The sequence below is a fragment of the Kiloniella sp. genome (genome assembly GCF_048270245.1).
Lineage (GTDB): Bacteria > Pseudomonadota > Alphaproteobacteria > Kiloniellales > Kiloniellaceae > Kiloniella.
Window position 1 is genome coordinate 173,014 of record NZ_JBLWTH010000003.1, and the last position, 115,343, is coordinate 288,356.

Sequence of the window (115,343 nt, forward strand, 5' to 3'; positions counted from 1 at the left end):
CCAAGCCCGGTTCGAAAATTGGAATCACACCGTTTTTGAGGCCCTCAATTTTGCTCTCGTCTTTATCGACACAAACAACATCAGTTCCAAATTCGGAAAAACAGGTTCCGGATACCAGACCGACATAGCCGGTACCAATCATTGCAATACGCATTTATTACTCCTTAGGATACTTGCGACAAAGTATCCGCCATCATCTTTAATTTGAATATTTTTTCAGAATATCACGCATGCGACCACCAAGGTCCTCGCGTTCCAGAGCAAAGGCAATCGTAGCTTCCAAGAACCCGGCCTTACTGCCACAATCAAATCTGGTTCCCTCAAACCTCAAGCCATGAAAATCAACATTATCAAGCGTTGCGGCCAGAGCATCTGTAAGCTGTATTTCCCCGCCAGCTCCGCGTTCTTTTTTATTCAACTCAGTAAAAACAGAGGGGTCCAACACGTACCGTCCAATAATTGACAACGTTGAAGGAGCATTCTCTGGTGCAGGCTTTTCAATCAGGCTCCGGGCTTTTGCCAAAGGACCATTTTCCGAGACAACATCCAGAATACCATAACGATTGGTTTGTTCCCTTGGAACATCCATAACCGCGACTAAATGCCCGCCCGTGTCCTGATAATTATCAATCATCTGTTTGAGACACGGCGTACCAGCCTGTATCAAATCATCCGCAAGCAAAACAGCAAAGGGTTCATCCCCAATTGCATTGCGGGCACACCAGACAGCGTGTCCCAACCCCAAAGGTTCTTGCTGGCGCATATAAGTTACACTGCCTGCTTCGAGAAGTAAGCTCGTCAAATCTTTGAGTTCTTTTTCTTTACCGCGGCTTTCAAGAACAGATTCCAGCTCATATTCGCGATCAAAGTGGTTTTCTATTGCCGTTTTTCCCCGCCCCGTAACGAAAATAAACTCTTCAATTCCCGCAGCTTTGGCTTCTTCTACGGCATATTGGATCAAAGGCTTATCAACAACAGGCAACATTTCTTTGGGCATTGCTTTTGTTGCTGGTAGAAATCGGGTTCCTAGTCCCCCGACAGGGAAAATCGCTTTACGAACGGGTCGGCGCATAGAAGCCGCACTCCTCAATAAATTTAAAATTAGTTATGTCTTTGCCATAGTAAGGATGGAAACTCAACCAGAGCCATTCAAAAGAATTTCTTTCGCTTGATTAACCTGTGTTGCAAGATAGGTGCTACCGCCATGATCCGGGTGTAACTTCTGCATCAACTTCCTGTGTGCCTGTCGGATTTCTTCTGCCGATGGCTTTCCTTTTAGTCCCAAAATTTCCAATGCTTTCTTTCTATCCATATGGCTATCCATATGGCCTCTTGTCTGCTTATCATCTGTGCCATAATCTGCCTCACCTTGGCCCTGTGTACGTTCGCTCTCTTTACTCGTCCAACTCTCACCAAAGCGCCTTGAAGCGTATGCCGACAACAATTCGGCAGACTTGTGATCCTCCACACAATAATACTGGTATAACTCTTCTAGCTCACCAAGCTTCAATTCAGACAACCAATGTCCTTCATGATCCCCGCTCAGCACCAATCCATCCATTTCTCCGCTATCATGATCCAGATTCATTTTGAGAAACTTGGTCACCACTTCTGAACTCTGCCCTGCGGTCCCGCCTGCCGCTGCCTTCATACGCGAAAACAAAGCCCGTGAACGCAATAAAAACGGAAGAAGCAAGGGTACAGCAGCAAGCACCATGAATATTCGCCCAGTGAAGAGCAAAAATAGGGCGATAAAGAGACCAATTATGGCAAGGATAACTTTGATCGTTTTCAGAACCGTTGACGGATTTGCCCTGCTGTACCAACGGGCCAGAAAAATTGACCCTAAGAACAATCCTACACCAAGAATAAAATAGGCAATCACGTTTAAAAGCTCCGTCGATTTTTTATTGTGTTATGTTGCTCATTCAGGGATTTGAGCGAGTAGTTTTGCCGTCATTGTTTTGTTTTTATTTTTTTGCGAATAATCAACCAAGGCCTTTCGCCCACCAACAGCAAAAACAGCAACCGCAGCTAATAGATCTTTTAGCTGTTGGGCTGCCCCATCATCAAAAGGGCAATAAGCCCCGCCCGATAGCCTTGCAAATTGCTTAAAAGCAGTTTGGACAATGGGGTCACTACCTTCGTGAAACATAAAACATGGAAGCCCGTGTAATCCCAACTGTCCGGCAAGATGACCAAGGGTATCTATATCTTCTTCCATTGCATCCCCGACAAAAACCAGGGCATTTACTTTCTTCTTAGCGGTTTCTTTAACAGCACGTTTTAAGACCTTTTCAATTTGCGTACTTCCAGCGAGACAATGAACAGATGTCATTAACCTAGTTAGATGATCGGTATCACTTACCCAAGTCGATGCCTTACATTCACCAAAGCCGCGATAAAAAATCAACTGAATTTCCAAATCACCAACACGGCCTGCTTCTTTGAACATCATTGCCTGAATATGACAGGCTTGGTCCCAAGTCATCTGCCGACTTGCCGTTGCATCCAAGGCAAAAATAAGACGTCCCTTTGCCGAGGCTGTTTTCGGAAGACGCGCAAGCTTATCCAGAAAAATATCTACCTCTCGATCAGTAGATTTTTTGGCCGGGGGCGCCGACTTTCCTGATATAGCTGGCTTTCTCTCTGGCAACGAAAACTCCTCTACCATGGTGATGAGCAGAAAAAGAAACTTTCGATACTATATAGTTATCTATCCTCAAAATCATAGCCTTGATCATAACCTATGTTTCCTTTGAGGGCGCCTCTTTTCCCAAACCAATCGTGCTCAATAAAGAGCGCACTTCCTGACGAGCTGCGACGTGACTCATGCTCATCGTAACACCCGTACCTTTCTGATCCAGATCAAGCAAGGTAAGCCCCTTGGGAAACAGCTCTCTGAAAATAACACGTTCACCAAAGCCCGATGCTAACCGGAATTGTAAGCGTTTTGCCAAGTGCTCCAGCAATATCCCCATGTCTCTTTTGTTTTTTGCATCAATATGGGAAAGCCTGTTCCTCATCACCACCCAGTCGATGGGTTTTTTACGTTGTATAGCCCGTTGTTGGCGCTGTTCCCACACCATTTGGCTATAGGTACTTGGTGTCAGTTTGAGTTCGTCGTTCTCGACTTCTACCTTTGCCAACATATCCATATCAAGAAAGCTGTCATTTAATGGGGTGACCAAAATATCCGCATAGCTATGACCAAGCCGTGACAGGTAATTATCACTCCCCGGCGTGTCAAAGACAATAAAATCCAGTTCCCAAAGTTCCGTCATCGCCTGTTCAAGGTTCTCGCGGTCTTCGGTTTCACTTTCTTCTGTCGTTGGTGCCTGAGAACGGTATACGCGCCTGTGTTCAGGCATGGGAATTGAACTGTCTGTTCCCTTCGCGAAACTAGACCTGTTCTCAAGATACCGGGATAAAGTACCTTGTCTGGCATCAAGATCGATCGTCCCCACCCGGTACCCCTCTTTTAGAAGAGAAACAACAAGATGCATCGTCGTTGTGGACTTACCTGATCCGCCCTTTTCATTGCCGACAACCACAATTTTGGGACGATGTTGGACGTTCTGCTCAATCATAAAAAAGTATCTAATTCAAAATAATAACAGTTACAGACTATATGCCTTTTAAGGGCTTATAAAGCCACAAAGAATAAACAAATTCAGTATATTTTTGATTTTCGCAGCCCTCGTTTACGCCCAACAATAATTACAAATCCTATTTTTTCCTTGCGAACTTTCGCTCAAAAGGCAAAAGCTGACACTTATAAAATGCTTTTCAGGACTTCAATAATGCGCGCACCAACACTTTGGGATTTTATCCTGCTGACATCATTGGCAGCCATTTGGGGTTCCGCCTTTTTAGCTATAAAAATTACCGTTGAAGATATCCCTCCTGCAACCATTGCAACAGGTCGCCTTTTGGTCGCGAGTATCGTGATCTATCTATATATGCGCTCACGATCCCTTTCCCTGCCAAAGAATAGAAAGTTCTGGCAGCAAATAGTCCTGATCAGTTTTTTCAGTATGGCCGCGCCCTTTGCGATGATCAGTTGGGCAGAACAATTTATCAGCTCGGGCCTTACCGCGATCCTGATGGCAACGGGGCCATTAATTGCCCTTATATTATCCCATTTTTTCAGTACTGACGACCGCTTTACCCTTTTTAAATTTCTTGGTGTCCTCGTCGGTTTCGCAGGTGTCATTGTTGTTTTGGGCTTGGAAACCTTTTCAGGTATTGGCGATAACTTTTACGCCCAGATCATCACAATGTTTGCTGCCATGTGTTACGCCTGTTCCGGAATTTTGGTGCGAAGAATTAAAGAGAAATCGAACACTGTTGTAACAGCATCAATTTTGATATCCGCCACCGCGCTGATTTTACCTGTAAGCCTGATATTTGAAACGCCATGGGTTGCAATCGCATCCAGTGAAACCAATTCCATTCTTGCCCTTCTATATCTAGGCCTCATTCCAACCGCTCTCGCTTTTATCCTCAGGTTCTATCTGATCAGGGAAGTCGGCGTAACCTTTGCTTCCTATGTCGGCTATCTCGTTCCATTTTTTGGCGTTTTGTGGGGCGCCTTATTCCTTGGGGAACGATTACCCTCGACAACCATAATAGGCTTATTACTTATTCTGGCCGGTATCGCAGTCAGCAGGCTACATTTTAAAAAGTTGCAAAAAAACACATAGCCTTAAAAACACTCAACGCCATAAGGTCCGGAAACAAAAAATGCTGGGAACAGAGTGTGTTCCCAGCATTTTGCAAGCGTACAAATTTTGACTTCTATGCGCTCTGAATTTCCTTAAGGAAATTCTGCACTTGGGAATTCAAACGATCCCCTTGTGTTTTCAGCTCATCAACAGCCGTCATAACCTGATCCGAAGCCTGCCCCGATTTATCCGCAGCCTGACTCACACCAGAAATATTGGCTGAAACTTCTTGTGTCCCTCGCGCAGCCTCTTGGGTATTACGCGCGATTTCTTGCGTTGCCGCCCCTTGTTCTTCAACCGCAGCAGAGATACCAGAAGCAATTTCATTAACCTGATTAATAATCTTGCTGATACCCTCGATATCATTAACCGCAGACCCTGTTTGACGCTGCATAGTCGCAATTTGCTCTGAAATATCTTCGGTCGCCTTAGCCGTTTGATTGGCAAGTGATTTAACCTCAGAAGCAACAACAGCAAAGCCTTTGCCAGCTTCGCCTGCTCTTGCGGCTTCGATGGTTGCATTCAAGGCCAGCAAATTTGTTTGTTCCGCAATATCATTGATCAAGTGAACAACTTCACCAATTTTTTGCGCCGCATCAGACAGTTCCTGAACAGTCTGACTTGTTTTGGTTGCTTCGCTAACTGCGCGACTGGTTACATTTGAAGATTCCATAACCTGCCTGCTGATTTCGTTGATAGACGCAGACAGCTCTTCAGCAGCGGAAGCTACAGTTTGAACATTTGTCGATGCCAAATCAGAGGCCGACGCAACAGCATTTGACTGTGCTTTTGTTTCATCAGCAATTGTTGACATCGTAGAAGCCGTATCGCCCATACGACCTGTTGAGCTTTGAAGTCCCGAAAGAACATCCCTGACCTCACCATCAAACCGCTGGGCCAATTCTTCCAAACGTCTGGCACGTGCTTCGCGTTCCTGGCGCTGTTCCCGCCGCTCGGCTTCGTTACGTTCATTTTCGATCAGGTTCTCTTTGAAAACCAAAAGTGCACGAGCCATTTCTCCAATTTCATCACGATTATCTATGGCTGGAATATCAACATCTTTGTCCCCCCCAGACAATCGTGTTGTCACGTCAGTGATTGAACGAATAGGACCAGTCAAACTCCGAAGAACAACAATCCCAATCGCGACCATTAAGATGAAGATTACAATAGCAGCACCAATAATAAGACTGCGGATAGAAGACGCATTTTCATCCGCCTCTATCGACACCTTTTCCACGTCCTCAGAAACTGTTTCAACATCCGCAGATACTTTATTAACACGTTCTGCAATAGCCATTAACTCAACTTTACTTAAGTTAGCCATTTGGCTTATTGGGCCTTTCAATTTACCGAAAGCCTCAACCAGTTGATCTGTACCGCCATCAAAACTAAGTGTTGTTTTCGCAAAATTTTCAAAATCTTTTAGGTAAGTAGCTACCAAATCTTGAATCTTTTTCTTTTCCTTCTTTGATAACAAAGCATACTTCACGTTGCGCAGGAATTTTTTACCCTGCTTAAGAACGGCCTTCATGTCGTCCTGCTCATGCGTGATAATAAAGGTCTTTTCGACGGTACGAATAGCCGTCATCTCGCCCGCAAGTTTGATAAGGTATGGGGCTTTGAGGCTATCTTCGATCGCAAAAGCTGAATTGTTAAGCTTACCCTTAAGGCCTGCATTTTTCGTCATCCCCAAGGTCGACTTATCCTGAACAACAACACCAAATTGATCTTCGTAAGCTCTGAGTTTTTGCTCTAAATCTGTGACTGCGACCTTGATATCCTCGTTGGTTGCGTGCTGTTTAAGCTCTTTTATTTTGACATTTACAATGTCCATTTCTCTAAAGAAAAGGTCTTCAAATTTTAGATCGCTCTTTAATAAGAAATCTTTTTCGTTCAAAGCAAGGCGGTTAATATTAACTTCTATCTCATCAACCAGCTTTTGTATAAGCTGGGATTCTTCTAGAAGATTTTGATCTTTTGCCAACATCTCCTGACTTTGCGCCAGCTTCACCTGATTTTTAGCAAGTTGTTCGCGACTCTTCGATAGAAGAACATCACCTGCAAAATAAATTGCACAGATAACACCCAGCGCAATAATGCCCAATAACATCAAAGCTGATATTCTGGTTGTTAAAGAAAAATTCCCAAGGAATGTTGTCCGAGGAGCATCCTCGTCATAACGCACCAATTCTGAATCGGCCACAGGTTCAGCCTCCTGTTTTAGCTGATCTTGATCACCTGACACCTCTATTTCCTCTATGCGCTCATCAACGTTTTCTTGGGCTTGAAGCACATCTGAATTGGCATCATCAATGATGGATTGTTCTTGGTTTTCATCTGTATTTTTGTTTTGATCTTCTGACACGACTTGACCCGACCTTATTAACAAGTCTCTTTACGAGAGAATTATACTGTTGCTTTTATAGCAGTTAGGACGATTATTCGTGGTGACCGTTAACATAAAGTATACCAAAAGCTAAAAATTCCTGAATCTATGAGATAAGTGATAAAATGCTAAAAAAAGATCGCGTTGAATATATAAACAAGCGCCTGAAAGAAATTTATCCGATCTTACCGATTCCGCTAGACCATACTGATTCCTATACATTACTGGTTGCTGTTCTTCTTTCGGCCCAATGTACGGATGAACGCGTTAACAAAATTACGCCCGCTCTTTTCGCCCGCGCCGACAACCCCTTTGACATGTCCAAGGTACCTGTTGAGGAAATCAGGGCAATTATCCGCCCCTGTGGTTTATCTCCACGAAAATCCAAAGCCATTTCAGAATTATCTAAAATATTGATCGACAAATATAACGGCGTCGTCCCCCAATCGATGGAAGCATTAGAAGAGTTGCCTGGCGTTGGTCACAAAACCGCAGGCGTCGTTATGTCACAAGCCTTTGGCGTGCCATCCTTTCCCGTTGATACGCATATTCACCGCCTTGCACAGCGATGGGGCTTAACCAATGGAAAAAATGTAGAACAAACGGAAAAAGACCTGAAACGTGTCTTTCCAAAAGACCGTTGGAACGACCTTCATCTGGAAATCATTTATTATGGCAGAGAATACTGTTCGGCACGTGGCTGCGATGGAACTAAGTGCGAAATTTGTACAACTTGTTACCCCAACAGAACAAAGCCAGTGAAAACCAAAAAATCGTAAAGAATAACAATCGTCTATGTAAACGGCCTAAACCGCAAAACAACAAACAAGGTAAATGGAACGTTGGGTAAACAAGCTGACTCAATATTCAGCCGATGAACACACTTGCAACTTGATTTTCAAGGAAAAATGCTCAAATCTAAGCTGTATTCTATCGCTTTTCTGATCTTGAAAGCGTTTTATCCAAGGGGGGATCATGACTGAATATATTGTTCTAGCTATTGTTATCGTCGCAGGTTTTTATGCCATCACTGTTTATAACGCCCTTGTTGCCGGGCGCAATTCTGTTGAAAATGCCTGGAAGCAGATTGACGTTCAGCTAAAACGTCGACTAGACCTGATCCCTAATCTTATTGAAACCGTCAAAGGTTTCATGGCACACGAAAAAGACGTTCTCACCCAAGTAACCGAAGCGAGAACCCGTGCTTACAATGCAGATTCCAAAAGTGAAGCCATCGAAAGCAACAACCTGTTATCAAATGCAACAGCAAACTTGCTGGCCGTTATGGAGAACTATCCAGATATAAAATCACAACAAAGTGTTAGTGATTTAACCGAAGAGCTGACATCAACCGAGAACAAAGTCGCTTTTGCCCGGCAACACTATAACGATATTACAACAGCCCAAAACAATCGCATACAACAGTTTCCTTCAAACATCTTTGCTTCGTTTTTTAAATTCAAACTCGAAGATCTTTGGGAGCTTGACGAAGCAACCCGGACAGCAGCCCAGGAACCACCGAAAGTGTCTTTCTAAGATACCTTCCCTTCCTATAGGCTTTATAGATGTCATTAGATACTCTTGCTCTGATTTCTACAGATTTTAAATCGGCACAAGCACGGAATAAGCGGAACTCGTTTATTCTGTGTTTTATAATGATTTTTACCGCTACCTTTCTTGGCTACATATCCGGTTGGGCAGCAGAGATCTTTACCGGGATACATCCAGCATTAAATTCATCGCCCTATGATGCTGATGTTTTTCAGCTCTTGCGACGAACCGCCTTAAGTTATTGGGGACTTTTGGCCGCGACAGGAATGATCGTTTTTTCAATTCTAGCTTTAATCTGGACCTACTACGCTGCCGACAAAACCTTATTGCATATGAACGGAGCGATAGAGGCAGATTACAATACTTACGAAGATCTACATAATGTGGTCGAAGAAATGGCCATTGCTTCTGGTCTCCCCAAACCTGCGGTTTATATCATTCAGGATGCTGGAATTAATGCCTTTGCCACAGGACTGCGGCCTGACAAAGCGTCAGTAACTATCACCACAGGCCTATACGATGTTATGTCCCGTGATGAGCTTCAAGGTGTGATCGCTCATGAAATGGCTCACATCCTGAACCGGGATGTTCAATACGCAGTATTGGTTGCTGTCGGCGCCGGGCTCATCGCTGTGTTTGCTGAAATAATGACGCGGATTAGTCGCTTGTTCTTTTATTCCGGCTCCTCAAAATCAAAAAAAGATAGTAAAGGCGGTCATGGCGCACTCCTTATTATCGTAGGTGTCGTATGGCTTCTTGCTGCCATTCTTGCCCCGCTGGTTGCCTATCTCGTTCGCATGGCAATCTCTCGTGAGCGTGAATATCTTGCCGATGCAACGGCCGCGCAGTTAACGCGCAACCCCAAAGGACTGGCATCTGCGCTTGGCAAAATTGAAGGCCATGCACATCTAAAAGAAAAGAATGCGGCAACAGAGCACCTTTTTATCATCAACCCGAACAGATCGTTCAGTGAGCTTGCCAGCGACTTAACATCGACACATCCCGCAACGTCATTGCGTATTGAACGACTTATGAACCTGAAATAGCTGTCATCAACACCAACTCTTTATAGGTACAGGACAAATTCTTATTGCTCAGTCCTGAAGTATTATTTTAACCAACAATCATTAAATGAGGCTCCGATGAGTTTTTCAGGAAAAACAGCAATTATTACCGGTGCCGCAGGCGGTATGGGACTTAACATCGGCCTTGATCTTGCCAGCCAAGGCGCGAATGTAGTTCTTGTTGATATCAAGCCAACCACAATTAATCTTAATACGCACAGTCATAAAGAGCTGATTAATTTTGAGCTGGGCGATGTTACAAGTTCGGAATTTGTGAAAGGCGTTATGGATAGGGCTTTCCAGGCAACCGGACGGCTTGATTACCTTGTAAATGCGGCTGGGGTTCTATGGTTTGACAAAGATCGATCTACAGAAGAAACCGACTTGGATGCATGGGATCGCATCATGGAAATTAATCTCAAATCCATGATCATTACCTGTCGCCACGCCATGCCACATATGCGGAAGAATGGCTCAGGAGCGATGGTACATATCGCTTCTATCCAGGCAATGCGGGGGGATGATAAACCACAAGTGGCGTACCAGGCATCAAAAGCCGGTATTATTTCCCTTTCCAAAACCGTTGCCCTTGAAGGGGCCAAAGACAGCATCAGGTCAAATTCTATATTACCTGGCCCCACCGTATCACCAATGCAGGAAAGATGGATAGAAAACCCGGAAACTCAACGGATGACTGAAAGCGTTATTCCACTTGGGCGCGCAGGCACAACCCAAGACATTACCGATGCAGCTCTTTTTCTTTTATCAGATAAAGCCAGCTACATAACGGGTACTGAACTGGTTGTAGATGGCGGATTGTTGGCCAGACCCTAACGAACAAAAATCAAGGGGCTGAAAATACAGCCCCTTGATTTGCCCGTAGGTACACAACACATGCACACTGCTTCCCGGGATTTCTCCCGAAACTTGGCTTAGTTCAAGTCTTAATATCAGTTCTATTTCTCTCACCACCAAAAGCGTCAGAAAGAAGCTGTCGAACACCGTCTTTTCCTTCAAATTCAGTACCACGGGCTCCATTAAAAAGTTGACCTATAGGGACCAGTAAATCTGCCTTCAAGCGAGTTACGTCATCCCCACTCTTTTCTGATGCGGGAATGTCTTCTCGACCACGAATGGTTAACAAGGGACCATCTTTGAAAAGCGGCTCTAATACATTTTTGTTTTCTTCTTCTTTATCTTTTTCAGGATCTGTCACCAGTTTACGGATTAATTCACTAAGTCCTTGCCCTTGGTTATCAAGCAACAGATTATCCCCGGCCTCGAGAAGGTTCCCCCCTTCAAGTCCATTCATAACCTTTCCCAATAACGCGTTTGCACCCGCAGCAGAACCGGACTGAGCGACAGCCCTTGTCCGTGTTATTTCGGCTTGAACCGATGCAAAGTTAAACGACAGCTCACCTGTTGTATTGTTCACATAAATATCCAAGGATTGAACAGCCAGATAGCTTTGTTCTCTTGTACCCGATGCTGTTCCATCAGCTCCGGCATAGGAAATTGCCGTCCTGGAGCTTGTCGCTACGGACTGCTCAAAAGAAAAACTGAATTCATCGGAATTTTTTGCAGACTCTTTAATAGAATTCACCAGATTTTGCGCAAATTCCAAAGCTGCTTCTTTTGTATTACCCAAGCGCTCGAAGACTTCGGCAAGCGTTCCGACGATAGAATCAAGTGCGGCCCCCAAAGTACGCTGAACGGCTTCTGAGGGTGTTAAAGCAACTGATTGAGCATCATCGCCCTGATTACTGTCTTTTAATAAATTCTGCGGAACATCAATCTGGTCATCAATTACAGGGCGTTGGGACTGGCCTGTTGTATTTTCAAGATCTGTACCTTTGCCTATCAGATCCCGAGCCTTATTTTGGTCAGCGAGTTCCTGACCTCGAAGACCACGAAGGGTATCAAGACCTTGTTGTAATAAGCCTAGTGCGGAAAGAGCCATTTTCTCCTCCTGAGGTCGCCCCAATCTTGATCAAAACGGCCAAGGATGAGGATCGAGCTACATGCTCCGACAATATGATTTATCTAGTAAAGCATAAAACTTTATTATTAACGATTTCTTAATTCCATTTACAGCCAATAATTTTTACATGAGAAAGGTTAACGCCTCTTATCCAAACAACCCTACCCTATCAAGTTTACAACTTTGGTAGCCATCAGTTTACAGGCGCTACTGATACCAAGTAATGATTTAAGAGATTGCTCTTCTGGAAAACCCTAGGAGACGAACCTTACTTATATTCTTTATCTATTTCCAGCTCAGTATGAGTCGCTTATTGAACATTGATTATGTACAAAGTTGGCTGTCAAAAACTAAAGTGTTATATAAAGTATAATTATCAGTCAGACACATACAAGCCATGCATTTTTTGCGCATAGCCATGCATAAATTGCATACCTGGGCTTCCGCTGGCACATCTTGTCGCAGGCTCTCGTTACCTTTAAGAAGGTTTCACAAAATATACTCCACAACACCAAGGAGAGCCCCTTCCATGAGCCAATTGTTAAAATGTATCTCACCCGTTGACGGGTCCGTTTACGTAGAACGCCCGCTATCAAGCGATAGTGATATTCAGGCAGCCCTGGACAAAGCCGTCGCGGCCCAGAAAAGCTGGCGCAAAGTGCCGATCAGTGAAAAACAAGCCTTATTAAACAAGGCTGTTGATTACTTCGTTGCAAACAAAGATGCCATTGCAGAAGAAATTACGTGGCAGATCGGTCGTCCGATTTCACAAGCTCCCGGCGAAATCGGCGGCTTTGAAGAGCGCGCGCGCTATATGATCGACATTGCGCCGGAATCACTTGCTGACCAGAACGTTGGTGATAAAGAAGGCTTCACACGCTTTATCCGCAAAGAAGCTCTCGGTGTCGTTTTTGTTGTCGCACCTTGGAACTTCCCCTTGATGACAGCCGTTAACTGCATTGTTCCTGCTCTTTTGGCTGGCAATACAGTCCTTCTGAAGCATGCGGCTCAAACACCGCTTTGTGCAGAACGTTTTAGCGCAGCATTCAAAGCAGCAGGCTTGCCAGACGGTGTTTTTCAGCACCTACACATGGGCCATGATAGCGCTGCGAAACTTATCGGTTCTGACGGTGTTGATTTTGTCAACTTCACTGGTTCTGTTCCTGCTGGTCACGCCATCCAAAAAGCCGCATCTGGACGCTTCATTGCCACAGGCCTAGAGCTCGGCGGCAAAGACCCTGGTTATGTACGTGCGGATGCAAACGTTGCCTATGCTGTCGAAAGCCTCGTTGATGGCGCAATGTTCAACTCTGGCCAATCCTGTTGCGGTATCGAGCGCATTTATGTGCACGATTCCGTATATGACGACTTTGTATCCGGTGCTGTCGATCTGTTGAAACAGTACAAGCTGGGCAACCCGACAGACACAAACACAAACATGGGCCCTGTGGTTAAAACCAGCGCCGCTGAATTTGTACGTGGCCAAGTTGCCGAAGCGGTTAAAGCCGGTGCTGAAGCGTTGATTGATCCAGGTTTCTTTGCAGCTGATAAAGAAGGCACTCCATACCTTGCGCCTCAGCTTGTTGTTGGTGTTGATCATTCCATGCGCGTGATGAACGAAGAGAGCTTTGGCCCAGTCGTCGGCGTGATGAAAGTTTCCTCCGACGAAGAAGCCATCAAACTGATGAACGACAGCGAGTTTGGTCTAACAGCTTCTATCTGGACTGAAGATGCAGACGCCGCCTTGTCAATCGGCGACGACATCAACACGGGGACATGGTTCATGAACCGTTGTGATTATCTTGATCCAGCATTAGCCTGGACAGGTGTCAAGAATTCTGGTCGCGGCTGCAGTCTTTCAAAAGTCGCATACGAACACCTAACCCGCCCGAAATCTTTCCATCTACGGACTAAGATTTAAAATTATTTACAAAAGGCCCGAACACAGTGTTCGGGCCTTTTCTTATGTTACTGACACTTAAAATACAGTTACTCGTTTTGTGTGATCATGTTTTGCCAATACTTAATCACATCCGACAGCCCCCTTTTCAGAGAGTACTCAGGTACAAACCCGACCTCATCCGTTAAGCGTTGATTTACACCGATCAAATTATGGGGCTCACCGGCTCTATCGGGTAAAGCCCCTGGCTTTAGCAGCTCAGATTTACCAATGAGCTCCCCAATCATTTTTGCAACATCAATCAGCTGAACACCTGTACCGCATGAAATATTAACAGCACCCTGAACTTCTGACATCATTAAAGCAGCAAAAGCACGTCCAACGTCTCTGCTATCTAGAAAATCTCTCACTTGAGAGCCAGATGACATCTTAGCTTCACAATCATCGAGCAAAGAAGTGATAATAGAAGGTACAAATCGCGTGCCTGTCTCTCCCCTACCATAAAGGAGGAATACGCGCCCCCAAGCAAGGCTATGCGTCTGATCGCTTAAGCTCTCAAGCACACGAAAACAATCCACCTTACATTGCCCGTAAACGGTCTCTGGAAGCAAAGGGCTGTGAAATTCATCCAGCGGACTTTCTGAAGTTTTGGCAGACCAATCATATTCTGCACAACTGCCCGCACAAACAGCTCGGTGCCCGCCTTGCTCCCAAAAAGATGTCACAAGATTTATGCTTTGCTTCTTCCAAAGATAATTGCTTTCTGCATTCCAAAAATGGCCGTGCTCAGTCTCCCAAGCCAGATGAAGTAAATACTCCGCACGGGCTTCTTTGACTATTCTCTCTGGCTCGCCTTCTTTTAGAAGGTCACCATACAAGAAGGCACCAGACGTTTTTGCCTCGATTTGTTTTCGCGTAACAAGAATAAGTTCATGTCCTGCATCTTCCAATGCCTTGACTGCATGTTGGCCGATAAATCCCATCCCACCTGTGACAAGAATACGGCTCATGAAACAACATAATCAGGGTAATTTGCGTCACGGTCGGCAATAATCTTTGGTTTAAACGGCCATTCAATCGCAAATGCCGGATCGTTCCATCGCTGTCCACCAGCCAAATCGGGCACAAACTCCTCTCCCATTAAATAGAGTAGTTCGCTATCATCCTCTAAGGTCAAAAATCCGTGAGCACAGCCACCGGGTATTACCAAAGCCTTGCGATTTTCGGCTGTCAACGCAACACCATACCATTTTAGGTACGTCGAAGACTCTTTTCTCAAATCGACCACGACATCCCACACAGCGCCACGAATACAGCGAACCACTTTGGGGTCGGGTTTAGGAGCAGTTTGATAGTGAAGTCCCCTTAGGGTACCTTGGGACGTGTTTCCAGATAAATTAATTTGTCGAACTGAAAATTCTATTCCGTTCTCGGCAAACAGTTGGTCACAAAAGGCCCGCGCAAAGAACCCTCTTTCATCCCCAAAGGTCGTAAGCTCAGTTAAAAAGAGCCCATAAACATCTGTCTGCACAAATTTCAAGAAATCACCTCTGTCGTCGGTACAGGTACAACAAACTTACATCCCCATTCACTTACATAGGATAGAGAGGATGATATTTCATCCCTGAGATTCCACGGCAGTATCAGGATATAATCCGGTTTGAGTTCCGCGATTTCTGTTGGCGCAATAACTGGAATACGACTTCCGGGTAACAAAGTATTTTGTTTATGCGGGTTAAGATCAGCAACATGAGAAATCAGGTTCGCCCCCACGCCACAATAATTCAGTAGAGTATTTCCCTTAGCCGCAGCTCCATAACCAAGAACCGATTTACCTTCACCCTTCGCCTTGTGAAGAAAATTCAGTAGTTCTTCGCGAAGCTTTTGAACTCTGGGTTCAAAATTTTCATAGCCAACGAGGCTATCCAGATGAGCTGCTTTTTCCTTTTGACGAATAAGGTGCAGGTTCTCAGTTTCAGTTCTGTTACTTGTCGCCTTACAAGCCCAGACACGATAAGATCCACCGTGGGTTTCCAGTTCTTCAACGTCAAATACACGCAGCCCGTTCCGTCCAAAACATTTCTCGATCGCAAAAAGTGAAAGATACGAAAAATGCTCGTGGTAAATCGTATCAAACTGAACATTTTCGATTAAGTTCAGTAGGTTAGGAAACTCGAAACTGACGACACCATCATCTGCGAGAAGAATTTCAAACCCGGAAACAAAATCATTAATATCCGGCACATGCGCCAACACATTATTGGCAGCCATCAAATCTGCTGCCCCATGTTGTTCCTTAACTTTACGTGCCGTTTCGCAGCCAAAGAATGCGACCTCTGTCGGCACCGATTTTTTTCGCGCTTCTATAGCAACATTGGCAGCAGGCTCTATTCCAAGAACCCGGATGCCGTTTTGAACAAAGTGCTGAAGCAAATAACCATCATTGGAAGCAACTTCAATCACCAGGCTTGATTTGTTTAGACCAAAGCGTTCGGACGATTTCTTCGCATACTGTTTCGCGTGTTCGACCCAACTGGATGCATAGGACGAAAAATAAGCGTAGTCAGAAAAGATATCTTCAGGCGGCACGACATCTTCGACCTGAACCAAGAAGCACTCGCTGCAAACCCGAGCGTGGAGCGGGTATTGTGAATCAGGGATGCTTTCCTTACCCTTTTCGACATAGGAATTAGCCAAAGGTGTTTTACCCAAATCAAGAAGGGTGTGCTTCAATTCCGTACCGCAAGAGCGGCAAGTCAATATGCTCATTCGTTCGCCAATAAAGTTTGGAAAGTTTCAATTTGTTGCTGCGTAATGTTTTTAACACAATTACCCACAGCGTGTTCTTTATGCCAGGAAACGATCCAGTTGAGGGTTTCGTCCAGATCAAGGCGGGGATGCCAATTCAAGCTTTGTTCTGCTCTGGAAATATCTAGGGCAAGTGCATGCGCTTCTGCGGGCTGCTCTTTCCCTTCCAACAACCAGGAATTTTCACCGCCCCATAGATCAAGCATTTTTTCGACAACAGTCTGCACATTGTCAGAGCCATATGGACCAAAATTTAAGGCCGGCAGTGTCATTTTTCCCGTCGCTAGAGCCTGCGCATAAAGCAAGTACCCACCAAGAGGCTCAAGAACATGTTGCCATGGACGCGTCGCCAGTGGATTACGAAGAACAATATCCTTTTGTTCGTAAAGAGCTATAACAAGATCAGTCATCAAACGATCTTCGGACCAGTCTCCACCACCAATAACATTTCCGGCCCGCGCAGTCGCAACAGGAATTCCTTTATCCGCAAAATAACTTCGCGCAAAACTGTGGGTTACAATTTCCTGACATCCCTTAGACGCGCTGTAAGGATCTTTACCACCCAACGCATCGCCTTCTGAAAAAGGAACACCTCTTTCATCATTTTCATAAGCCTTGTCACTAGTAACAACCAGCACAGCTTCAAGAGATTGGCATCGTCTTAGTACGTCTAACAGGTTTGCCGTGCCCATAACATTTGTCTCGAAGCTTTCTAGTGGGTCACGATAACTCCGGCGAACCAAGGCCTGTGCAGCCAGGTGCAGAACGATTTGTGGCTGGTGCTTTTCGACAACCGTCTGTACATCCGAATAACTTCGCAAATCACCAATAACGCTCTTCTCGTCATTGTGGGCCAAAAGTGTATGAAGGTTTGGATCGGTTTCCGAAGCAAGAGAGAACCCGATGACATCAGCCCCCATGGTACGGAGCCATTGATTAAGCCATGCGCCTTTAAAACCTGTATGACCAGTGAGTAAAACCCGTCGACCACGCCAAAACTCAGGATCAAACTTCATGTTTTACCCCCAGGTTTTCCAGGGTGCGTTTCCACTTGCCCACATTGCTTCGAGTTCATTTTTCTCGCGTAGGGTATCCATAGGCTGCCAAAAATCTTCGTGAGAAAAAGCGGTTAATTCACCGCTGGTTGCCAAAGCTGTCAGAGGTTCTTTTTCCCAGATTGTTTGATCGTTATCAATAAGATCAATAACCGATGGTTCACAGACAAAATAACCTGCGTTGATCCGTCCGCGCTCCCCTTGTGGCTTTTCGGCGAAAGCTGAAATACCGTCCCCTTCGATTACCGCGGCTCCAAACCGACCCGGCGGAGACACAACAGTCATTGTTGCTTTACGCCCGGCTTTCTTATGTGCCTCTATTGAGGCGCGAACATCCACATTTCCAACACCATCACCATAAGTCAGACAAAAAGGTTCATCAGAATTTAAGTAAGGCGCAATTCTTTTGACACGTCCACCAGTTTGCGTGTGGGGTCCCGTATCAACCAATGTTATTTTCCACGATTCAGCTTTAGACGCGTGATATTCTAGCTGATTATTTTCCAGATCAATCGTTACATCCGCGTTATGCAGAAAATAATTCGCAAAATATTCTTTGATCACATACCCTTTGTAGCCGAGGCAAATAATGAATTCATTGATACCGTGACTACTATATATCTTCATAATATGCCACAAAATCGGCATACCACCGATTTCAACCATCGGCTTTGGCTTAAGGTGCGTTTCTTCTGAAATCCGGCTCCCGAGCCCACCCGCGAGAAGTACTGCTTTCATTATTAATACCCTTTTTATTCTATGGCGGCTTTATTCTACGACGGCCGGAAGAACTGATGCCCGTTTTCCCAACAAAAACCCAATCGCACCAGAAAAGCGAGCAGCATCTCGCCACGCTTTGCTGCGTTTTAATACAAGCGCATATCCCAAAGCTTTGAACGCATAACGACAAGCATACTTTAGCGCCAGACTTCGCGCAGCGGACATGCCGCGATGTTTTTTTTCAAAATAAAATCTGGACCACGAAATGTGCCAAAACTTTTCCCAATAATACGCCCTGTTTGGTCTCACCGACCCGCCGCCTATGTGCGTAATCACTGCATCTGGTACATGAACAATACCGTAACCAGCCTTACGAAGACGCATACAAATATCATCATCTTCGTAATAAAGGAAAATTTCCCGATCGAAAAAATTAACCGCACGACCAGCATCCATGCGCAATAACATAACTGCCCCGGTCACAAAATCAGCGCTTAAAGGGCCTTCAGGATGGATTTCGCCAACACGTTTACCCAAGGCGCCTCTGTTAAACAAATTCACATCATGCGAAAGTTCAACTGACCCGTCAGGATTAAGAATAGCTGGTCCAAATAATCCTGCATCCGGGAACTGATCTGCGGCTTCGATTAATTTAATGATTGCATCTTCACTAAGAATTGAATCAGGGTTAACAAGTAATGCAAATTCAGTTTCCACATTGTGCAAACCGCAATTCATGCCATTACCGTACCCCAGTCCCACTTCATTCAGGATTAACCGAGCCTGAGGTGCGACTGCCCGAACGATATCAAGTGTGTCATCGCTTGATGCATTATCGACAACAATTAACGGCATCTGGGAAGGTACCGTTTTCAACATATTACCGATGACTTCACCACCATTATGAGTAACAGTTAAAACAGTTACTCTCGACCAGATATCTTTGGGCGTCATTTCAAAGTTTTTCCACAAAAAAGATTTCGCACAATTTAGAAACCTTCCCTTGTGATAGCAAGAATTATTCCGTGTTCAATATAGCTATGGGTAACAAAATAACGTATAGGTAGATATTAGGAAAAGAGCTTTGGTAACCCATAAACACGGAATTTATCAGATTGAGTAACGATCCATTGGAGCGCGTCCGTTCCGAACTTATTGAGAATGAACAACTGATTTGGGCGGATCGCCCAGTAAGCGAGCGTTTTTACAGAAAGAAAATCAAAGCAGCAATTGCCGGAAAAGTCATAATCAGTTTGATCGTTTTATGGATACTAGGCGTCATTTACACCAGTTTTTCCAGTGGGAATTTACCCGCACTCGCACTCGTCTTTTTTGCGTTACCGCTTCTTTTCATCGCCCGAAAGCTCTTGAATAAACCAGCGGAAGCGAGACAGCGTGCAGAACAAACTTACTACGCGATTACGGACAAGCGATTATTGATTATCAACGATTACAAAGACAAATCTGTTGAAAGTTATGATCTGGATAAATTGGAATTTGTAGAAAATGCCGAAAACAAAGACGGCACTGGGAATGTCTATTTCACAAAAACATTAATAACGACCATTTCCAACAATGACCGAGATGGACGTTCATCAAGAAACAAGTCCGTACACGAAGTGAAAAAGGGCTTTAAGGGAATTTACGACGCTGAGAATGTTACAGCAGCAATTAACAGGCAACGACAGCTTTAGAGATAACGTTGATCGACTATTTCTGAAACAAGTCCATTTTAAGAAAACACGGCACCAATAAACACAATCCTTGGCTTATTCAAAGTAAGGACGATCTGCTCACCAACTAGGACACACTTCATCATTACTTAAAATACAGCAGATTATAAATACAATCTTAAATATCTTCTGCTAAGCCTTATCAAGATGACACCGTAAAATTTTAACCGGATTTTACGGCAAGAGTGTTAAATAAACTGGTTCAAATAACCGGGATGGATGATGAAAGTGTGTTCGTGATGAATTATTCCAAGGCCCTGCAATTAGTGGGATTTTTTGTTGTGTTTTTGAATACAGCACAACCTGCTTATGCTTATCTTGACCCAGGAACAGGCAGTATTATCATTCAATCCATCATCGGGGGAATTGCAGCTGCGGCAACCTTTGGTGCGTTATACTGGGCAAAAGTAAAAGCTTTTTTCAATCGAATTTTTCACAAAGAACCAACCGATAGCAACAGCGACACCAAGTGACAAAACCAGCCATACTCGACGGATCTTTTCGTGACCCTGCCGGACAAGTTCATGAGATAGAAGGCCGTATATTCCGCACTGTTACCCAATACGGCGCATCTGCATTCTCGAAAGTTCATGCGACAGGTTTTTTGACAGCTTTGGTTGATGCAAAAGATCTTGTGCCTTTTGAAATTGTTCAAGATCCTGAAATAACAAAACTATTCCCCCACGCCGAATATGTTTTGGAACACAAGCGCCTTGATTATATATCTTATCCCTATGAGTGGTCTTTCAACCTTTTAAAAGAGGCTGCTTTATTGCACCTCTCTATTGCCATACAGGCCTTAGAAAAAGATATCATTCTCACAGATGCCAGTGCCTATAACATCCAATTTATTGGCCCCAAACCCATCTTTATAGATCACCTTTCCTTTAAACCCTACACGGAGAGGGAATATTGGGTTGGACATCGTCAGTTTTGTGAACAGTTCTTAAACCCCTTGCTACTAAGAGCAAAATTAGATGTTCCCCATAACGCTTGGTTTCGCGGCACTCAAGAGGGCATAACAAATGAAGATCTATCCAAGCTTCTTCGGCTCCGTCATAAGCTTTCGCTTAATATTCTCAGCCACGTCGTGCTCCCGGCACGCTTTCAAGCAAAAGCAAGAACCACACAGCTATCAGAAACAAAAAAGATAAGTGATCGAAAAGGGATCGCCAAAACAACTTACAAAAGCTTACTGGTTCAACTTAAAAAATGGATATCAACTCTTCAGCCAAAGAATACGGCCAGCAGCACATGGGGAAGTTATGCTGAAGAAAACACCTATGACGACAATGAAAATAAGCTCAAGGCGGATTTTATCACCGAATTCGTTCAATCAACCAAGCCTAATCTTATCTATGATATCGGGTGTAACAGTGGTGCATTTTCGGAAGTAGCGCTCAAGGCTGGTGCACACCAAAGCATCGGATTTGATTTTGATAAGATTGCCATTGAGAAAGCCTTCAAAAGAGCAACGGATAAATCTTTAAATTTATTGCCCCTGTATCTGGACGCTGCAAACCCCAGCCCAAATCAAGGTTGGAGACAATCAGAGAGAGTCGGTTTTGTCGAACGCGCGAGGCCGGATGCAATTCTAGCTCTGGCTTTTGAACACCATCTTGCTATCGGAAAGAACATTCCATTGCCACAAGTCGTTAGCTGGCTTATATCGCTTGCCCCCAATGGAATCATAGAGTTTGTGAATAAGTCAGACCCAACAGTTCAAGCTATGCTTTTAATGAGAGAGGATATCTTTTCAAACTACACGCAATCTGCTTTTGAGAGCGCATTGTCCGATTGCGCAACCATTGTAAAGACAAACGAGATTACAAAAGATGGTCGGACATTATATTGGTACAAACGAGCATAATAGTGCAGAGATTCTTTTTACTTCCTATCGGACCAACTCTCCTTCTTGCTTGTATCCCTTATATGAGATTCTCAGGGGTCCACCCGATCGATGAAGCTCATCGAGCAGCTTTTATAATTCTAAACCTTACTGTTTTTCTGTTCTGGGCGACGAGTAAGCTGATAAAACAAAATACCATTCCGGCAATGGTTATTGTTATTCTATCAGCTTACGGCCTAAAGTTATTTAACGGTCCCATATATCCATCCATTTTGATCGTATCGCTTTTTGTTTTTTGGTTACTCGACCGTGAAATCCCATTTAAAAAAATGGTCATTCTATCCAACATTTTGGGAATATTTCTTTTTCCAACCTTTGTGTATTCTCTTTTTAAAAACGTTTATGCCAACGACGGCGTTGTGAAAACGTCCTCTGCTTCGCTCGAGAAAATATCAATAAAGCAACAGCCCTCAATTATTCACATTGTACTTGATGGGTACGGATCTTCAGAAATTCTGAACAATCTTTACGGACACAATAACCAAAGCTTTCGCGATGAACTAACGCGACGTGGATTTCAAGTTTTTTCCGACGTGACAACCCCTTTTAACCAAACACTGTTCACGATGGCATCTGTTATGTCGGGCGGCTACATCGCCCTACCAAATAAAAGGGATGATCCGCAGCACTATCGTTACAGACTAGGCGAAACCATTACAAATGGCCCCGCACACCAGATACTACGCAGTAACGGATATAATTATACCTATACCAAATCGGGATATGCTTACGTCGATTTTGATAATGCAACTGAGCTCAAACCAAACGGACAATTGTTAACCGGACTTGAGGCCAGATTACTAAGATATAGAACTGACCTGATTGCCAATATCCACAACGAGCAGCTTAGGTCAGCACTGAAGCCTGAAAATATCCAGAACCTAGCACCTCCTTTTTACTACTACCAACACCTTCTGGCTCCTCACCCACCCTTCACTATTTCAAGAGATGGAACCTCGATCGAGACCCCAGCAGTATATCTGAGCGATGGTTCTCACTACATCAAAGGGTCGAAAGAAAAACAGAAAAATTATATTAAGGGATATCGGGAAAAGGCCTTATACGTAGAAAAAGCACTACTGAAGCAACTTATACAAATTCCGAATGACAAACCCTTGATCATTCTTATACACGGAGACCATGGCCCCGGTGCTCATATGCATCAGGAAAGCAGTAGCTTATCCTGTCTTCCCGAAAGAATGACAACTTTCTTTGCTGTTTATACAAATGTTGAAAGCATCAAATCGGGATTTGCAAAGTACGAGAACACAGAATTCAATATCGTGAATACCTATCGCGAAATCTTTTCGGCAATTTCCGAGCAAACATTCCCGCCTCTACCAAGTGAATCAAGATTCATAGAGTGGTCAGCCCCCTCACAGGCAACTGAAATCACCCAAGACATGCTGAATTCCGGATGTTAGCAAAAGACATCACACGTGTTGATGACCGACGATCAAACTCTCAACAGCATCACCATCGGATACACCTAACAAACGATCCCCAATAGCTGGTAGAATAACATCGTCATACCCATCATTACCTTTGATGCGTTCCGGTGTTCCAATAGCGTTCAATGGGTAAGATTTGTATTCAATCGGTTTTGCGGATTCCAGAAAAAAAACCAACCGTTTGGTTGTCAGAATATAAACCAGCCGCCGCCCTAAATAATAGATCCAACAAAGCCTGAGTATCATACCACCCAAGCTACAAACCATAACAATACCCAGCAATGTCGACAGCCCCCCCAAAATAAAGACAAGGACGTTCAGCAAAGCCATGACTAACGTACCGTATAGAAAGAACGTTGTGATTGGAGATCTATATTCCTGATGCCAAACATGGGAAAATCGGGGTTGGGCAAACCAGAGAGGTTTCTCATCCGCACGAATAGCAGCTTGTACAAACTCTGTCAGGTCATCTTCATGCAAATTGCGTATCCGTTTCTTCATGCGCCATCAGTGAAAAGCAACACCAAGATAGTTCATAAGATACGTAAGGCAATAAAAAACCCGGCAGCCATCCAGATAAGGACAACAACCGGGCTCTCTAATTTTCACGCACAAAAATCAGCCCATAAAAATCAAAGTGTCATGAGTGACGTATTTCCGCCTGCTGCCGTTGTATCAATCGAGATAGAATGTTCCGTTGCAAAACGGTGGAGATACCGGGGACCACCCGCTTTCGGCCCTGTTCCAGACAATCCCATGCCGCCAAAGGGCTGCACCCCGACAATCGCCCCAATCTGGTTACGATTTACATAGGTATTCCCAACCCGAACACGGCGCGCAATGTAATCCACGGTTTCATCGATACGACTATGGATACCCAGTGTCAGTCCAAAGCCAGAGTTATTAATCTGATCAATAATACTATCCAACTCCGAAGCCTTATAGCGAATAACATGTAGGACCGGACCGAACACTTCCTTTTTCAGCATGTGTAGCCCCTCTATTTCAAAGGCAACAGGGGCGACGAATGTCCCGTTCGATATGCCGGATGGAAGAGGAAGTTCGCGTATAACCTTTGCTTCGGTTTTCATACGAGAAATATGGGCATTTAGCATTGCCGCAGCGTCTTCATCAATCACAGGTCCGACATCAGTCGAAAGCTGAGATGAATCCCCTATCGTCAATTCATCCATTGCCCCGGCAAGCATGGCGAGGATTTTATCCGCCACATCCTCTTGCAAGAAAAGAACACGCAGAGCGGAACAGCGTTGTCCCGCAGATTGAAACGAAGATGCCAGCACATCCCGCACAATCTGTTCAGGTAATGCGGTTGAATCCACAATCATAGCATTCTGACCACCGGTCTCGGCAATAAGCGGAACGATTTCCCCTTCACGTGCAGCCAAAGCCCGCTGGATAAGCTTTGCCGTTTCAGTCGACCCTGTAAAAGCAACACCTTTGATACGGTCATCGGATAAAAGCGGCCCAGCCACAGTCGGCCCATCCCCGGGCAAAAGATGCAAGACATCACCCGGAATACCTGCTTGATGGAAAAGCTTTACAGCTTTAACAGCCACAAGACTTGTTTGTTCAGCCGGCTTTGCAATCACCGCATTCCCCGCAGCCAAGGCAGCAGATACCTGCCCCAAGAAGATTGCCAAAGGAAAATTCCAAGGACTAATGCAAAGGAAAACACCTCGCCCATGCATGGATAATTCATTTCGCTCGCCCGTTGGTCCAGGCATCACAAGGGGGTCACCAAAATCCTGACGACACTTCACCGCATAATAACGACAAAAATCAACTGCTTCGCGAATTTCAGCGATAGCATCAGCCGTGGTTTTTCCCGCTTCTCGCATACACAAAGCGATGAATTCGGCTGTATTTTCTTCGAGTAGATCAGCCATTTTTTCAAGGCAATCCCCCCGAACCGTTGCGGGGGTCAAATCCCACCCCCACCAAGCGCGATCTGCACGGGCCAAAGCATTTTCGGCCTGCTGCGCATCAGCCCAAGAAATTTCTCCAACATTATTTCTACGATCACTTGGTGAAGTTACAGTATGCATAATACCTGTTTGTTCAATACCACCAATGATCGGCGCTCCATGCCAACCTTCATTTGCAAATTTGCGGACTTCTGTTCCAAGTTTGGACAATTGGACCGCATCAGAAAGGTCAAGACCTTTTGAATTGTGACGCTCTGTGCCAAACATGTGTAATGGCAAAGGAATTTGTGGATGCGGAATGTTAAACAGACCACGTGCCTTTAGGATAGGGTCTGCAATAATCTCGTCAATTGGCAGCTTTTCATCCTGAATTCGGTTCACAAAAGATGAATTTGCCCCGTTTTCTAATAACCTTCGAACAAGATAAGCTAAAAGATCTTCGTGGCTACCAACTGGCGCATATATTCTGACCGGATAGCCCTTCCCAGCCGGACCAACCACTTGATCATACAGTGCTTCGCCCATGCCATGCAGTCGTTGGAATTCAAAATCCTGTTCTGGCCCCGCCATCTCCATAATGGAAGCAATCGTGTGCGCATTATGAGATGCAAATTGCGGATAAAAAGCTTCAGGATCAGCCAGCATCTTACGGGCACAAGCCAGATAAGACACATCCGTAGAAACCTTGCGGGTATAGACGGGGTAACCCTCTTGCCCTTCTTCTTGCGCAACTTTAATCTCGGTATCCCAATAGGCGCCCTTAACCAGACGGACCATCAAACGACGTCCGTGACGGTGTGCCATATCAGCGAGCCAGTCGATCACAAATGGCGCACGTTTCTGATAGGCCTGTACCGCCAATCCAAGCCCATTCCACCCCTTGAGATCAGGATCGCCGGAAACAGCCTCGAGAACATCTAATGAAATTTCAAGACGATCAGCTTCTTCCGCATCAACAGTTAAACCAATGTCATATTTCTTGGCATCCAAAGCCAACTCTTTTAAACGAGGGACAACTTCGTTCATGACACGGCTACGATGGGAAAATTCATACCGTGGGTGGATCGCCGAAAGCTTTATAGAAATACCCGGAGAGTTAATAGAGCCTCTTCCTGCGGCTGCTTTTCCAATTCCAGCAATGGCAGCACGATAGGCTTCGAAATAACGATCGGCATCAGGCATCGTACGGGCGCCTTCGCCGAGCATATCATAGGAATAGCGATAGCCTTTTTTCTCGTCGTCAATAGCGCGATTCAAAGCCTCTTTGATCCCACGCCCCATGACAAACTGACGACCCAAAATTTTCATTGCCTGTCGTACAGCCTTACGAATAACAGGCTCTCCGCTTTTCTGAACCATTCTTTGTAACAGGCCAGAAAAATCGTTGCTTTCTTCCTTTTTGATCTTCACCACACGGCCCGTTAGCATCAACGCCCATGTAGACGCATTCACGAACAGGGAATCACTGTGACCCAGGTGCGCTTTCCAATCAGCTGATGACAGCTTGTCACGGATGAGCTTATCAATTGTTTCGCTATCGGGAACCCGAAGCAATGCCTCGGCCAAACACATCAGAACAACGCCTTCTTTTGACGACAGTTCAAATTCGTGCATGAAGGCGTCTATGCCCCCCTGTCCTACACGCGATTTTCGAACTTCCTTCACAAGATCACGCGCACGAGCCGAAATCCTGTCCAGCGCATCACTTGGTAGATCAAGTGCATTAACCAAGTCGGTTACCGCTTGCGTTTCATCCATACGATAAGCTAGACGCAAGGCCTCCATTAAAGGCGTAGCATGAGCCAATTCTTTATCGATAATCATGTTAGTAAATCCCAGATACCGCGTTCAGGCGCGTGTTTCGTATTCATATCTGGAAGCATTATACCCCATATGCAGCGATATATGCTGCCATATTCATAAAATATACAATATTATCTCTAGTAAATTACGTATTTTATAGTTATATAATCTTCATGAGTGAAAGAAAGCTGGATCGAATAGATCGCAACATCCTCCGGGTACTTCAAGAGGACGGACGGATTTCAAATGTAGAACTGGCACGTCGGGTTAACCTTAGCCCGACCCCTTGCCTTGAAAGGGTCAAAAGGCTAGAGCAAAGCAACTACATCAAAGGGTATATGGCCTCGCTGAATCCGGCGAAGATAAATGCGAGCTTGCTGGTGTATGTCCAGATCACCCTTGAACGGACAACCTCTGCCGCATTTGAAGAGTTCAGAAAATCAATGATGGAAATTCCGGAAGTTCTGGAATGCCATATGGTTTCAGGTGGTTTCGACTATCTTATCAAGGTTCGGGCAGCTGACATGGCAGAATATCGTGGCATTCTGGGGGATAAGTTGGCAGCAACACCCTGGGTTTCCCAAACTCATAGTTATGTTGTCATGGAAGAAGTCAAAAATACGAATATCCTTCCGGTTAAAGACAACTTCTAAGCCCATCTTTTGACGAACACCTGTCACACATGGAACTGTTATGAATACATCAACCCCACACGAAAACCTGAGTAATTTTGGACAACATATGGGCTATAGCCTTGCTGAGTGGAGCGAAGGATCAGCCAGCATTGCCCTGACTATTGCAGACTGCCACTTAAACAGCGCAGGCATTATGCATGGTGGTGTTCTCGCGACCCTAATTGACACAGCTTGTGGCTACACATTGATCCACAATCCAGACCCAGAAAAACGTCGTCGTGCCGTGACCCTCTCCCTCAACACGCAATTTACTTCGGCTGCTAAGGTCGATGATAAATTAGTCGCAACAGGCATCTTAAAAGGTGGCGGCAAACATATCAAATTTTTGTCTTGTGATGTGAAAAACCAACATGGACAACTCGTTGGTCATGGCGAAGCTGTCATGAAATTATTCTAATCTTCAGGCCTTAACAACGGCCTGCACATGATTACCGTACGACATCTTTCACGGGCGCAACGATAATCACCAGACGGCAAACCTCACCCTGCGCATCACAAAAGGGGAAACATCCACGATACAGATCAATAAAAGACCGATCTGATCGGGGGACAGGACTTAGAGTAAAGGATGTACGCCGCTGCTGCGCCACATCTTCCATTTCTTGCCACTTAATCTGGGCCATTTCAGGATCGAACGCTTCAGCCAACGTTTTCCCCATGGAATTGACACCGGAAGCTTCTATTATTTTATCGCCCTCAAGTTTGATAAGATGACCGGACGGACTGGCCTCATTTCGCTGGATCACCATTGTCCAAGCTAAAATTTTTCGTATTTCTACCGGATTAAAATCTGACCATAGAGGGAGAGGTAACTGTTCCGAATCATAGGGTTCTAATCTCGGCAGCCGATCATAATAGGAAGCCATAAAAAATATCGGAGAACTCTCTGGGATCTCATTCAGATCCAGCATTTTATACATACAAAACCAGCCAATTCAAAAACACACCGAGAACAACCTATGACCAAACGCTTTAAGTATAATCACTTTTATTGATACGAAGATAGAGATTAAAACTTCAATAGGCGCCAGATACCATAATTAAATACCCCCAATGAGGTGCACAGAAAAGCCCTCCAGAGAAGCAAGCTGCAAATACAACTCTGACCAATCTTCGCTATTTTAGGCACCTGTAAACCTTGGTTTTCGCTTTTCAAGAAACGCAGCTATCCCTTCTTTATAATCCGCGGTATCGCAACAAAGAAAGGGTTGAGCCAACTCTTCCGCCGTCAAAGGCGTTGCCTCTTGCGCCCGTGAAGCATGTTTTTTATGCCAACGCGCCACCAACGGCGCGCCTTCTGCAATACGTCTCGCAGAATTATAGACTTCCGCTTCAGCAATATTATCTTCGACAATTCGACCAATCAGCCCTTTTATATACGCCTCTTCGGCCGAAAAAATGCGCCCTTCCAAAAGAAGTTCCATTGTAACACTTCGCCCGACCAGCCCCACCAAAGCAATCATCGCCGGGTAAGGCAGCACGTTCCCAATTTTGTTAACCGGAATACCAAACCTTGCCGAGCGATTGGCTATCCTGAGATCACACTGCGCGGCAATTTCCAACCCGCCGCCCATGCACGCCCCTTCGATAAAGGCAAGGGTTGGGTGTGGACATTGACGAATGGCATCCGCTGCACGGTCCATTGGCTTGGCATAATCAGCAGCTTGTTGTGATGAAAAACGAACCTTCCGAAACTCTGCAATATCTGCCCCCGCGGCAAAAGCTCTCCCTCCAGCGCCTCGAATGACAACGCACCGCAATGTCTCATCAGCACCGAGTTCAAGCATAACAGTTCCAAGGTCTTGCCACATAGCCAAATTAAAAGCATTCAGCTTTTCAGGGCGGTTCAAGACAACCGTCGCAATATCATCTTCACGCCAAACCAAGACAGTATCTTGGTTATTTCCTTTATTACTCTTTTCAGAACCTTCAGACATTCTTCCTCGCGAACAGGTCTCGTTTGGCAAATACAGCTTTGAAATAAGATAACCAGTCTCACCTTAGGATGCTATTACTTACATGAATGTTTTTTGACTTACGTTCCCCAACGGGGAAAAATATTGCAGCATGGCAACGCAAGAGGTAAATAGATCAAAATTATTCGGATAGCTGTGAACAAAGAGCTATCGGCAACTGACCCAAGGATCGGATACTCGATGAGCAAAATTACCGAAACCGCCAGAACAACAGCCTCAATTCTGATGGAAATCGAAGCTGTTCTCTTCCGTCCGGAAGACCCATTTACCTTTACATCTGGTCGCATCAGTCCTGTTTATGTTGATTGCCGGAAGATTATCTCTTTCCCCCGCGCCCGTGCAAAGCTGATGGACATGGCCGTTGAACTGATCCAACGTGATATCGGCTATGAATCAATTGATGCTATTGCGGGTGGAGAAACCGCGGGCATTCCTTTTGCGGCAATGATTGCAGAACGCATGGGTCTGCCAATGCTTTATGTTCGCAAAAAACCAAAAGGTTTTGGCCGTGACGCGCAAATCGAAGGTTACATGGAAGAAGGCAGCCGCGTTCTTCTGGTTGAAGACCTCGCAACAGATGGTGGATCAAAACTTAATTTTGTCGAAGCAATCCGCAACGCAGGCGGTAAATGTGACCATACCTTCGTGTTCTTCCACTATGGCATCTACCCACAGTCCGTAACTGATCTCGCCAAAGAAGGCGTAACACTTCATGCCCTAGCCACTTGGTGGGATGCCTTAAAAGTTGCCGAAGAAAAAGGTTACCTCGAAAATGATAACCTTGTCACTGTTCGTTCATTCCTAAGCAGTCCAAATGAATGGTCCAGCAAACACGGTGGAAAAGCGGATTAATTCGCTAATCCTGAACCATACGAACAAAAAGGGTGGCATATTTGCCACCTTTTTTCGTTATAAAATTAATCATTTCTCGCTTCCCTGTAATCAGTTTCCCAATAAGGGGGAGATCCATATTTGTCCCGCAAGAAATCAATCAATGCCGTTATCTTCGAAGGCGTATAGTTGCCAGGGGGATAAACAGCCCAGACATCGCCGGAACGTGCAACAGGGTAGTCAGTCATCACTTCGACCAAACGCCCATCCCTAAGATCTTCCCAAACATGCGCCACCGATTTGACTGTTAAGCCCAAACCATGCAAAGCGGCATCATAGGCATAGTCACCTGTGTCCCCAGTAATTGAAGATTCTATAGAGCAGCTAATTTCTTTATTACCCCCCTGAAAATACCAGGTCGGCATAAAGCTCACCCCGATGCAATCGTGTTTCTTTAAATCATCAGGACAGGTCGGTGCCCCTTTTCTCGCCAGATATTCCGGTGAAGCGCACAGAACTCTTGGATTTCCGGCTAATCTTCGTGCCCGCAAAGTTGAATCAGGTAATTTAGCCGCGCGAATTGCCAGATCATACCCCTCTTTAATCATGTCCACGAGACGATCAGAAAAACTCATCTCCAAAGTAATTTTTGGATAGCGTTCGGTAAATTCGTTGAGAAAGGGAAGAATATGCTTTCGACCAAAAAACATATTACATGAAATTTTTAGGTGCCCCCGCGGTTCAGTGGCCGTTTCATCCATACGATCTATCGCTGTGTCTATTTCATTCAACGCAGCTTCGGCATGACCTTTAAAGACCTGCCCCGCTTCTGTTAGCGCAATTGACCGCGTTGTCCGCGACATCAATTGACTGCCAACAGACTTTTCCAGCGTGACCAATCGTGCACTGGCCGCAGACGGTGACAGACCAAACTCTCGCCCCGCAGCAGAAAGGTTCGCCAGAGTTGCCACTCGCACAAAAAACCTGAGATCATCAAGACGCATTATACCAAAACTTTGAAAGGTGTTGTTTAAATCATCCCAATTATACAAATAAATTAATCATGAGATAGTTCTTTCTAATGAAAAGGAGATACTCATGTTACACCCGCGTAATTCATATGAACATATAGCCCGAATAGAACGTAGTAAGACTGCACACGACCTGTTACGTCATGTTATTACGGCGCTAAAAACCATCATATTCAGTAAAGTCGCAACCAAAGTCAAAAAACCTTGCTAATAGGCAACGTACTATCTTTGATGACCGCAAAAATTAAGAACCCATCCTCTTCCATAACCAACGTTTTTCAGAGCTCTAATATACAAAACCCGCCTTCAATCATACAAGATCTGTATGTGATGGCTTGACAAACAGCCCCTCAGACATTATTTCGATAAATACAGAAATAATATCTGAGGGTGATATGGAACTGGATAAAGCAGCAGTCTGCCTTTCAAAACTGGGTAATCCGGCACGTCTGGCGATGTTCCGCCTGCTGGTTAAGGCCGGGGACGAAGGACTTGCGGTTGGCGATATTCAAAAAGAGCTGGATATGCCACACTCCACACTATCACACCATATCTCACACATGATGACATCGGGACTTCTGATCCAGTCACGTGAAGGTCGGATCTTACGATGCCGACTGGATTATCAACTGACAAACAGTCTGTTGGAGTATCTGATGGAAGACTGCTGTAATGGGCTTCAAGAAGCTTGAACCCAGAATTTAACTTAAGAGAACTTAGTCTTAGAGAACTTAACCTCTAAACGAATAAGGCCATAATTTAGAAGAAGAGATCCATGTTGAATAAAGCTTGTTTAAATATTTCGATAATTCCAGAAATAAGGTAATGTTATGTCTTTCCTTGAAATAACAAAATGGAACAACTTGCGGCTGGACAAAGTTATCCTCGCATTTTTGCTTACCCTTGTGTTGATTGCCATCCTCGATCAAAGTCAACTTTGGCCTTCGATTGTTTTTAGTGCAAAAAACATAGTGGCCATTCTTCCCTTTATTGTACTTTCAATTGGTGTCGCGGCCTATACAAAAGCGAGTAATCTCGACAGCAAAATCAATACGACAACATCGGGAAACCCCATCGTCAGTATCGGCATTGCAGCATTATTTGGCACGCTATCTCCCTTTTGTTCCTGTGGGGTCATTCCGTTGATTTCCGGCCTCCTACGGGCAGGCGTTCCACTGGCCCCGGTCATGGCCTTCTGGATTTCCTCTCCCCTCATGGATCCGGAAATGTTTATTTTGACCAGCGCCGTTTTTGGGCTGGAGTTCACAACCTTCAAAACCATTGCTGCCTTTTTGATGGGAACAACGGGGGGCATTATCGCTTACCTGATGGTCCGGTCGGGTTATTTTCAGGAAATCATGCGTCCGCAAACAGCAAGTGGATGCGGATCGTCGTGCGCTACAAGCTGTGGCACTGACCAAAAAGACAGTGGCTCAAAACCAGACACAACTGTTTATTGGAAATTCTGGCACAATCCCAAACGAACAGAAACCTTCAAAACCGAAGCAATGACCAATGGCTGGTTCCTTTTCAAGTGGCTGGCACTCGCCTTCCTGTTCGAAAGCCTAATGGTTGCCTATTTGCCTGTCGATAAAGTTGCTCTGCTTTTTGGTGACGAGCAATGGTGGTCTATTCCGCTGGGTGCACTTATCGGTATCCCTGCTTATCTGAACGGCTACGCAGCCATTCCGACTATAAACAGTTTGATTGAACTTGGTATGGGGGCTGGTACAGGCATGACCTTTATGCTCGCGGGATCAGTTTCCTCCATCCCAGCAGCGATGGGTGTCTATGCACTGGTCAAGAAACCCGTTTTCGTCCTCTATCTTCTGCTCGGCCTTTTTGGTGCGATCGTATCGGGTTACGCCTTCACAGCTTGGTTAACCTTATAGGAAAACGCTTAAACTTTATAAGGGCCTTAGCATTATCTAAGGCCCTTATAATACTATTAAATTTAAACTTTCACCAAAGCTCGATTGACCTCAGAAAATAACCGCGTAGAATTGTGACATGGGGTTGCGAACACCCCGTGAGGCGACAGCCCAAGTTTCGCATCCTAATTCAACACCAAATGTGTGAGAGGATGCGCTATGCCATCACCAAATGAAATTAAAGTATCTCAATTATCCCGCCTCGTCGGCACACCAGACGCTCCGGTTATTATCGACCTGCGGATTGACGAAGACTTTGCCAAAGATCCAAGACTTATTCCTCAATCTTTTCGCTATCCCTTTCAAAGCATCGCTGCGCTAGCACCATCCCTGCAAAATCAACATGTGGTCGTCACCTGTCACAAGGGAAAAAAGATCAGCCAAGGAACCGCAGCTATTTTGCGTGATCTTGACGTGCGAACGGAAAGCCTGGAAGGCGGGTTTCTCGGGTGGGAAGAAACAAACAACCCACTGGTTCCTGTAGAGAGAATTCCAGATAGAAATATCGAGGGACGAACCGTATGGGTGACCAGATTGCGGCCCAAGATTGACCGTCTGGCTTGTCCCTGGTTAATCCGTCGCTTTATCGACCGCAATGCCCAAATTCTTTATGTAACAGCATCTGAAGTTTTGGATGTCGCAGAGAAATTCAATGCTACTCCCTTTGATGTTAAAGATGTTTATTGGAGCCATCGTGGCGAGAAATGCACATTCGATACGATGATAGAAGAGTTCGGCCTTGAAACAGAACCTCTCAAGCGACTGGCAACAATTGTTCGCGGCGCAGATACCAACCGACATGATTTGGCCCCGGAAGCTGCGGGGCTTCTTGCCGCATCTCTGGGATTATCACGCATGTATCGTGATGATCTGCAGCAATTGGATGCTGGCATGGCGCTCTATGATGCCTTTTACCGCTGGGCGCGCGATGCCACCAGCGAAAGCCATGATTGGCCTGCTCCCAATTCCCAACGTCCCTCAAAAGGGGATTAAGTCATGCACTCTATAGAAAACAATATGACAAAGAATAGTAGCTTATCACCAGAAGCAGCATCTCAAGAGGCAACCGCTGCGTCCTCAACTCATCCCTCTATGGGTGAGTTGTTTCATGTCTGGCTCAAGATTGGACTGCTGTCATTCGGTGGTCCAACAGCGCAAATTGCCTTAATGCATCGTATGATTGTCGAGGAGCGGCCTTGGCTAAGCGAACGACAATATCTCAATGCTCTTAGTTTTTGCATGCTATTGCCTGGACCTGAAGCCATGCAGCTTGCCACCTATACAGGGTGGCGACTACACGGCTTTTTGGGGGGATTATTGTCAGGGTTACTTTTTGTTATCCCCGGCGCGCTGGTCGTGCTGGCCTTTGCCACGATCTATGCCCTTTTTGGCGATGTCCCACTTGTAAATGCTTTGTTCCTAGGTGTGAAGGCCTGTGTCTTGGTTATTGTTATCGAGGCCCTTCATCGCGTCGCCAAGAAAGTCCTGCATTTGCCGGAACATTGGATTATTGCGGGGCTAGCGTTTATTGGCATTTTCTTTCTAAACCTTCCCTTCCCAATGATCATTGTCGTTGCTGCCCTCTTTGGGTTCCTGCGCAACAATGCTGATATAACCGCCCCCGAAGAAATCAAAAACCGCACCCGTAATCTCAAGCAAACCCTTGGAACCATTATCTTATGGCTTGTCATATGGGCAACACCGCTTGTCTTGCTCAACGTCTTCGCGCCACAGTCGATCCTGAATGACATCGGGATCTTCTTTTCCAAACTCGCTGTAGTTACATTTGGCGGTGCTTACGCTGTTCTTGCCTACATGTCTCAGGATGTTTTTATTCATTTTGGCTGGTTAACAGCCGGGGAAATGATGGACGGGCTCGGACTGGCAGAAACCACCCCCGGCCCCTTGATCTTGGTGACCGAGTTTGTCGGGTTTATTGCCGCTTTCCGCGAAGGCGGCCTGAGCCTTGGTCTATTTGGCGCTCTAGTAACGCTGTGGGTAACGTTTGCGCCCTGTTTTCTCTGGATCTTTGTTGGCGCTCCATACATCGACTGGATAGGGACTCAACCAAGATTGCGCAGTGCTTTGAGTGGTATTGCAGCTGCCGTCGTTGGTGTGATTTTAAATCTATCCATCTGGTTTGGCTTACACGTTTTCTTTTCCAAAGTAGAGGCCGAGACATACGGCCCCTTCAATGTCTGGGTACCTGATTTAAGTTCACTGGACTGGCGGGTTATTTTACTCTCTTCAGCCTGTGGTTTTCTGATCCTGAAGCTTCATTGGAGCCTGACCCGCGTTTTACTGATCTCTGCTCTTAGCGGAGCCGGACTGGTCTGGATCGGATTATAATAAATACCTCAACAAATGTATGACCGATGCTCTATGGGAAAAGAGCATCGGCCTTTAACAAATACCACAAAAAATACGAAACAAAGTCAGAAATTATGTAATTGTGTATAACCCTAAAAATTGATTTGAAGCGCATTCCGAACTTCAAATCAATGAAAACAGCTTATGACAATATTTCGGTCACGATATCATCAAGAGTAATACTGCCTTTTCGCCGATCAATTTCAGCACTATCAATGAAATCAATGTGGCCAGAGTTAAGAGCTTGCGTCATTTCAATAAAACCACCGATAGCAGTTGCTGACATTCCTGACCCCTGTAGCGCTGTAGCCCAGTCTGTTTCAGAGATAGCTTTGATATCGACAACTTTCCCCAAACTTTGCGTTAAGCTATTTGCTAAATCATTGGGTGAGTATGACGTAGGCCCTTCCAGTTCAATTACACGTACTTTATTCCAATCCTCATTTAAGGCTTCGGCAGCGATCCGGCCGATATCATCCGTTGCTATCATCGGAATTTTCCTATCAAGTGGCGCGAGAAAACTCGATAAACTCCCCTGCTTTAATGCGGATTGAACCATAGGTATCCAGTTTTCCATAAAATAAGCTGCACGTAGAAATGTGACGGGCAATCCTGTTTGTTCTAGGCTTTGCTCTAATGCTCTGTTCATGCCGATCCAACCAACACCTTTCGATCTGTCTGCTCCAATAGATGATAAGCCAACCAGTTTTGGTAACTGCGCTTTAATTGATGCTTCGGCAATCGTGTCAGCCATAATCTCAGCTTGTTTAAAAAGACCTTCCTGTGAGTATTGTGGTGGGCTAATAATGTAAGCGCCCGCGGCACCTGATAAAGCGTTACTTAATGCTGACATGTCTGTAAGACTTGCTACAGCGACCTCAGCGCCTTGACTAGCCCAAACAGTCCCATTATCTGGGGTGCGCACGATCACTCGCACACGTTTACCTGCCGCGAGTAAAGTACGCGCCACGGCCGCCCCGGTACGTCCGCTAACGCCACTCACAGCATATAATTCAGTTTTAGTCATAATTTTCTCTCACTATGGTATAATCAAAGTAGATTTCGTATTTAAAATCATATAAATAATACCATCATTACCCAAATGCATAGATAGAATAACAAGAATGCGTGAAGTGAATTTCTCTCATATTGACCTTAACCTTCTGAAGCTATTTGACGCTTTAATAAAAGAGCGCAGTGTCACGCGAGCTGGCCAAAAACTTGGCCTTAGCCAACCGGCTGCAAGCCGTGGTTTGGGGCGTCTTCGACATATGTTGGGTGATAAACTGGTTATTCCTACAGCCCAGGGTTTGGAGTTGACGCCTCGGGCTACGTTCTTATCTGAACCTGTGGCAAAGTTACTGGAAGAAGCGAAACAAATTGTTGCCCCATCGATTTTTTCGCCTAGTGAGGCGACGGGTCGAATATCTATTGCAGCTAACGACCATATGTCATTGTTACTAATGCCTAAGTTGCTATCAAAGTTAGCAACGCTAGCACCAAACCTTGACTTAGAGATAGCTGCGCCATCGGGTGATAATGTGAAATTGGTGGCGCAAGGAGAGGTGGATTTAGCGGTTGGAGTTTATAATAAATTGCCTGCTCGTTTTCATCAACGGTCGCTATACGATGAAGATTTTGTTTGCCTGGTTCGTCGAGGCCACCCCGTACTTGCCAAGCACTGGAACCTAGAGTGCTTCATCGCTTTATCACATATATCAGTCATAATTACAGGCCATGGGAAAAATGTTGTGGATGAAGCCCTAGAGCAGCTAAATCTGAGCCGGAGGATAGCTATAAAGCTCCCTCACTTTCTTGCCGCCCCGATGTTGGTTGCCGAGAGCGATATGATCCTATCCCTTCCACGTCGCCTCGCCAATCGGATTGCAACGTCAATGCCCTTAGAAATACTTGAACTACCGCTAGAAATAGAGCGTTTTAGTCCATCAATAATTTGGAGTGAGAGACGACACAATGATCCGGCCCATATTTGGTTACGTAACTTGATCATGGAAGTAAGTTCTGAAGTGAATTAATTATGAACGATTTTGACGTGATTAAGATACATAATTGGAACGTCATATTATAAATGAAATCAATATTCCTTATTTATACAGCCCTTGTACTTATGATGTTGTACTTATGAAAATTTTTGTTTCATAATTTCACCAGCATAATTCTTAAGCCATCAAAATCAGCATCATTAAAAACACACAAAACCGGGCGTACCATGGGACACGATCATTCACACGACCATACCGATCCACCTTCTGATCCTGCACTCAGGGTCAAAGCACTTGAATCGCTTCTTGTTGAAAAAGGGTTAGTTGATCCCGCTGCCATAGATGAAATTATCGAGACTTATGAGACAAAAGTCGGCCCCCGGAACGGTGCCAAAGTTGTTGCGCGCGCCTGGACAGACCCTGACTTTAAATCTCTTTTACTCTCTGATGCCAACGAGGCCATACATTCTATGGGTTATACAGGTCGTCAGGGCGAACACATGAAAGTGGTGGAAAACACCGACACCCGACATAACCTTGTCGTTTGCACCCTTTGCTCTTGTTATCCTTGGACAGTTCTTGGCCTGCCGCCTGTTTGGTATAAATCTGCGCCCTACCGGGCACGGGCTGTATCCGATCCCAAAGGTGTTCTGGCAGAATTTGGCACAACGCTCCCCGAAGGTGTGAAAATCTCTGTCTGGGATTCAACATCAGAAATGCGTTTCCTTGTTCTGCCCCAGCGCCCGGAAGGTACTGATGGGTGGACGACAGAAGAACTTGAAAAACTTGTGACACGCAATTCCATGATCGGTGTCGAGCAAGCGTTAATGCCTGAAAAACTGCAAACTATAGAAGTAAACGAAAAACCTAGTTCATAAACATGCAAGAGCCAGAGATACTTATGACAGGAGAAACTTTATGAACGGCGCGCATGATCTAGGTGGAATGCATGGCTTGGGGCCAATCAATCCGGAACCTGAACGCAAAGAGCCTATTTTCCACGCGGAATGGGAAAAACGTGCTCTTGGCTTAACCTTAACGGCAGGGTGGCTTGGACAGTGGAACATTGACATTTCTCGCTTTGCCCGTGAACGCCAACACCCCGTGGCTTATCTTTCGAACAGTTATTATGAAAACTGGTTAACTGGCCTGGAAACACTTTTGGTGGAACGGGGCGTTATCTCATCCGAAGAACTCGCAATGGGAAAAGCAATTGATCCAGCCCCTAAAAAACTCACAGACAAATGTGCCCCGGCGTCAGCCGTTCAGGATATCCTCTGGACCGGGGGGCCTTGCGATTTGCCGACCAATGATCCTAAAGAATTCAAGATCGGCGACAAAATCAAGGTCATACAGTTCAATCCCGCAGGACACACGCGCGCCCCTAGATACATTCGCGGACACGAAGGTACCATTTGCGATTATTATGGCAGCTTTATTTTTCCAGATGAGAATGCGCAGGGAAATAAAACAGGCCAACACCTCTATAATGTATCGTTTGACGGCAGCCAATTGTGGGGCGATGGCAACGATACGACCATACACGTTGATCTCTGGCAAAGTTACATGGAAAAGCTATGAGCAATATAACCCAACACTTTTGTAAGAATTTACCGCAGCTGCCAACCGATGAAGAAGGCCCCGTTTTTGCCGAGCCATGGCAAGCACAAGCCTTTGCCTTAGCCGTTCGCCTTTGTGATGAAGGCCATTTCACATGGTCGGAATGGGTAGATATGTTCAGTCAGGAAATCAAACTTGCCCAAGCAAATGGTGATCCGGATCTCGGCAACACCTATTACAACCATTGGCTCAATGTACTTGAGAAGATTGTCACCAAAAAAAACAACATCAAGTCTGATGAAATGTCCCTTCGTAAAGAAGAATGGCGCAACGCTTATCTTCGCACACCACACGGACAGCCTGTTGAGTTATAGCGTACTTTCTCAGCGAACAAAAATGGTTGAAACTTCAAAGCGCGGTCATAGATATAAAGTAGTTATTTCCATGCCGCGATCAGCCTTTTGACACAAAAACCCTTTTTTACTTATAAAAGAACAGACATTCAGATACTGGCCCCGAGGGAACAACTCAACTTTTTTGACACGCAGTCTGTCATCCTATCCCGGGAAATTTCTGCGCCAGAGGCATGGCAAATGATCACTTCCAACCCAGCGCCAATCATGAAATTTGCATTTCGTGTGCGAGACAAAATATCGGGCTGGTTTGGCGTCAAACCTATCAAAGGTTTTTCAGGACAATGGCCAGATAATTTACAGATAGGTGATCAGCTCGATTTTTTCGTCGTAGAACACATTTCGCCTACTGTTCTGACACTTACGGCACGGGACAGACATCTGGATGTCATGACCTGTATAACAACAGATAGAGCAACACTCACAATTACATCATCAGTCAAAACCCATAATGCTTTTGGGCGCCTCTATATGATTCCAGTGGAAACTGCTCACAAACTAATTGTACGGGCAGACTTAAAACGTATTAAACGACACCTCGATAGAAATCATAGCCCGTTCGCATAGGTCTTTGCGAGCCATAGAACCAAGGGAATACTAAAGAACGAGACCACCGTCTGCACGGTTGAGGTCGCAGCATAAAGATCTGCATCGCCCCCCATTTTCTTGGCTAACAAATAACCGTTCATCGCCGTCGGCACCGATGCACAAACCATCAAAACAGAAAATGACAGGCCAGAGATACCAAACCACAAGGCCCAGCCCGCCATAACAGCAGGTGTCAACAGCAGCTTCCCAATCAACCCGACCAACAATTCGCGCGAAGGATTGAGTGCAGCCTTAAGGCTGAGCCCAGCCCCCAAAGCCAAAAGCGACATACTCAACGCTGCCCGTCCCAAAAGGTCTGCCATTGTCATAGCAGGTTCCCAGACAGTCACATCCAAAAGATTAAGGACTAGCCCGGACAAAACACCCCACAACAAAGGGTTTACAACAATAGTTTTGACAACTTTGGACAAAGAGGGACCCGACTGATTTTCATCATCCGAAAAAGTCGCTAACACCAGAATATTGGTTATTTGCAAAAACGGCACCATGACCGCCATCGCCAAGGCGATCAACGCGCCACCTTCTGGGCCATAAAGCTTCAAGACTATGGCCAAAGCTATAAAGCCATGCCACCGCGTTACGGTCTGATAAACTGTTGAAAACTGCCCCCTACTCGTCCCCCATAAGCCACGAAGCAATGGCCATAAGAACAGCGTAAAAATACCAAGGCTGACCATCATCGCCAAAGCTGAAAAGACATAAGGCCCCAGCTCTATAGCGGATAGATCAGCCTTGATCAGAGTTGTCGCCAGAATACAGGGGAAAAATATCCAGAAACAAAGCTCTTCCAGAACCCGCCAATGCTCTTTTGGGACAAAATTGCTTTTCCGCAGCCCAAATCCGAGCAAAATTATAGCAAATATGGGAAAGATACTCTCGAAAACAATCAGCATCGGGGCCTGCACCTAAGGGATAGAAAAGGGGTAAAAAATCTGTTTATTCTTAGACCAGTTTTTTGTTGATACGACAACCGCTTCCGGTCGTGCGGTCTAGACGAAAACGTGACTTTAGTGCACCTAAATTAATTCCATGGCACAGTTAACTTGTCAGCTTATTAATCGTATTCAGCAAAGTTTCGGGCGCAATAGGCTTCCCGACACATTCATTCATACCAGCTTTTTGATACGCTCTTTGATGTTCGCCAGCATAATCAGCCGTTAAAGCAATAATCGGCACACTATCCGTCCAAGACAGACCCAGACCACGGATAGCCTCTGTTGCTTCGACCCCACCCATCTTGGGCATAACGACGTCCATCAAAACAACATCAAACACTTGTTTTTTACAAACCTCGACAGCATCAACACCATTTTCTGCCACAGTAACATTGCAAGGCTGATCATCTAGGAACCGCTGGACAAGAATTTGATTGATACGATTATCTTCTGCCAAAAGAATCTCGAGGTGTTTTGTATTCGTCACAGCTATTTTAACAGGCTGTTTTCGAGGGTTAGTTTTAACTGATTGTGGGGAAAACACGTCAATAATACGCTGAACGTCCTGCCCAAACTCCTGCCCTGTAGAGATAAAATTCACACTCTCAGACAGGTCTTCAAAATTTTTGTGACTTTTGGATCGGCTTGTTAAAATAGCAAAGGGTACATTCTTAAGCTTTTCCAAAGCCAAAAATATTCGCGCTAACTCCACCCCTGAAACAAGGGGTAACTCGCCAGAAACGATAACACCGTTCGGTGGACTGACTAAGGCATTTTCAAGAAGATCAAGCGTGCGGTCAAAAGAAATCAGCCGCCACCCTGGCTTATTTAAAGCACTTTCCAAACGATGCCGATGAAGTTTGCTCGACGTCACCACCATAACTTCGACATCTTCAACGATTGCGCCTTTTTCTAATTCGCTATGAGCTGCTAGACCGAATTGAGGAAGGGACCTTAAAAGTTCATTTGTTTCCGCATCGGACAGCTGCTGATCTCGACCAACAATTCCCCTGATATGATCCAGATACACATTAACATCATCTATTCTGTCGATATCAAGTACTTGTTCTTTTGCCAGATAATCTTCCAGACGGTGAGCAATCATGGATATCACTGGGTATCCAAAAACACTTCCCTGTCCTTTGAGGTTATGCATCTCGCGACGGATAAGATCTATTGCCTTAGGCGCATTCTCTTTACCATCATAGACATTATTCAGCAGACTCTCTAACTCGTCCGTCACCACATGACACTGATCAACAAACTCTATTCTCAATTGTTGATAGCTATCATCCATGGAACTTGAACTCATTTGTTACGAGAACTTTCAATCGCAATATTCTTTAACTATGTACCCTGTAAAAATAATACAAAAAGTATTACCAGAATTATAAGCTTATGAACTTCTTTCCCCATAAAGCACCTTTGACAGAATTCTCTGTAAAATAAATTTCTACGCGATGATTTATCGACTTGAAGTCCCTATAGCTCTCGGGTGTAATCACAATCAGAAACAAAAAAACCTTTGATCAGGATTCAACATGAGTGATTCAGCAAATTTAAGCGCACCTAATTCCATGGCCGGGCGCGATGTCGCCTATTGCCTCCACCCCTATACGAATGCCCGTGCTCATGAAGAAAAAGGCCCCCTGATCATCACTCACGGCAAAGGTATTAATGTGTTCGATGATCAAGGGAAATCCTATATCGAAGCGATGGCCGGTTTATGGTCAACATCCCTGGGCTTTGGCGAAGAACGATTAATAGAAGCAGCAAACAAGCAAATGAAACAGCTGCCCTATTACCACAGCTTCACCCACAAAACGCCGATCCCCCCGATTGAATTATCAGAAAAGCTCCTTGCCATGGCACCTGTCCCCATGTCGAAAGTCTTCTTTGCCAATTCCGGATCGGAAGCCAATGACACGGTGGTCAAGCTGGTCTGGTATTACAACAATGCGGTCGGACGTCCGGAAAAGAAAAAAATAATCAGTCGTATAAAAGGATATCACGGCGTGACTGTTGCCAGCGCCAGCATGACAGGACTTCCTGCAAACCACACTGATTTTGATCTGCCGATCGCCAATATTCTCCACACATCCTGTCCTCATTATTGGCGGTTTGGTCAAGATGGTGAAAGCGAGGAAGATTTTTCAACCCGCATGGCAGATGATTTAGAGAAAATGATTCTGGATGAAGGCCCTGAAACCATTGCCGCCTTTATTGGCGAGCCTGTCATGGGGGCCGGCGGTGTCATTGTACCCCCCAAAGGTTATTGGGAGAAAATTCAGGCTGTTCTTAAAAAATATGACATTCTACTGATTGCGGATGAGGTTATTTGTGGATTTGGCCGCACAGGGAATACCTTCGGCTGTGAAACCTTTGGCATGAAGCCTGATATTATTAGCATCGCCAAGGCTTTGAGTTCATCATATCTACCGATTTCTGCCGTTATGATTACGGACATGTTATACCAAGGAATCGCAGATAATTCGGCAAAAATTGGGGTTCTGGGGCATGGCTACACCTACTCAGGCCATCCTGTGTGTGCCGCCGTTGCATTGGAGACGCTGAAAATTTACGAAGAACGCGATCTCTTTGTTCAAGCGGCAAATACAGGAGAGCGACTGCAAGATGGTCTTGCCCAATTCAAAGACCATCCCCTTGTTGGTGAAGTTCGTGGCGTTGGCTTGATTGCTGCTGTCGAACTTGTACGGGACAAAGTAACCAAAGAAAGTTTTGATCCTATCGGCAAAGTCGGCACCTATCTGAACGAACGTGCAATCGACGAAGGTTTGATCTTAAGAAACATGGGGGATTCAATTGCCTTCTGTCCGCCCTTGATCATTACCGAAGATGAAATCGATCAGATTCTTAAGCGTTTCAGCATTGCTTTGGATAAAACTTTGCACTGGGCCAAAGAAGAAAACCTGATTTAAGTAGCGCCCGATCGCCTTAAAATCATATTGCGCCGCAGAGCTTCCCCCCACGTGTCGACAAAAGCCTGTGACATAAACTCTGTGGCGCAACAATTCTGTGGCGCAACCTGTTTCGTTTTTGTTAAAATCACATATCGCCCATCGAATTGACATCGATCAATTACGACCACATTAAGTTGCGATAACACTGTTGTGTAAGAAGAAACTAAAACTTTATGCGTCGTTCAGTCGCGTTGGTGATATAATAGCGGCGCAGTAGAGTGCGAATTGTTGTTGAATTCAGGTAAACTATTCATTAATTCAACAGCTGATAAGCTTGTTACAGCAAAGCCTGTATACGAGTATAAGAACAAGCCGGTTAAAGCGGCTCACGTTAGGCGAGAAGAGCAAATGAACTACGAAGAGTATTTCAGTACGGCGATAGATGGCTTGAGAGAAGAAGGTCGTTATCGTGTTTTTGCTGACTTGGAGCGTAAGGCTGGTAAGTTCCCGAATGCAACTCACTATGGCACAGACGGCACCCGCCCTGTCACAGTTTGGTGTTCCAATGACTATTTGGGTATGGGCCAAAACCCCAAAGTCATCGCCGCAATGCACGATGCATTGGATAGATGTGGTGCAGGTGCTGGTGGCACCCGTAACATTTCCGGCAACAACCATTACCATGTTTTGCTTGAAAAAGAGCTGGCCGACTGGCATCAAAAAGAAGCCGCGCTGCTCTTTACCTCTGGCTACGTTTCCAACTGGGCTGCACTGAGCACCTTGGCGTCAAAGCTGCCGAACTGTGTGGTTCTATCTGATTCCATGAACCATGCCTCTATGATCGAAGGCATCCGCCACAGTAAAGCGGACAGGGTTATCTTTGAACACAATAATCCCGAAGATCTTGAAGCAAAACTCAAAGAAATTGACCCTGAGCGTCCAAAGATTATCGCCTTTGAATCCGTTTATTCTATGGATGGGGATGTTGCACCAATCGAAGCTTTCTGTGATCTGGCAGACAAATACAATGCCCTGACTTATTTGGACGAAGTACACGCGGTTGGCCTGTATGGCCCACGCGGTGGTGGTATTACCGACAGAGAAAATCTGACCCATCGCCTGGATGTTATCGAAGGCACCCTAGGCAAAGCCGTTGGCGTCGTTGGTGGCTACATCACAGGCTCTGCAAGCCTCGTTGACTTTATCCGTAGCTACGCGTCCGGCTTTATCTTTACGACATCACTCCCCCCTGCTGTTGCAGCTGGCGCACTGGCATCAATTCGTCATTTGAAAGAAAGTGCTTTTGAGAGAAGCCGCCATCAGGATCGCGCACATGAAACCCGCAAACGATTGAAAGAAGCTGGGTTGCCCGTTATCGAGTCGGAAACACATATTGTTCCCGTTATGGTGGGTGACCCTAAAACTTGTAGACAGATCACCGATACCCTTATGTCCCGCTATGGTATCTATGTTCAGCCTATTAATTATCCTACGGTACCTAAGGGTACAGAACGGTTACGGCTAACACCATCGCCCGTTCACACTGATGATGATATTGATTATCTGGTCAAGGCACTAAAGGAAATCTGGCAAGAACTGCAATTACAAATCGCTGCCTAAAAAACGCCTTAATTGCGAATAGTTCTCATTTAACTGGACAGATAAAAAACTTCGAGATATTTTAGCTCTAGTTTGGTATCTTAATCAGTGACGTCTTCTAGTTAGATGAGAGAACTCTATGTACCGCGATAATACACTGGTCCCAGCAGAAGCAACTCGCCTTCTCGCGCTTGGCTTGCTTATGGAAAGCCCCATGAGTTATGCCATGTTGGCCCAAACAGTACGTGGTTTCACCAGTCTTGTCGTTGGTCCATCGCTCGATCTGATTGGTCCCCCGCTAGAAGTCCTAAAAGTCGAAGGACTTGTCAGTCTTGATAAAACTTCAGATGCGGAAACCCTCTCTCTAACATATTCTGGTCAGGAAGAGTTCATTTATCTGATGGGGTCCAACCTTCGCGCACCCATCACAGATATGAGCAAGCTGATTATCGCGATCAAGATGCGCTTGCTCCACCTCGCAGACCAGGCGACACAAACGATGCAGGTAAGCTTGCTTGTTGATATCTATGAAAGACAGCTGAATCGTCTTTTGGAACTAAAGCAAGAATACTCCACGGCAAAAGGTCAATTTGATAACTGGCTTGACCTTGATATCAAACACACAACGGAACAGCTTAGAACTTACGAAGATATGGCCGAAGATATGGCAAAAAGTCTCGCCTAAATCTCATCTCTGCCCTAAATCACACCTAGACCAGGGGGGCCGTTTAAAAACGACACCACGTCCTCGTATAAAAGAGGCATCAAGTTGACGCCTCTTTTAGGAAATAAGTTTTCTTATTTAGAACCGAATTTTAGTCCGCCACATAGCGCGGATAAGTCTTTTTTGATTTTTCAGCAAAATCTATATCAATCTCCGCAGTAACAAACGGATTTTCGGGTGTTGCCGTTGCCATCACATTTCCTTCTGGATCAATGACCCACCCCAACCCGCCGAGATTATCACCATCGTCCTTAGGATTATATAGGTTCGATGATAAGCAATAAGCACCAGAGACAACAGCCGCCGCACGTCCACCCGCAAGCCATTTTTCAGTCGATCCATGCGGGGTTGCCCTTGGCACACACAAAAGATGTGCCTGCTGCTTTGCGTAACTTCTCGCATGCTCAAAGAACCACATCTCGGTACAAATTGTGACGCCGATCCGTACATCATTATACCGTGCCGTAGAAAAAAGTTTGTCCCCCCGATCATACCAAGTCGCTTCCCAGTAATCCTCTTCGTCGGGCAAATTCCATTTATCATGAAATTCAACCAGTTCCTGCTTTTCTTGCCAAAGATATGCACGGTTTCTTCGTCGCGCTAAATCCAGAACAGGTCGCGTACCCATAACCGCTTTTGCGCCAAGTTCGTCAAGGCGATCAATCATTTTTGTATGAGCGTCAACAGCACCAAGCCAAGATTTTGCGTTCGGCTGTCTTGATGCCGCTAACCAAGAAGAAAAGGACATTTCTGGAACCAAAACAAACTCGGAATTATGCTTTTGCACATGATCAGCCAACTTAGAAAAACTGTCTTCAATTTTTTCTATACGATTATCGAACTGGCAAACGGTTACTCTCATTACTCTACTCACTTTTTTGAAAAAAGAGACAGCCCACCTCTACACAAAGCACTGTCGCCATAATTAATAATATGACGCAGTATTACGCGACGCGATGTAAACAAATAGCCATAAAATTGCACACAAATTGATTATTATCTTTCAAAATGATCAAAGAATATCGCATATTGTCAAAATGATAGACAATACAGATCAGAAACTCATAGCCCTTTTACGTCAGGATGCGCGCCAACCCGTCGTATCACTTGCGCACACACTCGGTATTTCTAGGGCAACGGTACAAAACCGTATAGATCGGCTTGTTGCCAAAAAGGTCATTCAGGGTTTTACAATAAAAACATCTGACGCAGATGCCCAAACACCAATTAGAGCACAGGCAAGAATAAAGATGCGATCAAAATCCAACAAGCGGATCATGGCCTATCTTGCTGGACAGACAGAGGTTATCGCCATCCACACCATCAGTGGCCCGTATGATATTCTTGTCGATATTCATACACAGTCACTTGAAAGCTTGGACAGCACCCTAGCTGATATCAGAACCCATGAAGATGTAATGGAAACAGAGACAAATATCCTTCTCGCTACTCACTACCAATAGCAAAAAGTAATGACCGATAGCAAAAGTAATGAATGGAGTAATTCTCTTTATAGAGCGATAAAAAAACCTGCTAAGCAGAGCGGATCGCATTTAGGAAAGTTTCAACTTCGCCACGCAAATTATCAGCTTTGCTATTAAGTTCGCGTGTCGCAGCAGAAACTTGCTCAGATGCTACGCCCGTATCATTTGCCGCCAGACTGACCGATTCAATATTATTAGTGACTTCACCTGCACCATTCGCAGCAAGCTCGATATTTCTAGAAATTTCAGAAGTAGCCGCCCCCTGTTCTTCAACAGCAGAAGCAATGGCAGACGCAATTTGATTAATTTCGTTAATTGTAGAGGTAATAGACTGTATCGCGGTTACCGCACTCTTGGTATCCGATTGTACAGCCTCAATCTGGGATGATATTTGCTCTGTCGCGTTGGCTGTTTGATTCGCCAGATTTTTCACCTCGCTGGCAACAACAGCAAAGCCCTTACCCGCGTCACCAGCACGCGCAGCTTCAATCGTGGCGTTTAGCGCAAGCAGATTAGTCTGTTCTGCAATATCTGAAATGAGGCTCACCACATCCCCGATTTGATCCGCGGTACTTGCTAATCCTTGAATTTGTTGGTCAGTCTTACCAGCTTCGGCAACTGCCTTACTGGTAATCTCAGAAGATTGATTAACCTGCTGGCTAATTTCTTTAATCGAGTAAGACAACTCTTCGGTGGCACTGGCAACCGACTGAACATTGACGGATGCATTTTGGGCCGCGCCTGATACAACAGTTGCACGTTCTTTTGTCCGTTGGGCAATATCAGACATTGATTTTGCCGTGCCTTCCATATCGGAAATCGCGGTTCCCACAGATTCCAGAAGAACGGATACTCCGCTATCAAAATCCTTTGTCAGGGAAGAAATTTTATTTGTACGCTCTTCGCGCATTCGCTGAATCTCTTCCTGTTCTTTGGCCAGCTCTTCCGTTTTGATGATATTGTCTTTGAACACCTGAACAGCCAAAGCCATTTCGCCAACTTCATCGCCGCGCTCAAGTCCAGGAACATCCACATCCTTTTCACCACCCGCCAAGCGTCCCATGACACCGGTCATATGTTTGATAGGCTGTGCAATACCACGTCCCACGAGCATTCCCAGCCCTCCCCCGAGAAGTATCGCAACTACCGTTGCAGAAACAATCACTGTATTGGTGGCTGTTACTGTGTTTTCCGTTTCGGCTTTGAGTTTTTCCAACTGGGCGCGCTCGTTCGTTGCAAAGGCGGTCATCGTTGACCGGAAAGCCGTAAAATACTCTTCGCCCTTTGCCTCGCCAACCAAGTCGGCCATATCATCCATGGTTTTAGCTGACCCAATTTTTCTTCGTAAAGAAATCATGGGTTCAACGACGTTTGCCTGCCATTCTTTGACCGTCGCTTCCAGTTGATTGAGTAGTTCAACCTGATCTTTATTATCTTTGAGTGCGGCTTTAAGATCAGTTGTAATTTTAACCAATTCTTCACTGCCGTCGAAATAAGGCTTTAAGAAATCTTCCTGCCCAGCCAGAAGATACCCACGCATTCCGGTTTCCATATCTACAACAGCTTTAAAAACGGCATTGGCCTGTATAATGACACCATTGGTTTCGTTTACTTCTTTCAACATCTTCCCAACGGAATCTGCGTCCAGCTTCGTAAACATCAAAACGGCGTCTATTTTCTTTTGTCGCTCAGCCCGTTGCGTAACAACCTGCTTAATAAGCCCTTCTATTTGGCTTTGTACCTTTTCAAAATAAACCTTGCCCTTATTCTCTGCGACCAATCGCGCCATATCATTCATAGTTTCTGCATCACCTATTTGACGACGAAGATCTATTGATGGTCCTGTGACAACATCTTGCCATTCCTGCAAAGTCGCTTCGGCTTCACTTAAAAGCGCCAGCTGTTCAGGATTATCACCTACATGATCTTTAAGCTTAGCAATCTTGTCATAAGTTTCTTCTTGCCCCTGTTCATAGGGAGCGAGAAAACTGTCTTGCCCCGCAAGAAGGTACCCCCGCATCGATGTTTGCATATCCACCGCCGAGGCAATAACATCCGTCATCTCTTCTAATGTCGTATGAGCTGATTCAACATTCTCAGTCGCAGTTGAAATATTACCAATAGAGGTAAAGCTCACAAGACTAATAACAACAAGTAAAACCAGAGGAATTGCCACACCAATTAAAATCTTCGGCATGGTCTTTAGAGATGACCACTTCATAGAACTGCTATCCGGGACGTAATTATTTTCTCAAAACCATAATGAATTATAATTACCAAGATATTAATTCTATTTATTAGTTAAATTTGATCTTATATTTTAAGGACGTTGCCAATAAAACGGCGAGCAAAACACCCGATAACGTATACATAAAAATACATCGTCACTTAAAAGCACTACAAATTTAGTAGTCTGTTAATAAAATCAGCTTAATAGTTACATACAATAGTATGTGAAAATGAAAATATTCCTAAATGATAGTAGCTTAAAACATGTAGCCCAAGATGGAGTGTTATATAGTAAAAAATATAAACAGACTGAAGTTAAGTGTAAGTACAAAAATCTTGGGCATCATCACGCTGTGCCTTATATCCCTAATCGGCGTTTCTGGATTTTCGATCTATCAAATGCAACAGATAGGTACTGAGTTAGAGGGGATAGCTGAACGGGATATTCCGCTAACCAACATACTAACAAAAATCACGACCCACCAGCTAGAGCAAACTGTAAGTTATGAGCGCGCGGCAAAATATGGTGAACATCATAAAAATGATCCTCACCTTGGGAAGCTTTACGATAAAGCTAAAAAACACTTCCAAGAATTAACCACACTCATCGATGCAGAAATTATCAAAGGCGAAGAAATTGCTGCAATGGCCATAGCCAATGCGCATGGTGAAGTTCAACGTAAAGAGTTTCAACATGTTCTTGATATATTGAAAAAGATAGAGCAGGAACATCATGACTACGACAAACATGCAAATGAAATATTCGACCTGTTAGAAGCAGGTAAGAGCAAAAAGGCCATCGTTCTCGAAGAGAATTTCGAGAAAGAAGCGGAACAGTTAGTCCATGAACTTGAAGAGCTACTTTTCGAAGTCGAAGATTTCACTGCACGAGCTGCTTTAACCGTTGAACAACATGAAGTATTTGCCCTGCGCGTCCTGATCATACTAACAATTTTCACCCTACTACTCTCTTCCTTAATTTCCTACGTTCTTGTCCGGAAAAGTATAACCTCCCCCTTGGGAAAGGTTGTCGTCGCCATCGAAAATTTGCTAACTGGCGATACCAAAACACCTGTAGAGATTGTCAATAACGATGAAATTGGTAAAGTCGCTGAAGCCCTCAACATCTTTCGGGGAAAACTTGCTGAGAACGAAAAACTTCAAATAGAAGCGGCAGCACAAAAAGAAAGAGCAGAAAAAGCAGAAGAACAAGCACGACTTGATATGGCGCAAAATCTTGAAGACACTGTCGGACATGTCATTCAATCCGTCGCAGCCGCAGCCACAGAAATGAATTCATCTGCCGAATCTCTAAGTACAATCGCTAAATCCACAGACACACAAGCATTGGCCGTCGCGTCTGCTTCGGATCAGGCTTCACAGAATGTGCAAACTGTAGCCTCTGCAACGGAAGAGCTTTCCTATTCTGTTCAGGAAATTACGCGCCAGATAAATGAATCATCCACGATTACAGAACAAGCTGTCTCTGAAGGGGAAAGTGCTAATTCTACGGTCCAAGGCATGGCTGAGATGGCCGATCGTATTGGTTCTGTCGTCAGCCTCATCAACGACATTGCAGAACAGACTAACCTGCTTGCATTGAATGCGACTATCGAAGCCGCACGCGCAGGTGAAGCAGGGAAAGGTTTTGCAGTTGTTGCCAGTGAAGTTAAAAATCTTGCAAATCAAACCGCCAAAGCAACTCAGGAGATTTCTGAACAAATCGCAGAAATGCAGAACGTTGCTGGTAATACAGCTGAAGCCATTAGCCATATCAGCACAACCATCAACAAAGTGAACGATATCACCAAACAAATCGCCAGTGTTGTACAAGAACAAGAAGCAGCAACTCAGGAAATTTCACTTAACATTCAACAAGCATCACAAGGCACGCAAGAAGTTTCGAACAGTATATCAGAGGTCAAAAACGGAGCGTCACAAACAGAAACAAATGCACAGGAAGTTTTATCCGCAACCAGTGAGCTATCATTACAATCAAACGTTCTCAATACGGAAATAGATAAGTTCCTCATGAACCTGAGATCAGCGTAGATGACTCAAGAACTTAAAGTGCCACCGACCATGGATACCGATTTTACCTGAGCATAAATATCTTGCCCCACCTTAAAATCAAACTTCCGTAGTGACCGTTGTGTGATACGAGCTAAAAATTTTGCGCCATGCTGATGTCGATGCCCGATAGACAAAAGCAAATTACACCGGGCACCATCCAACAAATGTATATCCAGAATACGGACTGGAAAGACATTCAGAATGGTCGTTTCAGACGGTTGGTTTATCGCGAGGCTTACGTCATTTGCAGCAATCGAAATTCGATGTTTACTTCCGACATCACCCAAAACACCCGGAATCAAAATCTTCCCGCCATCAACAATCGTTTCGGTAATCCTGTCAGTTTCCGAGAAAGACATAACCTCGACATCAATTACCGAAGATGTCTTTGATCCTTTAGCGATAAACAGAGCCGGGTCAGACAAAACTTCGCTTAACGGCCCATTTGAAATAACCTTTCCCTGATCCATAAGAACCATGTAATCCGCCAACCTTTCAACCTCTTCGGTATCGTGACTGACAAATATTACGGGAATATCAAGAGCCTTAAACAGACGATCCAAATAAGGAATAATTTCGTTTTTACTGAATTTATCCAGCGCTGCCAAAGGTTCATCCATCAACAACAACTCTGGTCCTGATAACAAAGCCCGACCGATAGCAACACGTTGACGTTCGCCGCCAGACAGGTGATGGGTCGAACGGTCCAACAGCTCTTCCAGCCCTAAAAGGTCGATAAGATCATCTATGGGAACAATATCAGATCGCCCCCCTGCCCTTTTCTTTCCAAAAACCAAGTTTTCATACACAGACAGATGCGGAAACAAGCTGGCGTCCTGAAAGACAAAACCGACAGGCCTTTTATACGTTGGCAAAAAATGATCTTCATCATGCCAGACTTGTCCTTTAATAGACAAAAACCCACAATCTGTTTCTGACAGGCCAGCTAAACATCGCAAGACAGTTGTTTTGCCACACCCTGATCGACCAAACAGGGCAGTAACCCCACGCGCAGGTAATTCGAATGCAACCGAAAGATCAAATTGATCCAAGGGGCCGGAAAATTGCGCAACAATGCCATTATTTTTTAAATCAGAATCTTTAATATTAATCATCGCAAACGGCGCCCCAGTTTTTTCTCTAGAACCATCATGCTCAGGATAACAAGGAACGAGAAGACAAGAAGCCCCGCCGAGAGAATATGCGCCTGTCCCCATTCCAGCGCCTCAACATGATCATAGATGGCAACCGAAAGTACCTTGGTCTCACCGGGGATGTTCCCCCCAATCATCAAGATAACCCCGAATTCCCCAACTGTATGTGCAAAGCCAAGGACGGCACCCGTTAATAGGCCCGGTCTGGCCATAGGTAATGCGACAGAAAAAAAACTATCCAACCGCGATGCCCGTAAGGTCGCCGCAACTTCCAGCGGGCGATCTCCAATTGCTTCAAAAGCATTCCGGATTGGCTGGATTACAAATGGCATGGAATAGATAACTGACCCAACAACCAGCCCTGCAAAGGTAAAAGGTAAAGCCCTGCCAAAGATTTCTGTTGTAATCTGCCCAATGGGGCTATCCGGGCCAAGAGCAATCAACAAATAAAACCCCATAACAGTCGGCGGCAGGACAATTGGCAAAGCAACAACCGTTGCTACACCTTCTTTCCACCAGGCTTTGGATCGGGCCAACCACCAAGCGACGGGTGTCCCCAACACCAGCAAGATAACTGTTGTGATAAAAGCCAGCTTTACAGTGATCCAAATAGGATCCCACATATATAAAACTCCCCCGGAAAGGCTTCGTTGGTGTTATTAAGTTTCACTTTGGCTCAAGAGTGTACCCGAATTTTGTAATGATAACAGCTGCATCTCTACTTTTCAGATAATCCATAAAAGCCAGAGCAGCCTCATTAAGCTGTCCCCTTTTCAGAAGAACAGCATCTTGGCCCAAAGGCTCGTAATCTTCTGGGGGAACAAGCCAATGTTGGCCTGATGCACTCCCCAAAACCTGAGCATAGGCAACCACAGCTAGTTCCGCATTGCCTGTGTATGCGAACTGATAGGTCTGGGCGATATTCTCGCCATAAACTGTCTTGCCTTGGACCTGATCATAAACGCCCAGCTTTTTAAGGTACTGTTCTGCGGCAAGGCCGTAAGGTGCGGTTTTGGGGTTGGCAACGGCAAGGCGGGTTATCTTGTCCCCGGTCACCAGTTTTGCAACATCTTCGTTGCTCAGTTTTCTACTATTGAAAAGTTCATTATGTCGCGACCAAAGCGCAATCTGCCCATAGGCATAGGTAAACCGGGAAGATAAAACACCATGACCTTCGTCTTCCAATTTACGGGGGCGTGCGCGATCGGCAGCAAGAAAGATTTCAAAAGGAGCACCATGAAGAATTTGCGCATATAGCTTGCCCGTTGAACCAAAGGAAAGAACGGCTTCGTGGCCTGTGCTTTCCCTAAAGTCCTGCGCAAGTTCCTTTGCAGCCGCCGTAAAATTGGCCGCAACAGCAACATTAACACGCTCGGCCCAGACCGGCGAAATTCCGAGTATCATTCCCCAGATAAGAACAGGAACAGAAAGATAATAGGCGAGGTGTTTTTTCATCGTGCCCAAATCGCTTAACCAGATCGCGTAAATAGTCTTTATCTCTTATCTATCCCCACCAAAGGCCGTTAACACCAGTTGATTGAATAGTGTTACCAGTGCTTAAAACAGATGCTGACCACCTGTTACGAAAATTTCGGTTCCTGTAACGTATCCAAAATTTGGTGTACAGAGTTGATAAACAGCGGATGCAACTTCGCTTGGCTCGCCCATTCGGTTCATCGGAATTCTTGGGATCAGAGCTTCGTATTCCTCGCCAATCATTGCCGTTTCAATTTCGCCCGGCGCGACCGCATTAACACGCACCCCAAACTGGGCAAACTCAACAGCAAGTTCCCGCGTAAGCGCAGAAAGCGCAGACTTGGATGTTGAATAAGCAGATCCAGCAAAGGGATGAACCCCGTGTCCGGCAATCGATGTAATATTAACAACCGCCCCTTCTCCTCGGCCCAACGCGGACGCAAACCCGCGGCACAGCATCAAGGGAGTAAAGAAGTTCAGCTCAAAGACTTCCCGCCAAGTATCGACATCCCCATTAAGACAACCAAGTCTTTCTTTATAAGACGTTTTTGGGGACACAGCAGCATTGTTAACCAAGGCATGAATAGGTTCACCATCCAGAATTTCGTTCGCACGGTCGATAAAACTCTGGGTACTCGCTGTATCGTTTAGGTCTGTGACAATATGATCTGCCCAGTTCGGATCTCGCTTACAGTGCTCGGGAACATCTTCGCGAGAACAAGTGATCACTTTCCAGTTTCTCTGACTGAAATACTGAACCGTCGCATGGCCAATACCCCGACTTGCACCGGTCAAGATCAAGGTTTTACGGGTATCTGAATTATTGGCATCAGCACCGTTAGTATCAGCATTGTTATTGGAACGATTATTCATAACGTCCGATTTTCCTTCACCCTGCATTTGCAGTCTCTTCGCCGGGGGTGGCGCGTTTCTTTTTCTTCAATATCTTCTTGTGTACTTCTATCCCGTAAGGTTCCTGCAGAACGATAATCTCTGCATGCGGATATATCTGACAGATTTCTTGATCAACCTCTTCTGCAATATCATAGGATTGCGCCAAACTAATGGCACCATCCAGTTCCATATGAAATTGAATAAAAAGGTCTGGCCCTGATATTCTGGTCCTGATGTCGTGCACGCCTAGCACCTCTTCGTGAGCCAAAATCAGACTTTTAATCCTAGCACGCTCACCATCATCCAATTCCCGATCCATCAGCATATCCAGCGCTTTTTTCAAAACGCCCCATGCATAGGTAAGAATATACAGCGAAATTGCCAAGGCAAACACCGGATCAATCCAAGGAAGATCGAAATAAAAACCTAGAACCAACGCCAGAATAACAACACCATTCACAACCATGTCGCCAACATAATGCAGGGCATCAGCCTGAATAGCTACCGACCCTGTTTCCTTAACAACATAGTGTTGATATCTGGTCAGGGCAAAAGTGGTTAGAATAGAGAAAATCATAACCCCAATCCCGACGCTGCTGTTCTCAACAACATGCTGGCTTGAAAATCTTTCTCCTGCCTGCAAGATAAGGAAAATAGCCGATCCAGCAATAAAGGCGGCCTGAGCCAAGGCGGCCAAGCCCTCGGCTTTACCATGCCCAAAACGGTGTTCATTATCCGCTGGCGTCAGGGCGTGCCTGATGGCGAGAAGGTTTAAAAGAGAAGCCCCTGCATCCAGAAGTGAATCAACCAATGTGGTTAAAACGGAAACCGACCCTGTATAGGCCCAAGCTGATAGTTTTGCAGCAATCAAGATTAAAGCAGCAGTAACAGCCGCATAGCCAGCCCGCTGCATCAACTGTGCAGTTCGTTGCCGATGTTCTTGCGGGCTTAACTTCTTGGCGTTATCGACCATGGAATCGGTTCACTATGCCTACCTATGGGAAAAGTCGTTCAGTGTTCCACTGCCCAGTTTGTTTTATATCCTCTGTCGAATAGACCAATCGGTCGTGCAATCTAAAAGGGCCATCCTGCCAAAATTCAATACGTGTAGGACAAACGCGGAACCCCGACCAGTGTGGTGGGCGCGGTACTTTACCAAGGCCATACTTTGCCGCGTACTTAGCAACTCTTTTCTCAAGCTCAAAGCGCCCTTCAAGCGGGCGGGACTGATCACTGGCCCAGGCACCGATCTGGCTTTGTTTTGGCCTGCTTGCAAAATATTCGTCAGCTTCTTCGGGTGTTACCTGCTCGACAAGACCCTCGATACGAACCGATCGACGAACCGATTTCCAATGGAACATCAAGGCAGCCTTGGGATGTGCAAGCAACTGTTCACCCTTTCGGCTTTCATAGTTTGTATAAAACACAAAACCTTGGCGGTCCCAATCTTTGAGCAAAACCATCCGCGACGAAGGCATTCCAGTTGCATCAACCGTCGACAAGCTCATCGCTGTCGGGTCATTGAGTTCTTTTTCCTCGGCCTCTTTTAGCCAAACGTCAAAAACATCATAGGGATCAGAAGGAGTATTATCGCGGATCATAATAAAAACAGCCTTTTAGCGAGAAACCATACGCAAAAATAATATTAAAATGCTTTATCAGAACAAGATGAAGGTCACAACAGCATAGCGTGCGACATCTTTGTTAAAACCTTGCTCGAATAAATAATCAGTGCAAAACGCAATCACGAACACAGATATGTCACAGAAAAGATCTTGGGGTCATAATAGTGCCTCAATTATCTTTTAACTGATATGTTGAAACTTAAGCAACTGTGTGTGAAAGAACAAGATACCGTTAGCATTCTTATACATTCATTGCAGATAATAACTACACAGAGAGCAAGACGATGAAAGTCAAAGCAAGTATAGCAGCCCTATTGATAGCCTTGTCGACGACAGCCTGTTCAAACGATACTGGAATTAAACAAACCGTAGGTGGTTTAGGTGGCGCTCTGGCTGGTGGCTTACTCGGCGCTCAATTTGGTAAAGGTTCTGGCCAAATCGTCGCTGCCGCTGCTGGCGCTGTTGTCGGCGGCTTCTTAGGGAGTGAAGTTGGTCGCTATATGGACGACGAAGACAAACGCAAAGCAGATACCGCTTACAATCGTGCCCAAACGGCACCTGTTGGGCAGACTATCGCATGGAATAACCCTGATTCAGGAAATTCCGGAACCGTGACACCTGTCCGCGACGGCACCTCTTCCGAAGGAAAATACTGCCGTGAATATCAGCAGACGGTGGTTATTGGTGGAAAAACCGAAGAAGCCTATGGCACAGCTTGTCGCCAAGAAGATGGCTCTTGGGAAATCCAGTAGATACACGCTTAAAAGCAAAACAAACTTCAAAAGCCCTGCTCTGTGCAGGGCTTTTGTGTATTCAGCTCAATCAAAGGTCCAGATACCAGACAATAAGCTTTACCGCCCAATCACCAAACTTAAGAGGGATTTCTTTCTCCCCCTTTTAAACTTATGTTTAATTTATTACATTAGCGTAGCACAAACGTGTATAACACGGCTTATGTATTACCTTTATAATGTTTGAATGGTTTCATCCTCGACAATGAAAGACCTCTATCAAATCCTCGGCACCAGCAGGACCGCTTCGGATGCGGAAATTAAATCTGCATACCGTAAGCTCGCAAAAAAATACCATCCCGATCTTAATCCGGATGACAAGGCAATTGAGCAAAAGTTTAAAGAGGTATCACAGGCTTATGGCATTCTTGGCAATGCCGAGAAAAAGCAACAGTATGATCGCGGCGAGATTGATGCTTCCGGCCAACAACAAAACCCTTTCCATTCTGGCTATACCCAGCAAGGTCATCCAAGAAGTGGTGCCGCAGGCCAAGGTGGTGGTGGCGGCTTTGATTTTGGCCAGGAAATGGATATCGGAGATATCTTTTCCGATTTATTCGGTGGCCGAAGACAAGGCCCACGTGGTGCCGGTGCGGGTGCCAGAGGTGGCGTACCAAAACGCAAAGGCAGCGATGTAAAATACGAATGCAGCGTTAACTTTGTCGAAGCAGCAGCTGGCGCAAAGAAACGCATTAACCTAGCCGATGGAAAAACACTGAATGTTACCATTCCACCGGGAACTGATAACAAACAGGTTCTGCGCCTGAAAAATCAGGGATTGCCCGGAAAGGGTGGCGCACCAAATGGTGATGCACTGGTTGAAATTAAAATCGAAGCCCACCCGATGTTCACGCGTAAGGGCTATGATGTACATCTTGATGTCCCCATTACCCTTATGGAAGCGGTCGAAGGAACAACCCTCACCGTGCCAACCGTAACAGGCAAAGTAAAAGTAAAGGTTCCCGCAGACTCAAACACGGGCACCACTTTACGCCTAAAAGGTAAAGGTATTGATGACATCAAAGGGCACAACCGAGGGGATCAGTTGATCCGTCTGATGGTTACCTTGCCGAAAGAAACAGATAAAGAGCTTCGAGACTTCTTGCGCAACTGGGCAAAGTCAAAAGATTATGACCCACGCAAAGATACAGGTATTTTTGATTAACCGCATTTTGACTAACCGAAGCAATAGAGACACAACTTGCATTCAAAGCGTGTAACGCCTAAATAGTGCCGCTGAGATTACTTGCCCAGCAACGCAAGGCTAATACGGCTTTGGACAAAGGACCCAAAAAGCATGAAAACCTTTGATGAAATCGTCATTGATCAAGATGTCAGTGGTTCAGAACTATCCAACTGGATCGAAAGCAACTGGGTCATGCCAACTCAGGAAGACGGAACCCTCATTTTCACTGATGATGATGAGCAACGCGTAAAGCTTTTGCGCGAACTTATTCACGAAATTGGGGCTAATTATGAATCCATGCCCGTCATCCTTCGCAGTATGGATCAGGTTTATAACCTGCGTAAACTACTCGGCGCTCTGGCCTCTGCAATACAGGAACTGCCCGCAGATGCCCGCCAGGATCTTGAAGATATTATTCGGAACCAAGGTTTATAAACTAATTGAGGTTAAACCGTCCTTAATTTCAAATTAAAAATTAGCAAAACAAAGGCGTCTCATATGAGACGCCTTTGTTTTATCGCGAAAGCCAGCAGGATACAGCCTTAGATATCTTGGCCCCTCGTACGAGCCCTATTCTTTCAGTTCGCTATATACAAACTCAATCTACTCAGCTTTTTGTAAAATCTCTTTAAGACTTTTATCCCGAATATCTTTGGGGTTTTCTTCCAGAACATCAAGAACGTCCCGAACCCCTTCGGGCCAGTTACGCTTGGGGTCATAGTTCAGATCCATTTCCCGGAGAAGATCGCCCAGCGTCATGGTTTCAAGGTCACGGCAAAGCACCCATCGTCCACGCCCCGTACGTTCAGCAATATGCATATCTTTCAAATCAGATAAAACTTCTGCTGTTGCCTGTAGGTCCGCAGGAAGACCCCGCATCATGACGGTCTCTTTCAAAGTTGCCCCAACCCTTCCGGCGCCCTCCAGTTTTTGCAATAGAGCTATCGCCAAAGACAATCGGTCACCGATCCCCTCGCGTTTAATATCCTTACGCAATGCAGCACGTCTTTCCGGTAAAGCCGCTGTAATCTCTGCCCCAAGCAGAACAACAACCCAAGAGAGATACATCCAGATTAGGAATATTGGGATCGTGGCCAGTGCGCCGTAAATGGCCTGGTATGACGGAAAATATTGTAAATAAAGCCCAAAGCCACGTTTCAGTAGCTCGAACAACATTGTCGAAACGACCCCGCCAACCAAGGCATGAGAGAACAAAACAGGACGATTGGGAACCACGAGATACAAAACAGTAAAAGCGATACAGCCCAGAACAACTGGTGCAAGTAACGTAACCAATGAACTCGTACGCCCCGATTGATCCGCCAGTTCGGCAATCGCAAAACCATAACTCGACACTGTTAAGGACGCCCCCAACATCAACGGCCCAAGTGTTAAAAGTGCCCAATAGACCAAAATCAGATTGAAAATTGGGCGGCGTTCCTGCACTCGCCAAATACTATTAAAGGAATTAGAGATCGTATAAAGCAGCATAATTGCCGTCACAGCCAACGCCAGAACACCGATTGTAGTCATGTTCTTTGCATTGTCGACAAAGGCGTTCAACTGTTCACTGATTTCAATTTCGGCTGAAGGTAAAAGATTATTAAAGAGAGTCGCTTGTAATTCGCCTCTGGAATCTTCAAATCCGGGAAAGGCCGAAAGCAGAGCTAATGCAATCGTCATCATCGGCACGATTGCCAAAAGGGATGAATAGCTTAACGATGCGGCCACCCGTGTTCCGTTGTCTTTTCCAAAGCGTTTAAAGACATAACCAAGGAAAAGAATTGCATTATTCAGATTCTCTTTTTGAAATACCGCGCTCAGTGTCATTAACAAACGCCGATTTTTCGAATCTACCATCTAAAGTTGCCCTCAAATTCAACCATTTTGACATTTCTTGTTAACTATCGCTGGCAGAAAGCGAAATTCCCAGCTAAAAGTCAGAAAAAGTATTCTACATGTCGCCAAATCTTTGACCAATCCCGGCAATGTTGTAGGATGCTTCACTTTTTATTTTCCAGGACAATCTCACAGTGAGGAACCCGATGTCCAACCCACAACCGTTGATGGCTGGTAAACGCGGCCTAGTAATGGGCGTTGCCAATGACCGCTCTATCGCCTGGGGGATCGCCAAGGCGGTTGCTGATCAAGGCGCAGAACTGGCTTTCACCTATCAGGGCGATGCCTTGAAAAAGCGTGTTGCGCCGCTCGCAGAATCAGTTAATTCCGATATTCTTTTACAGTGTGACGTTACCGATGACGCCAGCGTCAAAGCTGTTTTTAAAGAAATTGAAGAAAAATGGGGCAAGATGGATTTTTTGATCCACGCGATTGCCTATGCTGATAAAGAAGAACTCAAAGGTAAGTATCTTAATACAAGCCGTGAAAACTTCCTACAGAGCATGGATATTTCCTGTTATTCCTTTACCTCAATTGCTCAGCACGCTGCGCCATTGATGACCGAAGGCGGTAGCATGGTCACATTGACCTATTATGGTGCTGAACAGGTTATGCCGCATTACAATGTTATGGGCGTTGCCAAAGCTGCGCTTGAAGCATCTGTGCGTTATCTGGCTGATGACCTTGGCCCAGATAACATCCGTGTTAACGCCATTTCTGCAGGCCCAATCAAAACGCTTGCTGCTTCCGGTATTGGTGATTTCCGTCATATTCTGAAATGGAATGAGCTAAATTCTCCGATGCAACGTAATGTAAGCATTGAACAAGTTGGCGGCGCAGGTCTTTACCTGCTGTCTGATATGTCCGGCGGTGTAACGGGTGAAATTCACCATGTTGATTCCGGCTATCACGTCGTCGGTATGATGAATGTTGACAAAGCCCAAGAGCTTTCTGAATTGCTGAGTAATTTTAACCCGCAATCTTAAATCTCTGCTGAAAAGCAATATATGAAAAGGGAGCGCGGCTGAGCTGCCGCTCCCTTTTTAATTCAAACGATCTAACGCTGCGAGTACATCATGGCTGGTAATACATTTGGTGAAATTTTCCGTTTTACAACTTGGGGCGAAAGTCACGGCCCATCGATTGGTTGCGTTGTCGATGGAACACCACCGCTCATAGAGATCACCGAAGAAGAAATTCAAGTGTATCTGGATGCACGTAAACCAGGCCAAAATCGCTTCACAACGCAGCGGAAAGAACCAGATAGCGTTAAAATCGTTTCCGGTGTTTTCGAAGGCAAAACGACAGGTACTCCGATCGGCCTAATTATCGAGAACACGGATCAGCGCTCTAAAGATTACGGTGATATCGTCAAGAAATTCCGCCCGGGTCATGCTGATTTCACCTATTGGGAAAAATACGGCATCCGCGACTATCGTGGTGGTGGACGTTCTTCTGCCCGTGAAACAGCCATGCGCGTTGCCGCAGGTGCAATTGCCCGCAAAGTTCTGGATACCCAGATAGAGGGCGGCGTGCAAATTCGTGGGGCACTGGTACAAATGGGCCCCCATAAAATTGACCGCACACGATGGGACTGGAACGAAGTGTCCAACAATCCTTTCTGGTGCCCGGATCCGGTTGCAGCAAAAGAATGGGAAACCTATCTGGATTCAGCCCGAAAGGCTGGTTCTTCGCTGGGCGCTGTTATTGAAGTTGTGGCTTCAAATGTGCCCGTCGGGTTGGGTGATCCTGTCTATGACAAGCTGGATTCAGATCTGGCAAAGGCCATGATGTCGATCAATGCAGTCAAAGGTGTTGAAATTGGCGATGGATTTGAAACTGCGGCCTACAGTGGCGAAGAAAATGCAGATGAAATTCGCATGGTTGATGGCAAACCGCATTTCACCACCAATCATGCTGGTGGCATTCTCGGCGGCATTTCCACAGGTCAGGACGTGGTGGTGCGCTTTGCCATCAAACCAACCAGCTCAATCCTCACACCGCGGAAAACAGTAACAACAGATGGTGAAGAAACCGATATCTTTACCAAAGGTCGTCATGATCCTTGTGTTGGCATTCGCGGTGTTCCGGTTGGCGAAGCAATGATGGCGCTTACCCTTGCGGATCATTGGCTGCGCCACAAAGCACAGAACAGATAATTTCGCATAAGAGATAATCGGCGTCAGCTTATTCAACAAACAGCTTTAATACATTTTATAACAATGGATTAAAGCTGTTTTAACTTGTGATCGATATTATCCGATACCTGAATAACAATGGTATTTGGATTACGATGAATGGCACGCGTAATGACACCGAAATAACAACGAGTTTAACGAACAGCGTTTCTACCCGTCACCTGTTCGTACTGCCCCTGTGTTGTAGTGCCTTTCTGTTATTTTTAATCCAGCCAATGGTTACAAAGCTGGTGCTGCCATTACTGGCGGCGCGCCTGCGGTATGGAATACCGCCATGATTTTTTTTCAATCAATGTTATGGCAGGGTACCTCTAAGCGCATTTCCTCTCATCAACTTTCAGGCTCAAAAATCAGCTTATCATTCATTTGCTTTTAATGGCTGTGGCTCTGCTTTTTTATTATTTTTTCCAGATGCCCGATAATTCCCCATCGCTTCACAGAAAAACTGGCCCCCTATTGTTTAATATTAATTATTTTTTTTAATGTGTCCGTTACCCACGCAAACACTGTCCTTTACTTTGCTCTCGGAAATTTATTTTGCTTCTTCGTCGTCGCCGCGACCGCAAAAGCATCTGGGTTGACCTCACGTATGTATAATTATATGCGCGGCAAGAGAGGGATGTTACGGAACACCCTTTACGTTATTCTGCAACTTGGGTTGCCCCCGCTCAGAATGTCGAAACACTTACTGATCTTATTCCAATAACAAATCAAACCGGCAACAAAGCACTTAGGGAATGGAGAGAACTTTCAGCTAAAGAAACAGACCAACCCTGGACTGATGATTATTCCAATGTTCTTTCTGCCCTTAAATAAGATCCACGCTAAATCCATCCCTGGAGTTCGCGCACCGTGATTTCTTTAATGACGTCCATGCCAGCCTCGCTATCATTTAAGCAAGGAATAAAGGCGAAGTTCTCACCCCCATTTTCCAAAAAGGCTTCGCGCACACCGATGTCGATTTCTTCCAAGGTTTCAACACAATCAACCGAGAATCCCGGTGTTAGAATGACCAAATTCTTCACACCATTACGTGCCATTTCCTCGACGGTCGGCTGCGTATAGGGTTTTAGCCATTCCTTTGGCCCAAAAAGCGACTGAAAACACAGTTTCAACTTGTCTTCGGACCACCCCAACTTTTCGCGCAGCAACCGTGCTGTCTTGGCACAATGACAGTAATACGGATCACCCTTTTCATGATATTCAACCGGAAGACCATGGAAAGATGCGATGGTAACATCAGGTTCCCATGAAAGCCCAGCGATGCCTTGTTCTACTGATTTAGCCAGCGCATCAATATAGACAGGGGCATCATGGTAGGCTGGTGCACACCGCACTGCTGGCTGCCAACGCATTGTCTTCAATGCATCAAAACACTTGTCATAAGCCGTTGCCGTCGTGGTTGCAGAGTATTGCGGATAAAGCGCAAAAAGAAGAATACGGTTACACCCTTGCTTCTGCAAACCCTCTATTCGCTCCTTAACCGCGGGATTACCATAGCGCCACCCCCAGTCGACAACCACATTCGGGTACTCTTTTTCTAATACAGCTTGCAGTTTCTCGGCTTGATCACGCGTAATCGTACGAAGAGGAGATTCGTCCTTTTCCTTATTCCAGATTTCCTTGTAAGCCTCGCCACTCTTACTTGGCCGGGTCGTCAAAATAATACCCTGCAAGATTATCTGCCAAAGCCACTTTGGCGCTTCGATCACCCTGGTATCACTCAAAAATTCGCTTAGGTAACGTCGCATAGACCAATAGTCAGTGCCGTCGGGTGTACCCAGGTTCATTAAAAGAACACCAACTTTTTCATTGGGAATTTTCGGATGATCTTCGGGGGTAAATTGCAGGTTCATAGATATATCAAAGGCCAAATAATTATTGAAAAACGCAGTAAGTCATCATGTCATTATACAGTTCTGGATACAGTTCTGGAAACCTTATAAGTAAATGACCAACGAGCAAAGCTAGTAATCATTGCTTTTAGCAATAGCGCCATAATGCCTCATGCAAAACATGGATATTATTTAGGAAAAGGACTTGGTTCTACAAGCCCTCTTCATCATTTTCATCATCCTCAAAATTATCAAGTTCGAAACAACCAACAACTTCTAGATGACCACTCCAGATAAACTGATCAACAGGGGTGACCTCCTTGAGAGTATAGCCCCCTTCCACAAGTATTCTGGCATCCCGTGCAAAGGTATTCGGACTACAAGAGACATAGATAATCGTCTTGATATCCGATTGCGCCAATTCATGGCATTGCTCCTTCGCACCCGTTCTGGGAGGATCAAGGACAACACAGTCCCCACCTTGCAATTCATCAGCCGTAATCGGATCCTTCACAAGATCACGACAATCGGATGTGATGCGATGTGTTGTATCGTTTCGACGTGCGGCAGATGTCAGTGCCGTAATTGCTCGTTCATCCCCTTCAACAGCATGAACTTGTGCACGTTTGGAAAGTGGAAAGGTAAAGGTACCACACCCTGAAAACAAATCGGCTACCGTTTCAAGTTCTTCAGGCAAATACCCCAAAACCAAATTTGTGAGAGCATCCTGCCCTTCTTGGCTTGGTTGCAAAAATGCACCTTCAGGCGGTAGCACCTGAACATCCCCAAACTTTTGATAGGGATTATCCCTTATGGCAACAGGTTCAGGCTCTTGCCGCGGGCGTCCCCAAGCAAAACGGGCGACAGAATGTTTCTCGGCAAAAACCGTAATCGCTTCCCGACCTTCCAATACTAGCTTTGCATCGGTAACAATCAGAATATCCGGGCCTGCTGATGATCCAATAACCGTGATATCTGCTTTTGCCTGTTCTGGCCCCAAGAGCACTTTGAGTAACTCGCGCAGAGGATCAATCAACTGGTTTAATTCAGGGGTAAGTAACTTACAGTCAACAACCTGAACAACCTTGTGGCTCTCACGTTCATGAAATCCAAGATCAATTTTCTTGCCGCGCGCAGCAGCAGCAAAAACGGCCCGTCGCCGGGTTCCCGCCTCTACCTGGACAAGCTCAGTTACCTCTCCACCGCTAAAACCCTTACGTGTCAGGGCCTGTACAACGATATCTCTTTTCCATGTTCGATAAAAATCAGGGGCAACGTGCTGTACTGTGCAGCCACCACAAGGCCCAAAATGCTCACAGGGTGGATCGATGTGGCTTGCCCCCAGCTCTTGAAGCTCCAATATCTCTGCTTTGAGACCACCAGACCGTTCGCCCACCAACTTCACGCGAAGTTTATCACCCGGCATTGTCATGGGAACATACACAGGCCGCCCTTCATGATCGGCAACACCATCACCGCGAGCACCCAGAGTATCAATCTGAACCTCTATTTGCTTTCCGCCACCACGGCGCGCCTTACGTCTCATAATTCCTGACACCTGACTTTATGGTTATATCCCGGCTAAATATTAGCAGGACGATTTTCCGCCAATCTAACAGCTTTTTTAAAAGCCGCAATCTTCCGAACTACCTTTTGCTGATGATAAAGGGAATATCTATATTATATTTCCATCAAAATAGAGCCCTTATGGCATACCGTGCTTGCAAAAACGTCTTGTGCCTATCATCCTTATGTCCAACTGTTTCTATATAAATTTCAGGTTTTTGAATTCATGTCTTTTTTTAAGTTTATCTTCAAAGGTATCGTAGGGTTATTTGCAGCCCTTGGCCTACTTGTCATTCTTCTAGGGGTTTTGTTAGGTGTCACCCTGAATAATATCGAAGAGGTTGGTAAAACTGTCGACAATCAGAGCTTGCCACAGGAAATGATCCTGACAATAGATCTTTCCGAAGGCCTCTTCGAGGGGCCGACAAAAGCTTCGTACTTTAGCAGTTCTTTTCAACCAGGATTACCTTTGCATGACGCCATTGACGCACTTTATCGCGCACAGGACGACAATCGGGTCAAAGGCCTCTTGATTAAAGCGGGACAAGGACCTCTTCAACTGGCTCAAGCACAGGAGCTTAGAAAAGCCATCCGTGCCTTTACCAAAACCGGAAAATGGTCCGCTTCTTTTGCCGAGACCTATGGAGAATCAGGACATGGCACCCTGCATTATTACCTAGCCAGCGCCACTGAAAATGTGTGGATACAACCATCTGGTGACCTCGATATTTCAGGCTTTAATATGGAAAGCCCCTACTTGCGTCCCGTTTTGGACGAATTGGGAATTCTTCCACAGTTCAGTCAACGGTATGAGTACAAGGGCGTCATGAATATGTTCACTGATGATCACATGCCAGCCCCTGTAAAAAGAAACACCCAAAGTGTTCTGAATTCAATTTTTGATGTGATCGAAAAAGAAATTTCCATCAGCCGCGAAAAACCTGGCGAGATTGGTTCCTTGATGGATAGATCTCCCTTAAGCGCTGTAGAAGCTATTGATGCCGATTTGGTTGATCGCGTTGGTTACTGGGATGAAATTTCTGATGAAGCCCTAACCGGCGATCGCGAATTCGTACACCTGGCTGATTATGCCATGAGCACAACACCAGAGGTGCCAGAGAATGCCAGTAAGATCGCCGTGGTATATGGTATTGGTGAAATTCACTTGGGAAAAAGCCAGGGTGACCCCTTCTTTGGCGGTGGCATGACAATGGGCTCAGACACAATTGCCCAAGCAATTTCTGATGCCATTGATGACAATTCAATCGAAGCCATTATTCTTCGCATTGATAGCCCGGGGGGGTCTTATGTTGCATCTGATGTAATGTGGCGTGAAGTCGTACGGGCCAAGGAAGTTGGCAAGCCTGTGATTATTTCTATGGGCGATGTTGCGGCATCCGGTGGGTATTTTGTCTCCGCACCAGCCCACAAAATCCTGGCGAACCCAGTGACGATCACCGGGTCAATCGGTGTTGCTGGTGGTAAAATGGTCCTCACAGACCTCTGGAAAAAAGTCGGCGTTAAATGGGATGGCGTAAAAGCCGGGGAAAACGCCGATCTCTATAGTGCCAACAAAGCATTTACCAATGAAGGATGGGCACGACTGCAAGGTTCTCTGGATCGTATCTACGAAGACTTTACAGTTAAAGTCGGTGAAGGCCGGGGCAAAAGCCAGCAAGAAATCCACTCAATTGCCAAAGGGCAAATCTGGAGTGGAGCCCAGGCAAAAGAAAATGGACTGGTTGACGAACTCGGTGGGTTCAGGGATGCCATTCGTGTGGCTCGCGACGCTGCGATGATCAAAGAAGAAAACGATCATCAACTTGTTTATTTCCCAGAACCCAAAGATCCACTCGAAGAGCTTTTTGAAAGTGCAATGGGGGGGCAGATGATTTTAACCGATCCAGTGGCTCTCAAATCATTGAGTACACTGATCAAAATATCAGCCCCGATCCTAAAACCTTTTGAGCAGTCTGTTCAAAACCCCAAGGCAAATATTTTGAACTCACGTGTTACACCTATCGGACAGGAATAGGAAAAACATCCGTTCAAGAGGATTGGAAACTGTTTATTGAAGCAGGGAACCACGATCAACCAAACGATCTGACGGGAAGTTAATCGTTACCGATGTTCCTCTATCAGGCTCGCTCTCTATAGAGAGTGAGCCTTGATTGCGCTCAATAATCGCCTTTACAATACTCAGACCCAAACCACTTCTCTCTTCAGCTTCTTCATCAGCCTTCCAGAAAGGATCTGTAATGAAAGGCAAGTCTTCTTCTTTAATGCCGACCCCGGTGTCGGAAAAACGAATGCTCAAACCAGAATAGGTATCGTGCAGGACCGTAACATCAATCCGACCATCACGGGGGGTGAAATGAATCGCATTACTCAGAAGGTTGACAATAATCTGTTTAAAGCCTTGAGCATTGGTCCTGAGATAGGGCAAGTCATCCTGTATAGAACATTCGACGTGGACTCCTTCGTCAGAAGCGCGCAAGTCCAACGCCCGAACACAACCGAGTATTTCATCACCGACATCAAGCTCTTCGTCCTGTAATCCCGCTTCTGCTGATTCAAGCCTGGATATTTGCTGAATATCCGTCACCATGGTCATCAGGCTGGAACCTGCTTCAAAGATATATCCCAGATATTCTTCCCGCCGTTCTTGATCAACCTTGTAGTCATCTTCTTTCATCAGAATTTCAGAGAAGCCGATGATGGCGTTAAGGGGTGTTCTGAGCTCATGGCTCATATTCGCAAGAAAGGACGTTTTCGCTCGGTTTGCAATTTCAGCCGTTTCCTTCGCCTCGATCAAAGCCCTGTCATGCTGTTCAATTGTAATGAGCATATTGTTATAGGCTTCTACAGTTTGTCCCAATTCATCGTCGGACCTCCATTTCACCAAAACAGGTTTCTTCTGATTGGCCATTTCATCAATAGAATTGGACAGCAGTTTCAAGGGATGTCCAACAGCACGATTGATTGCAATGGCAGCCCCACCGCCAAGTGTTGTCAAAATTAGCAAAAAAATAAAAGCGTCAACAAAAACCCGGGTCCAAACATCCGAATAAGCCCGCTCGGTCGTATACCCGACTTCCAGGTGTCCCAAGGTTTCCTTGTTATCAAAAACAGAATAAATCAGGGGAATACGAATATATTCAACTTCCGAAATGTTAATATCGGATACATCAGGGTCTTTTGCAGGATAAAATTCTCCCGCGCCATCGGGTAGGCTTATTTTAACACTGACAAGATCTGGATCTCTCATCAACGTTTCAAGAACCAGTATCACAGTGCTTTCATCGTAATCCCAAAGAGATCTTGTTAAAGGGATTGAAACCTTCGTTGCAACATCAAGTGCACGTTGGGCAATGCGTTCTTCTTCTAACCGAAAAAAACGGGCTTCAAAAAAGAGAAACGGCACCAGCCCCGTCACCAGAACGCAAAGAGTGCAAATTACCAATAATTTTGTACGGACGGATTTAAAAGCCATATCAATCTAGTGCCTATCATTCACCGTAACATCAACAATAGACGGGTAAAAGCCTGTGATCCTTGTCTTTTTTACTTTCACACCCCTACCCCCAAAGCAGTCATCTCAAATTATGTCGGGTTAACTACTATCTAAATTTATAGCATCATAAGAATCAAACAAACGTCCCGTCGTAGGATGAAAAATTCTCCGAAATGGTACTTTACCCGACGATTCTTATACCTAAGTACTGTAGCAAAGATACCGTGAGACAGTTAACAGGGGATAAAGATATTAACCTAAAAAAAAGAAAGGCTTCACAACGATTTTCTCATTGTAAAACCAATTTTAAATGGAAGAATTAACCATACTAGGGCAGAGTGAAATTCAAGGGCTAAATAAATTTACGAGCTGCAATTAAAAATTCAATATTCCCCTCTGGACCTTTGATTGGACTTTCCGTCAAGCCAAGCACTGCCCAGTCGGTTTCCTCGTTTAACCAATTTTCAATTCTATCACAAACTTCCTGATGTAATTCAGGTTCACGTACAACCCCCCCTTTGCCGACACGCCCTTTGCCGACCTCAAACTGAGGCTTGATCAACGCAACCATAAGCGCACCGGGACCAGCCAAGGCCATCGGCGCAGGCAATACAGTTTCAAGACCAATAAAACTGGCATCACAAACAATCATATCCAGAGCTTCTGGGACTTGTTCTGTGGTCAAATGGCGTGCATTTGTACGCTCCATTACGACAACCCGCTCATCCTTGCGTATTTTCCAGGCAAGTTGTCCATGACCAACGTCTACAGCATAAACCTTTGCGGCCCCATTGGTCAGCAAAACATCGGTAAACCCGCCCGTTGAGGCCCCGACATCCATACAGACTTTTCCTGTCGGATCGATGCTAAATTCTCTGAGACCTTTTTCAAGCTTAAGACCTCCCCGGCTAACCCAGGGGTGATCTTCTCCCTTTACAGTTAACGGTGCATCTTCTGCCAAGGGTTGGCCAGGCTTATCAATCCGTTTGGTTTCCGTATAAACCTGCCCTGCCATGATCCGGGCCTGAGCCTTGGTCTTGCTTTCGACCAGCCCCCGATCAACCAGTAACTGATCAGCTCTTTTTTTTCCGACTTTAGCCACGTTCCATGCTCTTGTTATTCATTAATCCCAGACGCTCTCGCCATGCAAAGCGTATTACAAAAACAACGGATACAAAAGCAAGACCCGCAGCAAGGCCTAACCAAATACCTGTGCCTCCTCCACCAAGAACAAAGCCACAATAATAGGAAATCGGTAAGCCAAACACCCAATATCCCATGATTGCCCATAACATCGGCACCTTGGTATCGCTCAGTCCACGTAAAACACCTGCCGCAACCACCTGACATCCGTCAACGAGTTGAAAAAGAGCCGCAACCGCTAAATAGGAAACAGCAAGTCCGAGAGAAATCTGGGTCTCAGGTGCATCCAAATCCAGATAAAATCCGATAAAAAACTTTGGCGCCAGCCAGAAAGCAAGACAGGTTGTGATCATAAAACCGGTTCCTATAACGATAGAAACCCACCCTGCTTTTTTAATACCCTCTGGATCATTCTTGCCCAAGGCCAAACCAACACGGATTGTCGCAGCTTGACTGATTCCTAACGGAACCATAAAAGCAACCGACGCACATTGTAGAGCAATCGCATGAGCAGCCAGTTCGTTTGTACCAAGCCACCCCATCAATATAGTTGCTGCGGCAAACAATCCTGTCTCTGCCGTTAAGGTACAACCGATTGGAAAACCAATTCGAAAAATTTCCTTGAACCTCGACCAGTCAGACTTCCAAAAACGGACAAGGATTGCGTATCGTTTGTAACGCTTATGAGTCAGTATATATCCAAGTATCAACAAGAACATAACCAGATTGACAAAAGTAGTACTAATCCCCGCACCTGCGAGTTCCAACCGGGGAAATCCCCAATTTCCAAACATCAAGGCGTAGTTACAAATTGCATTCACAACAATGCCAATAATCGTAATGTTTAAAACCACGGTTGTTTTACCATGGGCAGACAACAGACATCTTAAAACAAGAAATAAAAATGACGGAAAAAAATTCCAAACCGCAAATCGGATATATCCTTGAGCTAACGCGGCATTACCTTCAGTTTGATCAAGCAACAGAAAGAACGTCTCTGCATTCCAAATCAAAGCAGTAAGGAATACAGCAATAACGAAAGAAACCCAAAACCCCTGGCGTGTGGTACGACGAACGGATTTAAAATCACGTGCCCCAATCGCCTGTGCCATCATCGGCGCAACTGCAGTAATAAGTCCGATGCCAAACAGAAGAAAAGGGCTCATCAAACTAGTTGCCAATGTGCCGGCAGCAAGGAACTTAGGCCCTAGCCACCCCATCATAAGGACATCAGTTGTAAAGAGAGCCATCTGCGCCACCTGTGCAATCACAAGCGGCCAAGCAAGACGAAAGCTTGCTTTGACTTCATCAGCCCACCCGATAGAAGGCGGCAATGGCTGGCCAGAAGCCTCAGGGGCTCTGCCTGCTAAAAGTCCGGTTGACATGGTACGGATCCTAAAATTGAAATTTGCCAACGCACGCAGCCGATTATGCGGTTGTTCGTCGCCCCAGAAGGTATAGCAAACTTTACTCGAAGAGGGGTACCCTAACTTCTTGAAAGAAAGTTGTATAGGGCTTTTGTTAAGTTACTTAAAGTCGCGGTGCCTGAAAGCCCAAAAAACCAACAAAGGGGTCTAGGCAATCGATGAAGAGGTCTTTGCAACTTCCTGTCCTAAGGCGCTCATTGCTTTCTTAAAGATACCGTCTGCATCCAGACCAGCCTGCTCTAATTGTTTCGCAGGGCTATCATGATCAATAAAGATATCGGGCATACAGACCGGGCGGAATTTTAACCCATTATCAAATAGACCTTCGTTTGCCAGCAAATTAGACACGAGTGAAGAGAATCCACCAATAGAGCCCTCTTCCACTGTCAGGAAAACGTCGTGATTAGCCGCAAGATCTTTAATGAGGTCTGCATCTAATGGTTTGGCAAACCGGGCATCAGCCACAGTTGCACTAAACCCGTGAGCCGCAAGTTTATCAGCAGCTTCCAAACAATCTGCAAGGCGTGTACCTAAAGCAAGAATCGCAACATGCTTTCCTTCGCGAAGAATACGTCCTTTACCAATTTCCAGAACCGTACCTCTTTCTGGCAATTCAACTTTACCCGTGGCTTCACCACGCGGGAATCTGATGGCACTTGGCTTATCATTTATGGTGGTAGAGGTCGCCACCATATTCATCAGCTCCAACTCGTCTGATGGTGCCATAATGATCATATCCGGAAGACACCCAAGATACGCAAGATCATAACTTCCCTGATGAGTAACACCATCAGCACCGACCATGCCTGCCCGATCAATAATGAACCGAACAGGCAAACTTTGAATGGCGACATCATGAACGACCTGATCATAGGCACGCTGCAAAAAGGTTGAATAGATTGTTGCGTAGGGTTTATAGCCATCACAGGCCATGCCTGCACAAAAGGTCACGCCATGCTGTTCCGCAATCCCAACATCAAAAGTCCGATCAGGAAACTCTTCCTGAAACAAGTTCAACCCCGTTCCTGACGGCATTGCCGCTGTCATAGCAACAACCTTGTCATCATGTTTGGCTTCGGCAATCAGGGCCTTGGCAAACACATTCTGGTACAGAGGCGCCTTTGGCGGCGCTTTTTCCTGCTTGCCGCTCACCACATCAAACTTGGAAACGCCATGGTATTTATCCGCAGCTTTTTCAGCAGGTTCATACCCTTTACCCTTTTGCGTTACAGCATGGATAAGGACGGGACCATCAAAGCCGCAATCTCGAACATTTTTCAGAACAGGTAACAGGTGTGAAAAATCGTGCCCGTCAACAGGACCTATATAGAAAAACCCAAGTTCTTCAAACAGGGTTCCACCTGTAAAAAACCCACGCGCATATTCTTCTGCACGTTTGGCAGCGGTCTCAAGACGCGGAGGAAATTTACTGATAATTTCTTTCGCAAGATGGCGCATGGATTGATAGGGTTTGGCAGAAATTAATCGTGACAGATACGCACTGAGAGCACCCACAGGCGGTGCAATAGACATGTCGTTATCATTCAGGATCACAACCAGTCTAGAATTCATGGCACCGGCATTGTTCATGGCTTCATACGCCATACCTGCGGTCATGGACCCGTCACCAATAACTGAAATCACATTGTTGGTTTTACCCGCCAGATCACGTGCAACGGCATAGCCTAGGCCTGCAGAAATAGAGGTTGAACTATGCGCTGCACCAAATGGATCGTAGATAGATTCTTTACGTGTGGTAAAACCGGATAGTCCGCCACCCTGCCTGATCGTACGCAGTTGATCCCGACGTTCTGTCAGTATTTTATGCGGATAGCATTGATGCCCAACATCCCAAATCAGTTTGTCATCCGGTGTGTTAAAAACATGATGAATAGCAACAGTAAGTTCAACCACGCCCAATCCGGCCCCCAGATGACCACCCGTGCGCGAGACAGCATCGATCATATCCAGACGCACTTCTTCGGCCAGCTGTGGCAGCTGGCTTTCATCCAGCTTTCTTAGATCAGCTGGATTATGAACTGTGTCCAACAACGGGGTCTGACGATTGTGCCCGAACTGACTCACCCTTATCTCCATCACATCTTTTCTCAAAAACTGTTACACAGATCTGAGATAATTTAATATTTCTTGACAGCCAGCCCCAAAGTATAATTCCCTTTGAGTTAACAATTCCATAGGAACAGACAAGGACCTAACGTTTTGTGTTAAGACCGACGTTCTACTATAAATGTGGCCGTATCGCGAAGTAACTGCGCCTTTCCTGCGAAAATATCAAGTCTAGATTTTGCAGAATCAATTAATTCGTGGGCCTTTTTGCGCGCATTTTCCAATCCTAACTGACCGACAAATGTTGCTTTGCCCGCGTCACTATCAACCCCTGTGGGCTTACCCGTTTCTTCAGGTGTTGCCTCGTGGTCGAGTAAATCATCAACAATCTGAAAGGCCAGTCCAATATCTTCCGCGTATAGGCTAAGTGCACGGTGTTCCTCTGCCTTAGCATTTCCCAATATCGCACCAGCCTCACAGGCATAGCGAATTAAGGCGCCTGTTTTAAGTGCTTGTAGGCGGGTGATACCTTCTAAATCCAGATTTGCCCGTGACGGAGACAGGTCAATCATTTGCCCCCCAACCATACCTTTTGCGCCTGCAGCAGCAGCCAAGCCAGATATCAGCTTCAACCGGATAGCCATATCGGGATGCGTCATCGGGTCTGCGATAACAGCAAAAGCCTCAGTCAACAATCCATCACCAGCCAAAATAGCCGTCGCATCATCCCATTTTTTATGGACCGTTACCTGCCCACGCCGCAGATCGCTATCATCCATTGCCGGAAGGTCATCATGAACCAGACTGTAACAATGAACCATTTCTAACGCAGCGGCGACTTGTACCGCATAGGTCTTTTCAACATCAAAAAGTTTGGCCGTTTCCGTGACCAGAAACGGACGCAGCCGTTTTCCGCCCCCCAGCGCGCTATATCGCATAGCATCAACAACTTCACCTTCGGGTGTGTGTACAGTTGGCAAAAGCTCATCAAGCTTTTCTTCTACGGCACGCGCACAGTTCGTCAAAGCGAGGGAAATATCAGACATGGAAATACTTATTGATTACAAATCCAGATGCCACAAAAGACATATACCTATTATGATACATTAAAGGGTTCGGTGCGTGGTTGTCCATCCGGCCCCATTGCAATTTTTTCAATTTTTTCCTGAGCTTCACGAAGCTTAGTTTCACAATGAGCCTTCAACTTAGCGCCGCGATCATAAGCATCAATTGCCTCGTCCAGTTTGCCTTCGCCCTGTTCTAGACGCTCAACAATTGTCTTTAGCTCTGCAAGGGCAGCCTCAAAGCTCATGGCATTGATATCGGCTAAGTTTTCAGCAGGTTGCATATTTTCCATAGAGAAACCTCAAATTACAAATTCTCCTGCACTTTACGTGTTAAGATGTCCGTAAACAAGGGTAAGTCTCGCTTCTTTGTGCTTAATTCCAAGCGAAAATTTGCGCACAGTTTTCCATAATAACACTCTACAAAAATTCCCTGCAAAAAATGATACAAAACTAATCTGTTGCGTTCATCAAAGCCCGGACGTGTAAAGCAACAGATCTTGAAAGGGCATGAGTATTATACCCTCCCTCAAGAATTGAGACGAGGCGCCCCTGACACAATTTTTGAGACAGTTCTACAATTCTCCGGCTTACCCACCCGAAATCTTCATCTTCCAGATTCAAAGACGCAAGTGGATCTTCTCGATGCGCATCAAATCCAGCGGACACAATGATAAGTTCGGGCCTAAAGTCTTGTACACCTGGAAAAATTTTATCTTCCATGACCTTGCGAAACTCATAGGAACCAGCGCCACTTGGCAAAGGGCAGTTCAATATATTCCCAGCCACACCGACTTCGCCTTCACTACCTGTGCCGGGAAAAAGCGGTGATCCATGTGTTGACCCATAAAACATATCCGGATCGCTCCAAAAAACATCTTGGGTACCATTACCATGGTGGACATCGAAATCAATAACAGCGACCTTTTGAAGACCATGTTCATTTCTGGCCTGATAGGCACCAATAGCCGGATTACAAAACAGGCAAAACCCCATGGCACGATCACGCTCAGCATGATGCCCTGGTGGGCGGCTGAGGCAAAATGCATTGTCGACTTCATTATTCATAACAGCATCAACAGCCGCGCAAATCCCACCTGCGGCCCGCAATGCCGCTTCGCCAGAATCTTTACAAATAACTGTATCACCATCTATAGCAACATACCCCGTATCAGGTATGGCCTGAAAAACACCGTCGACATGGTCTTTTGTATGTGCCCACAACAGCTTCGCCTTATCTATAACCGGGGCTTCACGCCGATCCAGCGCATCAAAGTCTGCTTCGGATAAAACGCTCAGGGTCTCTTTAATTCTAAGCGGAGATTCAGGATGATGAATACCCGTATCGTGCAGGAGGCTGACCGGATGATATAAAAGCGCCGTCGTCATAAATATTTCCTCAAAAGAATGCTAAGCACCGAAGAAGCGTATAGGAACCAAATCACCATTTCCCTAAATAGATATAACATTATTTTAATCGAAACGACGGAAAAATCAGAATTGTACGTTTAAAAGAACGACGGGTAATCAGATCTTTACCTGACACCCAAAATGTAATTCTACGATTTTATATTATGAGGAACTCTTTACAGATCCAGAAACAATCAACTACAGTACAAAAAGAGAACGATGCCGTATTTAGTGCATGTTCGCCTACTTTCCTATAATATCGCCAGTGGTGTTAAGCTATTTTACAGCAACCATTGAGTTAAATCGTTTCAAATTTTGACCAGACGATGGGGTTTGGTTTCATATCGGGAGGCCGGTTTGCGCCAGCTGTTTGTCACTTCTTTTCTTTTGATCGCCGCAAGTTTAATGATCGTACCTATATCGGCTTCAGCACAACAGCCTTCCTTGGTTGGTGTCGATAAAGTACGAACTGAGTCTATGAATCAAACCGTTCCTGTCATAGGTCGCTTGGTCGCCCAACAGACGGGTAATGTCGCAGCACGTATAGCTGGCCCCGTGGATGAATTGGTGGTTGAGGTCGGCGATAAGGTCAGTAAAGGCCAAATCATAGCTCAATTAAACGCGGCGACCCTTAAAGCAGACCGTGATCTTGCCGCCAGCGAAGTTTCCGCAGCCAAAAGTAAGATGGGTACTTTTCAGGCTCGCCTTAAGTTGGCAAGCCAAGAACTGAAACGCTTAGAGAGGCTAAAAAAGTCTGCTGCTTTCAACAAATCCCGCTACGAAGATGCAATTCAAAATAGCTCAATTGCAAAGGCCGAAGTTTCTCAAGCCCGTGCAGACATAAGCACAGCGCAGGCACGCCTTCGACGCGCCGAGATTAATCTAGCTTATACAGAAATCAAGGCACCCTACGATGGCGTCATAATGACGAAGGAAACAGAAACTGGTTCTTATGTTACAATAGGTGCCCCTGTTGTAACGTTGCTTTCACAAGAAAGCCTAGAGATTGAAGTCGATGTACCGGCGCGACGCCTTGCCGGCATAAAAGCTGGTATGGAGTTCACCCTTAGTCTGGAAGACGGCACCCCACTTGTCGCAAAAATTCGGGCGATTTTACCCCGCGAAAACCCACTCACTCGCACCCGTCCTGTCAGACTAACAGCGCAACTCCCAAATCAGGATAACCTAGCCAATAACCAAAGCATTACGCTCTTGGTACCCGCAGGCCCCCAAAGGGATGTCGCAACAGTCCACAAAGACGCCATTATCCAAAGCCCGAATGGCCCTATGGTCTTCCTTAATGCCGAAGGGCACGCACAACCTCGTCCTGTGCAATTAGGGCAACAGGTTGGCGAACGTATAGAAGTGATATATGGCCTGAAAGCCGATGATGAAGTCGTGATCCGGGGGAATGAAAGACTCTTCCCCGGGGTTCAGCTTAAAATTAACGGTGCTGAACCACCTGTCGAAGAAAACGGTTCAAAAGAGCAAATAGAAGAACAGGCTCCTTCTAAAGAAGTCGATCAAAGCGAGGGAGCCTCGTAATGAATCTAATCAAAGTTTCCATTGAACGCCCCATCGCGATCATATCTGCGGTGATCATGGTCGTTCTTTTCGGGGCTGTGGCCCTTCAGCTGATTCCCATCCAGTTGACACCAGACGTTAACCGTCCTGTTATCACAATCAGAACCAACTGGGCAGGAGCAGCCCCAGCAGAAGTCGAACGTCAGATTATTACAGAGCAGGAAGAAAAACTGAAAGGTTTGGAAAATCTGCACAGCATGACCAGTAATTCATCTTATGGATCCGGACGTGTTACATTGGAATTTAACGTTGGCACAGATATGGGCAAAGCCCTTCTGCTAACTGCGAACCGATTGGATAGAGTTGGTGGCTATCCAGATGAAGCGGATGAACCCACGCTTGATACGGCCGGTTCAGAAGACAGCCCGATTGCTTGGTTTATATTGACCAGAAAAGACGGCAACACTGCCCCGATACATAGCTATGGTGATTTTGTTGAAGACATTATCAAAGATCGAATTGAACGTGTATCCGGCGTAAGTGGCGTCAATATTTATGGCGGTAGTGAACGTGAGATTGAGATTGTTATTCTCCCCGAACTTCTTGCGCGATACGGCCTAACCGCAAGCTCTGTTGTCAGTACGCTAAGAGATGCCAGCTCATCAATATCAGCTGGTGATGTCGAGGAAGGAAAAAGACGTTACATTGTAAGAACAGAAGGCGAGTTGAATACCTTAGAAGCCGTTAGAAACGTTGTTTTACGCAGTACACAAGATTCCTTTAGCGGTAATGTAGCGCGTGTGACTGTCAACGATATTGCCCGCGTAAATTTCAGCTACAAAGACCCAAGTGCTAAAATTCGTATGTTGGGTAATGCAGCAATGGCATTCAATGCCACCCGGGAAACCGGGGCGAATGTTATTGCAACAATGGATGGCATATATCAAGCTGTTGAAGATCTAAATGCTGGGGCAATCCCAGAAGCAGGGTTGAAGCTCGAACAGGTTTATGACGAGACGATCTATATCAATTCAGCGATTGATCTTGTGCGCCAGAACATCTGGTTCGGCGGGGTGTTGGCCGCGATTATTCTTTTGATCTTTTTAAGGTCCGTCCGGGCAACCGTTATTATTTCAATGGCCATTCCTGTATCTGTTGTGGGGTCGTTTGTTGCCATGGCAGCCCTTGGAAGATCTATCAATGTAATTTCTCTTGCTGGTCTGGCCTTTGCCGTTGGTATGGTGGTCGATGCAGCTATTGTTGTTCTCGAGAATATTTTTCGCCTCAAAGAAGAGGGTAAATCACCCGCTGTCGCAGCTTACGAAGGTGCCCAACAGGTTTGGGGGGCGATCCTTGTTTCTGCCCTGACAACAGTCATGGTCTTTATTCCCATTATGATTATGGAACTAGAGGTCGGGCAACTCTTTAGGGATATCGCGGTTGCCATATCCGTATCAGTAACTTTGTCGCTTATCGTTTCTATCACCGTTATTCCAGCTTTATCCAGACGCTTTTTGCGTGATCACGATACAGATGGCAGTGACACGGTAAAACGTATTCCCCTACCCGGAGTTGATCAATTTGGTTCTGGATTTGTAAAATTTGTCATGGGTTTCCAAACTATTGTCGTCCGGAAAAAGGTTGTTGCCATTGCATTGGTTGGCGCAGTGACAGCCGTTGCATCATTCGGTACATGGAAATTCTTACCAAAGCTAGAATACCTACCGGAAGGGAACAGAAACTTAGTATTCGGGGTCATCATTCCTCCCCCTGGATATAATTTGGATACAATGACATCTATCGCCGTTGGTGTTGAAAACTCTATTCGTAACCTGTGGGCAAGCGAAACAGGCCCAGAATCTGAGCCTGGCCAGCCCCCAAAAATGGAACGGTTTTTCTTTGTCGCAACCCGTTCGAATACTTTCCTTGGTGCGGTATCTGTTGATGGACAACGGGTTGCGGAACTCATTCCCGTTCTTCAGAAACCTGTTTTTAAAGAACCCGGCACTTTTGGATTTATCAACCAGCCTTCTTTGTTTGGACGTGGCATAGGCGGGGGACGTAAAATAGATCTGGATATAGCAGGGTCTGACCTTAACGAAATTCTGGCTGTCGCAGGACAGGCAACCGGAAAAATGTTATCCGTTTTCCCCGCCAGCGAAGGTAATCAATTCCGTCCAAGACCGGGACTTGAACTAGGGGCCCCTGAAATACGTGTACTACCCGATAGAACACGGCTGGCAGACAACGGATTATCCGTAAATGATCTTGGTACTTCAATTGATGTATTTAACGACGGACTGAGAGTGGCAGAAGTAACCGTTGGTAACAAGCGGCTAGACCTAACCCTAAAAGGTCCAGACAAAGGGGTAACCCAGACTCAGGGTATCGCAAGCCTACCGGTTGTTACATCTGATGGCACCATTGTTCCCGCCTCTAGCCTTGCTGAAATTATACTGACGGCAGGTCCAACTGAAATACGTCACCGAGAACGCATGCGTACGATTACCTTAGAACTACGCCCTTCTGCCGGTGTCCCTTTGGAGCAAGCACTAGATATACTTCAGGCTGAAGTAATTGGGCCAATGGAAGCAGCTGGTTTGCCGAGTGATGTTAAAATGAGTCTTAGCGGAACAGCTGACAATCTGGCACAAACTTGGGACGCTATGGTCGTCAACTTGTTACTCGCGATTGCCATTGTTTATCTAGTCATGGCTGTTCTCTTTGAAAGCTTCCTCTATCCATTAATTATCTTGCTTGCGGTTCCCCTTGCTACAGCGGGTGGTGTGGCCGGACTTGTTTTCCTCAACACGATTATATTCCAGCCTTTGGATATGCTTACCCTTCTAGGGTTTGTCATTCTTGTTGGTATTGTGGTGAACAACGCTATTTTGGTCGTGCACCAAACTCTTTACCACCTGAGAGTAGAAAATTTACCCGCGCAAAAAGCGATCCTCGAGGCCACCAGAAATCGTATTCGCCCAATTTTCATGTCCACTCTTACTTCTGTTGTAGGCATGTTACCACTCGTTCTCGTGCCCGGCGCAGGATCAGAGCTGTACCGAGGCTTGGGGTCTGTTGTCGTCGGCGGACTATCTTTGTCAGCTGTTTTAACCCTGCTGATTATTCCACCAATGCTGGCTTTGATGGAAAGAACTCTTGAGAAAGACCGCCTGCATAATCAGGAACTGAAAGCCCGGCCCGGATTGGCGGAAGCCGCAGCAGAATAAAAGTCCTGAAACAAATTCGCTCTCAATACAGAACGAACGGGAACTCATAAAAAAGGCCTTTGGAAAACTCCAAAGGCCTTTTGTCTAACAACGCGTTACTTCATTCAGATTTTCTTTATTTTCATAACAAGCATGTCATCACGTTCGTCAAAAGAAACAAGTTCATGCCCCGTCGTTTCGCAAAAATTTTTAAAATCCATCTCTGCGCTGAGATCGGTCGCATGTACTTCCAAAATATCGCCAATGGCCAAGGATTTCATTGCCTTACGCGCACGCAATACAGGGATAGGACATTTTAATCCTGTTGCATCAAGAAAGTGATCTGTCATTTTCTTTTCCCACAAACCTCACACCAAAGAGTGCTGTTAAAAGCCATCCAAGAATATATAAACTTCCGCCCACAGGAATAAAGGGGCCACCAAGGGAAATATCGCCCAGCGCCTTGGCATAAAGACCACCGCTAAAAAGCAACAACCCAAGAGAAAAGCACGAACAAGCTATCATAAGAACCAATGAACGCCCCTGAGCCAGCAGCCCCAACACAACGAGAACCAAAAGACCTAAAACGTGAACCAAGCCATAAAAACTACCTGTTTTGGCCCAAAGAACCCGTGTCTCATCCCCAGATAACCCATGAGCACTATAGGCACTGACAGCAACGCAAGCAGCCGCCCAAAGTGCGGCGTAGATAATAAAAAATTTGACTAAATTACGCCCCATATTCATCGACCTCTGGTAAAGAACCTGACTCTGGCAATGGATTTTGCGCTTGTTTTAGTGGAATTAAAGGTAGCATCGCAGCAAAGATAAAGAACATAACAAACCAGCGATTCTGCCAAATACCATACCCAAGCAATGCAACAATAAAAGTAGCAACAAGCATTGCCTGAATCTCTATTCTCTCGGCGAGTTGGAGTGACTTCAAGTACCCAAAAACCGACCAAATAATAACAGAAATCAAAATAGCGCCAACAAGGCCAAGCTCTAACCATACCTGCAAGGCAAAGTTATGAGGGTGAAGTGAGATAATACGCCCCCCAAGAGCCCGCTCGTTTCCATTCACATCAACATGGACATAGTTCTCGACACCATTATTTGGATAGTCCCGAGCAGAATCAAATCCCCATCCTTTTAAAGGATTATCCAAAATCTGACTGCTGACATAATCCCAGATAAAAAACCGATGTTTCGCAGAAAAGGGAATGGATTGTGAAGATTGCGCATCATAAAGCGGTTCGACAAAACGGGTTGCAAAAGGCATCGCGAGTACTGAAACAATCATAACTACGGGCAAGACCTTAAATCCCACCTTGGGACACAGGTAAAAAATAAAATACCACACCGTTGCCAGAACAACAGCCAGAAGCGAGCTCTCGCTTGGGGCAAAATACAATAAACCAAGTGGCAAAACGGGGAAAACCACCCGCCATACAAACGGTAACTTTTTAGCATAAAGAGCAACGACGACCCATAAGGATATACCAAGGAACGAGGCCCCCCGGTTAAACCGCGAGAGGTTCATGGCCGCATCAAGATCTTTGCCCTTTATGGTTTTTGTAATAGGTGCATTTAATGTTGATTCAATAACCAACAGAATACCCGCTAGGATCAGCCCTATTAAAAGAGCTTTTGCAATGCGCTGTTTGGTTTCAAGGCTTTGTGCTTCGACGGCATTTAACAACAACAGACCAGTGATCGTTACCCCGATCAAACGCACATCAAGTTTAAGCGCCTCCAGAGGGTTAATCGACCATAGAGACGCTAGAGAAACCCATGCAAAAAAACCGCCCGCCAAGCACAGTTGCTTTTTGGTAAAAGAAGGCAACGTCCTGTTTTCGGAATAACCGAAAATTGCGGTTAAAACACCAACAAGACTGACCAAAGGAACCAAAGCGTTAGAGCTAAAAATACTGACGATGGGTACAGCGAAAAAAAACAGTCGCAACAGGTGACTATTCATGCATTCAACATTTCTTGTAACAGACATAAGAAGAAAGTTATCTATAGACAGCTTTTTCAAGCCTGTACAGCCGTCAAGATCAAGGAATGTTTAGGATATAACACATAATGTGACGCAATCTGTCGCATACAATTAAACAAACCAATAGTATAATGTCGCTACCTCGTTCATTGTGATCACAGAGTTTCCGTTATGCCTGATTTTAATTCCTATCTATTAACTACACCAGATTCGATGGCTCAAGCGATGAAGCTTCTCCCCACAGATGGGGTTGCCGCTTTTCCGATGGTTAGTCATACAGGTTGCCAAAAAATGCTTGCGGCTGTGAATGAGCTACCCTTTAGGGCCAGCACACCCGTTGTTGGCCCTAAAGGAAAAGAGGTTGAGCAAGACTTTCAAATTGCAATGAACTTTGATCAGCCAGGTATTCTTGATGATTATCAAATCGCTTTAGAAGCGCAAATCAATCAAGCTTTTTCCTTGATGCAGCCATCGCCGTATCCTCTGCCCTTCTCTTTTAATGACAAAGCAGCCCTTATCTATAAAGAGGGATCAAAAGGCATTACCCCACACAGAGACCTTCTCTGTTTCGAAGCAGTCATTGCCATTTTAACATTATCAGGAGAAGCAGGCTTTTATATCTGTGATGACCGTGAAAAAAGTAATCAGCGTCGGTATACAGCGGAACCCGGCGTTATGATCCTGATGCGCGGGCGAAATTTTGCAGGTATTGAAGAACGCCCATACCACTACGTAGAGGGCGTTTCAAAAGAGCGCGTAGGATATGGCCTCAGGTACAATGTTAAAGAGCCAGTAGAAAAAGCCACGTAAGGGGCGAGTAGTCCCGTTCTTTTCAACAGGCTATTCTCAAAAATCATAGCTGTTATCAATGCGCAGCCCTTTGCGTCTTTGGCTTTCTTCTGCTACCTATCGGCTCGATTTGCTCTGGTATTATTAAAAATACTCAAAGAGCCACAGGAATAGATGAATGAAAACCGATCTCTTTGACTTTGAACTGCCTCGTGACGTTATTGCTCAGCGCCCGGAAAACCCGCGCGACATGGCGAAGCTTCTCTCTGTTGGAAACAATCTGACTGATCACAGAATGATTGATCTCCCCAATCTTATTCAACCTGGGGATTTGCTGGTTTTTAATGACACCAAAGTGATCCCGGCCCGTCTGAAAGGCAAACGAGGTGAAGCAGGCGTTGAGGTCACACTTCACAAGCAAGAACCGCCTTCAGAAGATGGCGGTGCACGGTGGTGGACCTTTGCCAAGCCTGCAAAAAAATTAAAGCCGGAAGATATTGTCCGCTTTGCAGATGGCTTTACCGCAAAAGTAGAAAACAAACTGGATGGTGGTGAAGTTCTCCTGAACTTTGATCTCTCCCCCGAAGAGCTCTACCCCCACCTGGAAGAGTATGGCAAAATGCCTCTGCCCCCCTATATCCAACGAGAAACAGGGGCAGACAAACAGGATGCAGAAGATTACCAAACCCGTTTCGCCAAACATCGTGGTGCTGTGGCTGCACCAACAGCCAGTTTGCACTACACTGATCGTTTGATGTCCGCTTTGGATGCCAAAGGCATTGAACATATCACCCTTACTCTACATGTCGGTGCGGGTACTTTTCTGCCTGTAAAGGTTGACGATCTTCGTGAGCACAAAATGCACAGTGAAATTGGGTATATTGACCAGACGACAGCGGACCGCATCAACCAGACACGGGAAAAAGGCGGACGTGTCATCGCGGTCGGGACAACAGCCCTAAGATTGCTTGAAAGTGCCGCAGATCAAAATGGAACCCTTCACCCTTTTGATGACGAAACGGATATTTTCATTACCCCAGGCTATAAATTCAAAATTGTCGATCTTTTGCTCACCAATTTTCACCTGCCAAAATCAACACTTTTTATGCTGGTTTCAGCCTTTGCAGGTCTTGATCGGATGCGCAATGCTTACCAACACGCCATAAATAATGGCTATCGTTTTTATTCCTACGGAGACTGTAGTCTGTTACAGCGTGAGGACCAACTATGAGTAATACTCCAAAATCTGGCACTAAATTTGGTTACGAACTACAGGCAAAAGACGGCCTCGCCCGCCGCGGTGAAGTTACCACGGCTCACGGCACCTTTCAGACACCTGCATTTATGACTGTCGGAACCGCTGGAACGGTCAAGGGACTAACCCCAGATCAGTTAAGAACAACAGGCGCAGAAGTTGTTCTGGGCAACACCTATCATCTAATGCTGCGGCCAACGGCAGAGTTGGTTGACCGCCACGGTGGACTGCACAAGTTTATGAATTGGCCGCATCCAATCCTGACCGATTCAGGTGGCTATCAGGTCATGTCCCTTTCTGGCCTGCGGAAAATTACTGAAGAAGGCGTTAAATTTCAATCCCATATCGACGGCAGTAAACATAATCTGACACCAGAACGGTCCATGGAAATTCAACATCTGTTGGATTCCAACATCACCATGGTTCTGGATGAATGTACGCCCTACCCCGCCACACATGAAGAAGCAGCCCATTCCATGCGTCGCTCCATGCGCTGGGCTGAACGCTGTCGTAGAGCGTTCAAAGACAGAGATGGATACGGCCTTTTTGGTATTGTTCAAGGATCAACCTATGAAGACTTGCGCAAGGAATCAGCCGAAGCCCTCATCGAGATCGGGTTCGAAGGATATGCTGTCGGCGGTCTTGCGGTCGGTGAAGGTCAGAAAATTATGTTCGAAGTTCTTGATCATACAATGCCCCACCTACCAGAAGACAAGCCCCGATATTTGATGGGGGTTGGTAAGCCATCAGATCTGGTTGGTGCCGTTGCACGCGGCATTGATATGTTTGATTGTGTCCTGCCGACCCGATCAGGTCGTAATGCACAGGCCTTTACCCGCCGTGGCGCCTTGAATATGCGGAATAAGAGACACCAAGATGATCACCGCCCAGTTGATGATCATTGTAAATGTGCATGCTGTACGCAATTCAGCCGTGCTTACCTGCGTCATCTCTTCGTTGCAAAAGAAATGCTTGGCCCCATTCTGCTAACCATACACAACCTTGCCTACTACCAAGAACTTATGGCTGACATGCGAGACGCCATTGCCGCTGGTACATTTGAAGCTTTCCAAGAGGAATTCTACAAATTGCAAGATGGGGGCGACATCCCTGCCCTAGATTAAAATAGCAACAGACATATGCTATACATATTCAATCGTCATCTTTGCAGAGACATATAAATGGTAAATAGATAAAGAAAGGGAAGGAAGGTCATGAGCAAAAAGCCCTCGAAAATTACCCCTTCCCTACTCGACCCTGCGGCAGCTATTCGTCAAAAGGCCCTTGAACTCAAATTTGATACTGTTGGATTTTCGCCAGCTAAAATTAACGAGAAAAATCAGCAAAATCTTCGCACTTTCCTAGATCTCGGGTATCACGGCGATATGGCTTGGATGGAAAACCGGATAGAGTGGCGCGAAGACCCGACAGCAATGTGGGAAGATGCAAAAAGCATTATTGTTCTAGGCGTCAATTATGGTCCTGCAGAACCCGCCCTTGCCAATCTGAATTTCGATGATCGAGGTAATATTTCTGTCTATGCCAGAAACAAAGATTATCACGACTTTATCAAAAAGCGTTTAAAAGCCCTTGCCCGCTGGATGGTCGAAAATCTGGATTGTCAGGTCAAAGTTTTTGTCGATACGGCCCCCGTGCTGGAGAAAGTTGCTGCGGCGCAGTCTGGTATCGGTTGGCAGGGTAAAAATACCCATCTGGTTTCCAGAGAATATGGATCTTGGCTTTTCCTTGGGGAAATCTACACCGATCTGGACCTTAAAACGGACCGGCAAGAAGAGGATCACTGTGGCAGCTGCAACAAATGCTTATCCATCTGCCCTACTGATGCATTTCCCTCACCCTATGTTCTGGATGCAAAACGCTGTATCTCTTACTTAACAATTGAATACCATGGACATATCGCGGAAGAGTTTCGCGCGCCCATGGGCAACCGTATTTATGGATGTGATGATTGTATTGCAATTTGCCCATGGAACAAATTTGCAGAAGCAACAAGTGAAGAGAACGTTTTTCCAAGGATCGAGCTAACTGTACCACGACTTGCCGACCTTGCTGAACTTGATGATACAACATTCCGGCAGGTTTTCTCTGGCTCTCCAGTAAAGCGTATCGGGCGAGATCGTTTTATAAGAAACGTTCTCATAGGCATTGGAAACTGTGGGGACAAATCTATTGCCAAGCGTATCAAGCCCCTTTTGAAAGACACTTCGCCCTATGTAAGGGCAATGGCAGTTTGGGCAATGAAACGATTACTAGATAGGCAAGAATTCGAAGCTTTACGGCTTGAATGTAAAGGCGACGAACCTGACACCAATGTTTTAGCCGAATGGCAATAAGACTGCAGCCTCACCCTTTATGAAAGACTATCCTCCAACAGGGCTGGGCTTTGGACCACGAGGATAACAGACAAACGAAGCCCGTGCCCCCTGGAACATCGGGCAGTCATTCCAAAGTAAATCTTCACCTCTAAGCTCGATGCGACCATCGCCGCATGTCTCTTGAGCAAAAGCAAGAACTTGTGCCGGATCGTTGAGGCTTTTGCCGTAACAGAGACCAAATCCCCAAGGTGTGTACTTGTTCTTTCCGTAAATTTGCGCGCCCTTCGCCACTGCGTTAATCACAGGTCTTGAAGCTTCTACTTTGATAGGTTCGTTCGCGCATCCGGAAAGCACGGTATAAGCAAGTATTACCGATAACCAACGCCATTTTTGACATATATCCCTCAAGCTTCTTCTCCCCCCTTCGCATTCATGGCAAACCTGTTCCCCAATCGTCGGAATACTTTTCCCTTTATCTGCGTAATAATAATTCCCAGTAGTATCACTGCCAAAGCAATAAACGCCTCTAGCTTATAGCTTTCAGATAGAAACACAAAACCCCAAATCATGCCAAAAACCGGCACCAGGTAGTTATTCAAAGCAGTAAACGTCGCCCCGACTGCCCCCAAAAGATAATAGAGAATAATATAGGCAATCGCGGTTGATACGACTGAAAGAACCAAAAGAGATCCTATACTCAAAAGGTTTGGCTCTAGTGACATTGGATCTTCAACAATAAATGCCATAGGTAATGCCATCAAAGATGCGCAAAGCAATATCCCAGATCCATTCACAATTGGATCTTGCTTAACCAACCCCACTTTACGGGCGTAAACAGAACTCGCGCCATAACAAAAGCTGGCAAACGCAACAGCAAGCTGACCGAGAACAGAATCTCCTAAACCATTTAAGGCTTCTGGCCCAACAAGAAGAATAACACCGCCGAACCCAACAACCGTTCCAACAAATTTTGGTAATGACATTTTTTCATCTTCGGTCCAAAGATGAGCAATCAATAAAGCGGTCAGAGGGATAATAGCCATTAAAATAGCGGCAAGGCCGGAATCTATATGAAGTTCTCCCCAGGAAATCAGGACGAATGGTAAAATATTTCCAGTAACGCCAATCAATGCATAATAACCCCAAGTCTGAAGATCTCTTGGGAACCGCTTTCCCAAAATCAACACCAAACCACTAAGCACTATTGAAGCAAAAAACAGACGAAAAGCTGTAAGCGTTACAGGAGTAACACTTTCCAAAGTAATTTTAATAAGGAAAAAAGAGCTTCCCCAGATTGCCCCTAACAACACGAGGAGTATGTATTGATGGGCCTGTGGCTTGTCTGACAACATACAAAGGATTCCATTGGGAGTTTTAATTCACCCCCAATGTTTCAAGAAACCAGAGCAAAGGCAATCTCATTCTGCGAGATGATCACTCTGTCGCACAATACCCGAAAATCAAATACGACATCTAGGCCTCAACCGCCAGATCAGAAGACGCTTCACTCGCCGGCAAACCATCTTTGGCCTTAGCGCTAATATTTTTTAGCTGCTCGACATGAGACGACAATGACTGAACAATTCCACCAATTTCAGTTGTGGCCTGGCTTGTTTGACCTGCCAGCTGTTTCACTTCACCGGCAACAACAGCAAAACCCTTGCCTGCATCTCCTGCACGTGCCGCTTCAATTGTTGCATTCAAAGCCAAAAGATTCGTCTGACGGGCGATTGCATCAATTTGCTGTGCAACCTGTCCTACGTTTTCAATTTCTATACTTAGTTGAGCAATTTCATCGAAAATTTTATCAATGCTTTGCCCAATAACATCCTGATTTGGATTCATTTACTTCATGCTCCCATTAGACCTAGTAACACTGATAACAACTTGCCATTAACGCGAGATTAACCAAAAAGCAAAAACATGTCTTTTTGCACGAAATTTTCACGATAACATCACCAGAGGCTATGATATAAGTGCTCCTAATCATTGATAACAATAAACAAGGGACCGTCACGATTGACAGAGTGCAACGTGGAATACGAGATAAATTACAACATTCTTTATCTATTGGTTGAAAAAACTCCCACAAAAAACTTTTGTTCGGTATAAGTAATAATAACGAAACACTATCCATTCGGTTTTTTCTTAAGAAGCTATTCATTTTTGCTTAAGAGGATAGTGTTATTTTACGATAAGTCTTTGCTATATAAAGCTGGTTGGCAAAAACTATTATTGCATTGATATGTATGGGTGTGGAGCGCCGTTTGAATTTAAATATACGCAACTCCATTTGTGGGAAGCTGCTATCGATCTATATTCCACTGATCAGCATCAGCTTGCTACTTCTCTTTACCGTTCTTGAAAGCCGGAATATTCACAAGCTGAATTCCGAGCTGGGAACGCGTTTAGACAAGATGGTCGACATTCAAGGAACCGCGTTATCAACCCCAGTCTGGAATTATGATTTAGACTCAATTCAGGCCATATTATTAGCCCTGTCGAGGAACCCTGAGTTTCATTCAGCCCAAGTATATGACACAGATGGACTTATTCTCGCAGAATTAACCAGTGAAGATTCCAGATCTGTAGATGCCGCACTTTCCAGAGAAACAAAAATTAAGCACAATTCCTTTGATCGTTTAGAGACGATTGGAACTGTCAGAGTTTTATTCCATGACGCATTGATTTCAGCGGAAATAAGAGAGCGTTTAATCTTTGACGGTTTGGTCATGGTCGTTACCATTCTGGTCCTGTCTGCTCTCACATTTTTGGGGGCAAATTCTTATATCGGTGTTCCCCTAAAGCTTTTATTAGAATCAATTCAATCTGAGAAGCAGCACAAAACGAGAATAGCTGTTAACTGGACATCCAATGATGAATTGGGGGCAGTTGTAACCGCCTATAACGATCTGCTTCAAAAGCAATCAGCTTATGAAGCTGCGGTAAAGGCGTCGGAACTTCGGGCAAAGCGCTCTGAAGCACAACTGACGCAGGCAATCGAAACAATGTCAGAGGGCTTTGCCCTCTACGACCAAGAAGATAAGTTGGTTCTTTGTAACAGCAACTATCGCAACATTTCGGCAAAACGCGCCCGGATTATCACGCTGGGTTCCCGCTTTGAAGATCAAGTGCGCGAACTTGTTTATGCAGGTGACTTTGTTGGCACCGAAGGACGAGAAGAAGAGTTCATCAAAAATACCTGCGCCAGCCACGAATCTTTACAAGAACGAATGATTTTGCACCTTAGCAACGGTACTTGGCTACAATTCAACCACCGCCGTACGCCAGCAAAAGAAATCGTTGTTTTGGCAACCGATATCACGCCGTTGAAGAATCAAGAGCGGGAAATCAGACGCGCCAAAGAAATTGCAGATCAGGCAAATACAGCGAAGTCCCAGTTCCTTGCGAATATGAGCCACGAGCTAAGAACGCCACTCAATGCTATTCTTGGTTTCTCTGAAATCATGAAGGGCGAATTGATGGGCCCGCTTGGATCAACTCACTATAAATCCTATTGTCAGGATATCCACTCATCAGGCACCCATCTTCTCGATTTAATCAACGACATTCTTGATCTGTCCAAAATCGAAGCAGGCGCTTTTGAACTTCAAGACGAAACTGTTGATATTACACAGACAGCCCGTGCAGCCCATAAACTGGTTGTTGGGCAAAGCTCGTCTGAATTCGTACCGGTCACACTGGATATTCCAGATAACTTACCCTTTGTCCGCGCGGACCTGAGAGCTATCAAACAAATTCTTCTCAACCTCCTGTCAAATGCAGTTAAGTTCACTCCGCAAGGTGGAGAAGTTATTCTGGTTGCCAATGAAAACGAAGATAACAGCCTTAGTGTAAAGATTAAGGACACCGGAATTGGTATTCCCAAACACGAACTTCAACGCATTCTGGAACCTTTTATTCGCGCAGATACCCCTATGACCCGTGCTTTTGAAGGCACTGGCCTTGGCTTACCACTTGTAAAATCCCTGATGGAACAGCACGACGGTCAGCTTGGTTTGGAAAGCGAAATAAACAAAGGCACGATTGCGACCATTACTTTCCCTGCCTCTAGGGTAATTCCTCGTCGTGAAGGCGATACCCTTTTAAACCAGACCGTAAACAGTGCCTAAAAGACACCTGAACATGTGACTTCACCAAGTACAATACACTTAGAACAATATGTTTCCTTACTCACGCAAAAAGCCCGCAGTTAATCTGCGGGCTTTTTGTTAATCCTTTTGTCCCGAGATTAGACTGGTCGTCAAATTCGGTACAATCAGGGGTCTTTGCTCAAAAATGGTGATACTCACCCATTGCATCCAAAAGCCAGTCAACCAAGTATTCGGCAAAGGATGGACGAACAAACATGCGATAGGTCGGTGTATCATCCAACATTTGTAAAAGTACAGGTGCTTTCCCGACACGTGTTTGAACGGCCTGTCCCGGAGCAAAAGATTGCGCATCCATATCCAGGCGACAGCTTTTCTTCATCACGTTACGTGCCTGAGCGCCTGTCAGATCAAGTGCTGTGCGGTTACCTGAAACATCAATAACGGCAACATGCTGCCCATCTAACGTATCACGTAATTTTTGCACAAGGTCATCTTGCGCATCAACTGGACCAACAACCTGCCACTCATCTGGACCTAGCCAAAAGATCGTAAGGTCACCCTTAACTACATAGGTGTTAGGATCTGTAGGTACAGCAACGCCAACCACCTTTTTTACCGCAGAAATAAACTTTTTATCTTCGGCATTCCCACGGATATTCACCTGCCCCAGAAAAGGGACTTCCGACAAGCGAACACCATGATCTCCGCTAACAGACCCATTGATCATAGCCTGTTCTTTGTGCGCAATAATACTGCTACGGAATGTATCAACCATCACGGCGTTCTCCTTTAGGATCATAGAAGACCGGGCTGACAATTTTCACCTTTGTCACCTTGCCGCGATCATGCGCGTAAATCCATTGTCCCATACGGTTATGTCCATCCTTCACCAGAGCCATCGCAATAGAATGCCCTAGGTTCGGGCTCCAGTAAGAAGATGTAACATGGCCAACCATCGGCGCTGGTGTAGGGTTCACCCGCTCATAGGTAAGCTGTGCGCCCTCCTCCAGAACTTCCTTTGGATTTTCAGTGACAAGACCAACAAGCTGCTTCCGATCTTCACGGGCAGTATCTTCACGTGCAAAGGAACGACGGCCGATAAAGTCGCCTTTCTTCTTCGCAACGATCCAATCCATACCAAGATCCTGTGGCGTCTGGGTACCATCAGTTTCCTGACCGATAATCACAAAGCCTTTTTCCGCACGAAGAACGTGCATGGTTTCAGTACCGTACGGCGTAATGTCGTACTTTTCACCAAGCTCCATACATTTCTTCCACAGGTGAAGACCATGCCAGTTTCTGACGTTAATCTCGTAGGAAAGATCACCGGTAAAGGAAATCCGGAAGACACGCGCCGGAACACCGGCAACGTCACCTTCACGCCATGTCATGAACGGGAAAGCTTCGTTAGAGAAATCCATCTCAGGTGCAAGCTCTTCCAATAGCTGACGGGCTTTTGGACCACCAATTGAAAGCGTCGACCATTCTTCAGTAACAGAAGTACAGTAAACTTCCAGATCAGGCCATTCTGTCTGCAGGTATTCTTCTAGCCAATCAAGAACACCAGCTGCACCACCTGTCGTCGTCGTCATGTGAAAATGATTTTCGCCAAGGCGTGATGTCACACCATCATCAAAGACCATACCGTCTTCTTTAAGCATGAAACCATAGCGACAAGATCCTACAGGAAGCTTTAGCCAAGCATTGGTATAAACAAGGTTAAGGAACTGTGCTGCATCTTTACCCTGAATATCAATTTTACCCAGTGTGGACGCATCAAGAATGCCGACACCATCACGAAGAGCTGCGGTTTCACGCGCAACGGCAGCATCCATGTCTTCGCCAGCTTTCGGGTAGTACCACGCACGCTGCCACTGGCCAACAGGCTCGAAAGCAGCACCGTTTTCCAGATGCCAACTATACATGGAAGTCCGGCGCACCGGATCAGCCAAATCACCATTAATGCCACGGCCAGCCAACGCCCCAAAGTTAACAGGTGTATAAGGCGGACGGAAAGTTGTTGTACCGACCTTTGGAATAGCCTTTTCCAACTGGGAAGACAAAATAGCCAAACCGTTCACGTTGGAAAGCTTACCCTGATCAGTCGCCATACCTGTTGTGGTGTAACGTTTCATGTGCTCGACAGAGTGCATGCCCTCACGTGCAGCCAACATAATATCAGCAGCAGTGACGTCGTGCTGGTAATCCACAAAGTGTTTGCGGCTCCCCTGCCCTACAGGATGATCCGTTGGAACAACCCAATAGGCTTTGATGGCTTTTTCTTCAACAACAAGTGCTTTTGGTGAGGCTTTTGCCTTGCCTTTGCCAAAGCCAGTATCCTTGGCTGCGGCAGCGCCAGCAGCAGCACCTTCATCAAGCGCAGACTGCAGATCAAAAGAACCTTTACAAGCACCAACGGTACGTTCGTTCTGTGAAGAAACATTCGGCACAAAACAGATTTTCTCTTCGTCATAACGGAGCTTACCGATTGATTGAGAGAAAAGATGTACTGCCGGGTTCCTGCCACCAGAAGTCAAAATGGTATCGCAATCAATTTTACGCTTGCTGCCTGTGATCTTGCTACCGTCTGAAGACACAGTAGCAACCTCAACCCCAGTAACACGCTTGCGACCAAGTGTGGCGACAATACCTGAACCAGTTAAAACTTCGATACCCTTTTGACGGGCAGCGTTTGGCAGATCACCGTCAACGATTTCGCGCAAGTCGATAATGGTTGGAATATCCATACCCGCATCGACCAGATCAATCGCGACAGAATAGGCACTATCATTATTTGTGAAAACCACGCCACGACGACCCGGCAATGCACCATACCGGTTAGCATAGGTCTGGCCTGCATTGGCTAGCATAATACCTGGACGATCATTATCAGCAAAGACCAGTGGGCGTTCGTGCGATCCCGTTGCAAGAACAACCTGTTTGGCACGGAAATGCCAGATGCGGTGTTTACTTAGACCCGGCTTGGCACCCGGACCAAAATGATCCGTTCTGCGTTCATGGACTGTGATGTAGTTATGATCATAATATCCAAAAGCGTTTGCACGCTTTAACAGACGGACATTTTCCATAGCTTCCAGTTCAGCAATAGTCGTATCAACCCATTCCTGAGCTGGTTTGCCATCAATGATCTGCTTTGTGTTCAACAAGGAACCACCAAATTCAGGTTGTTCATCGCAAAGCACAACGCGGGCGCCAGTACGCCCGGCTTCAAGCGCCGCACTCAAACCAGCAGGACCAGCACCCACAACCATGACTTCACAGAACTCGTTCATATGATCATAGGTATCGGGATCTTTTTCACGTGGCAGAACACCCAGACCCGCCATGCGACGGATGATTGGTTCATAAACTGTCATCCACATGGACTTGGGGTCCATAAAGGTTTTGTAGTAAAAACCAGCCACAAAGATACGAGATGCAACAGAGTTAACCGCCGCAAGATCAAAGTTTACTGACGGCCAGCAGTTTACTGACTTAGCAGTAAGACCTTCGTAAAGTTCAACCTGTGTAGCACGGACGTTTGGCTCACTACGCGGTCCGGTTTCCAACTGAATAATTGCATTTGGCTCTTCAGAACCAGCAGTCAGAATACCGCGAGGACGGTGCGTTTTAAAACTACGGCCCACCAGGTGAACCCCATTGGCAACCAATGCAGATGCCAAGGTATCCCCTTTGGCACCTGTGTAACGTTTACCATTGAAGGTAAAGTTAATGACGTTGGAACGGTCAACCCGTGTTCCCTGTGTCGTACGGAACGTCTCGGTCATCACGCACCCTCTTTCTTGTTAACAGGGGCCTTTTTTGCAACTGCTTTTTTTGCTGGGGCTTTCTTGGCCGGAGCTTTTTTCGCAGGATCAGGTTTGGTCGTTGCTTCTGCGGACAAATCCGGTTTTTCGCCCACTTTATAAACAGAGACGATTTCATTGGTTACGGTGTTACGCGCTACATTGAACCAACGACGGCATCCGTCAGAATGCACCCAACGTTCACGATGAACACCTTTGGTATTCGTCCGCATAAAAACGTATTCGGCCCATTCCGCATCCGTCAGTTCATCTGGATTTTCCGGACGCGCGATGTGCGCTTCGCCACCATAATGATATTCTGTTTCGTCGCGTTCACCACACCAGGGACATTTAATATAAAGCATCCAATTAACTCCTTAGTGGGCCACACCGGCAGCACCGTGTTCATCCACAAGCGCACCGGTAATAAAACGATCAATAGAGAACGCCGCGTTAAGATCATGCGGTTCGTCTTTGGCGATTGTGTGGGCATAACACCACCCCGCACCTGGCGTTGCTTTAAAGCCACCAGTCCCCCAGCCAGCATTGACGTAGAGGTTTTTAACAGGGGTTTTGCCAACAATTGGGGATGCATCTGGACAGGTATCAACAATACCCCCCCAAGAACGCATCATACGCGTCCGTGAGAACAGTGGGAAAAGTTCCATTGCTGATGCCAACTGATCTTCAATCACGTGTAGCGAACCACGCTGGCTATAACCAACATAGGCGTCAATACCCGCGCCCATAACCAGTTCACCCTTGTCAGACTGAGACACATAAACGTGCACAGCATTAGACATAACCACGCAATCGATCACAGGTTTCATCGGCTCAGAAACAAGCGCTTGCAAAGGATGTGATTCGATTGGCAGGCGAATGCCAGCCATATCAGCCACAACAGATGTGTGCCCGGCACAGGCCATCGCAACTTTCTTGGCTTTAATATCACCAAGCGACGTGCGAACACCTTTTACTGTGCCATTGTCGATCATCAGTCCTTGAACTTCACAGTTCTGGATAACATCAACACCCATGTCGTCGGCACCACGAGCATAACCCCAAGCAACAGCATCATGACGCGCAGTACCACCACGACGCTGTAGCGTAGCACCCATAACCGGATAACGGCTGTCTTTAGAAATATTGATAATCGGGCAGAATTCTTTGACCTGTTCGGCGTTGAGCCATTCAGCATCAATACCATTCAGGTTATTGGCATTCACACGACGAATTGATTCGCGTACATCACCAAGGTTATGAGCCAGATTCAAAACACCACGCTGAGAGAACATCACATTGTAGTTCAGCTCTTGAGAAAGGTTTTCCCATAGCTTCATCGCGTTTTCATAAAACAGGCCAGACTCGTCCCACAGATAGTTCGAACGAACAATCGTTGTATTTCGCCCGGTGTTACCACCGCCAAGCCAGCCTTTTTCAATAACGGCGACATTGGTAATGCCGTGTTCCTTTGCCAGATAATAGGCCGTTGCCAAACCATGGCCACCAGCACCAATAATCACAACATCATATTCCGGCTTCGGATCTGGACTACGCCATTGGCGTGGCCAGTTCTGATGCCAGCTCATGGCATTTCTTGCCAAGCTGAAAATCGAAAAACGGGACATAGCCGTTCACACTCCTCTATTAATTATCCATATCCTACGCCTAGTTTCAAAACACTGCCATGTACGGCGAAGACAAGATCATTGTATACTTGCGACATTCTGATAATCTTCATGTTTAGAAACGACACATTTCAGTCATTATAAGTAAATCCGAGTTCCAAAGCTAAACCTGTCACAGGCGTTGAAACACATGACTTACAGAAGTGCGCAGTCAGAGGCTAATCTTCCCAAAGAAAATGCTTCATTAAGTGTCGCATTTATACTGCTACCAAATTTTACCCTTACACCTTTTTCTTCTGTAATTGATACTTTGAGACTCGCCGCAGACGACGAAGATTATAGCCGCCCTCTTAAATGCAGGTGGTCAATCATCAGCACAAAACCCGGCAAGCCAGTCAAATCAAGCTGTGGTGTTGAAATAACCCCTTCACAGGGCATAAATGACCTTTCGCAATACGACTACCTAATAGTCGTTGGTGGTTTGCTACACAAAGGACCACAAGCAGATCAAGAAAGCATTGCCGTCCTTCAAAAAGCGGCAGCACAAGGCGTCTCTATCATTGGGTTATGCACCGGCAGCTTTGCTATGATCAGGGCTGGATTAATGCACGGGCGCCGATGTTGCGTCAGTTGGTATCACTATAATGATTTTCTGGAAGAATTCGCCGACGTAAAACCCGTAGCGGATCAGGTATATGTTATTGATGGCAAACGTATTACCTGTGCAGGTGGCGCAGGGGCACTAGATCTTGCAGCCTGGCTTGTCGAAAAACATCTGGGAAAGGCTGTCGCACAAAAAAGTCTGCGAATTCTACAAGTTGACAAGGTTCGTACAGCATCTGCCCCGCAACCGCAACCACCAACGATACAGCTTTCTCACAACGGGCGTGTCAGAAAAGCGGTTTTAACCATGGAACAGAATATGTCTGTGCCGCTTTCTATAGAGGAACTATCCAACCGCGTTAATATTTCGAAACGCCAACTGGAACGAACCTTTAGTGAACAGCTCGGCATCTCTCCACAGGCCTGTTATCGTGACCTCAGGCTGCGCCATGGATTATGGCAACTGCTCAATACTGACAAAGCAATTAGTGACATAGCCGCTGATTGCGGTTTTTCCGATGCATCACATTTTTCACGGCACTTTAGCAAAACCTTTAAACGCCCCCCTTCAACCATTCGAAGTCATCGTGAAGAAGGCAATCAGCTTTTAGCGAACCTACTCCCAGAACAACAGTAAACAACCTTCCATAAAGAAGCCTTCGATAGACATAAAAAAGGCAGATGATCTATGACCACCTGCCTTTTTTATTCTATATTGAGGAACTTAGCTTATCCCTCGGATCCGATCAGAACGACGACGCAGAATTTCAACCGTCGACAACATAATGATTGAGAAGGTAATCAATATTGTTGCCACCGCAAGAATGGTCGGACTGATCTGTTCACGGATACCAGCCCACATCTGCAGCGGAATTGTTCGCTGCTCGACGCCTGCGATAAAGATCGCCACAATAACTTCGTCAAAAGACGTCATCATTGCAAACAACGCTCCAGAGATAATACCAGTCATGATCAACGGCATTGTCACCTTAAAGAAGGTATAGGTCGGCGTTGCCCCTAAACTTGCCCCCGCTTTGACCAACGTATGATCAAAGTTACTGAGCGTCGCCGTCACTGTAATCACAACGAATGGTGTTCCCAGTGCAGTATGTGCCATGATAAGGCCCACATAGGTCTGCGAAATACCAAGCTTCGAATAGAAGAAAAACATTCCCGCAGCCGCGATAATCAAAGGAACAATCATTGGGGAAATCAACAACCCCATGATCACCCCCTTAAAAGGAAGCTCAGAACGACTGAGCCCCAGTGCAGCAAGCGTCCCCAAAACAGCAGAAAAGAATGTAGCGAAGAAAGCGACAATGACTGAATTCTGTATAGAATTAATCCAGCGATCACTCGTCAAAAACGTTTCATACCACCGAAGGGAAAAAGCGTCTGGATCCAGCGTCAGCATTCCCTGCGTGAAGCTGAAGTATGGTTCTGCATTAAATGAGAGCGGAACAATAATCAGGATCGGTGCAATCAGGAAGATGAAAACGGCGGCACAAATTATACGAAAAGTATAGTACCAAGTACGTTCAAGAGGACCAGCATATGAAGGTAAAGCCATAATAATTATCCCAACTTAACCGAGTTAGTACCAACGACACGATTATAGAGACCATAAATCCCCAAAACCAAGACCAACAGCATAACACCAAGAGCTGCTGCAAGCCCCCAGTTCAAGGATTGCTGCATGTGTCCTGCAATCGCATTACCGATAAATGCCCCGGACTGCCCGCCGACAAGCGCTGGCGTAATGTAGTAACCAATAGAAAGAATAAAGACGAGGATTGCACCTGCAGATATTCCGGGAACAGTTTGTGGTAAATACACCTGCCAAAAGGCTGTCCAAGGTGTTGCCCCCAGAGAACGTGCAGCACGTAGATAACTTGGCGGCACTGTCTTCATCACCGAATAAAGCGGCAAGATCATAAAGGGCAACAAGATATGAGTCATGGCAACCACAGTACCAATTGCATTGTAAATCAACTGCACTCGGTTTTCATCACCGATAACCCCTATCCAGACCATCAGGTCATTCAAAACACCTTGGCTTTGCAACATAGCAATCCAGGATGTTGTTCTCACCAGCAAAGATGTCCAGAAAGGTAATAAGACCAAAATCATCAAAACATTTGCGTGCTTGAGTGGTAATGAGGCCAAGAAGTAAGAAACAGGATATCCCAACAGAACAGTCATTGCTGTAATCAGAATTGACATCCAAATCGTACGCCAGAACAGCTTCAAGTATATCTGTTCATCGGATGGAACAAAAGAAACATCCCCATCACTGTTTGTTTCCATATCGAACGCATTAATATAATAAGACGCGGTTACGGGGGAACCAAGACGCTGGATAACTTTCCAGTTATCGATATCACCCCAACCCTTTTTAATATCAATTAAGCTATCTTTGTATGGCGGTTGAATTTTTTTATGCTTACGTGACGTCGACATTAAAAGGCTGCGCATGCCGCCTTTTTCATAATTAAGACGTTTCGCAGCCTTACCGATTGTCTTTTCTTTTCGCCCTTCAATAATGTCCTGAGCAAGCGCGGCATATATAGCCTCATCAGGCAAAGCCTGACCATCCCAATCATCAAGTGCTTCTGTTGTCCGCGGCATATATTCATTGACGACAGTGTCATCCACACTACGGATAAGCATGTCACCAATCGGCGCGACAAACGTGATAAGAATAAAGATAATAAGGGGCGCCACTAGCATCAGGGCCTTCATCTTGTTCCGGCGCAGTGAACGGTGCAAATCGGCCTTTAGCCTTTTTTGCTCTTCGGGGGAGAGATCACCCGTTGCCTCGACTGATATTGACATCAAACTTTCCCTGATGTTCCCTGTTTATTTCGACTAGATAATAAGCCGATTACACAAAGTTGTTTTCTACGGCTTAGACACCGCTTTTAGGTTCTATTATCGTGCGTACGAATGAGGGAGCCGAAGCTCCCTCTCGTATAAATCAGCTTATTGAGCCAACCAAGCGTCAAAACGCTCTTTCAGATCATCGCCGTTATCAGCCCAGAAACCTGCATCCTTTTTGATAGGAGTTTTAAAGTTTTCAGGATTTGTAGGCATGTGTGGGTTCATATCCACACCAGTTTCGATGTGTGTTGATACCAACGGTGCAGAAGACTTACGCGCAGGACCATAAGAGATATATTTGGCCTGATCAGCAAGTGCCTGTGTCGTTGTTGAGAAACGTAGATAATCCATGGCAGCTTTTTTGTTCGGTGCATTCGCAGGAATCACCCAACCATCAAGCTCAAACATCTGACCGTCCCAAATGATTGTGAAAGGCTGATTTTCAACAACTTGAGCATTGAAAATACGACCATTGTACGCAGAAGCGATTGTTACTTCGCCATCAGCAAGAAGCTGTGGCGGTTGAGCACCGGCATCCCACCAAACAACAGAATCTTTGATTGTGTCCAGCTTGGCAAATGCACGGTCAACACCCTCTGGCGTATCCAGTACATCATATACTTCACCATAAGGAACACCATCAGCAACAAGAGCCCACTCTAGGTTAGCCGCTGGAATTTTTTGTAGGCCACGTTTTCCCGGGAATTTCTCAAGGTCAAAAACATCAGAAATTGTTTTTGGCGCATCACCAGAGAAAGCGTCGTTGTTGTATGCGAACATTGTTGCATAAACGATGGTTGGTACGAAGCAACCACTCAAAGAGCCTTCAACAAAGTCGTCTAGCGGCATTGAACCGTCAGCACCTTTATCAAGGTCTTTGTTGTAATCAATCTCTTGAGCAAGACCTTCGTCACATGCTGTCAGCGCATCACCTTCGAGAATGTCAACAACATCCCAAACACCATTACCTGCTTCGGCCTGTGCACGCATACCGGCAAGAGCGTTACCGGATTTGTCTTCGTCTAGAATAGTGATACCTGTTTTAGCAGTAAAAGGATCACTGTAAGCACCACGTTGGCTGGCAGTATAAGCACCACCCCAAGATACGACAGTCAGCGTATCCGCGGCTTGTACAGCTGTTGCAGCTGCGAGAGAACCCAGCACGAGAGCTGTGGAGAGTTTCAAAGTTTTCTTCATTCTTAATATGCCTCCCTAAGGCTTTGTGACCTTGTGTCAGAAAAACACTACATAATTTTCTGCTTGGACAAGCAGAAAATGGTCTGAAAATCAGGCGTCCAGCGCCCGACAGTCGTCAATGCTCCATCCCACAGGAATGGTATCGCCTTGAACGAGACCCTTCTTGTCAGATGCATTTGGAACTTTGACGATAAAATCATCATGGCCACAAACGTTCATGCGAACGCGAATGTGGTCACCAAGATAAATAACTTCTTCGGCTTTGCCCGAGAACATGTTCTGACACTGCCCTTCGACAGGGTTTAAGAAAACCCGTTCAGGTCGCAGAGACAATGTCGTGCCTTTTCCAGCACCATCGGTATTAATATCTAGGGCTTTCACACGGTCCCCGTTATCAAGAACAACCTCACAGATACCATCAGCAAGCGCGTCAACCCGACCTGTCAACTTGTTATTCTCACCGATAAACTGGGCAACAAACGCATTTTCAGGCTTTTCGTATAGCTCTGTCGGCGGCGCCAGTTGCTGAATACGACCATCTTCGAACACAGCAATTCGGTTTGACATCGTCAGTGCTTCGGATTGATCGTGCGTCACATATACGACAGTAACACCCAAACGATCATGAATATGCTTGATTTCATACTGCATCTGTTCACGCAGGTTTTTATCAAGCGCACCAAGAGGCTCATCCATCAAGACAAGATCAGGCTCAAAAACCAATGCACGAGCCACAGCAACACGCTGTTGCTGACCACCGGATAATTGCGCCGGGCGTCGGTTACCGAATTCCCCCAGTTCAACCATATCCAATGCACGTTGGACTTTTTCTTCGACGTCGGCCTTACTCATTTTCCGCACTTGCAGTGGAAAAGCCAAGTTTTCAGCAACGGTCATATGCGGGAACAATGCATAGTTCTGGAAAACCATACCGATGCCACGCTTATGCGGCGCAACATTATTAATAGAACGCCCGTTTAGATAAATATCACCATGAGTCGCGGTTTCAAAACCGGCAAGCATCATCAAAGAAGTTGTTTTACCGGACCCGGAAGGGCCCAACATTGTTAGAAATTCGCCCCTGGGTATGTCGACGTTAAGGTCTTTAACAACCAGATTTACGCCGTCATAACTCTTTTGGACCCCATCAAAGCGTACATACGCTTCACTAGATGCGGGATTCGCCATAGCGCCTATTGCCTCGCTACCTGTTTATTTTTTTTACGCCGTATGCGCATTTTTTATACACACACATTAGAGACATTAATTTCAGATGAATCAAGCACTCACAAAAAAAAGTTGTGCCTGTTCAAATAAATAAACATCACTTTGATTAATTATTATGGTTGGATTTCTTTATCGACTTGCGGACCAAGTCATGCCTCCCATCTTCAGCACGAATAAATATCATGCCTTTATTTATTATACTGAACGGCTCTGAAAAAATGTATTTCAGCGCTATATCCTTCTTGAAGAGGATTATTAACAATTCAGTTTATGCCCTTACCACAATTACGATGACTCACGAACTTAACACTGTCATGAATAGATGTGACATTAACATGAACGATTGAGACATAATGACTTATTTTTCACCCAAATACGACATTATCATCTTTAAAATCGACAATTCTCAAAATTTAATTTACCGCTCACTCGTCTATACAACCAAGGAAAATCAACGCAAACACCCCTTTGTAATGACTGCAAACCTATTCAAACTTCGGGGATAACTTTACCAGGGTTCATCAATCCTTTGGGATCTAAGGCCTGTTTAATTTTACGCATCACCGCAACAGCATTATCACCATGCTCTTTTACCAGATACTTCTTTTTCCCCAGACCAACACCGTGCTCTCCAGTACAGGTTCCTCCAAAGGAAATCGCCATATCGACCATGGCCTGATTAACGCGACTGGCTCTCTCCATTTCGTCTTGGCTTGCCGGATCAACAATGAATAACACATGAAAGTTACCATCCCCCACATGACCAATAATCGGGGCAATAAGCCCTGCGTCATCAATCAGCTTGCGCGTATTTAAAATACATTCAGATAGTTTGGAAACTGGCACACAGACGTCTGTTGGCCACCCCTCACAATCAGACCGCAGATTAATGCCCGCATAATAAGCATCATGCCGCGCTTGCCATAACTTGTTGCGATCTTCCTGCTTGGATGCCCATTGAAAATCACCGCCACCATATTCTTTGACAATTTCACCAACCAGTTCAGCCTGCTCAACAACCCCGTTTTCAGTTCCGTGAAATTCAAAAAAGAGAGTCGGCACCACAGGATAGGATAATTTGGAGTACCGGTTAACAGCATCCATTTGCACATCATCTAAAAGTTCTATCCGGGCCACAGGAATCCCTGTTTGAACGATCAGCATAACCGCGCCTACAGCCGATTCAAGATTTGGGAAAGAGCAAACAGCCGATGAAATTGCTTCCGGTATACCATACAACCTTAATTGTAATTCTGTGATAATCCCTAATGTTCCCTCGGATCCAACCATAAGCCGCGTCAAATCATATCCAGCAGAAGATTTTCGCGCGCGCCCACCTGTGCGCATGATCTCCCCATCCGGCAAAACGACCGTTAACCCAAGAACATTGTCTCGCATTGTACCGTACCGCACAGCATTCGTACCCGACGCGCGCGTCGCAGCCATTCCACCCAAGGACGCATCAGCACCAGGATCAATTGGGAAAAACAACCCCATATCCCGTAAATGATGATTAATTTGCTTACGGGTTACCCCAGCTTGAACACGGCAATCCAAGTCTTCGTCACTGACATCAAGAATACTCGCCATTTCGGAAAGATCTATGCACACTCCGCCAGCCACAGCAGCAACATGTCCTTCCAAAGATGTCCCCGCGCCAAAAGGCACCACAGGACATTCGTGCTCATAGCAGAGCTTCATAATGGCAGAAACTTCTTCCGTGGACCGAACGAAAGCAACAGCCTCTGGTGGCATTGCAGGATGATGAGATTCGCCCTTTCCATGTCGTTCACAAATCGCAGTCGAAAGATTTAGTCGATCGCCTAATATTTCAACTAAAGAAGCTTTCAAACCATCGTTGAGACGTACTGTATTCCTCATCCAAACACCTGCGACATCATAAAAATTGAGTTTTTTTAAGCACCAGTCTAAAAATAAACACGCTGGACTAACACTATGGGATAGCTACCCTATCATGGATAAAAATAACCAACCAGCCGACAATAATATTTATGTGTATTTCAGAAAGATAAGAGCCCCCTTGCGAGAAACCGAGCTTTACCCACCGATAAAGTCATACCTTGAAAATCAGGGATATGAAGTAAAATCTGAGATTAAGGGGTGCGATGTCATCGCCGTTCGTGGCAGTGAGGCACCTGTAATTGTCGAGTTAAAAACAAGCTTTAACCTAACACTCCTCTTCCAGGGCATTGATCGACAAGCTTTGAGTGAAGACGTCTATATGGCCTTTGCCATTCCCCACAAGCTAAAGAGAACCAATCCATGGTTCCGTCAGCAAAAAGATATCATCAAATTATGTCGCCGCTTAGGGTTGGGCCTTATCACGGTACGTATGGGCGAAAACCAACCAACTGATATACAGGTTCACGTTGATCCCGGTCCTTATCAACCACGTAAAAACAACCGAAGGCAGGGATTACTTCTTCAAGAATTTGAACGCAGAGTTGGCGATCCTAACGAAGGCGGAACAAACAAACGCCCTATCATTACAGCCTATCGTCAAGATACCCTTCGCTGCGCGAGTTATCTGAATCAACAGCAAAAAGCAAAGGTCGCAGACATCAAAAAAAATACGCTCGTCGAAAAAACAGCTGCAATACTACAACGTGATGTGTATGGCTGGTTCATACGGGTTGAAAGAGGGATATACCAGCTTTCCCCCAAAGGTCATGAAGCCATTACAGAATATGATGATATTATAAAGAGTCTCAAAAAATAATCACAGCCCCTTACTTTCTTCTACTAAGCCCCCCCCTATCACCAAGTCTTGTTTACCCATGCTTCACGGGTACATGATATAATTTCGCAGATAAGTTATCAAAAGAATATCCTTGCCACACGAATGCCCTATTACCCCTATAGGAATGAGGCATGAAGTATTTTTTAAGATCATTACGACGCCTTACAGTCGTCTTATTGCTGTTACTTATTGGCCCCGGACTTGTTATTCTTACAGGTGAGGTGGACCTTAACACCCCCTGGAACAAAGCAAATCGCGACAGAGCGGGCATCGCACCCGATCCAAACTCCACCTCGGAAGCTATCGTGCAGGTTTATGGCGCACGCACCTATAACTGGCGTGGTGCATTTGCCGTCCATACCTGGCTTGCGTTTAAAGAGGAAAATGCCCGTGAGTACACCCGCCTGGAAGTGATCGGCTGGCGTCATTACAGGGGAATGCCTGTTACTTCTGTATCAACGGGCTGGCCAGATAGAAATTGGTTTGGGTCCAAGCCGGAAATTTATTATGACCTTCGCGGCAAGCAGGCCGCTGAAATTATCCCCCAAATTAAAAAAGCCGCCAAGACATACCGCTTCGCCGACAGATACGAAGCTTGGCCCGGGCCAAATTCCAATACCTTTACCGCCCATGTTATCAGACAAATTCCAGCTTTGAATGTCGATCTGCCACCAACCGCAATCGGCAAGGATTATCTTGATGAAGATGATAACTTCTACGCTGCAGCACCAAGCAATACAGGGTTACAGCTTTCCCTTTACGGAATGGCAGGCATCACACTCGCCAAAGCGGAAGGTCTAGAAATCAATATCTTGGGATTAAACTTTGGCATAGACCCTGATAATATCGCCCTGCGCTTGCCCGGGATCGGTAAAGTCGGCTTTATAGAAAGCTCCTCTGCTGCTCCATCGCAAAAATGATAAAAAGTCCTGTTACAAATATCTGACCAAGAAATAGACGCTATCACTTCGCACTAGCCTGCCACTGCTTTAGTCTCCTTTCCTAGGGTCGGGGATTGACTCTCAAGTACTGGCAAGCTAGTGCAAAAGAGATATATTATAGTAAGTTTCCGATATCCTTCGCGTAAGGATAAGCCGTTTCTAAACACAAAGGCAAAATAAGCATACAATGAGTATTTGGGGAAAGATTGTTGGTGGAGCAGCTGGCTTCCTAGTTGGTGGACCTATCGGTGCATTTCTGGGTGCCATGGCCGGGCACGCGGTTGACCGCATGCGGTCGGAAACTGACGAAGACGGCACAAACAGCACAAAACAAATCACCTTTACAATCGGTGTGATCGTACTCGGCGCCAAAATGGCCAAAGCCGACGGGGTTGTCACCAAAGACGAGGTTGCCGCCTTTAAACAGGTATTTCGTATTCCCCCGGAAGAAATGAAAAATGTTGGCCGCCTTTTTGACCGTGCCAGACAAGATTCGGAAGGTTTTGAACCTTACGCAAATCAGATTGGGCGGACATTCAAAGATAATCCGGCGGTTTTGGAAGAGCTTTTGAACGGACTGTTCCACATTGCAAAAGCTGATGGCAATGTTTCCCCCGAAGAAATCACCTACCTTCAACGTGTCGCGGAGATTTTTGGCTTTAGCGAGGCTCAATGGGATCGCTTGCACGCCTCAAACGTTGGCGCGGACAAATCAGATCCCTATAAAATTTTGGGCGTTACCCGCGAAAGCAGTGACCAAGATATAAAATCGGCACACCGTAAACTTGTTATCGAAAACCATCCTGACAAGCTTGTTGCTCAGGGTATGCCACAGGAATTCGTTGATCTCGCAAATGAAAAACTTGCCGCGATCAATGCCGCTTACGATCAAATCAAACAACTCAGAAATTAAGAATTTAAAACAAAATGGCGCCTCCTTCTCATCTTGTCGCTCTCAATAGCGCCGGATTGCGTTTTGGTACAAAAACGCTCTTTCAAGACCTTACCTTTGGCTTAGCCCGTGGTGAAAAAGCCTGTTTGGTTGGCAGAAACGGAACAGGTAAATCCACACTACTGAAAATCATGTCCGGCCAGCAAGAACTCGACGAAGGCCAACGTTTTATTCAGCCGGGCGTAACCGTCGCTTATCTTCCACAAGATCCGGTTTTCAATCAGGACGAAGCCGTCTTTGAGCATGTAAAAGCTGGCTTGCGCCCTGATGTCGGGGAAGCAGACTATCTTGTCGATGCTATGCTTGATCACGTCAAACTTCCCGGTGACAGAAAATTAACAGGGTTATCCGGTGGTGAAGGACGTCGCGCAGCACTGGCGCGAGCCCTTATAAGTGATCCCGAAGTCCTCTTGATGGATGAACCAACCAACCATTTAGATTTACCGACAATCCAATGGCTAGAAGAAGAACTTAAAAACTTCCGCGGCGCCCTGATGGTTATCAGCCATGACAGAGCTTTCCTTAACCACCTCACCCGTCAAACATTTTGGTTGGACCGTGGCACCATTCACCGTCTTGGCAAAGGCTTCGAACATTACGAAGCTTGGGCTGAAGAAATGCGCGAAAACGAGGAACAGGAATTCCACCGCCTTAAACGTAAAATTGTTCGTGAAGAACATTGGCTCCAGCGCGGCGTGACCGGACGACGTAAACGTAACATGGGTCGCCTACGGAATTTACAGGATCTCCGCCAAAAGCGCGCAGAGTGGATGAAAGGTCCGGGCACAGCCAAGCTTCAAGTTGAAACACTTGATACTGGCGGCGACAAAGTCATCACCGCAGAAAACATCAGCAAATCCTATCCGCTGGCGGGTGGCGGCACCCGCGAAATTATCAAAGATTTTAGCACCAAAGTTAAACGCGGCGATCGGATCGGCATTGTTGGCCCCAATGGTGCCGGAAAGTCCACTCTCGTCAAAATGCTGGTTGAAAAGATAGAACCAGATACGGGCAAGGTCGATCTGGGCACAAACCTGACCATGCTCTATTTTGATCAAAAGCGTGAAGATCTTGATCCAAACAGCACCCTTTGGGAAACTATGTCCCCCGGAGGCGGTGATTCCATCATGGTACGCGGGCAACAAAAGCATGTTGTCAGCTACCTAAAAGACTTCCTGTTCGACGATGGTCAGGTTCGCCAACCCGTTTACACACTTTCAGGTGGTGAAAAGAACCGCCTGTTACTTGCCCGTATGTTTGCCCAGGCAAGTAACTTGTTGATCCTCGATGAACCGACCAACGATCTGGATATGGATACTCTTGATCTATTGGTTGAGGTACTTGATGAATATGATGGTACGCTTTTACTCGTAAGCCATGATCGTGATTTTCTCGACCGATTGGCCACCGCCATTTATGCGGTTGAAGGCGATGGTACCGTTATCGAATATGCTGGGGGCTATAGTGACTATCGTGCACAAAAAGCACTGAGTAATAGCGGGACAGGCGCACCAGAAGCAGCACCAGCAAAATCCAAGGCATCGAAAAAAGAGAACACGCCACGGGCAAAGTCTTCAGCAAAGCTCGGATACAAAGAACAACGCGAATTGGACTCTCTGCCAGGCTTGATCGAAAAGCTAACGGAACAATCAGAAAAGCTTCAAGCGGAAATGGCTGACCCCGAACTCTACAGCAAAAAGCCCGAGCGCTTTCAAGAAGCCAGTAAGCTTCTGGAAAAAACACAAAACGATCTGGAAGCATCCGAAGAACGCTGGTTAGAGTTGGAAGAAAAGCAAGAAAACCTCAAGGCCGGAAATCTTTAGAATTATTAGAGTCTCCGAGTTATATAAGGGGATCATCATCAAGGATAAAGAAGCTGTCATGGAACAGGTTGATTGTGTAGTTATTGGCGCTGGTGTTGTCGGCATGGCCTGTGCACGTGCGTTGGCACTATCCGGACGCGAAGTTATCGTCATCGAAAAAGAGTCCATGCCCGGGTCCGAGATTTCAGCCCGAAACAGCGGTGTCATTCATGCTGGTATTTACTACCCCCATAACAGCTTAAAAGCTGAACTCTGTGTCAAAGGTAAAGAACTTCTCTATCAATATTGTCAGGGCCACGCCGTACCGTACAACAACTGTGGCAAACTGATTGTTGCGACGACAACTTCTGAAGAAAAAACACTGGAAGACATCAAACAACGGGCGATTAGAAACGGGGTTGATGATCTATGCTATCTATCAGCTTCAGAAATAAAAGATCGAGAACCCGAGCTTCATGCGACCAAAGCTCTCTACTCCCCTTCGACAGGTATTGTTGACGTACATAATCTTATTCTGGCTTTTCAGGGCGATCTGGAAAATCACGGGGGCATGATTGCTTTTAACACACCTGTAACTGGTGGTGACGTCAGTAATCACAGGATCATCCTTCATACCGGCGGCGAAAGCCCTATGGCGCTTCAGGCAAAAACAGTTATAAATGCTGCGGGCCTGCATGCCCCTACCCTAGCTGCAAGCCTTACCCATTTTCCAAAAGACTGTGTTCCCGCCCTTTTTTATGCAAAGGGCAACTATTTCAGTCTTAGCGGCAAGGCACCCTTTTCAAATCTGATATACCCCGTTCCCGAAGCTGCCGGTTTGGGTGTCCATGTCACCCTAGACATGGAAGGTCAAATCAGATTTGGGCCCGACGTAGAATGGGTTGAAACCCTTGACTACGAAGTATCATCCGACAGGTCCAAACCCTTTTACGAGGCAATCCGGCGGTACTGGCCTGACCTAAAAGACGGAACCTTAACACCAGACTATTCTGGCATCCGACCCAAGCTTCAGGCACCGGGTGATCCTGCCGTTGACTTTGTCATTCAGGACAACAAAACGCATGGCATCCCCGGCCTAACAAACCTCTTTGGGATTGAGTCTCCGGGATTGACCGCCTCTCTGGCCATTGCCGAGAAGGTTCAGACACTTAGTTCCTAAGAAAGAGGTATCGATTTCAGTGTTCGCCAACATAGGTTTTGCAAGCATGTCTCTGCCTTCTAGATCGAAATGAAATCCGCCCAAATCATAAGGCTTGCTGCCTCTCTGTTTCGCAGAGAAGCATTGCAAAAACAGAGACAACAGTCGATTTTTTCTCATAGCAACAAAACTCCGTAACAGACAAAAGTCTGATTTTCTAATTTCTCTCAATAGTTAAGTTTACCAGACATTGTTTTTCAAACTGGAATTTGTCATACTTGAATGAGATTTTCTCATAGGAACGCCAATGCGACGACAACTTCCACCTCTTAATGCGCTCAAAGCTTTCGAAGCCGCAGCTAGACGACTGAGCTTTACCGATGCCGCTGATGAGTTGAACGTTACGCAAGGCGCAATAAGCCGACAGATAAAAACACTGGAAGATTACTATCAAATTCAACTTTTTGAACGGGAACATCGTGGACTGAATCTAACCGATGGCGGTAAAAAACTTCTTCCTGTTTTAAGTGATGTCTTTGATCGCGTTCATGTCATATCCGAAGAACTAACAGGCACATCCGAAGAGCTAACCATCAAAGTCTTCCCTTCATTTGCAGTAAGGTGGCTTATCCCACGGCTATCACAATTTCAGGCACAGGAACCCGATATCAATATCCGCCTGACCACTGCCTGGCATGCCGTAGATTTTGATCGAGAAACCTTTGACGCAGGTATTGTCCATAGTCACTGCATGCCAACGGGCCTTCACACAACAGCAATTACCAACGAGTGGATGACACCTGTGTGCTCACCCTCATTGCTCGACAAGCTTTCTAACCCTAAAGACCCCAACTCACTTAACGAAGTCATGCTATTGCACTGTAGCAGCACCGCCAAAAGTGAAGCAAAAGGAACCTCTGAAAATGAATATCGGGAATGGGCTCAATGGGGGCAAGAAGCACAAGCAAAATTACTTAACACAAATAGCGGAGAGGCTTTTGACACCACAGACAGCGCCCTACAAGCCGCAGCAATGGGATACGGCGTTGCGTTAGGTGATTTAATGATGATAGAGGATGACTTGGCTTCTGAGCGACTGATCATGCCGTTTCCAGATCTCGTTTCCCTTATTGGCCGTTATTATATTGTCAGCCCCAAGAATAAAGCCAACAAACCAGCCTTGAGAAAATTCAGGCAATGGTTGCTCTCTGTCACCGAAAATATCGTTACTAACAACCCAATCCTGAAAGAACTGGAATCACACCCGAACAGGCTGCACACGCCAGAACCGGAAAGTGCGCTATGAAAATTAATCAAACCTACCGCTCTCCCAATTTCGGCCCTCGTCCGAAAACTGCCGATATAAATATGCTCCTGCTACACTATACTGGCATGCAAACCGGGAAGGAGGCCCTTGAGCGTCTGTGTGATAGTGCAGCACAGGTCAGTGCCCACTATTTAATAGAGGAAGATGGAGAGATCTTTCAGCTTGTTCCAGAAGAACATCGCGCCTGGCACGCTGGACTTGCCTACTGGCATGGCGAGACAGATATCAATAGCTGCTCGATTGGCATAGAAATCGTTAATCCCGGACATGAATGGGGGTACAGACCTTTTCCCACGGCTCAAATGAAAGCTGTTGCTGCGCTCAGTAAGGAAATTTTAGAGCGCCATTCTATTCCTGCATTTAGAACATTGGCGCACTCAGACGTCGCCCCGGAACGCAAAGAGGACCCCGGTGAGCTGTTTGATTGGGCATACCTCGCAAAACAAGGCATTGGCGCTTACCCTGATGGAACAGCACAAAACACCCCCATTGCAGAAGATGATTTTCTTTTAAAACTCGGCGAGTACGGCTATCAAGTGGACATGAAAAATCCAACAGGATCAGCAACAAAAGCTGCCATCATCTCTTTCCAAAGGCACTTTCGGCCAAGCAAATTAAACGGGGAAATTGACCCGGAATGCTGTCAAATTCTTACAGATCTTTATTCACAACTTGACGACAGCTGAGAAGCCGCCTAACTGTAGCGCGTCAGACGGTCCGACAGGCTGCTCTTTCTGGCAGGCTTTGCCTGAACCGGAAAGGGAGGAAAGTCCGGGCTCCACGGGAATACGGTGCCGGGTAACGCCCGGCGGGGGCGACCCTAGGGAAAGTGCCACAGAAAGCAAACCACCTGTAGGGCGCAATCCTTTATGGGCTGTGACAAGCAGGTAAGGGTGAAAGGGTGTGGTAAGAGCACACCGCGCGGCCAGAAATGGAAGCGGCATGGTAAACCCCACCGGGAGCAAAACTAAATAGGGTCGGCAGGTTCACAAAACTTTGTTTTGAGGAATCAGGTGTTTTTCCGCACCGTCGACCGGGTCAGTTGCGAGAGGTGCTCAGCGATGGGCATCCCAGATGAATAGCCTTCCGTTGTCACGGGCTTTGGCTTTGTGGCAAGCGACAAAACCCGGCTTATGACCGTCTGACATATTTATTTTTTCTATCCACACGATTGCCCTACAAATTACAACTCTGGATTTACGACTCCCGCTTTCTGTCAACCAAAGTTGTCCAAACCTCAATTTCATCAATAAAATCAAACTCTGAACCCTTTTATCATTGCCCATGAAAATGAAAAATTAACCATTTAAAATAAGCAATTAACTATGTTTTAACTATACTTCAGCACAACTCCAAACCATTGACACCCACCTTATCCCATGATATCCCAGAATATCCCATTTGTGATCAGAAACGACCCATTTCAGACCAAATCGGGAACAGGGCAAGTCAAGAACGCAGGGGTGCGTTCTTAGATAGACCAATATCGGTCAATTCATTTTGAGGCGGAATCAGTGACCTTTTTTATAGGTACATTTGAAAACAAGGTAGACAAAAAGGGCCGCGTGTCGGTTCCGGCTACCTTTCGCCAAATGCTCGCCGACCAACCCTTTCAAGGAATTGTTATTTTTCGTTCCTATCGTGCCGATGCCCTAGAAGCAGCTGGTATGGATTTTATGCGTCGCCTCCATAAAAGTATGAGCTCCAACCTGGACCTGTTCTCTGATGAGCACGATGATCTTGCCACAGCCATCCTTGCTGACTCTCACCAACTTTCATTTGATGGTGATGGACGTATTCTTTTGCCGCCCGCGCTGATAGCCCATGCCCAAATCAGCGATCGTGCAGCTTTTGTCGGCAAAGGTGACCTTTTCCAAGTCTGGAATCCAGCAACACTGGAACAGAAAAAACAGGAAGCCCGAGATCGCGCAAAAGCCCAAAAGCTGACGATTACACTTGATAGAGAAGGAGAAAACGGATGACCCCTCTTTTTTCCCCTCTCTCTATAAAAGGTCTAGTTTTCAGTTCAGAAGGCCCGTCCTCATCCGGCCCAGGCCTGAATGCCCAGCAAGACGGGCATTACTCTGTCATGCTGCCGGAAATCATCGCTGCCCTGACCCCGCAGGACAACGAAGTGTTTGTGGATGGCACCTTTGGTGC

Annotated in this window: 103 protein-coding genes, 1 other RNA gene and 1 pseudogene (2 of these 105 only partly in view); 51 read left to right on the top strand and 54 right to left on the bottom strand. The window is 45.8% G+C overall.

Annotated features, from left to right (window positions below; translation table 11 throughout):
• The 5 genes from ACN0W5_RS08565 to ACN0W5_RS08585 all read right to left on the bottom strand — a co-directional run.
• Window positions 1-154, bottom strand: partial view of a UDP-glucose dehydrogenase family protein gene (locus ACN0W5_RS08565; protein ID WP_417453730.1) — the 5' portion only. Its footprint begins 1,172 nt before the window's first position; the window shows 154 of its 1,326 coding nt (coding positions 1-154); the start codon lies at window positions 152-154; its stop codon lies off the left edge, out of view.
• A gap of 45 nt (window positions 155-199) precedes the next feature.
• Window positions 200-1,072: a UTP--glucose-1-phosphate uridylyltransferase GalU gene (gene galU / locus ACN0W5_RS08570; protein WP_417453731.1), complete on the bottom strand. Its 873-nt coding sequence runs from the start codon at window positions 1,070-1,072 to the stop codon at window positions 200-202.
• A 63-nt stretch (window positions 1,073-1,135) separates the two neighbouring features.
• A complete protein-coding gene (locus ACN0W5_RS08575) occupies window positions 1,136-1,885 on the bottom strand; it encodes a DnaJ domain-containing protein (RefSeq protein ID WP_417453732.1) in 750 nt (249 codons plus the stop codon).
• Window positions 1,886-1,924: 39 nt separating this feature from the next.
• Entirely contained in the window at window positions 1,925-2,656 is a 732-nt protein-coding gene (locus tag ACN0W5_RS08580; protein ID WP_417453733.1) for a VWA domain-containing protein, read from the bottom strand.
• A 91-nt stretch (window positions 2,657-2,747) separates the two neighbouring features.
• A complete protein-coding gene (locus ACN0W5_RS08585; protein ID WP_417453734.1) occupies window positions 2,748-3,590 on the bottom strand; it encodes a division plane positioning ATPase MipZ in 843 nt (280 codons plus the stop codon).
• A gap of 213 nt (window positions 3,591-3,803) precedes the next feature.
• Here ACN0W5_RS08585 and ACN0W5_RS08590 point away from each other — a divergent pair, with 213 nt between their 5' ends.
• The gene (locus ACN0W5_RS08590) at window positions 3,804-4,706 is read left to right on the top strand and encodes a DMT family transporter (RefSeq protein ID WP_417453735.1); all 903 of its coding nucleotides are present in this window, start codon (window positions 3,804-3,806) and stop codon (window positions 4,704-4,706) included.
• A 94-nt stretch (window positions 4,707-4,800) separates the two neighbouring features.
• Here the strand turns inward: ACN0W5_RS08590 and ACN0W5_RS08595 are convergent, their stop codons facing one another.
• The gene (locus ACN0W5_RS08595) at window positions 4,801-7,095 is read right to left on the bottom strand and encodes a methyl-accepting chemotaxis protein (RefSeq protein WP_417453736.1); all 2,295 of its coding nucleotides are present in this window, start codon (window positions 7,093-7,095) and stop codon (window positions 4,801-4,803) included.
• Window positions 7,096-7,241: 146 nt separating this feature from the next.
• Here ACN0W5_RS08595 and nth point away from each other — a divergent pair, with 146 nt between their 5' ends.
• The 4 genes from nth to ACN0W5_RS08615 all read left to right on the top strand — a co-directional run bounded on the left by nth (window position 7,242) and on the right by ACN0W5_RS08615 (window position 10,565).
• Window positions 7,242-7,895 carry an endonuclease III gene (nth, locus tag ACN0W5_RS08600; RefSeq protein ID WP_417453737.1) on the top strand — a complete coding sequence of 218 codons (654 nt, stop codon included), beginning with the start codon at window positions 7,242-7,244 and terminating at the stop codon, window positions 7,893-7,895.
• Between the two features lie 196 nt (window positions 7,896-8,091).
• Window positions 8,092-8,652 carry a LemA family protein gene (locus ACN0W5_RS08605; RefSeq protein WP_417453738.1) on the top strand — a complete coding sequence of 187 codons (561 nt, stop codon included), beginning with the start codon at window positions 8,092-8,094 and terminating at the stop codon, window positions 8,650-8,652.
• A 29-nt stretch (window positions 8,653-8,681) separates the two neighbouring features.
• On the top strand, window positions 8,682-9,713 hold the full coding sequence (locus tag ACN0W5_RS08610; protein ID WP_417453739.1) for a M48 family metallopeptidase: 1,032 nt from the start codon (window positions 8,682-8,684) through the stop codon (window positions 9,711-9,713).
• A gap of 96 nt (window positions 9,714-9,809) precedes the next feature.
• Complete coding sequence (locus ACN0W5_RS08615) at window positions 9,810-10,565, top strand: SDR family NAD(P)-dependent oxidoreductase (RefSeq protein ID WP_417453740.1); 756 nt, start codon at window positions 9,810-9,812, stop codon at window positions 10,563-10,565.
• 103 nt (window positions 10,566-10,668) lie between these two features.
• Here ACN0W5_RS08615 and ACN0W5_RS08620 read toward each other — a convergent pair whose 3' ends face one another.
• Window positions 10,669-11,691, bottom strand: a complete 1,023-nt coding sequence (locus ACN0W5_RS08620; protein ID WP_417453741.1) for a hypothetical protein — start codon at window positions 11,689-11,691, stop codon at window positions 10,669-10,671.
• A 550-nt stretch (window positions 11,692-12,241) separates the two neighbouring features.
• Between ACN0W5_RS08620 and ACN0W5_RS08625 the strand changes: the two genes are divergently transcribed.
• Window positions 12,242-13,633, top strand: coding sequence for an aldehyde dehydrogenase family protein (locus ACN0W5_RS08625; RefSeq protein WP_417453742.1), 1,392 nt, complete (start codon window positions 12,242-12,244; stop codon window positions 13,631-13,633).
• 68 nt (window positions 13,634-13,701) lie between these two features.
• On the opposite strand, the gene ACN0W5_RS08630 is transcribed toward ACN0W5_RS08625, so the two are convergent.
• From ACN0W5_RS08630 to ACN0W5_RS08655, 6 genes are read right to left on the bottom strand one after another with little or no spacing between them, the layout of a single operon-like run.
• A complete protein-coding gene (locus ACN0W5_RS08630) occupies window positions 13,702-14,622 on the bottom strand; it encodes an NAD-dependent epimerase/dehydratase family protein (protein WP_417453743.1) in 921 nt (306 codons plus the stop codon).
• Window positions 14,619-15,143, bottom strand: coding sequence for a dTDP-4-dehydrorhamnose 3,5-epimerase (gene rfbC, locus ACN0W5_RS08635; protein WP_417454030.1), 525 nt, complete (start codon window positions 15,141-15,143; stop codon window positions 14,619-14,621). Before rfbC ends, ACN0W5_RS08630 begins: the two co-directional genes overlap by 4 nt.
• A 5-nt stretch (window positions 15,144-15,148) precedes the next feature.
• Entirely contained in the window at window positions 15,149-16,381 is a 1,233-nt protein-coding gene (locus tag ACN0W5_RS08640; RefSeq protein WP_417453744.1) for a methyltransferase domain-containing protein, read from the bottom strand.
• The gene (gene rfbG / locus ACN0W5_RS08645) at window positions 16,378-17,436 is read right to left on the bottom strand and encodes a CDP-glucose 4,6-dehydratase (RefSeq protein WP_417453745.1); all 1,059 of its coding nucleotides are present in this window, start codon (window positions 17,434-17,436) and stop codon (window positions 16,378-16,380) included. Before rfbG ends, ACN0W5_RS08640 begins: the two co-directional genes overlap by 4 nt.
• A gap of 3 nt (window positions 17,437-17,439) precedes the next feature.
• A complete protein-coding gene (gene rfbF, locus ACN0W5_RS08650; RefSeq protein ID WP_417453746.1) occupies window positions 17,440-18,213 on the bottom strand; it encodes a glucose-1-phosphate cytidylyltransferase in 774 nt (257 codons plus the stop codon).
• 30 nt (window positions 18,214-18,243) lie between these two features.
• On the bottom strand, window positions 18,244-19,149 hold the full coding sequence (locus tag ACN0W5_RS08655) for a glycosyltransferase family 2 protein (RefSeq protein ID WP_417453747.1): 906 nt from the start codon (window positions 19,147-19,149) through the stop codon (window positions 18,244-18,246).
• A 161-nt stretch (window positions 19,150-19,310) separates the two neighbouring features.
• Here ACN0W5_RS08655 and ACN0W5_RS08660 point away from each other — a divergent pair, with 161 nt between their 5' ends.
• The 4 genes from ACN0W5_RS08660 to ACN0W5_RS08675 all read left to right on the top strand — a co-directional run bounded on the left by ACN0W5_RS08660 (window position 19,311) and on the right by ACN0W5_RS08675 (window position 23,261).
• On the top strand, window positions 19,311-19,889 hold the full coding sequence (locus ACN0W5_RS08660; RefSeq protein ID WP_417453748.1) for a hypothetical protein: 579 nt from the start codon (window positions 19,311-19,313) through the stop codon (window positions 19,887-19,889).
• Between the two features lie 254 nt (window positions 19,890-20,143).
• Window positions 20,144-20,401: a hypothetical protein gene (locus ACN0W5_RS08665; protein WP_417453749.1), complete on the top strand. Its 258-nt coding sequence runs from the start codon at window positions 20,144-20,146 to the stop codon at window positions 20,399-20,401.
• Window positions 20,398-21,798: a 50S ribosomal protein L11 methyltransferase gene (locus ACN0W5_RS08670; protein WP_417453750.1), complete on the top strand. Its 1,401-nt coding sequence runs from the start codon at window positions 20,398-20,400 to the stop codon at window positions 21,796-21,798. Before ACN0W5_RS08665 ends, ACN0W5_RS08670 begins: the two co-directional genes overlap by 4 nt.
• A 62-nt stretch (window positions 21,799-21,860) precedes the next feature.
• Window positions 21,861-23,261 carry a hypothetical protein gene (locus ACN0W5_RS08675; protein WP_417453751.1) on the top strand — a complete coding sequence of 467 codons (1,401 nt, stop codon included), beginning with the start codon at window positions 21,861-21,863 and terminating at the stop codon, window positions 23,259-23,261.
• Between the two features lie 9 nt (window positions 23,262-23,270).
• Here the strand turns inward: ACN0W5_RS08675 and ACN0W5_RS08680 are convergent, their stop codons facing one another.
• A complete protein-coding gene (locus ACN0W5_RS08680; RefSeq protein WP_417453752.1) occupies window positions 23,271-23,789 on the bottom strand; it encodes a hypothetical protein in 519 nt (172 codons plus the stop codon).
• A 131-nt stretch (window positions 23,790-23,920) separates the two neighbouring features.
• On the bottom strand, window positions 23,921-27,058 hold the full coding sequence (gene putA / locus ACN0W5_RS08685) for a bifunctional proline dehydrogenase/L-glutamate gamma-semialdehyde dehydrogenase PutA (RefSeq protein WP_417453753.1): 3,138 nt from the start codon (window positions 27,056-27,058) through the stop codon (window positions 23,921-23,923).
• A gap of 152 nt (window positions 27,059-27,210) precedes the next feature.
• On the opposite strand from putA, the gene ACN0W5_RS08690 reads away from it, so the two are divergent.
• Complete coding sequence (locus ACN0W5_RS08690; protein WP_417453754.1) at window positions 27,211-27,690, top strand: Lrp/AsnC ligand binding domain-containing protein; 480 nt, start codon at window positions 27,211-27,213, stop codon at window positions 27,688-27,690.
• A 40-nt stretch (window positions 27,691-27,730) separates the two neighbouring features.
• A complete protein-coding gene (locus ACN0W5_RS08695) occupies window positions 27,731-28,129 on the top strand; it encodes a PaaI family thioesterase (RefSeq protein ID WP_417453755.1) in 399 nt (132 codons plus the stop codon).
• A 31-nt stretch (window positions 28,130-28,160) separates the two neighbouring features.
• Here the strand turns inward: ACN0W5_RS08695 and ACN0W5_RS08700 are convergent, their stop codons facing one another.
• A complete protein-coding gene (locus ACN0W5_RS08700; RefSeq protein ID WP_417453756.1) occupies window positions 28,161-28,598 on the bottom strand; it encodes a hypothetical protein in 438 nt (145 codons plus the stop codon).
• A 255-nt stretch (window positions 28,599-28,853) separates the two neighbouring features.
• Window positions 28,854-29,669, bottom strand: a complete 816-nt coding sequence (locus tag ACN0W5_RS08705; protein ID WP_417453757.1) for an enoyl-CoA hydratase/isomerase family protein — start codon at window positions 29,667-29,669, stop codon at window positions 28,854-28,856.
• 219 nt (window positions 29,670-29,888) lie between these two features.
• Here ACN0W5_RS08705 and ACN0W5_RS08710 point away from each other — a divergent pair, with 219 nt between their 5' ends.
• Window positions 29,889-30,560, top strand: coding sequence for an orotate phosphoribosyltransferase (locus tag ACN0W5_RS08710; protein ID WP_417432696.1), 672 nt, complete (start codon window positions 29,889-29,891; stop codon window positions 30,558-30,560).
• Window positions 30,561-30,625: 65 nt separating this feature from the next.
• Here ACN0W5_RS08710 and ACN0W5_RS08715 read toward each other — a convergent pair whose 3' ends face one another.
• The gene (locus ACN0W5_RS08715) at window positions 30,626-31,543 is read right to left on the bottom strand and encodes a LysR family transcriptional regulator (RefSeq protein ID WP_417453758.1); all 918 of its coding nucleotides are present in this window, start codon (window positions 31,541-31,543) and stop codon (window positions 30,626-30,628) included.
• 422 nt (window positions 31,544-31,965) lie between these two features.
• Here ACN0W5_RS08715 and ACN0W5_RS08720 point away from each other — a divergent pair, with 422 nt between their 5' ends.
• The 4 genes from ACN0W5_RS08720 to chrA all read left to right on the top strand — a co-directional run bounded on the left by ACN0W5_RS08720 (window position 31,966) and on the right by chrA (window position 35,850).
• On the top strand, window positions 31,966-32,262 hold the full coding sequence (locus ACN0W5_RS08720) for an ArsR/SmtB family transcription factor (protein ID WP_417453759.1): 297 nt from the start codon (window positions 31,966-31,968) through the stop codon (window positions 32,260-32,262).
• Between the two features lie 138 nt (window positions 32,263-32,400).
• On the top strand, window positions 32,401-33,462 hold the full coding sequence (locus ACN0W5_RS08725; RefSeq protein ID WP_417453760.1) for a permease: 1,062 nt from the start codon (window positions 32,401-32,403) through the stop codon (window positions 33,460-33,462).
• Window positions 33,463-33,660: 198 nt separating this feature from the next.
• Window positions 33,661-34,494: a chromate resistance protein ChrB domain-containing protein gene (locus tag ACN0W5_RS08730; RefSeq protein WP_417453761.1), complete on the top strand. Its 834-nt coding sequence runs from the start codon at window positions 33,661-33,663 to the stop codon at window positions 34,492-34,494.
• A gap of 24 nt (window positions 34,495-34,518) precedes the next feature.
• The gene (gene chrA / locus ACN0W5_RS08735) at window positions 34,519-35,850 is read left to right on the top strand and encodes a chromate efflux transporter (protein WP_417453762.1); all 1,332 of its coding nucleotides are present in this window, start codon (window positions 34,519-34,521) and stop codon (window positions 35,848-35,850) included.
• A 163-nt stretch (window positions 35,851-36,013) separates the two neighbouring features.
• Here chrA and ACN0W5_RS08740 read toward each other — a convergent pair whose 3' ends face one another.
• Complete coding sequence (locus ACN0W5_RS08740; protein WP_417453763.1) at window positions 36,014-36,898, bottom strand: NmrA family NAD(P)-binding protein; 885 nt, start codon at window positions 36,896-36,898, stop codon at window positions 36,014-36,016.
• A 97-nt stretch (window positions 36,899-36,995) separates the two neighbouring features.
• On the opposite strand from ACN0W5_RS08740, the gene ACN0W5_RS08745 reads away from it, so the two are divergent.
• From ACN0W5_RS08745 to ACN0W5_RS08765, 5 genes are all read left to right on the top strand, one after another.
• Complete coding sequence (locus ACN0W5_RS08745; protein ID WP_417453764.1) at window positions 36,996-37,907, top strand: LysR family transcriptional regulator; 912 nt, start codon at window positions 36,996-36,998, stop codon at window positions 37,905-37,907.
• A 194-nt stretch (window positions 37,908-38,101) separates the two neighbouring features.
• Window positions 38,102-38,752: a nitrile hydratase subunit alpha gene (gene nthA / locus ACN0W5_RS08750; protein ID WP_417453765.1), complete on the top strand. Its 651-nt coding sequence runs from the start codon at window positions 38,102-38,104 to the stop codon at window positions 38,750-38,752.
• Window positions 38,753-38,792: 40 nt separating this feature from the next.
• Window positions 38,793-39,455: a nitrile hydratase subunit beta gene (gene nthB, locus ACN0W5_RS08755; protein ID WP_417453766.1), complete on the top strand. Its 663-nt coding sequence runs from the start codon at window positions 38,793-38,795 to the stop codon at window positions 39,453-39,455.
• On the top strand, window positions 39,452-39,808 hold the full coding sequence (locus ACN0W5_RS08760) for a nitrile hydratase accessory protein (protein ID WP_417453767.1): 357 nt from the start codon (window positions 39,452-39,454) through the stop codon (window positions 39,806-39,808). Before nthB ends, ACN0W5_RS08760 begins: the two co-directional genes overlap by 4 nt.
• An 87-nt stretch (window positions 39,809-39,895) precedes the next feature.
• Complete coding sequence (locus ACN0W5_RS08765) at window positions 39,896-40,414, top strand: DUF2867 domain-containing protein (RefSeq protein WP_417453768.1); 519 nt, start codon at window positions 39,896-39,898, stop codon at window positions 40,412-40,414.
• On the opposite strand, the gene ACN0W5_RS08770 is transcribed toward ACN0W5_RS08765, so the two are convergent.
• Window positions 40,396-41,349 carry an AEC family transporter gene (locus ACN0W5_RS08770; RefSeq protein WP_417453769.1) on the bottom strand — a complete coding sequence of 318 codons (954 nt, stop codon included), beginning with the start codon at window positions 41,347-41,349 and terminating at the stop codon, window positions 40,396-40,398. The genes ACN0W5_RS08765 and ACN0W5_RS08770 overlap by 19 nt on opposite strands.
• A 145-nt stretch (window positions 41,350-41,494) precedes the next feature.
• Window positions 41,495-42,703, bottom strand: coding sequence for a response regulator (locus ACN0W5_RS08775; RefSeq protein ID WP_417453770.1), 1,209 nt, complete (start codon window positions 42,701-42,703; stop codon window positions 41,495-41,497).
• Window positions 42,704-42,932: 229 nt separating this feature from the next.
• On the opposite strand from ACN0W5_RS08775, the gene ACN0W5_RS08780 reads away from it, so the two are divergent.
• From ACN0W5_RS08780 to ACN0W5_RS08790, 3 genes are all read left to right on the top strand, one after another.
• Window positions 42,933-44,330, top strand: a complete 1,398-nt coding sequence (locus tag ACN0W5_RS08780) for an aspartate aminotransferase family protein (protein ID WP_417453771.1) — start codon at window positions 42,933-42,935, stop codon at window positions 44,328-44,330.
• Between the two features lie 390 nt (window positions 44,331-44,720).
• Window positions 44,721-45,932 (top strand): 5-aminolevulinate synthase, encoded by a 1,212-nt coding sequence (gene hemA, locus ACN0W5_RS08785; RefSeq protein WP_417453772.1) that lies wholly within the window; start codon window positions 44,721-44,723, stop codon window positions 45,930-45,932.
• A 118-nt stretch (window positions 45,933-46,050) separates the two neighbouring features.
• A complete protein-coding gene (locus ACN0W5_RS08790; RefSeq protein WP_417453773.1) occupies window positions 46,051-46,596 on the top strand; it encodes a hypothetical protein in 546 nt (181 codons plus the stop codon).
• A 130-nt stretch (window positions 46,597-46,726) separates the two neighbouring features.
• On the opposite strand, the gene ACN0W5_RS08795 is transcribed toward ACN0W5_RS08790, so the two are convergent.
• Window positions 46,727-47,497: a carbon-nitrogen hydrolase family protein gene (locus tag ACN0W5_RS08795; RefSeq protein WP_417453774.1), complete on the bottom strand. Its 771-nt coding sequence runs from the start codon at window positions 47,495-47,497 to the stop codon at window positions 46,727-46,729.
• Between the two features lie 175 nt (window positions 47,498-47,672).
• Here ACN0W5_RS08795 and ACN0W5_RS08800 point away from each other — a divergent pair, with 175 nt between their 5' ends.
• The gene (locus ACN0W5_RS08800) at window positions 47,673-48,098 is read left to right on the top strand and encodes an Lrp/AsnC family transcriptional regulator (protein WP_417453775.1); all 426 of its coding nucleotides are present in this window, start codon (window positions 47,673-47,675) and stop codon (window positions 48,096-48,098) included.
• Window positions 48,099-48,168: 70 nt separating this feature from the next.
• Here ACN0W5_RS08800 and ACN0W5_RS08805 read toward each other — a convergent pair whose 3' ends face one another.
• Window positions 48,169-50,340 (bottom strand): CHASE3 domain-containing protein, encoded by a 2,172-nt coding sequence (locus tag ACN0W5_RS08805; RefSeq protein ID WP_417453776.1) that lies wholly within the window; start codon window positions 50,338-50,340, stop codon window positions 48,169-48,171.
• A gap of 407 nt (window positions 50,341-50,747) precedes the next feature.
• Here ACN0W5_RS08805 and ACN0W5_RS08810 point away from each other — a divergent pair, with 407 nt between their 5' ends.
• A complete protein-coding gene (locus tag ACN0W5_RS08810; RefSeq protein WP_417453777.1) occupies window positions 50,748-52,400 on the top strand; it encodes a methyl-accepting chemotaxis protein in 1,653 nt (550 codons plus the stop codon).
• A 5-nt stretch (window positions 52,401-52,405) separates the two neighbouring features.
• On the opposite strand, the gene modC is transcribed toward ACN0W5_RS08810, so the two are convergent.
• The 6 genes from modC to pdxH all read right to left on the bottom strand — a co-directional run bounded on the left by modC (window position 52,406) and on the right by pdxH (window position 57,546).
• A complete protein-coding gene (gene modC, locus ACN0W5_RS08815; protein ID WP_417453778.1) occupies window positions 52,406-53,536 on the bottom strand; it encodes a molybdenum ABC transporter ATP-binding protein in 1,131 nt (376 codons plus the stop codon).
• Window positions 53,533-54,198, bottom strand: coding sequence for a molybdate ABC transporter permease subunit (gene modB / locus ACN0W5_RS08820; RefSeq protein WP_417432656.1), 666 nt, complete (start codon window positions 54,196-54,198; stop codon window positions 53,533-53,535). Before modB ends, modC begins: the two co-directional genes overlap by 4 nt.
• Before the next feature lie 43 nt (window positions 54,199-54,241).
• Window positions 54,242-55,030: a molybdate ABC transporter substrate-binding protein gene (modA, locus tag ACN0W5_RS08825; protein ID WP_417453779.1), complete on the bottom strand. Its 789-nt coding sequence runs from the start codon at window positions 55,028-55,030 to the stop codon at window positions 54,242-54,244.
• Window positions 55,031-55,132: 102 nt separating this feature from the next.
• A complete protein-coding gene (locus ACN0W5_RS08830; protein ID WP_417453780.1) occupies window positions 55,133-55,924 on the bottom strand; it encodes an SDR family NAD(P)-dependent oxidoreductase in 792 nt (263 codons plus the stop codon).
• 16 nt (window positions 55,925-55,940) lie between these two features.
• A complete protein-coding gene (locus ACN0W5_RS08835) occupies window positions 55,941-56,918 on the bottom strand; it encodes a cation diffusion facilitator family transporter (RefSeq protein WP_417453781.1) in 978 nt (325 codons plus the stop codon).
• Between the two features lie 22 nt (window positions 56,919-56,940).
• Complete coding sequence (gene pdxH, locus ACN0W5_RS08840) at window positions 56,941-57,546, bottom strand: pyridoxamine 5'-phosphate oxidase (RefSeq protein ID WP_417453782.1); 606 nt, start codon at window positions 57,544-57,546, stop codon at window positions 56,941-56,943.
• A 308-nt stretch (window positions 57,547-57,854) separates the two neighbouring features.
• On the opposite strand from pdxH, the gene ACN0W5_RS08845 reads away from it, so the two are divergent.
• The 3 genes from ACN0W5_RS08845 (at window position 57,855) to ACN0W5_RS08855 (ending at window position 59,982) form a co-directional block, all read left to right on the top strand.
• Entirely contained in the window at window positions 57,855-58,322 is a 468-nt protein-coding gene (locus ACN0W5_RS08845; RefSeq protein ID WP_299372798.1) for an RT0821/Lpp0805 family surface protein, read from the top strand.
• A gap of 244 nt (window positions 58,323-58,566) precedes the next feature.
• On the top strand, window positions 58,567-59,526 hold the full coding sequence (locus tag ACN0W5_RS08850) for a DnaJ C-terminal domain-containing protein (protein WP_417453783.1): 960 nt from the start codon (window positions 58,567-58,569) through the stop codon (window positions 59,524-59,526).
• 132 nt (window positions 59,527-59,658) lie between these two features.
• Window positions 59,659-59,982, top strand: coding sequence for a hypothetical protein (locus tag ACN0W5_RS08855; RefSeq protein ID WP_417453784.1), 324 nt, complete (start codon window positions 59,659-59,661; stop codon window positions 59,980-59,982).
• Window positions 59,983-60,150: 168 nt separating this feature from the next.
• On the opposite strand, the gene ACN0W5_RS08860 is transcribed toward ACN0W5_RS08855, so the two are convergent.
• Complete coding sequence (locus ACN0W5_RS08860) at window positions 60,151-61,407, bottom strand: YihY family inner membrane protein (protein ID WP_417453785.1); 1,257 nt, start codon at window positions 61,405-61,407, stop codon at window positions 60,151-60,153.
• Window positions 61,408-61,592: 185 nt separating this feature from the next.
• Here ACN0W5_RS08860 and fabI point away from each other — a divergent pair, with 185 nt between their 5' ends.
• Together fabI and aroC are read left to right on the top strand one after the other, a co-directional pair.
• The gene (fabI, locus tag ACN0W5_RS08865; protein ID WP_299372813.1) at window positions 61,593-62,432 is read left to right on the top strand and encodes an enoyl-ACP reductase FabI; all 840 of its coding nucleotides are present in this window, start codon (window positions 61,593-61,595) and stop codon (window positions 62,430-62,432) included.
• 90 nt (window positions 62,433-62,522) lie between these two features.
• Complete coding sequence (gene aroC, locus ACN0W5_RS08870) at window positions 62,523-63,605, top strand: chorismate synthase (RefSeq protein WP_417453786.1); 1,083 nt, start codon at window positions 62,523-62,525, stop codon at window positions 63,603-63,605.
• A gap of 863 nt (window positions 63,606-64,468) precedes the next feature.
• Here aroC and hemH read toward each other — a convergent pair.
• Both hemH and ACN0W5_RS08880 read right to left on the bottom strand, forming a co-directional pair.
• Window positions 64,469-65,500 carry a ferrochelatase gene (gene hemH / locus ACN0W5_RS08875; RefSeq protein WP_417453787.1) on the bottom strand — a complete coding sequence of 344 codons (1,032 nt, stop codon included), beginning with the start codon at window positions 65,498-65,500 and terminating at the stop codon, window positions 64,469-64,471.
• Between the two features lie 190 nt (window positions 65,501-65,690).
• On the bottom strand, window positions 65,691-67,025 hold the full coding sequence (locus ACN0W5_RS08880) for a class I SAM-dependent RNA methyltransferase (RefSeq protein ID WP_417453788.1): 1,335 nt from the start codon (window positions 67,023-67,025) through the stop codon (window positions 65,691-65,693).
• Between the two features lie 246 nt (window positions 67,026-67,271).
• On the opposite strand from ACN0W5_RS08880, the gene sppA reads away from it, so the two are divergent.
• Window positions 67,272-69,080 (top strand): signal peptide peptidase SppA, encoded by a 1,809-nt coding sequence (sppA, locus tag ACN0W5_RS08885; RefSeq protein WP_417453789.1) that lies wholly within the window; start codon window positions 67,272-67,274, stop codon window positions 69,078-69,080.
• 33 nt (window positions 69,081-69,113) lie between these two features.
• On the opposite strand, the gene ACN0W5_RS08890 is transcribed toward sppA, so the two are convergent.
• The 7 genes from ACN0W5_RS08890 to ACN0W5_RS08920 all read right to left on the bottom strand — a co-directional run bounded on the left by ACN0W5_RS08890 (window position 69,114) and on the right by ACN0W5_RS08920 (window position 77,649).
• Window positions 69,114-70,538 carry a HAMP domain-containing sensor histidine kinase gene (locus tag ACN0W5_RS08890; RefSeq protein WP_417453790.1) on the bottom strand — a complete coding sequence of 475 codons (1,425 nt, stop codon included), beginning with the start codon at window positions 70,536-70,538 and terminating at the stop codon, window positions 69,114-69,116.
• 373 nt (window positions 70,539-70,911) lie between these two features.
• A complete protein-coding gene (locus ACN0W5_RS08895) occupies window positions 70,912-71,661 on the bottom strand; it encodes a TlyA family RNA methyltransferase (RefSeq protein ID WP_417453791.1) in 750 nt (249 codons plus the stop codon).
• The gene (locus ACN0W5_RS08900; RefSeq protein ID WP_417453792.1) at window positions 71,654-73,087 is read right to left on the bottom strand and encodes an MATE family efflux transporter; all 1,434 of its coding nucleotides are present in this window, start codon (window positions 73,085-73,087) and stop codon (window positions 71,654-71,656) included. Before ACN0W5_RS08900 ends, ACN0W5_RS08895 begins: the two co-directional genes overlap by 8 nt.
• A gap of 189 nt (window positions 73,088-73,276) precedes the next feature.
• Window positions 73,277-75,214: a 1-deoxy-D-xylulose-5-phosphate synthase gene (gene dxs / locus ACN0W5_RS08905; protein WP_417453793.1), complete on the bottom strand. Its 1,938-nt coding sequence runs from the start codon at window positions 75,212-75,214 to the stop codon at window positions 73,277-73,279.
• 140 nt (window positions 75,215-75,354) lie between these two features.
• The gene (locus tag ACN0W5_RS08910; RefSeq protein ID WP_417453794.1) at window positions 75,355-76,242 is read right to left on the bottom strand and encodes a polyprenyl synthetase family protein; all 888 of its coding nucleotides are present in this window, start codon (window positions 76,240-76,242) and stop codon (window positions 75,355-75,357) included.
• 50 nt (window positions 76,243-76,292) lie between these two features.
• Complete coding sequence (locus ACN0W5_RS08915; RefSeq protein ID WP_417453795.1) at window positions 76,293-76,553, bottom strand: exodeoxyribonuclease VII small subunit; 261 nt, start codon at window positions 76,551-76,553, stop codon at window positions 76,293-76,295.
• A gap of 160 nt (window positions 76,554-76,713) precedes the next feature.
• Complete coding sequence (locus ACN0W5_RS08920) at window positions 76,714-77,649, bottom strand: histone deacetylase family protein (RefSeq protein ID WP_417453796.1); 936 nt, start codon at window positions 77,647-77,649, stop codon at window positions 76,714-76,716.
• A gap of 378 nt (window positions 77,650-78,027) precedes the next feature.
• Between ACN0W5_RS08920 and ACN0W5_RS08925 the strand changes: the two genes are divergently transcribed.
• Together ACN0W5_RS08925 and ACN0W5_RS08930 are read left to right on the top strand one after the other, a co-directional pair.
• Complete coding sequence (locus ACN0W5_RS08925) at window positions 78,028-79,215, top strand: efflux RND transporter periplasmic adaptor subunit (protein ID WP_417453797.1); 1,188 nt, start codon at window positions 78,028-78,030, stop codon at window positions 79,213-79,215.
• Window positions 79,215-82,424: an efflux RND transporter permease subunit gene (locus ACN0W5_RS08930; protein WP_417453798.1), complete on the top strand. Its 3,210-nt coding sequence runs from the start codon at window positions 79,215-79,217 to the stop codon at window positions 82,422-82,424. Before ACN0W5_RS08925 ends, ACN0W5_RS08930 begins: the two co-directional genes overlap by 1 nt.
• Before the next feature lie 104 nt (window positions 82,425-82,528).
• Here ACN0W5_RS08930 and ACN0W5_RS08935 read toward each other — a convergent pair whose 3' ends face one another.
• Genes ACN0W5_RS08935 through ACN0W5_RS08945 form a run of 3 tightly spaced genes read right to left on the bottom strand, consistent with a single transcriptional unit; the run spans window position 82,529 to window position 84,411 of the window.
• A complete protein-coding gene (locus tag ACN0W5_RS08935) occupies window positions 82,529-82,753 on the bottom strand; it encodes a sulfurtransferase TusA family protein (RefSeq protein WP_417453799.1) in 225 nt (74 codons plus the stop codon).
• Window positions 82,734-83,144, bottom strand: a complete 411-nt coding sequence (locus ACN0W5_RS08940; RefSeq protein ID WP_417453800.1) for a DUF423 domain-containing protein — start codon at window positions 83,142-83,144, stop codon at window positions 82,734-82,736. The genes ACN0W5_RS08935 and ACN0W5_RS08940 overlap by 20 nt, the downstream gene beginning before the upstream one ends.
• On the bottom strand, window positions 83,134-84,411 hold the full coding sequence (locus ACN0W5_RS08945) for an O-antigen ligase family protein (RefSeq protein WP_417453801.1): 1,278 nt from the start codon (window positions 84,409-84,411) through the stop codon (window positions 83,134-83,136). Before ACN0W5_RS08945 ends, ACN0W5_RS08940 begins: the two co-directional genes overlap by 11 nt.
• A 165-nt stretch (window positions 84,412-84,576) precedes the next feature.
• On the opposite strand from ACN0W5_RS08945, the gene ACN0W5_RS08950 reads away from it, so the two are divergent.
• The 4 genes from ACN0W5_RS08950 (at window position 84,577) to queG (ending at window position 88,803) form a co-directional block, all read left to right on the top strand.
• The gene (locus tag ACN0W5_RS08950; protein WP_417453802.1) at window positions 84,577-85,215 is read left to right on the top strand and encodes a hypothetical protein; all 639 of its coding nucleotides are present in this window, start codon (window positions 84,577-84,579) and stop codon (window positions 85,213-85,215) included.
• A 157-nt stretch (window positions 85,216-85,372) separates the two neighbouring features.
• Window positions 85,373-86,425, top strand: coding sequence for a tRNA preQ1(34) S-adenosylmethionine ribosyltransferase-isomerase QueA (gene queA / locus ACN0W5_RS08955; RefSeq protein WP_417453803.1), 1,053 nt, complete (start codon window positions 85,373-85,375; stop codon window positions 86,423-86,425).
• Complete coding sequence (gene tgt / locus ACN0W5_RS08960; RefSeq protein ID WP_417453804.1) at window positions 86,422-87,573, top strand: tRNA guanosine(34) transglycosylase Tgt; 1,152 nt, start codon at window positions 86,422-86,424, stop codon at window positions 87,571-87,573. The genes queA and tgt overlap by 4 nt, the downstream gene beginning before the upstream one ends.
• Before the next feature lie 90 nt (window positions 87,574-87,663).
• The gene (gene queG, locus ACN0W5_RS08965; RefSeq protein ID WP_417453805.1) at window positions 87,664-88,803 is read left to right on the top strand and encodes a tRNA epoxyqueuosine(34) reductase QueG; all 1,140 of its coding nucleotides are present in this window, start codon (window positions 87,664-87,666) and stop codon (window positions 88,801-88,803) included.
• A 27-nt stretch (window positions 88,804-88,830) separates the two neighbouring features.
• Here the strand turns inward: queG and ACN0W5_RS08970 are convergent, their stop codons facing one another.
• The 3 genes and pseudogenes from ACN0W5_RS08970 to ACN0W5_RS08980 form a co-directional block, all read right to left on the bottom strand.
• Window positions 88,831-89,193 (bottom strand): hypothetical protein, encoded by a 363-nt coding sequence (locus ACN0W5_RS08970; protein WP_417453806.1) that lies wholly within the window; start codon window positions 89,191-89,193, stop codon window positions 88,831-88,833.
• Window positions 89,190-90,137 carry a DMT family transporter gene (locus ACN0W5_RS08975; protein WP_417453807.1) on the bottom strand — a complete coding sequence of 316 codons (948 nt, stop codon included), beginning with the start codon at window positions 90,135-90,137 and terminating at the stop codon, window positions 89,190-89,192. Before ACN0W5_RS08975 ends, ACN0W5_RS08970 begins: the two co-directional genes overlap by 4 nt.
• Before the next feature lie 217 nt (window positions 90,138-90,354).
• Window positions 90,355-90,630 (bottom strand): annotated as a pseudogene (locus ACN0W5_RS08980) (methyl-accepting chemotaxis protein); the annotation flags it as partial.
• A 422-nt stretch (window positions 90,631-91,052) separates the two neighbouring features.
• Between ACN0W5_RS08980 and ACN0W5_RS08985 the strand changes: the two are divergent.
• Window positions 91,053-92,918, top strand: coding sequence for an ATP-binding protein (locus tag ACN0W5_RS08985; RefSeq protein WP_417453808.1), 1,866 nt, complete (start codon window positions 91,053-91,055; stop codon window positions 92,916-92,918).
• A gap of 160 nt (window positions 92,919-93,078) precedes the next feature.
• Here the strand turns inward: ACN0W5_RS08985 and ACN0W5_RS08990 are convergent, their stop codons facing one another.
• The 4 genes from ACN0W5_RS08990 to ACN0W5_RS09005 are packed head-to-tail and all read right to left on the bottom strand — an operon-like array spanning window position 93,079 to window position 98,334.
• On the bottom strand, window positions 93,079-93,675 hold the full coding sequence (locus ACN0W5_RS08990; protein WP_417453809.1) for a sarcosine oxidase subunit gamma: 597 nt from the start codon (window positions 93,673-93,675) through the stop codon (window positions 93,079-93,081).
• Entirely contained in the window at window positions 93,668-96,688 is a 3,021-nt protein-coding gene (locus ACN0W5_RS08995) for a sarcosine oxidase subunit alpha (RefSeq protein ID WP_417453810.1), read from the bottom strand. The genes ACN0W5_RS08990 and ACN0W5_RS08995 overlap by 8 nt, the downstream gene beginning before the upstream one ends.
• On the bottom strand, window positions 96,688-97,071 hold the full coding sequence (locus ACN0W5_RS09000) for a sarcosine oxidase subunit delta (protein WP_417453811.1): 384 nt from the start codon (window positions 97,069-97,071) through the stop codon (window positions 96,688-96,690). The genes ACN0W5_RS08995 and ACN0W5_RS09000 overlap by 1 nt, the downstream gene beginning before the upstream one ends.
• 12 nt (window positions 97,072-97,083) lie before the next feature.
• Complete coding sequence (locus ACN0W5_RS09005) at window positions 97,084-98,334, bottom strand: sarcosine oxidase subunit beta family protein (RefSeq protein ID WP_085909458.1); 1,251 nt, start codon at window positions 98,332-98,334, stop codon at window positions 97,084-97,086.
• A 190-nt stretch (window positions 98,335-98,524) separates the two neighbouring features.
• Here ACN0W5_RS09005 and ACN0W5_RS09010 point away from each other — a divergent pair, with 190 nt between their 5' ends.
• Window positions 98,525-99,574: a GlxA family transcriptional regulator gene (locus ACN0W5_RS09010; RefSeq protein WP_417453812.1), complete on the top strand. Its 1,050-nt coding sequence runs from the start codon at window positions 98,525-98,527 to the stop codon at window positions 99,572-99,574.
• Window positions 99,575-99,661: 87 nt separating this feature from the next.
• Here the strand turns inward: ACN0W5_RS09010 and ACN0W5_RS09015 are convergent, their stop codons facing one another.
• From ACN0W5_RS09015 to ACN0W5_RS09035, 5 genes are all read right to left on the bottom strand, one after another.
• A complete protein-coding gene (locus ACN0W5_RS09015; RefSeq protein ID WP_299380882.1) occupies window positions 99,662-100,507 on the bottom strand; it encodes an ABC transporter permease in 846 nt (281 codons plus the stop codon).
• A gap of 5 nt (window positions 100,508-100,512) precedes the next feature.
• The gene (locus ACN0W5_RS09020; RefSeq protein ID WP_417453813.1) at window positions 100,513-101,772 is read right to left on the bottom strand and encodes an ABC transporter permease; all 1,260 of its coding nucleotides are present in this window, start codon (window positions 101,770-101,772) and stop codon (window positions 100,513-100,515) included.
• A gap of 147 nt (window positions 101,773-101,919) precedes the next feature.
• Window positions 101,920-103,014 carry an ABC transporter substrate-binding protein gene (locus ACN0W5_RS09025; protein WP_417453814.1) on the bottom strand — a complete coding sequence of 365 codons (1,095 nt, stop codon included), beginning with the start codon at window positions 103,012-103,014 and terminating at the stop codon, window positions 101,920-101,922.
• A gap of 90 nt (window positions 103,015-103,104) precedes the next feature.
• Window positions 103,105-104,202, bottom strand: coding sequence for an ABC transporter ATP-binding protein (locus ACN0W5_RS09030; RefSeq protein WP_417453815.1), 1,098 nt, complete (start codon window positions 104,200-104,202; stop codon window positions 103,105-103,107).
• A 528-nt stretch (window positions 104,203-104,730) separates the two neighbouring features.
• Window positions 104,731-106,122, bottom strand: coding sequence for an FAD-binding oxidoreductase (locus ACN0W5_RS09035; RefSeq protein WP_417453816.1), 1,392 nt, complete (start codon window positions 106,120-106,122; stop codon window positions 104,731-104,733).
• 94 nt (window positions 106,123-106,216) lie between these two features.
• Between ACN0W5_RS09035 and ACN0W5_RS09040 the strand changes: the two genes are divergently transcribed.
• The 10 genes from ACN0W5_RS09040 to rsmH all read left to right on the top strand — a co-directional run.
• Window positions 106,217-106,981 (top strand): DUF2161 domain-containing phosphodiesterase, encoded by a 765-nt coding sequence (locus tag ACN0W5_RS09040; RefSeq protein ID WP_417453817.1) that lies wholly within the window; start codon window positions 106,217-106,219, stop codon window positions 106,979-106,981.
• Window positions 106,982-107,133: 152 nt separating this feature from the next.
• Window positions 107,134-107,922 (top strand): DUF3750 domain-containing protein, encoded by a 789-nt coding sequence (locus ACN0W5_RS09045; protein WP_417453818.1) that lies wholly within the window; start codon window positions 107,134-107,136, stop codon window positions 107,920-107,922.
• A 208-nt stretch (window positions 107,923-108,130) separates the two neighbouring features.
• On the top strand, window positions 108,131-108,856 hold the full coding sequence (locus ACN0W5_RS09050; RefSeq protein WP_417432569.1) for a TerB family tellurite resistance protein: 726 nt from the start codon (window positions 108,131-108,133) through the stop codon (window positions 108,854-108,856).
• Between the two features lie 14 nt (window positions 108,857-108,870).
• Entirely contained in the window at window positions 108,871-110,718 is a 1,848-nt protein-coding gene (locus ACN0W5_RS09055; RefSeq protein ID WP_417453819.1) for an ATP-binding cassette domain-containing protein, read from the top strand.
• Between the two features lie 58 nt (window positions 110,719-110,776).
• Window positions 110,777-111,877, top strand: a complete 1,101-nt coding sequence (locus ACN0W5_RS09060; protein ID WP_417453820.1) for an NAD(P)/FAD-dependent oxidoreductase — start codon at window positions 110,777-110,779, stop codon at window positions 111,875-111,877.
• 286 nt (window positions 111,878-112,163) lie between these two features.
• A complete protein-coding gene (gene gcvA / locus ACN0W5_RS09065) occupies window positions 112,164-113,162 on the top strand; it encodes a transcriptional regulator GcvA (RefSeq protein ID WP_417453821.1) in 999 nt (332 codons plus the stop codon).
• Window positions 113,159-113,869, top strand: coding sequence for an N-acetylmuramoyl-L-alanine amidase (locus ACN0W5_RS09070; protein WP_417453822.1), 711 nt, complete (start codon window positions 113,159-113,161; stop codon window positions 113,867-113,869). The genes gcvA and ACN0W5_RS09070 overlap by 4 nt, the downstream gene beginning before the upstream one ends.
• Window positions 113,870-113,891: 22 nt before the next feature.
• An RNA gene (gene rnpB / locus ACN0W5_RS09075) (RNase P RNA component class A) lies at window positions 113,892-114,332 on the top strand.
• A gap of 365 nt (window positions 114,333-114,697) precedes the next feature.
• Complete coding sequence (locus ACN0W5_RS09080) at window positions 114,698-115,165, top strand: division/cell wall cluster transcriptional repressor MraZ (protein WP_046503083.1); 468 nt, start codon at window positions 114,698-114,700, stop codon at window positions 115,163-115,165.
• On the top strand, window positions 115,162-115,343 hold the 5' end (the start) of the coding sequence (gene rsmH / locus ACN0W5_RS09085) for a 16S rRNA (cytosine(1402)-N(4))-methyltransferase RsmH (protein ID WP_417453823.1). Its footprint extends 889 nt past the window's final position; the window shows 182 of its 1,071 coding nt (coding positions 1-182); the start codon lies at window positions 115,162-115,164; its stop codon lies off the right edge, out of view. Before ACN0W5_RS09080 ends, rsmH begins: the two co-directional genes overlap by 4 nt.

Excerpts from the sequence above, each read along its gene's own strand:
- galU (WP_417453731.1), bottom strand. The coding sequence starts at position 1,072 with ATGCGCCGACCCGTTCGTAAAGCGATTTTCCCTGTCGGGGGACTAGGA.
- ACN0W5_RS08585 (WP_417453734.1), bottom strand. The coding sequence starts at position 3,590 with ATGATTGAGCAGAACGTCCAACATCGTCCCAAAATTGTGGTTGTCGGC.
- ACN0W5_RS08590 (WP_417453735.1), top strand. The coding sequence starts at position 3,804 with ATGCGCGCACCAACACTTTGGGATTTTATCCTGCTGACATCATTGGCA.
- nth (WP_417453737.1), top strand. The coding sequence starts at position 7,242 with ATGCTAAAAAAAGATCGCGTTGAATATATAAACAAGCGCCTGAAAGAA.
- ACN0W5_RS08605 (WP_417453738.1), top strand. The coding sequence starts at position 8,092 with ATGACTGAATATATTGTTCTAGCTATTGTTATCGTCGCAGGTTTTTAT.
- ACN0W5_RS08610 (WP_417453739.1), top strand. The coding sequence starts at position 8,682 with ATGTCATTAGATACTCTTGCTCTGATTTCTACAGATTTTAAATCGGCA.
- ACN0W5_RS08615 (WP_417453740.1), top strand. The coding sequence starts at position 9,810 with ATGAGTTTTTCAGGAAAAACAGCAATTATTACCGGTGCCGCAGGCGGT.
- ACN0W5_RS08620 (WP_417453741.1), bottom strand. The coding sequence starts at position 11,691 with ATGGCTCTTTCCGCACTAGGCTTATTACAACAAGGTCTTGATACCCTT.
- ACN0W5_RS08625 (WP_417453742.1), top strand. The coding sequence starts at position 12,242 with ATGAGCCAATTGTTAAAATGTATCTCACCCGTTGACGGGTCCGTTTAC.
- ACN0W5_RS08630 (WP_417453743.1), bottom strand. The coding sequence starts at position 14,622 with ATGAGCCGTATTCTTGTCACAGGTGGGATGGGATTTATCGGCCAACAT.
- ACN0W5_RS08640 (WP_417453744.1), bottom strand. The coding sequence starts at position 16,381 with ATGAGCATATTGACTTGCCGCTCTTGCGGTACGGAATTGAAGCACACC.
- rfbG (WP_417453745.1), bottom strand. The coding sequence starts at position 17,436 with ATGAAGTTTGATCCTGAGTTTTGGCGTGGTCGACGGGTTTTACTCACT.
- rfbF (WP_417453746.1), bottom strand. The coding sequence starts at position 18,213 with ATGAAAGCAGTACTTCTCGCGGGTGGGCTCGGGAGCCGGATTTCAGAA.
- ACN0W5_RS08655 (WP_417453747.1), bottom strand. The coding sequence starts at position 19,149 with ATGACGCCCAAAGATATCTGGTCGAGAGTAACTGTTTTAACTGTTACT.
- ACN0W5_RS08665 (WP_417453749.1), top strand. The coding sequence starts at position 20,144 with ATGGATGATGAAAGTGTGTTCGTGATGAATTATTCCAAGGCCCTGCAA.
- ACN0W5_RS08675 (WP_417453751.1), top strand. The coding sequence starts at position 21,861 with ATGAGATTCTCAGGGGTCCACCCGATCGATGAAGCTCATCGAGCAGCT.
- ACN0W5_RS08680 (WP_417453752.1), bottom strand. The coding sequence starts at position 23,789 with ATGAAGAAACGGATACGCAATTTGCATGAAGATGACCTGACAGAGTTT.
- putA (WP_417453753.1), bottom strand. The coding sequence starts at position 27,058 with ATGATTATCGATAAAGAATTGGCTCATGCTACGCCTTTAATGGAGGCC.
- ACN0W5_RS08690 (WP_417453754.1), top strand. The coding sequence starts at position 27,211 with ATGAGTGAAAGAAAGCTGGATCGAATAGATCGCAACATCCTCCGGGTA.
- ACN0W5_RS08695 (WP_417453755.1), top strand. The coding sequence starts at position 27,731 with ATGAATACATCAACCCCACACGAAAACCTGAGTAATTTTGGACAACAT.
- ACN0W5_RS08700 (WP_417453756.1), bottom strand. The coding sequence starts at position 28,598 with ATGGCTTCCTATTATGATCGGCTGCCGAGATTAGAACCCTATGATTCG.
- ACN0W5_RS08705 (WP_417453757.1), bottom strand. The coding sequence starts at position 29,669 with ATGTCTGAAGGTTCTGAAAAGAGTAATAAAGGAAATAACCAAGATACT.
- ACN0W5_RS08710 (WP_417432696.1), top strand. The coding sequence starts at position 29,889 with ATGAGCAAAATTACCGAAACCGCCAGAACAACAGCCTCAATTCTGATG.
- ACN0W5_RS08715 (WP_417453758.1), bottom strand. The coding sequence starts at position 31,543 with ATGCGTCTTGATGATCTCAGGTTTTTTGTGCGAGTGGCAACTCTGGCG.
- ACN0W5_RS08720 (WP_417453759.1), top strand. The coding sequence starts at position 31,966 with ATGGAACTGGATAAAGCAGCAGTCTGCCTTTCAAAACTGGGTAATCCG.
- ACN0W5_RS08725 (WP_417453760.1), top strand. The coding sequence starts at position 32,401 with ATGTCTTTCCTTGAAATAACAAAATGGAACAACTTGCGGCTGGACAAA.
- ACN0W5_RS08730 (WP_417453761.1), top strand. The coding sequence starts at position 33,661 with ATGCCATCACCAAATGAAATTAAAGTATCTCAATTATCCCGCCTCGTC.
- chrA (WP_417453762.1), top strand. The coding sequence starts at position 34,519 with ATGACAAAGAATAGTAGCTTATCACCAGAAGCAGCATCTCAAGAGGCA.
- ACN0W5_RS08740 (WP_417453763.1), bottom strand. The coding sequence starts at position 36,898 with ATGACTAAAACTGAATTATATGCTGTGAGTGGCGTTAGCGGACGTACC.
- ACN0W5_RS08745 (WP_417453764.1), top strand. The coding sequence starts at position 36,996 with ATGCGTGAAGTGAATTTCTCTCATATTGACCTTAACCTTCTGAAGCTA.
- nthA (WP_417453765.1), top strand. The coding sequence starts at position 38,102 with ATGGGACACGATCATTCACACGACCATACCGATCCACCTTCTGATCCT.
- nthB (WP_417453766.1), top strand. The coding sequence starts at position 38,793 with ATGAACGGCGCGCATGATCTAGGTGGAATGCATGGCTTGGGGCCAATC.
- ACN0W5_RS08760 (WP_417453767.1), top strand. The coding sequence starts at position 39,452 with ATGAGCAATATAACCCAACACTTTTGTAAGAATTTACCGCAGCTGCCA.
- ACN0W5_RS08770 (WP_417453769.1), bottom strand. The coding sequence starts at position 41,349 with ATGCTGATTGTTTTCGAGAGTATCTTTCCCATATTTGCTATAATTTTG.
- ACN0W5_RS08775 (WP_417453770.1), bottom strand. The coding sequence starts at position 42,703 with ATGAGTTCAAGTTCCATGGATGATAGCTATCAACAATTGAGAATAGAG.
- ACN0W5_RS08780 (WP_417453771.1), top strand. The coding sequence starts at position 42,933 with ATGAGTGATTCAGCAAATTTAAGCGCACCTAATTCCATGGCCGGGCGC.
- hemA (WP_417453772.1), top strand. The coding sequence starts at position 44,721 with ATGAACTACGAAGAGTATTTCAGTACGGCGATAGATGGCTTGAGAGAA.
- ACN0W5_RS08790 (WP_417453773.1), top strand. The coding sequence starts at position 46,051 with ATGTACCGCGATAATACACTGGTCCCAGCAGAAGCAACTCGCCTTCTC.
- ACN0W5_RS08795 (WP_417453774.1), bottom strand. The coding sequence starts at position 47,497 with ATGAGAGTAACCGTTTGCCAGTTCGATAATCGTATAGAAAAAATTGAA.
- ACN0W5_RS08800 (WP_417453775.1), top strand. The coding sequence starts at position 47,673 with ATGATAGACAATACAGATCAGAAACTCATAGCCCTTTTACGTCAGGAT.
- ACN0W5_RS08805 (WP_417453776.1), bottom strand. The coding sequence starts at position 50,340 with ATGAAGTGGTCATCTCTAAAGACCATGCCGAAGATTTTAATTGGTGTG.
- ACN0W5_RS08810 (WP_417453777.1), top strand. The coding sequence starts at position 50,748 with ATGCAACAGATAGGTACTGAGTTAGAGGGGATAGCTGAACGGGATATT.
- modC (WP_417453778.1), bottom strand. The coding sequence starts at position 53,536 with ATGATTAATATTAAAGATTCTGATTTAAAAAATAATGGCATTGTTGCG.
- modB (WP_417432656.1), bottom strand. The coding sequence starts at position 54,198 with ATGTGGGATCCTATTTGGATCACTGTAAAGCTGGCTTTTATCACAACA.
- modA (WP_417453779.1), bottom strand. The coding sequence starts at position 55,030 with ATGAAAAAACACCTCGCCTATTATCTTTCTGTTCCTGTTCTTATCTGG.
- ACN0W5_RS08830 (WP_417453780.1), bottom strand. The coding sequence starts at position 55,924 with ATGAATAATCGTTCCAATAACAATGCTGATACTAACGGTGCTGATGCC.
- ACN0W5_RS08835 (WP_417453781.1), bottom strand. The coding sequence starts at position 56,918 with ATGGTCGATAACGCCAAGAAGTTAAGCCCGCAAGAACATCGGCAACGA.
- pdxH (WP_417453782.1), bottom strand. The coding sequence starts at position 57,546 with ATGATCCGCGATAATACTCCTTCTGATCCCTATGATGTTTTTGACGTT.
- ACN0W5_RS08845 (WP_299372798.1), top strand. The coding sequence starts at position 57,855 with ATGAAAGTCAAAGCAAGTATAGCAGCCCTATTGATAGCCTTGTCGACG.
- ACN0W5_RS08850 (WP_417453783.1), top strand. The coding sequence starts at position 58,567 with ATGAAAGACCTCTATCAAATCCTCGGCACCAGCAGGACCGCTTCGGAT.
- ACN0W5_RS08855 (WP_417453784.1), top strand. The coding sequence starts at position 59,659 with ATGAAAACCTTTGATGAAATCGTCATTGATCAAGATGTCAGTGGTTCA.
- ACN0W5_RS08860 (WP_417453785.1), bottom strand. The coding sequence starts at position 61,407 with ATGGTAGATTCGAAAAATCGGCGTTTGTTAATGACACTGAGCGCGGTA.
- fabI (WP_299372813.1), top strand. The coding sequence starts at position 61,593 with ATGTCCAACCCACAACCGTTGATGGCTGGTAAACGCGGCCTAGTAATG.
- aroC (WP_417453786.1), top strand. The coding sequence starts at position 62,523 with ATGGCTGGTAATACATTTGGTGAAATTTTCCGTTTTACAACTTGGGGC.
- hemH (WP_417453787.1), bottom strand. The coding sequence starts at position 65,500 with ATGAACCTGCAATTTACCCCCGAAGATCATCCGAAAATTCCCAATGAA.
- ACN0W5_RS08880 (WP_417453788.1), bottom strand. The coding sequence starts at position 67,025 with ATGAGACGTAAGGCGCGCCGTGGTGGCGGAAAGCAAATAGAGGTTCAG.
- sppA (WP_417453789.1), top strand. The coding sequence starts at position 67,272 with ATGTCTTTTTTTAAGTTTATCTTCAAAGGTATCGTAGGGTTATTTGCA.
- ACN0W5_RS08890 (WP_417453790.1), bottom strand. The coding sequence starts at position 70,538 with ATGGCTTTTAAATCCGTCCGTACAAAATTATTGGTAATTTGCACTCTT.
- ACN0W5_RS08900 (WP_417453792.1), bottom strand. The coding sequence starts at position 73,087 with ATGTCAACCGGACTTTTAGCAGGCAGAGCCCCTGAGGCTTCTGGCCAG.
- ACN0W5_RS08910 (WP_417453794.1), bottom strand. The coding sequence starts at position 76,242 with ATGTCTGATATTTCCCTCGCTTTGACGAACTGTGCGCGTGCCGTAGAA.
- ACN0W5_RS08915 (WP_417453795.1), bottom strand. The coding sequence starts at position 76,553 with ATGGAAAATATGCAACCTGCTGAAAACTTAGCCGATATCAATGCCATG.
- ACN0W5_RS08920 (WP_417453796.1), bottom strand. The coding sequence starts at position 77,649 with ATGACGACGGCGCTTTTATATCATCCGGTCAGCCTCCTGCACGATACG.
- ACN0W5_RS08930 (WP_417453798.1), top strand. The coding sequence starts at position 79,215 with ATGAATCTAATCAAAGTTTCCATTGAACGCCCCATCGCGATCATATCT.
- ACN0W5_RS08935 (WP_417453799.1), bottom strand. The coding sequence starts at position 82,753 with ATGACAGATCACTTTCTTGATGCAACAGGATTAAAATGTCCTATCCCT.
- ACN0W5_RS08940 (WP_417453800.1), bottom strand. The coding sequence starts at position 83,144 with ATGGGGCGTAATTTAGTCAAATTTTTTATTATCTACGCCGCACTTTGG.
- ACN0W5_RS08945 (WP_417453801.1), bottom strand. The coding sequence starts at position 84,411 with ATGTCTGTTACAAGAAATGTTGAATGCATGAATAGTCACCTGTTGCGA.
- ACN0W5_RS08950 (WP_417453802.1), top strand. The coding sequence starts at position 84,577 with ATGCCTGATTTTAATTCCTATCTATTAACTACACCAGATTCGATGGCT.
- queA (WP_417453803.1), top strand. The coding sequence starts at position 85,373 with ATGAAAACCGATCTCTTTGACTTTGAACTGCCTCGTGACGTTATTGCT.
- tgt (WP_417453804.1), top strand. The coding sequence starts at position 86,422 with ATGAGTAATACTCCAAAATCTGGCACTAAATTTGGTTACGAACTACAG.
- queG (WP_417453805.1), top strand. The coding sequence starts at position 87,664 with ATGAGCAAAAAGCCCTCGAAAATTACCCCTTCCCTACTCGACCCTGCG.
- ACN0W5_RS08975 (WP_417453807.1), bottom strand. The coding sequence starts at position 90,137 with ATGTTGTCAGACAAGCCACAGGCCCATCAATACATACTCCTCGTGTTG.
- ACN0W5_RS08990 (WP_417453809.1), bottom strand. The coding sequence starts at position 93,675 with ATGGTTGATACATTCCGTAGCAGTATTATTGCGCACAAAGAACAGGCT.
- ACN0W5_RS08995 (WP_417453810.1), bottom strand. The coding sequence starts at position 96,688 with ATGACCGAGACGTTCCGTACGACACAGGGAACACGGGTTGACCGTTCC.
- ACN0W5_RS09000 (WP_417453811.1), bottom strand. The coding sequence starts at position 97,071 with ATGCTTTATATTAAATGTCCCTGGTGTGGTGAACGCGACGAAACAGAA.
- ACN0W5_RS09005 (WP_085909458.1), bottom strand. The coding sequence starts at position 98,334 with ATGTCCCGTTTTTCGATTTTCAGCTTGGCAAGAAATGCCATGAGCTGG.
- ACN0W5_RS09010 (WP_417453812.1), top strand. The coding sequence starts at position 98,525 with ATGACTTACAGAAGTGCGCAGTCAGAGGCTAATCTTCCCAAAGAAAAT.
- ACN0W5_RS09015 (WP_299380882.1), bottom strand. The coding sequence starts at position 100,507 with ATGGCTTTACCTTCATATGCTGGTCCTCTTGAACGTACTTGGTACTAT.
- ACN0W5_RS09020 (WP_417453813.1), bottom strand. The coding sequence starts at position 101,772 with ATGTCAATATCAGTCGAGGCAACGGGTGATCTCTCCCCCGAAGAGCAA.
- ACN0W5_RS09025 (WP_417453814.1), bottom strand. The coding sequence starts at position 103,014 with ATGAAGAAAACTTTGAAACTCTCCACAGCTCTCGTGCTGGGTTCTCTC.
- ACN0W5_RS09030 (WP_417453815.1), bottom strand. The coding sequence starts at position 104,202 with ATGGCGAATCCCGCATCTAGTGAAGCGTATGTACGCTTTGATGGGGTC.
- ACN0W5_RS09035 (WP_417453816.1), bottom strand. The coding sequence starts at position 106,122 with ATGAGGAATACAGTACGTCTCAACGATGGTTTGAAAGCTTCTTTAGTT.
- ACN0W5_RS09040 (WP_417453817.1), top strand. The coding sequence starts at position 106,217 with ATGGATAAAAATAACCAACCAGCCGACAATAATATTTATGTGTATTTC.
- ACN0W5_RS09045 (WP_417453818.1), top strand. The coding sequence starts at position 107,134 with ATGAAGTATTTTTTAAGATCATTACGACGCCTTACAGTCGTCTTATTG.
- ACN0W5_RS09050 (WP_417432569.1), top strand. The coding sequence starts at position 108,131 with ATGAGTATTTGGGGAAAGATTGTTGGTGGAGCAGCTGGCTTCCTAGTT.
- ACN0W5_RS09055 (WP_417453819.1), top strand. The coding sequence starts at position 108,871 with ATGGCGCCTCCTTCTCATCTTGTCGCTCTCAATAGCGCCGGATTGCGT.
- ACN0W5_RS09060 (WP_417453820.1), top strand. The coding sequence starts at position 110,777 with ATGGAACAGGTTGATTGTGTAGTTATTGGCGCTGGTGTTGTCGGCATG.
- gcvA (WP_417453821.1), top strand. The coding sequence starts at position 112,164 with ATGCGACGACAACTTCCACCTCTTAATGCGCTCAAAGCTTTCGAAGCC.
- ACN0W5_RS09070 (WP_417453822.1), top strand. The coding sequence starts at position 113,159 with ATGAAAATTAATCAAACCTACCGCTCTCCCAATTTCGGCCCTCGTCCG.